At 72.7% G+C, this 113,601-nt stretch carries 98 protein-coding genes, 3 tRNA genes, 2 pseudogenes and 1 riboswitch (2 of these 104 only partly in view); of the genes and pseudogenes, 69 read left to right on the top strand and 34 right to left on the bottom strand.

Going from position 1 to position 113,601, the window contains the following annotated elements; all coding sequences use genetic code 11:
- The 3 genes from ADJ73_RS01040 to ADJ73_RS01030 all read right to left on the bottom strand — a co-directional run.
- Window positions 1–907: the 5' portion of a DUF559 domain-containing protein gene (locus ADJ73_RS01040; protein WP_050346713.1), read on the bottom strand. Its footprint begins 11 nt before the window's first position; only the first 907 of its 918 coding nucleotides appear in the window; it begins with the start codon at window positions 905–907; the stop codon falls past the left edge of the window.
- A gap of 196 nt (window positions 908–1,103) precedes the next feature.
- A complete protein-coding gene (locus ADJ73_RS01035) occupies window positions 1,104–1,934 on the bottom strand; it encodes an SGNH/GDSL hydrolase family protein (protein WP_050346712.1) in 831 nt (276 codons plus the stop codon).
- Window positions 1,931–2,623, bottom strand: coding sequence for a uracil-DNA glycosylase (locus tag ADJ73_RS01030; protein ID WP_050349177.1), 693 nt, complete (start codon window positions 2,621–2,623; stop codon window positions 1,931–1,933). The genes ADJ73_RS01035 and ADJ73_RS01030 overlap by 4 nt, the downstream gene beginning before the upstream one ends.
- A 221-nt stretch (window positions 2,624–2,844) precedes the next feature.
- Here ADJ73_RS01030 and ADJ73_RS01025 point away from each other — a divergent pair, with 221 nt between their 5' ends.
- From ADJ73_RS01025 to ADJ73_RS01010, 4 genes are all read left to right on the top strand, one after another.
- Entirely contained in the window at window positions 2,845–3,702 is an 858-nt protein-coding gene (locus tag ADJ73_RS01025; protein ID WP_082176650.1) for an ABC transporter ATP-binding protein, read from the top strand.
- A 3-nt stretch (window positions 3,703–3,705) separates the two neighbouring features.
- Window positions 3,706–6,255 carry an ABC transporter permease gene (locus tag ADJ73_RS01020; protein ID WP_050346711.1) on the top strand — a complete coding sequence of 850 codons (2,550 nt, stop codon included), beginning with the start codon at window positions 3,706–3,708 and terminating at the stop codon, window positions 6,253–6,255.
- 73 nt (window positions 6,256–6,328) lie between these two features.
- On the top strand, window positions 6,329–6,622 hold the full coding sequence (locus ADJ73_RS01015) for a DUF3263 domain-containing protein (RefSeq protein ID WP_050349175.1): 294 nt from the start codon (window positions 6,329–6,331) through the stop codon (window positions 6,620–6,622).
- 93 nt (window positions 6,623–6,715) lie between these two features.
- Entirely contained in the window at window positions 6,716–7,777 is a 1,062-nt protein-coding gene (locus ADJ73_RS01010) for a P1 family peptidase (protein ID WP_050346710.1), read from the top strand.
- A 281-nt stretch (window positions 7,778–8,058) separates the two neighbouring features.
- Here the strand turns inward: ADJ73_RS01010 and ADJ73_RS01005 are convergent, their stop codons facing one another.
- Window positions 8,059–9,453: a four-carbon acid sugar kinase family protein gene (locus ADJ73_RS01005; RefSeq protein ID WP_050346709.1), complete on the bottom strand. Its 1,395-nt coding sequence runs from the start codon at window positions 9,451–9,453 to the stop codon at window positions 8,059–8,061.
- Window positions 9,454–9,582: 129 nt separating this feature from the next.
- On the opposite strand from ADJ73_RS01005, the gene ADJ73_RS01000 reads away from it, so the two are divergent.
- The 5 genes from ADJ73_RS01000 (at window position 9,583) to ADJ73_RS00980 (ending at window position 14,478) form a co-directional block, all read left to right on the top strand.
- On the top strand, window positions 9,583–11,013 hold the full coding sequence (locus ADJ73_RS01000; protein WP_050349174.1) for an MFS transporter: 1,431 nt from the start codon (window positions 9,583–9,585) through the stop codon (window positions 11,011–11,013).
- A gap of 80 nt (window positions 11,014–11,093) precedes the next feature.
- Complete coding sequence (locus ADJ73_RS00995; RefSeq protein ID WP_172669670.1) at window positions 11,094–11,753, top strand: alpha/beta fold hydrolase; 660 nt, start codon at window positions 11,094–11,096, stop codon at window positions 11,751–11,753.
- A gap of 1 nt (window position 11,754) precedes the next feature.
- Complete coding sequence (locus ADJ73_RS00990; protein ID WP_050346707.1) at window positions 11,755–12,933, top strand: hypothetical protein; 1,179 nt, start codon at window positions 11,755–11,757, stop codon at window positions 12,931–12,933.
- Window positions 12,933–13,718: an HpcH/HpaI aldolase family protein gene (locus ADJ73_RS00985; RefSeq protein ID WP_050346706.1), complete on the top strand. Its 786-nt coding sequence runs from the start codon at window positions 12,933–12,935 to the stop codon at window positions 13,716–13,718. Before ADJ73_RS00990 ends, ADJ73_RS00985 begins: the two co-directional genes overlap by 1 nt.
- A gap of 34 nt (window positions 13,719–13,752) precedes the next feature.
- Window positions 13,753–14,478: a FadR/GntR family transcriptional regulator gene (locus tag ADJ73_RS00980; protein ID WP_050346705.1), complete on the top strand. Its 726-nt coding sequence runs from the start codon at window positions 13,753–13,755 to the stop codon at window positions 14,476–14,478.
- A 10-nt stretch (window positions 14,479–14,488) separates the two neighbouring features.
- On the opposite strand, the pseudogene ADJ73_RS17385 reads toward ADJ73_RS00980, so the two are convergent.
- Window positions 14,489–14,742, bottom strand: a pseudogene (locus tag ADJ73_RS17385) (integrase core domain-containing protein); the annotation flags it as partial.
- On the opposite strand from ADJ73_RS17385, the gene ADJ73_RS17380 reads away from it, so the two are divergent.
- The 4 genes from ADJ73_RS17380 (at window position 14,743) to groL (ending at window position 17,911) form a co-directional block, all read left to right on the top strand.
- Window positions 14,743–15,054: a P1 family peptidase gene (locus ADJ73_RS17380; protein ID WP_441293945.1), complete on the top strand. Its 312-nt coding sequence runs from the start codon at window positions 14,743–14,745 to the stop codon at window positions 15,052–15,054.
- Between the two features lie 51 nt (window positions 15,055–15,105).
- The gene (locus ADJ73_RS00970; RefSeq protein WP_050346703.1) at window positions 15,106–15,555 is read left to right on the top strand and encodes a hypothetical protein; all 450 of its coding nucleotides are present in this window, start codon (window positions 15,106–15,108) and stop codon (window positions 15,553–15,555) included.
- Window positions 15,556–15,699: 144 nt separating this feature from the next.
- The gene (locus ADJ73_RS00965) at window positions 15,700–16,164 is read left to right on the top strand and encodes an EAL domain-containing protein (RefSeq protein ID WP_050346702.1); all 465 of its coding nucleotides are present in this window, start codon (window positions 15,700–15,702) and stop codon (window positions 16,162–16,164) included.
- A 121-nt stretch (window positions 16,165–16,285) separates the two neighbouring features.
- On the top strand, window positions 16,286–17,911 hold the full coding sequence (gene groL / locus ADJ73_RS00960) for a chaperonin GroEL (RefSeq protein ID WP_050346701.1): 1,626 nt from the start codon (window positions 16,286–16,288) through the stop codon (window positions 17,909–17,911).
- A 401-nt stretch (window positions 17,912–18,312) separates the two neighbouring features.
- Here the strand turns inward: groL and ADJ73_RS00955 are convergent, their stop codons facing one another.
- Window positions 18,313–19,338: a DDE-type integrase/transposase/recombinase gene (locus ADJ73_RS00955; protein WP_050346700.1), complete on the bottom strand. Its 1,026-nt coding sequence runs from the start codon at window positions 19,336–19,338 to the stop codon at window positions 18,313–18,315.
- Window positions 19,339–19,580: 242 nt separating this feature from the next.
- Between ADJ73_RS00955 and ADJ73_RS00950 the strand changes: the two genes are divergently transcribed.
- A complete protein-coding gene (locus tag ADJ73_RS00950) occupies window positions 19,581–20,504 on the top strand; it encodes an EamA family transporter (protein WP_050346699.1) in 924 nt (307 codons plus the stop codon).
- Between the two features lie 145 nt (window positions 20,505–20,649).
- Here ADJ73_RS00950 and ADJ73_RS00945 read toward each other — a convergent pair whose 3' ends face one another.
- Window positions 20,650–20,940: a WXG100 family type VII secretion target gene (locus ADJ73_RS00945; RefSeq protein WP_050346698.1), complete on the bottom strand. Its 291-nt coding sequence runs from the start codon at window positions 20,938–20,940 to the stop codon at window positions 20,650–20,652.
- A 131-nt stretch (window positions 20,941–21,071) separates the two neighbouring features.
- On the opposite strand from ADJ73_RS00945, the gene ADJ73_RS16385 reads away from it, so the two are divergent.
- Window positions 21,072–21,845 (top strand): DUF4031 domain-containing protein, encoded by a 774-nt coding sequence (locus ADJ73_RS16385; RefSeq protein WP_082176647.1) that lies wholly within the window; start codon window positions 21,072–21,074, stop codon window positions 21,843–21,845.
- Window positions 21,846–21,917: 72 nt separating this feature from the next.
- Here ADJ73_RS16385 and ADJ73_RS00935 read toward each other — a convergent pair whose 3' ends face one another.
- The 6 genes from ADJ73_RS00935 to ADJ73_RS00910 all read right to left on the bottom strand — a co-directional run bounded on the left by ADJ73_RS00935 (window position 21,918) and on the right by ADJ73_RS00910 (window position 30,397).
- Complete coding sequence (locus ADJ73_RS00935) at window positions 21,918–22,565, bottom strand: HD domain-containing protein (RefSeq protein ID WP_050346697.1); 648 nt, start codon at window positions 22,563–22,565, stop codon at window positions 21,918–21,920.
- 65 nt (window positions 22,566–22,630) lie between these two features.
- Entirely contained in the window at window positions 22,631–24,748 is a 2,118-nt protein-coding gene (locus ADJ73_RS00930) for a HelD family protein (protein ID WP_156188053.1), read from the bottom strand.
- A 96-nt stretch (window positions 24,749–24,844) separates the two neighbouring features.
- Window positions 24,845–26,341 (bottom strand): S1C family serine protease, encoded by a 1,497-nt coding sequence (locus ADJ73_RS00925; RefSeq protein ID WP_082176646.1) that lies wholly within the window; start codon window positions 26,339–26,341, stop codon window positions 24,845–24,847.
- A gap of 69 nt (window positions 26,342–26,410) precedes the next feature.
- Entirely contained in the window at window positions 26,411–27,913 is a 1,503-nt protein-coding gene (locus ADJ73_RS00920) for a sensor histidine kinase (protein ID WP_253272628.1), read from the bottom strand.
- On the bottom strand, window positions 27,910–28,614 hold the full coding sequence (locus ADJ73_RS00915) for a response regulator transcription factor (RefSeq protein WP_050346696.1): 705 nt from the start codon (window positions 28,612–28,614) through the stop codon (window positions 27,910–27,912). The genes ADJ73_RS00920 and ADJ73_RS00915 overlap by 4 nt, the downstream gene beginning before the upstream one ends.
- Window positions 28,615–28,753: 139 nt before the next feature.
- Window positions 28,754–30,397: a DNA repair helicase XPB gene (locus tag ADJ73_RS00910; protein ID WP_050346695.1), complete on the bottom strand. Its 1,644-nt coding sequence runs from the start codon at window positions 30,395–30,397 to the stop codon at window positions 28,754–28,756.
- Window positions 30,398–30,544: 147 nt separating this feature from the next.
- On the opposite strand from ADJ73_RS00910, the gene ADJ73_RS00905 reads away from it, so the two are divergent.
- Window positions 30,545–31,477, top strand: a complete 933-nt coding sequence (locus ADJ73_RS00905; protein WP_050346694.1) for a hydroxymethylglutaryl-CoA lyase — start codon at window positions 30,545–30,547, stop codon at window positions 31,475–31,477.
- Between the two features lie 178 nt (window positions 31,478–31,655).
- On the opposite strand, the gene ADJ73_RS00900 is transcribed toward ADJ73_RS00905, so the two are convergent.
- Complete coding sequence (locus tag ADJ73_RS00900) at window positions 31,656–33,923, bottom strand: helicase-associated domain-containing protein (RefSeq protein ID WP_050346693.1); 2,268 nt, start codon at window positions 33,921–33,923, stop codon at window positions 31,656–31,658.
- A 158-nt stretch (window positions 33,924–34,081) separates the two neighbouring features.
- Here ADJ73_RS00900 and ADJ73_RS00895 point away from each other — a divergent pair, with 158 nt between their 5' ends.
- Complete coding sequence (locus ADJ73_RS00895; RefSeq protein ID WP_050346692.1) at window positions 34,082–35,713, top strand: AMP-binding protein; 1,632 nt, start codon at window positions 34,082–34,084, stop codon at window positions 35,711–35,713.
- On the opposite strand, the gene ADJ73_RS00890 is transcribed toward ADJ73_RS00895, so the two are convergent.
- A complete protein-coding gene (locus tag ADJ73_RS00890) occupies window positions 35,697–37,247 on the bottom strand; it encodes a M1 family metallopeptidase (RefSeq protein ID WP_050346691.1) in 1,551 nt (516 codons plus the stop codon). The genes ADJ73_RS00895 and ADJ73_RS00890 overlap by 17 nt on opposite strands.
- 114 nt (window positions 37,248–37,361) lie before the next feature.
- Here ADJ73_RS00890 and ADJ73_RS00885 point away from each other — a divergent pair, with 114 nt between their 5' ends.
- The 3 genes from ADJ73_RS00885 (at window position 37,362) to ADJ73_RS00875 (ending at window position 39,866) form a co-directional block, all read left to right on the top strand.
- Window positions 37,362–38,288 (top strand): aldose 1-epimerase family protein, encoded by a 927-nt coding sequence (locus tag ADJ73_RS00885; RefSeq protein WP_050349170.1) that lies wholly within the window; start codon window positions 37,362–37,364, stop codon window positions 38,286–38,288.
- Window positions 38,289–38,393: 105 nt separating this feature from the next.
- On the top strand, window positions 38,394–38,792 hold the full coding sequence (locus ADJ73_RS00880; protein WP_050346690.1) for a cold-shock protein: 399 nt from the start codon (window positions 38,394–38,396) through the stop codon (window positions 38,790–38,792).
- 3 nt (window positions 38,793–38,795) lie between these two features.
- Window positions 38,796–39,866: a DUF3027 domain-containing protein gene (locus ADJ73_RS00875; RefSeq protein ID WP_082176645.1), complete on the top strand. Its 1,071-nt coding sequence runs from the start codon at window positions 38,796–38,798 to the stop codon at window positions 39,864–39,866.
- A 69-nt stretch (window positions 39,867–39,935) separates the two neighbouring features.
- Here ADJ73_RS00875 and ADJ73_RS00870 read toward each other — a convergent pair whose 3' ends face one another.
- Together ADJ73_RS00870 and ADJ73_RS00865 are read right to left on the bottom strand one after the other, a co-directional pair.
- Window positions 39,936–40,178, bottom strand: a complete 243-nt coding sequence (locus ADJ73_RS00870; protein WP_050346689.1) for a DUF2530 domain-containing protein — start codon at window positions 40,176–40,178, stop codon at window positions 39,936–39,938.
- Window positions 40,175–41,404 (bottom strand): MFS transporter, encoded by a 1,230-nt coding sequence (locus ADJ73_RS00865; protein ID WP_050346688.1) that lies wholly within the window; start codon window positions 41,402–41,404, stop codon window positions 40,175–40,177. The genes ADJ73_RS00870 and ADJ73_RS00865 overlap by 4 nt, the downstream gene beginning before the upstream one ends.
- 147 nt (window positions 41,405–41,551) lie before the next feature.
- Between ADJ73_RS00865 and ADJ73_RS00860 the strand changes: the two genes are divergently transcribed.
- From ADJ73_RS00860 to ADJ73_RS00845, 4 genes are all read left to right on the top strand, one after another.
- A complete protein-coding gene (locus ADJ73_RS00860; protein ID WP_050346687.1) occupies window positions 41,552–43,039 on the top strand; it encodes an NCS2 family permease in 1,488 nt (495 codons plus the stop codon).
- Window positions 43,040–43,079: 40 nt separating this feature from the next.
- Window positions 43,080–43,733: a deoxyribose-phosphate aldolase gene (gene deoC, locus ADJ73_RS00855; protein ID WP_050346686.1), complete on the top strand. Its 654-nt coding sequence runs from the start codon at window positions 43,080–43,082 to the stop codon at window positions 43,731–43,733.
- 115 nt (window positions 43,734–43,848) lie between these two features.
- Entirely contained in the window at window positions 43,849–44,328 is a 480-nt protein-coding gene (locus tag ADJ73_RS00850; protein WP_082176644.1) for a MarR family winged helix-turn-helix transcriptional regulator, read from the top strand.
- On the top strand, window positions 44,325–45,617 hold the full coding sequence (locus ADJ73_RS00845) for an MFS transporter (protein WP_050346685.1): 1,293 nt from the start codon (window positions 44,325–44,327) through the stop codon (window positions 45,615–45,617). The genes ADJ73_RS00850 and ADJ73_RS00845 overlap by 4 nt, the downstream gene beginning before the upstream one ends.
- An 87-nt stretch (window positions 45,618–45,704) precedes the next feature.
- On the opposite strand, the gene serC is transcribed toward ADJ73_RS00845, so the two are convergent.
- From serC to ADJ73_RS00830, 3 genes are read right to left on the bottom strand one after another with little or no spacing between them, the layout of a single operon-like run.
- Complete coding sequence (serC, locus tag ADJ73_RS00840; protein WP_050346684.1) at window positions 45,705–46,823, bottom strand: phosphoserine transaminase; 1,119 nt, start codon at window positions 46,821–46,823, stop codon at window positions 45,705–45,707.
- A 59-nt stretch (window positions 46,824–46,882) separates the two neighbouring features.
- Window positions 46,883–47,950, bottom strand: coding sequence for a citrate synthase 2 (locus ADJ73_RS00835; protein ID WP_050346683.1), 1,068 nt, complete (start codon window positions 47,948–47,950; stop codon window positions 46,883–46,885).
- Window positions 47,947–48,417, bottom strand: coding sequence for a hypothetical protein (locus ADJ73_RS00830; protein ID WP_050346682.1), 471 nt, complete (start codon window positions 48,415–48,417; stop codon window positions 47,947–47,949). Before ADJ73_RS00830 ends, ADJ73_RS00835 begins: the two co-directional genes overlap by 4 nt.
- A 50-nt stretch (window positions 48,418–48,467) precedes the next feature.
- Between ADJ73_RS00830 and ADJ73_RS00825 the strand changes: the two genes are divergently transcribed.
- The 5 genes and pseudogenes from ADJ73_RS00825 to ADJ73_RS16375 form a co-directional block, all read left to right on the top strand.
- On the top strand, window positions 48,468–49,160 hold the full coding sequence (locus tag ADJ73_RS00825; RefSeq protein WP_050346681.1) for a pyridoxine/pyridoxamine 5'-phosphate oxidase: 693 nt from the start codon (window positions 48,468–48,470) through the stop codon (window positions 49,158–49,160).
- Between the two features lie 85 nt (window positions 49,161–49,245).
- Window positions 49,246–49,968 (top strand): metal-dependent transcriptional regulator, encoded by a 723-nt coding sequence (locus ADJ73_RS00820; protein WP_050346680.1) that lies wholly within the window; start codon window positions 49,246–49,248, stop codon window positions 49,966–49,968.
- A gap of 167 nt (window positions 49,969–50,135) precedes the next feature.
- Window positions 50,136–50,284, top strand: a riboswitch (cyclic di-AMP (ydaO/yuaA leader).
- Complete coding sequence (locus ADJ73_RS17230; protein WP_050346679.1) at window positions 50,285–51,106, top strand: C40 family peptidase; 822 nt, start codon at window positions 50,285–50,287, stop codon at window positions 51,104–51,106.
- Window positions 51,107–51,360: 254 nt separating this feature from the next.
- The gene (locus tag ADJ73_RS00810) at window positions 51,361–51,654 is read left to right on the top strand and encodes a hypothetical protein (protein ID WP_156188052.1); all 294 of its coding nucleotides are present in this window, start codon (window positions 51,361–51,363) and stop codon (window positions 51,652–51,654) included.
- A 326-nt stretch (window positions 51,655–51,980) separates the two neighbouring features.
- A pseudogene (locus ADJ73_RS16375) lies at window positions 51,981–53,185 on the top strand (IS3 family transposase); the annotation flags it as partial.
- Between the two features lie 48 nt (window positions 53,186–53,233).
- Here ADJ73_RS16375 and ADJ73_RS00800 read toward each other — a convergent pair.
- Together ADJ73_RS00800 and ADJ73_RS00795 are read right to left on the bottom strand one after the other, a co-directional pair.
- Complete coding sequence (locus ADJ73_RS00800) at window positions 53,234–54,505, bottom strand: IS256 family transposase (RefSeq protein WP_216593690.1); 1,272 nt, start codon at window positions 54,503–54,505, stop codon at window positions 53,234–53,236.
- A gap of 700 nt (window positions 54,506–55,205) precedes the next feature.
- A tRNA-Arg gene (locus ADJ73_RS00795) sits at window positions 55,206–55,281 on the bottom strand.
- Window positions 55,282–55,617: 336 nt separating this feature from the next.
- On the opposite strand from ADJ73_RS00795, the gene ADJ73_RS00790 reads away from it, so the two are divergent.
- The gene (locus ADJ73_RS00790) at window positions 55,618–59,223 is read left to right on the top strand and encodes a DUF4011 domain-containing protein (RefSeq protein WP_050346675.1); all 3,606 of its coding nucleotides are present in this window, start codon (window positions 55,618–55,620) and stop codon (window positions 59,221–59,223) included.
- On the top strand, window positions 59,220–59,486 hold the full coding sequence (locus tag ADJ73_RS16770) for a hypothetical protein (protein ID WP_156188051.1): 267 nt from the start codon (window positions 59,220–59,222) through the stop codon (window positions 59,484–59,486). The genes ADJ73_RS00790 and ADJ73_RS16770 overlap by 4 nt, the downstream gene beginning before the upstream one ends.
- A gap of 114 nt (window positions 59,487–59,600) precedes the next feature.
- Here ADJ73_RS16770 and mscL read toward each other — a convergent pair whose 3' ends face one another.
- From mscL to ADJ73_RS00770, 4 genes are all read right to left on the bottom strand, one after another.
- Window positions 59,601–59,963, bottom strand: a complete 363-nt coding sequence (gene mscL, locus ADJ73_RS00785; RefSeq protein ID WP_050346674.1) for a large conductance mechanosensitive channel protein MscL — start codon at window positions 59,961–59,963, stop codon at window positions 59,601–59,603.
- Window positions 59,964–60,207: 244 nt separating this feature from the next.
- Entirely contained in the window at window positions 60,208–60,813 is a 606-nt protein-coding gene (locus tag ADJ73_RS00780) for an SAF domain-containing protein (RefSeq protein WP_050346673.1), read from the bottom strand.
- Between the two features lie 206 nt (window positions 60,814–61,019).
- Window positions 61,020–61,367: an FmdB family zinc ribbon protein gene (locus tag ADJ73_RS16370; protein ID WP_082176642.1), complete on the bottom strand. Its 348-nt coding sequence runs from the start codon at window positions 61,365–61,367 to the stop codon at window positions 61,020–61,022.
- 58 nt (window positions 61,368–61,425) lie between these two features.
- Complete coding sequence (locus ADJ73_RS00770; RefSeq protein ID WP_367379589.1) at window positions 61,426–63,003, bottom strand: potassium/proton antiporter; 1,578 nt, start codon at window positions 63,001–63,003, stop codon at window positions 61,426–61,428.
- 81 nt (window positions 63,004–63,084) lie between these two features.
- On the opposite strand from ADJ73_RS00770, the gene ADJ73_RS00765 reads away from it, so the two are divergent.
- Window positions 63,085–65,670, top strand: coding sequence for a penicillin acylase family protein (locus tag ADJ73_RS00765; protein WP_050346671.1), 2,586 nt, complete (start codon window positions 63,085–63,087; stop codon window positions 65,668–65,670).
- 24 nt (window positions 65,671–65,694) lie between these two features.
- Here the strand turns inward: ADJ73_RS00765 and ADJ73_RS00760 are convergent, their stop codons facing one another.
- Window positions 65,695–66,282 (bottom strand): 5-formyltetrahydrofolate cyclo-ligase, encoded by a 588-nt coding sequence (locus tag ADJ73_RS00760; RefSeq protein ID WP_050346670.1) that lies wholly within the window; start codon window positions 66,280–66,282, stop codon window positions 65,695–65,697.
- An 89-nt stretch (window positions 66,283–66,371) separates the two neighbouring features.
- Here ADJ73_RS00760 and ADJ73_RS00755 point away from each other — a divergent pair, with 89 nt between their 5' ends.
- The 7 genes from ADJ73_RS00755 (at window position 66,372) to ADJ73_RS00725 (ending at window position 72,385) form a co-directional block, all read left to right on the top strand.
- Entirely contained in the window at window positions 66,372–68,270 is a 1,899-nt protein-coding gene (locus ADJ73_RS00755; RefSeq protein WP_050346669.1) for a GGDEF domain-containing protein, read from the top strand.
- Between the two features lie 9 nt (window positions 68,271–68,279).
- Window positions 68,280–69,563: a molybdopterin molybdotransferase MoeA gene (locus ADJ73_RS00750; RefSeq protein WP_253272627.1), complete on the top strand. Its 1,284-nt coding sequence runs from the start codon at window positions 68,280–68,282 to the stop codon at window positions 69,561–69,563.
- A 124-nt stretch (window positions 69,564–69,687) separates the two neighbouring features.
- A complete protein-coding gene (gene moaC, locus ADJ73_RS00745) occupies window positions 69,688–70,113 on the top strand; it encodes a cyclic pyranopterin monophosphate synthase MoaC (RefSeq protein ID WP_253272697.1) in 426 nt (141 codons plus the stop codon).
- 47 nt (window positions 70,114–70,160) lie between these two features.
- The gene (locus ADJ73_RS00740; protein WP_172669745.1) at window positions 70,161–70,685 is read left to right on the top strand and encodes a MogA/MoaB family molybdenum cofactor biosynthesis protein; all 525 of its coding nucleotides are present in this window, start codon (window positions 70,161–70,163) and stop codon (window positions 70,683–70,685) included.
- Entirely contained in the window at window positions 70,685–71,323 is a 639-nt protein-coding gene (locus ADJ73_RS00735) for a GNAT family N-acetyltransferase (RefSeq protein WP_050346668.1), read from the top strand. The genes ADJ73_RS00740 and ADJ73_RS00735 overlap by 1 nt, the downstream gene beginning before the upstream one ends.
- A gap of 36 nt (window positions 71,324–71,359) precedes the next feature.
- Window positions 71,360–72,262, top strand: a complete 903-nt coding sequence (locus ADJ73_RS00730) for a hypothetical protein (protein ID WP_050346667.1) — start codon at window positions 71,360–71,362, stop codon at window positions 72,260–72,262.
- A 47-nt stretch (window positions 72,263–72,309) separates the two neighbouring features.
- Window positions 72,310–72,385, top strand: a tRNA-Ala gene (locus ADJ73_RS00725).
- A gap of 194 nt (window positions 72,386–72,579) precedes the next feature.
- Here the strand turns inward: ADJ73_RS00725 and ADJ73_RS00720 are convergent.
- Window positions 72,580–73,533 carry a sugar-binding transcriptional regulator gene (locus tag ADJ73_RS00720; RefSeq protein ID WP_253272626.1) on the bottom strand — a complete coding sequence of 318 codons (954 nt, stop codon included), beginning with the start codon at window positions 73,531–73,533 and terminating at the stop codon, window positions 72,580–72,582.
- 130 nt (window positions 73,534–73,663) lie between these two features.
- Between ADJ73_RS00720 and ADJ73_RS00715 the strand changes: the two genes are divergently transcribed.
- The 5 genes from ADJ73_RS00715 to ADJ73_RS00695 all read left to right on the top strand — a co-directional run bounded on the left by ADJ73_RS00715 (window position 73,664) and on the right by ADJ73_RS00695 (window position 80,162).
- Window positions 73,664–75,406, top strand: coding sequence for a glycerol-3-phosphate dehydrogenase/oxidase (locus ADJ73_RS00715; protein ID WP_050346665.1), 1,743 nt, complete (start codon window positions 73,664–73,666; stop codon window positions 75,404–75,406).
- A 116-nt stretch (window positions 75,407–75,522) separates the two neighbouring features.
- Window positions 75,523–76,314: an MIP/aquaporin family protein gene (locus ADJ73_RS00710; protein WP_082176639.1), complete on the top strand. Its 792-nt coding sequence runs from the start codon at window positions 75,523–75,525 to the stop codon at window positions 76,312–76,314.
- Window positions 76,315–76,359: 45 nt separating this feature from the next.
- Window positions 76,360–77,895 carry a glycerol kinase GlpK gene (gene glpK / locus ADJ73_RS00705; RefSeq protein ID WP_050346664.1) on the top strand — a complete coding sequence of 512 codons (1,536 nt, stop codon included), beginning with the start codon at window positions 76,360–76,362 and terminating at the stop codon, window positions 77,893–77,895.
- Window positions 77,896–78,027: 132 nt separating this feature from the next.
- A complete protein-coding gene (locus tag ADJ73_RS00700) occupies window positions 78,028–78,564 on the top strand; it encodes a PH domain-containing protein (RefSeq protein ID WP_050346663.1) in 537 nt (178 codons plus the stop codon).
- Window positions 78,561–80,162: a PH domain-containing protein gene (locus ADJ73_RS00695; RefSeq protein ID WP_050346662.1), complete on the top strand. Its 1,602-nt coding sequence runs from the start codon at window positions 78,561–78,563 to the stop codon at window positions 80,160–80,162. Before ADJ73_RS00700 ends, ADJ73_RS00695 begins: the two co-directional genes overlap by 4 nt.
- Before the next feature lie 29 nt (window positions 80,163–80,191).
- Here ADJ73_RS00695 and ADJ73_RS00690 read toward each other — a convergent pair whose 3' ends face one another.
- A complete protein-coding gene (locus tag ADJ73_RS00690; RefSeq protein WP_050346661.1) occupies window positions 80,192–81,772 on the bottom strand; it encodes a dolichyl-phosphate-mannose--protein mannosyltransferase in 1,581 nt (526 codons plus the stop codon).
- Between the two features lie 31 nt (window positions 81,773–81,803).
- Here ADJ73_RS00690 and ADJ73_RS00685 point away from each other — a divergent pair, with 31 nt between their 5' ends.
- The 11 genes from ADJ73_RS00685 to ADJ73_RS00635 all read left to right on the top strand — a co-directional run bounded on the left by ADJ73_RS00685 (window position 81,804) and on the right by ADJ73_RS00635 (window position 94,636).
- Window positions 81,804–82,763, top strand: a complete 960-nt coding sequence (locus ADJ73_RS00685; RefSeq protein ID WP_050346660.1) for a cation diffusion facilitator family transporter — start codon at window positions 81,804–81,806, stop codon at window positions 82,761–82,763.
- Window positions 82,760–83,641, top strand: coding sequence for a 16S rRNA (cytidine(1402)-2'-O)-methyltransferase (gene rsmI, locus ADJ73_RS00680; protein ID WP_050346659.1), 882 nt, complete (start codon window positions 82,760–82,762; stop codon window positions 83,639–83,641). The genes ADJ73_RS00685 and rsmI overlap by 4 nt, the downstream gene beginning before the upstream one ends.
- Before the next feature lie 160 nt (window positions 83,642–83,801).
- Entirely contained in the window at window positions 83,802–84,533 is a 732-nt protein-coding gene (locus tag ADJ73_RS00675) for a succinate dehydrogenase cytochrome b subunit (RefSeq protein WP_050346658.1), read from the top strand.
- A 12-nt stretch (window positions 84,534–84,545) separates the two neighbouring features.
- Window positions 84,546–86,543 (top strand): fumarate reductase/succinate dehydrogenase flavoprotein subunit, encoded by a 1,998-nt coding sequence (locus ADJ73_RS00670; RefSeq protein WP_050346657.1) that lies wholly within the window; start codon window positions 84,546–84,548, stop codon window positions 86,541–86,543.
- A complete protein-coding gene (locus ADJ73_RS00665) occupies window positions 86,540–87,283 on the top strand; it encodes a succinate dehydrogenase/fumarate reductase iron-sulfur subunit (protein WP_050346656.1) in 744 nt (247 codons plus the stop codon). Before ADJ73_RS00670 ends, ADJ73_RS00665 begins: the two co-directional genes overlap by 4 nt.
- Window positions 87,284–87,546: 263 nt before the next feature.
- On the top strand, window positions 87,547–88,008 hold the full coding sequence (gene aroQ / locus ADJ73_RS00660) for a type II 3-dehydroquinate dehydratase (protein WP_050346655.1): 462 nt from the start codon (window positions 87,547–87,549) through the stop codon (window positions 88,006–88,008).
- 131 nt (window positions 88,009–88,139) lie between these two features.
- On the top strand, window positions 88,140–90,038 hold the full coding sequence (metG, locus tag ADJ73_RS00655) for a methionine--tRNA ligase (RefSeq protein WP_050346654.1): 1,899 nt from the start codon (window positions 88,140–88,142) through the stop codon (window positions 90,036–90,038).
- Window positions 90,035–90,904, top strand: coding sequence for a TatD family hydrolase (locus ADJ73_RS00650; protein ID WP_050346653.1), 870 nt, complete (start codon window positions 90,035–90,037; stop codon window positions 90,902–90,904). The genes metG and ADJ73_RS00650 overlap by 4 nt, the downstream gene beginning before the upstream one ends.
- On the top strand, window positions 90,901–91,779 hold the full coding sequence (gene rsmA / locus ADJ73_RS00645; protein WP_050346652.1) for a 16S rRNA (adenine(1518)-N(6)/adenine(1519)-N(6))-dimethyltransferase RsmA: 879 nt from the start codon (window positions 90,901–90,903) through the stop codon (window positions 91,777–91,779). The genes ADJ73_RS00650 and rsmA overlap by 4 nt, the downstream gene beginning before the upstream one ends.
- 44 nt (window positions 91,780–91,823) lie before the next feature.
- Window positions 91,824–92,756 (top strand): 4-(cytidine 5'-diphospho)-2-C-methyl-D-erythritol kinase, encoded by a 933-nt coding sequence (locus tag ADJ73_RS00640; protein ID WP_050346651.1) that lies wholly within the window; start codon window positions 91,824–91,826, stop codon window positions 92,754–92,756.
- An 8-nt stretch (window positions 92,757–92,764) separates the two neighbouring features.
- Window positions 92,765–94,636 (top strand): ABC-F family ATP-binding cassette domain-containing protein, encoded by a 1,872-nt coding sequence (locus tag ADJ73_RS00635; RefSeq protein WP_050349164.1) that lies wholly within the window; start codon window positions 92,765–92,767, stop codon window positions 94,634–94,636.
- A gap of 30 nt (window positions 94,637–94,666) precedes the next feature.
- Here ADJ73_RS00635 and ADJ73_RS00630 read toward each other — a convergent pair whose 3' ends face one another.
- Window positions 94,667–95,314: a PadR family transcriptional regulator gene (locus ADJ73_RS00630; RefSeq protein WP_050346650.1), complete on the bottom strand. Its 648-nt coding sequence runs from the start codon at window positions 95,312–95,314 to the stop codon at window positions 94,667–94,669.
- A 16-nt stretch (window positions 95,315–95,330) separates the two neighbouring features.
- Here ADJ73_RS00630 and ADJ73_RS00625 point away from each other — a divergent pair, with 16 nt between their 5' ends.
- On the top strand, window positions 95,331–96,203 hold the full coding sequence (locus ADJ73_RS00625; protein ID WP_156188049.1) for a hypothetical protein: 873 nt from the start codon (window positions 95,331–95,333) through the stop codon (window positions 96,201–96,203).
- A gap of 195 nt (window positions 96,204–96,398) precedes the next feature.
- Window positions 96,399–96,893 (top strand): MarR family winged helix-turn-helix transcriptional regulator, encoded by a 495-nt coding sequence (locus ADJ73_RS00620; RefSeq protein WP_050346648.1) that lies wholly within the window; start codon window positions 96,399–96,401, stop codon window positions 96,891–96,893.
- A gap of 1 nt (window position 96,894) precedes the next feature.
- On the opposite strand, the gene ADJ73_RS00615 is transcribed toward ADJ73_RS00620, so the two are convergent.
- A complete protein-coding gene (locus tag ADJ73_RS00615; protein ID WP_050346647.1) occupies window positions 96,895–97,677 on the bottom strand; it encodes an IclR family transcriptional regulator domain-containing protein in 783 nt (260 codons plus the stop codon).
- Window positions 97,678–97,805: 128 nt separating this feature from the next.
- Here ADJ73_RS00615 and ADJ73_RS00610 point away from each other — a divergent pair, with 128 nt between their 5' ends.
- From ADJ73_RS00610 to ADJ73_RS00590, 5 genes are all read left to right on the top strand, one after another.
- Window positions 97,806–98,990 carry a methyltransferase domain-containing protein gene (locus ADJ73_RS00610; RefSeq protein WP_367379588.1) on the top strand — a complete coding sequence of 395 codons (1,185 nt, stop codon included), beginning with the start codon at window positions 97,806–97,808 and terminating at the stop codon, window positions 98,988–98,990.
- A gap of 252 nt (window positions 98,991–99,242) precedes the next feature.
- Entirely contained in the window at window positions 99,243–99,875 is a 633-nt protein-coding gene (locus tag ADJ73_RS00605) for an HNH endonuclease signature motif containing protein (RefSeq protein WP_156188048.1), read from the top strand.
- Between the two features lie 25 nt (window positions 99,876–99,900).
- Window positions 99,901–99,982 (top strand) — tRNA-Gln (locus ADJ73_RS00600).
- Between the two features lie 157 nt (window positions 99,983–100,139).
- Window positions 100,140–101,606 carry a bifunctional UDP-N-acetylglucosamine diphosphorylase/glucosamine-1-phosphate N-acetyltransferase GlmU gene (gene glmU / locus ADJ73_RS00595; protein WP_050346645.1) on the top strand — a complete coding sequence of 489 codons (1,467 nt, stop codon included), beginning with the start codon at window positions 100,140–100,142 and terminating at the stop codon, window positions 101,604–101,606.
- On the top strand, window positions 101,603–102,595 hold the full coding sequence (locus tag ADJ73_RS00590) for a ribose-phosphate diphosphokinase (RefSeq protein ID WP_050346644.1): 993 nt from the start codon (window positions 101,603–101,605) through the stop codon (window positions 102,593–102,595). The genes glmU and ADJ73_RS00590 overlap by 4 nt, the downstream gene beginning before the upstream one ends.
- Window positions 102,596–102,661: 66 nt before the next feature.
- Here ADJ73_RS00590 and ADJ73_RS00585 read toward each other — a convergent pair whose 3' ends face one another.
- The 3 genes from ADJ73_RS00585 to ADJ73_RS00575 are packed head-to-tail and all read right to left on the bottom strand — an operon-like array spanning window position 102,662 to window position 104,371.
- Window positions 102,662–103,579, bottom strand: coding sequence for a hypothetical protein (locus ADJ73_RS00585; protein WP_050346643.1), 918 nt, complete (start codon window positions 103,577–103,579; stop codon window positions 102,662–102,664).
- Window position 103,580: 1 nt separating this feature from the next.
- Complete coding sequence (locus ADJ73_RS00580) at window positions 103,581–103,829, bottom strand: acyl carrier protein (RefSeq protein ID WP_050346642.1); 249 nt, start codon at window positions 103,827–103,829, stop codon at window positions 103,581–103,583.
- Window positions 103,826–104,371, bottom strand: coding sequence for a holo-ACP synthase (locus ADJ73_RS00575; protein ID WP_050346641.1), 546 nt, complete (start codon window positions 104,369–104,371; stop codon window positions 103,826–103,828). The genes ADJ73_RS00580 and ADJ73_RS00575 overlap by 4 nt, the downstream gene beginning before the upstream one ends.
- Before the next feature lie 232 nt (window positions 104,372–104,603).
- On the opposite strand from ADJ73_RS00575, the gene ADJ73_RS00570 reads away from it, so the two are divergent.
- The 7 genes from ADJ73_RS00570 to ADJ73_RS00540 form a co-directional block, all read left to right on the top strand.
- Window positions 104,604–105,944: a UDP-glucose dehydrogenase family protein gene (locus ADJ73_RS00570; protein WP_050346640.1), complete on the top strand. Its 1,341-nt coding sequence runs from the start codon at window positions 104,604–104,606 to the stop codon at window positions 105,942–105,944.
- A 208-nt stretch (window positions 105,945–106,152) separates the two neighbouring features.
- Complete coding sequence (locus tag ADJ73_RS00565; RefSeq protein ID WP_050346639.1) at window positions 106,153–106,839, top strand: 50S ribosomal protein L25/general stress protein Ctc; 687 nt, start codon at window positions 106,153–106,155, stop codon at window positions 106,837–106,839.
- Window positions 106,840–106,943: 104 nt separating this feature from the next.
- Window positions 106,944–107,543 (top strand): aminoacyl-tRNA hydrolase, encoded by a 600-nt coding sequence (gene pth, locus ADJ73_RS00560; protein WP_050346638.1) that lies wholly within the window; start codon window positions 106,944–106,946, stop codon window positions 107,541–107,543.
- A gap of 74 nt (window positions 107,544–107,617) precedes the next feature.
- Window positions 107,618–111,211 (top strand): transcription-repair coupling factor, encoded by a 3,594-nt coding sequence (mfd, locus tag ADJ73_RS00555; protein ID WP_050346637.1) that lies wholly within the window; start codon window positions 107,618–107,620, stop codon window positions 111,209–111,211.
- A gap of 161 nt (window positions 111,212–111,372) precedes the next feature.
- Window positions 111,373–111,627 carry an acyl carrier protein gene (locus ADJ73_RS00550; RefSeq protein ID WP_050349163.1) on the top strand — a complete coding sequence of 85 codons (255 nt, stop codon included), beginning with the start codon at window positions 111,373–111,375 and terminating at the stop codon, window positions 111,625–111,627.
- Complete coding sequence (locus ADJ73_RS00545; RefSeq protein ID WP_050346636.1) at window positions 111,627–112,784, top strand: acyl-CoA dehydrogenase family protein; 1,158 nt, start codon at window positions 111,627–111,629, stop codon at window positions 112,782–112,784. Before ADJ73_RS00550 ends, ADJ73_RS00545 begins: the two co-directional genes overlap by 1 nt.
- A gap of 24 nt (window positions 112,785–112,808) precedes the next feature.
- Window positions 112,809–113,601: the 5' portion of a hypothetical protein gene (locus tag ADJ73_RS00540; protein ID WP_050346635.1), read on the top strand. It continues 131 nt past the right edge of the window; only the first 793 of its 924 coding nucleotides appear in the window; it begins with the start codon at window positions 112,809–112,811; the stop codon falls past the right edge of the window.

Genomic DNA, 113,601 nt, shown 5'->3' with positions numbered 1-113,601 from the left:
TGTCGCTCGGGGCGCTGCGCGCCGGCGCGCGAGGTGGGCGCGGCACGGGCTCTCCCGCGCTCCCGGGGCTGACGTGCGCGAGGCACCAGTGCACGAAGGCCGGCTCGTGCATGATCTGCTCCCAGCTGAAGCGCAGCACCGTCCACCCGCACACGGTCAGGACGTCATAGCGACGGCAGTCGCGGTCGAGCGCGAGCCGGTCGCCGTGCCAGGCGAAGGAGTCGGCTTCGAGGACCAGCCGCAGCTCCGGGTCGCCCAGGTCGACGCGCATCCACCGGCCGCAGTCGGTGATCGGGAGCTGCGGCGTGAGGTCGAGGCCGGACTCGAGGGCGATGGCTCGCAGCACGGACTCCGGTGGGCTGGCGGCGGCCGCCGAGGCGTGCGTGGCCACGCGGCGCGCCCTGGCCGAGCCGGGCCCGCGCAGCGCACCTGCCGCCGAGCGCAGCTCCGCCAGGTCGATCATGCCCTGGGCGAGGGCGCTGTCGGCCACGCACAACGCGCGGTCGAGCGCGAGGTCGCGGGCGCAGTCGAGGACCGTGCGCAGGGGTGAGGTGGCCCCGGCGGCACGATCGTCCTCCGTCGTCTCGCGGAACCGCCGGTGGCAGCAGCGTGGGTCGTGCCCCGCGTCCGAGCGGTGGCGGGGCACGGAGATCCACGGCTTGGTGGGTCGGTGCTTGACCCGTATGCCGTGCCCCAGCGCAGCACTCTCGTGGGACAGGACGCCGCCGTGCTGCTGGGCGAGGCGACGCTCGCCGTCCAGACCGGGCGACACGTAGCGCCGCTGGCTCAGGCGCTCCACCTGGCCGGATCGCAGGGCGTCGGCGAGCTCGGCGGACGTGCAGAGGGCGAGGAGCTCGCGACGGGTGGCGACGTGTCCGAGGTGCGCCAGGGCGGTGGGTGCGTCCATGGCGTCAGGATGCCCGGGGCGCGGTGGCAGGCTCGGGGCTTTGTCCACAGGGGCGGCCCGGGACGGCTCGAAGGAGCGTCCCGAGCGCCGACTCGCATGCACAACGGCCCCGATCGAGCGGGCGACCTGCAGGTTTGCGGCGTTGTGCATGCGAGCTGGCGGCATACGGGCCGGTGGGCCGGCGCAGGGGTGCCCTTCAGTGCCGGCTGGGGGCGAAGGGCCGTCGCGGGTCCACGACCTCCAGGGTGGGGGCCTTGGCGAGCCGGCCGTCCCCCGACGAGCGACCCGTGAGGCGCCGCTGCACCCACGGCCCGACGTACTCCCGCGCCCACTGGGCGTGCTCGCGCAGCTGCTCGGAGCGGGCGGGCGCCGCCATGGGCGGCAGCGGGGTGCGCCACTCGGCGAGCTCGGGTGCGAAGCCCAGCGTCCGGAACGCCTCGGCGGCGACCCGCTCGTGGCCGTCCGGGGTCATGTGGATGCGGTCCTCGGACCACATCCGCCAGTCCTGCAGCGGCGTGAGGCCCCATTGGTCGAGGACGTAGGCGTCGTGGCGCTGCGCGATGGACCAGATGTGCGCGATGTAGGTGGCGACGCGGCCCCGGGTGAGGCCGACCAGCGGCGCGCCGGAGGGGTCGGTCGGGGTAGCCATGAGCACGTCGGCGCCGGTCGCGCGGATCTGCGCGACGGCGTCCTCCAGCCGCGACGCGAGCGCGTCGATGTCGGCCCGCGGGCGCAGGATGTCGTTGCCGCCGGCCACGATCGACACGAGGTCCGGGCCCAGCGCCAGCGCGTCGTGCAGCTGCCGGCCGACGATGTCGTCGAGCAGCCGGCCGCGGATCGCGAGGTTGGCGTAGCGCAGCTCGCGCCCGTCCTTGGCGGCCACCACTGCGAGCATGGCGGCGAGGCGGTCCGCCCACCCGGCATACCGCCCCGGGTCGGCGGGGTCGGGGTCGGACATGCCCTCGGTGAAGGAGTCGCCGATGGCGACGTAGCGGGACCAGGCCTTGGGTTCGTGGGCGATGCTCATGGGAGCCTCCAGTCGACGGGGTCGGCGCCCTGCTGCTCGAGGGCGGCGTTGGCGCGGCTGAACGGTCGCGAGCCGAAGAACCCGGCGTGCGCGGACAACGGTGAGGGGTGGGCGGACTCGAGGCACGGGACCCCGGGGAGGTGGGGCGCGAGGTTGCGGGCGTCGCGGCCCCAGAGGATGGCGACGAGCGGACCGCCCCGGGCGGCCAGTGCCTGTATGGCGCACGCGGTCACCTGCTCCCACCCCTTGCCCCGGTGGCTCGCGGCCTTGCCCGGCTGCACCGTGAGCACGCGGTTGAGCAGCAGCACCCCCTGGTCGGCCCAGGGCGACAGGTCGCCCGAGCTCGGCTGGGGGACACGGAGATCCGCGACGAGCTCGGTGTAGATGTTGACCAGGGACCGCGGGATCGGGCGCACGTCCGGCGCGACCGAGAAGGACAGCCCGACCGCGTGACCCGGTGTGGGATAAGGGTCCTGGCCGACGATCAGCACCCGCACGTCGGGCAGCGGCCGCGCGAACGCCCGCAGCACGTCGGTGCCGGCCGGCAGGTAGGGCCGGCCCGCGGCGAGCTCGCCGCGCAGGAAGTCCCCCATCCGCCGGATGTCGTCCGCGACCGGCTCGAGGGCGGCCGCCCAGGTCGGGTGCACCAGGTCGGCGAGCGGGTGGGGTGGCGTCACGGCGACCACCATAGACGCCGGGTCGGCCGGACCGGGCGTCTGCCGGATCCGCTCGCTCGCCCACGCGCCGGGACCCGCCCGCTCGCTCGCCGGGACCCGCACTCCGGGTGCTCTCAGGGAAGAGCCAGGGTCGTTCCCCTGGACCTGACGCTACGGGAGGGGGCTAGCGTCGAGACGACGGCGGGTTCGAGCCACGGGCCCGCGCGACCAGGGCGACGCCCAGGGGGACGACGATGGGACTGTTCACCAGCCGGAGCAGGGGCCGGCGCGAGGCGGCAACGGCGCAGGACGGCGGGCCGGCGGCATACGGCCTGCCGGAGGGAGGGGTGGGGGTCGCGGCCTCCACCGCCGGGCTGACCAAGGTGTATGGCGAGGGCGACGCCCGCGTGGTCGCGCTGGGGGGCGTCGACATCGCCTTCGAGCAGGGGAGGTTCACCGCTGTGATGGGGCCGTCCGGCTCCGGCAAGTCCACCCTCATGCACTGCGCCGCGGGGCTCGACGCCCCCACCTCCGGTCGAGTCATGGTGGGGGACACCGAGATCGGCGGGCTGCGCGACAAGGACCTGACCGAGTTGCGGCGCGACCGCATCGGTTTCGTCTTCCAGGCCTTCAACCTCATCCCGACGCTGACGGCCGAGGAGAACATCCTGCTGCCGCTGTCCATCGCGGGGCGCAAGCCCGACCCGCAGTGGTGGGACACCGTCATCGACACCGTCGGGCTGCGAGACCGGTTGCGGCACAAGCCGTCCGAGCTGTCCGGCGGCCAGCAGCAGCGCGTCGCCTGCGCCCGCGCGCTGATCAGCAAGCCGCAGATCATCTTCGCGGACGAGCCGACCGGCAACCTGGACTCCCGCTCCGGCGCCGAGATCCTGGGCTTCCTGCGGCGCAGCGTCGACGAGTTCGGCCAGACCATCGTGATGGTCACCCACGACCCGGTGGCCGCGGCCTACTGCGACCGCGTCGTCTTCCTCGCCGACGGCCAGATCGTCAGCGAGCAGCAGCACCCCAGCCGCGAGGCGGTGCTGGAGACGATGTCGCACCTCGACGAGATGGTCCGCGCGCGCCGCGAGACCCCGACGAGCGAGGCCTGAGCCATGCTCCGCGCATCGTGGAAGTCCTTGCTGGGGCGCAAGCTTCGCCTCCTCATGAGCGCCCTGGCGATCGTGCTGGGCGTCTCCTTCGTCTCCGGCTCGCTCGTCTTCACCGACATGCTGCAGCAGACCTTCAACGGCATCATGAACGGCACCGTCGCGGACGTGAACGTCCAGATGCGGGTCAGCGACCAGGAGGTCCTGAGCGGTCAGGGTCGCGGCACCATCACCCAGAAGCAGGTCGACGCGATCGCCAAGGTGGACGGCGTGCAGTCGGCCATCGGTGTCGTGACCGTGCCGGACGCCTTCCTGATCGGCAAGAACGGCAAGGTGATCGGGGGCCAGGGCGCCCCGGCGATCGGCGGCAACGTCGTCGACGCGCCGGCCTACGGCGGGCAGCCCGGCATGGTCATCAAGTCCGGGCGCATGCCCTCCGGGGCGGGCGAGGTCGCCATCGACCCCGCGTCGCTGTCGCGGTCCGGCTACCGGCTCGGCGACACCATCACCATCGCCAGCTCGGGCGCCAAGCCGTCCATGCCGGTCCGGATCGTCGGCACGGTGCTCTGGGGTGCCAAGGAGTCCACGGGCGGCGCGACCTACGCGATGGTCGACGCCAGGACCGCGCAGACCCAATGGATGGGCGGCCAGGACGCCTGGCAGATGGCGTGGGTCACGGCCAAGCCCGGTCAGGACGTCGACGCCCTGGCCGAGCGGGTGTCCGCGGTGGCGCCGACCGGCTTCGAGACCGTGACCGGCACGACGCTGGCGAAGCGCAACGAGGACTCGGCCGCCTCGTCGCTCGGCTTCATCTCGACCTTCCTGCTGGTCTTCGCCTTCATCGCCCTCGTCGTCGGGTCCTTCCTCATCGTCAACACCTTCTCGATCCTGGTGGCCCAGCGCTCGCGCGAGCTGGCGCTGCTGCGGGCCATGGGCGCCAGCCGGGTGCAGGTGCGGCGGTCGGTGCTCTTCGAGGCCTTCGTGGTCGGCCTGGTCGGGTCCACCCTCGGCCTGGTGCTCGGGCTGGGCGTGGCGATGGCGATCGCGGCGTTGTTCGCGGCCGTCGGGCTGGACATGGGCTCGGTGCGGCCGCGGCTGACGCCCGCGCCGGTCCTCGCGGCGTATGCCGTCGGGCTGCTCGTGACGATGCTCGCTGCCTATGCCCCCGCCCGGAAGGCCTCGAGCGTGCCGCCCGTGGCCGCCATGACGGGTGACGCGATGACCGGCAGGTCCGACCTCGGTCGCCGGATCGTCCTCGGCTCGGTCATGACCGGGCTGGGGGTCGGCGCGCTGCTCGCCGGGTTGTTCTGGGACGGTGCGCCGCAGCGCGTCTGGTGGGTCGGCGCCGGGGCGCTGCTCACCCTGCTCGGCGTCGCCTTCATCTCCCCGATCCTCGGCAAGCCGGTCCTGTGGGCGCTCGGCCGCCTCTACCGGGCGGCCTACGGCCAGGTCGGTGCGTTGGCGGAGCAGAACGCCATACGCAACCCACGCCGCACGGCCGCCACCGCCTCGGCTCTGATGATCGGGCTGACCCTCGTCACGACCATGGCCGTGCTCGGCCAGTCCGCCAAGACGAGCACCCGCAACGGCATCGAGGAGGCGCTGCGCGGCGACTACCTCTACTCCAACCCGACCTTCCAGCCGTTCTCGCCTACGATCGCGGACCAGGCCGCGAAGGTCGAGGGGGTCGCCGGGGTGCACCGCTACCGGATGGTGCGGGCCCAGCTGGGCGGCGCCCCCGAGACCGTCGGGGCCATCGGCGAGAAGGACTTCGACAAGATCCTCGCCGGCACGATCGTGGCCGGGTCCCTCGCGGACTTCCGCGACGGCACGATGATCGTGGACCGCAAGACCGCGGCGGACAAGGGCTGGCGGGTCGGCCAACGCGTGGACTACACCCTCGGCGACACGCCGCTGCCCCTCACCGTCGTCGCGCTGTCCTCGCACCCCGACGGCACCGGCGGGGGCGTGGTGACCACCCTCGGGACGCTGACCAGGGCGGGCGTGCCACCCGTCGACAGCCAGGTGACCGTCGACCTCGCCCCGGGCACCGACAAGGCCGCGGCGCGCGCCAGGCTGGAGGCGGTCGTCAAGGACCTGCCGATGGTGACCCTGCAGGACCAGCAGGAGTTCGCCGACGCCCAGGCCAAGAGCATCGACCAGCTGCTGCTGATGATCTACGGCCTGCTCCTGCTGGCGATCATCATCGCCGTGCTCGGCATCATCAACACGCTCGCGCTGTCGGTGATCGAGCGGACCCGTGAGATCGGGCTGCTGCGCGCCATCGGTCTGGGGCGCGGCCAGCTGCGTCGGATGATGCGCCTGGAGTCCGTGGCGATCGCCCTGCTCGGCTCCGTGCTCGGGCTCGGCATGGGCCTCGTCTTCGGCTACGCCCTCATCCGGGCGCTCGAGGGCGACGGCCTGCACCTGCACGTGCCGTGGCTGCAGCTCGTCGCCTTCCTCGTGGTGGCGGGCGTCGTGGGTGTGCTCGCCGCCCTGTGGCCCGCCCACCGCGCCGCCCGCATGGACGTGCTGCGGGCGATCCAGACCGAGTGACCGGGGACCATGTGGGTGACCGGGGTGGCGGCACGAATGACACGCGTGTGATTCGGCCGCTACCCTGGTGGTCATGAGCGCCGCCCTGCACCCCACGTCGGCCGAGCGCCCCGTCGCCTCCCTGAGCGACCGGGAGCGCGAGATCCTCGCCTTCGAGCGGCAGTGGTGGAAGTACGACGGCGCCAAGGAGCAGTCCGTCAAGGAGCTGTTCGACATGAGCGCGACGCGCTACTACCAGGTGCTCAACGCGCTGATCGACACGCAGGCGGCATTGGAGCACGACCCCATGCTCGTCAAGCGGCTGCGGCGCATGCGCGCCCAGCGACAGCGCGCGAGGTCAGCACGACGGCTCGGCGTCCAGCTCTGACCCCCACGGACCCGTAGGCCCCCGTCCTCCCACAGGACGGGGGCCATCGGCATGCCTGGGCCGTGCCGCGGGCGCGGGGGTAGATTCGCCGCCATGCGCACCGGACCCACCAACACCCTCGTCGACGTCGCCGGGTTCCGGGTCGGTCACGCGACCCGGGACGAGCCGGGCTGGCTGACCGGGACCACCGTCGTGCTCCCGCCGGACGGCGGCTGCGTCGCCGGAGTGGACGTGCGCGGCGCGGCCCCCGGCACCCGCGAGACCGACCTGCTCGACCCCCGCAACCTCGTGGACCGCGTCAACGCCGTGGTGCTCTCCGGCGGTTCCGCCCTGGGTCTGGCCTCGGTCGACGGCGTCGTGCAGGGCCTGCTCGAGGACGGCATCGGGTGGCCCATGGGTGCGCCCGGGCAGGTCGTCCCGATCGTGCCCGCGGCCGTGGTCTTCGACCTGGGGCGGGGCGGCGACTGGCGTCACCACCCCGGGTTCCGGGACGGCCAGGCGGCGTATGCCGACGCGCGCGACTCGGGTGCCCGGCCGGTGCCGATGGGCGCCGTCGGCGGCGGGACGGGGGCCAAGGTCGGCGGCTTCAAGGGCGGCGTGGGCTCGGCGTCGTGCGTGCTCGACGACGGTGTCACGGTGGCCGCCCTGTGCGTGGTCAACGCCATCGGGTCCGCGGTGGACGAGACCACCGGCGAGCTGTGGGGCGCCCGTCACGAGCTCGACGACGAGCTCGCCGGTCTGATGCCGCCGTCGGCGCAGGAGGTCGCCGCCGCGCGCACCGTGGCCGCCGGCCTGCCCGAGCGGTTCGCGGGGATGCCGGGCATGGCGACGACCATCGGCGTGGTCGCCACGGACGCGCGGCTCAGCAAGGCGCAGTGCCACAAGATGGCGGGCGTGGCGCACGACGGGCTGGCGCGGGCGCTCAAGCCGGTGCATACCTATTTCGACGGGGACACCCTCTTCGCCCTCGCCTCGGGCGGGCACGAGCGCGAGCTCTCCCTGCCGGAGCTGGCCCTGGTCCAGGAGGCGGGAGCGGACTGTGTGACGCGCGCCGTGATGCACGCGGTGCTCGCGGCCGACTCGGTCGACCGCAGGGCCGACGGCGGCGCGGCCTGGCGCTCCTACCGCGCAGCCTTCCCCTCGGCATACGGCTGACCGATCGAGGGACTGATCGGCCCGGCCGCCCGAGTCTGGGTGAACCGCCCCGGGATGTCCGGAGGGTGGGTTTGATGGCTCAGCCGGTCGGCTGGAGCCGGGTTCGACGACCAGCGGAACGGGCAGGGTGGCACGATGGGACAGGATGCGGGGCTCGGGTCGGGCGAGGGGGCAGAGGTGAAACCGAGCCTGACCACCGGGCCCCGCTTGCACCTATCCGAGACGCCGCCCCCAGCTGGGAGCCGGTACCCCACATAGAGCGGCGCAAACCCCGAGACGCTTCACGAGCTGGGGTGCTCTTCGGTGTGCCATAGGCCGGCTGCCGCCGGGCCAGAGCCGATGCAGACCAAGGAATCCATGATCGCGACGGCGTGTGCGAGAGCGCTGGGCTCACCAACATTGCCCGGGAAGATGGCGTAGGGCAGGCCGAGAAGGTTATCGGGCGCCTCTTCGGCGCATGCGAGGGTGACCTGCCCGGGGAATAGTTGCCCTAGCAGTTCTGCGCGGTGGATCTGGCATCCGACGCGCGCCACTTCGTTCGAAGTGATCCCTCCCTTGGCGATCACGTAGGCGGGGGCCGTCTCTACGACGCGGCGTACGGTCGCGTTGACAGCATCATTGATGAGCATGGCCGTGGCGAGGTCTGCGACCGGGTCGCCCGAGCTACGTCGCGACCGGCTCGTGTGCAGTGCGGTCGTGCCCTCTTTCAGGGAACGAGACACGGCAGCTGCAACCTGGTCGACGAACCCCGGGGTGCCGACCCGGTCGACGTCGAGCTCCACAGTGCGCACATCCCCTACCGCCACGAGTTCTGCGAACTGTTCAGAGGTGCGAGCTGTGTGCGAACCTACGACGACAAGACCGTGCGGGCCATGTGGGCCGCGTGGCGTACCGGTCACGAGTCGGCCGTTCTCGTCGATCGCGGGCGGTTGGCTCTGCTGGCCGGTGAGAGCCTGCACCATGCTCGGTCCGGCCCGGAACAGGATTGTGCGGCCCTGTTCCTGGGCCCGGCGCGCCGCGGAGGCGACCAGCCTGTAGTCCGCAGCGTCGCGACCGTCGGTCGTGACCCATGACCCATTCTTCGCTCCCAGCAGCACCTTTGCGATGGCGGCGGGATCTCCGGAATCGAGCAGTTCTCGACCCAGGTGAAGGACGCCGTCCGCGGTGACGCCACCGTGCGAGACCTCCTCCAGGTAGTCCGGCAGACGGGACTGGGTGAACCCGAACGTGGCGTCTGCGGCGTACTCGGTCTCGGCGACGGGCGTCCACCCGCCGCGGACTGACACTTCGTGCACACTCTCGACGGTCCGGCGCCCAGCATCGAAGAAGGCAGGGGCGAAGAGCACCAGGTCGAACCCGCGCCCAGCTGCGGCGAACTCCTCCTGCAGGCACGTCACCTCCAGGATGGTGTGGCCCCGAAGTGTCGAGTCTCCTCGACTGATGACGGTCAGGAACGACGGTGCAGCGGCGAGCTGGCGGGCGATGCGGCGAGTGCGCGCCTCGGTGGCGGTCGCGTCGAGGGCCCGCGTGTTGGCCAGCAGAAAGGTGACGGATCCAGGTCGGCTGAGCTGGTTCATGTCCAGGGGACGGTCGACGTCGAAGACGAGGTCTGCGCGACCGACCGTCTGCGAACCGGTGGGGTCGTCGTCGATGATGACCACGGGGTTCTGGCTCATGAGCTCTCCTGTCAAGAATATTGGTCGACCGGTCGACCAATCCTGGAAAGAAGTGTATCGTCACCATCGACATGTGGTCGACCGGTCAACCAGTAGGCCGACAGACCCCCTGATGGAAAGAAGCCGATGATGTCCTCTTTCGTTCCACCCAACAGCCCAGCGTCCGGTCGGGGAGTCCAGGACTCGCGCATCGCTGTCGACCCGCACACGCCCGCCGAGGCGACCCCTGCGCAACTGCGTCGTGCTGTGCTCGCCGGGGTTGTGGGCAACTACGCCGAGCAGTACGAGTTCGGGGTGTACGCGGCCCTGTCGACTGTGCTGGCATCGGTGTTCTTCCCCTCGGACGATCCCGCTCTCGGGCTGCTCGCCACGTATGCAGGCCTCGCTCTGGGGTTCGTGGTCCGCCCCTTGGGCGGCATCATCTTCGGGCAGATGGGAGACCGGCTGGGACGCAAGCGAATCCTGTCGCTCACCATCATCATCATGGGCTTCCTCACCTTCCTGATCGGTCTGATCCCGTCCTACGCCCAGATCGGTGTTACAGCCCCCATCCTTCTCCTGCTGCTGCGCCTTGGTCAGGGGCTCGCTGCGGGCGGTGAGTACGCGGGTGCGGTGTCCTTCGTCGTCGAGTACGGCCCGGGCAACCAGCGTGCGCGCTACACCTCGTTCGTTTCCATCTCGGTGTTCGCCGGACTGTTGACCGGCACGGCGCTGACCTTCGGCCTCTCCGCTCTCCTCGGGCCCGACGCCATGGCCAGTTGGGGCTGGCGCATCCCCTTCCTCCTTGCGCTGCCTCTCACCTTCACAGGGTTTTATCTGCGCCGTGCAGTGGAGGACACTCCAGAGTTCCGCCGGCAGCAGGCGCAGTTCGCTTCCACCAAGCAGGCCAGTGAGGAGATGCCGAGCGTGCCGTTGCGCGAGGTGTTCCGCACGCAGGGGAAGGCGATCGGCATCTTCTCGGGATTCGCGATCACCAATGCTGTGCTGTCGTACACCTGGACGGGCTTCATCCCAGGTTACCTGCGACGCGAGCACGGGCTGAGCCTGGGCACCGCCACCCTTTCCACTTCTATCGCGCTGCTCGCCATCATTCCGCTGCTCTACGCCTCCGGGCGTCTCTCCGACCGCATTGGACGACGGCCGATGCTCCTCGCTGCGACGGCCTTGACCCCGTTCGTGGTCCCCTTGGCGTTCTGGATCATCAGCCACGGAGGTTTCGGCAACGCAGTCCTGGCGCAGTTGATCTACCTGGTGCCGCTGTTCTTCATCGCCGTGTCCGTCACGGTCTGCCTCGCTGAGATGTTCCCCACCCGGGTGCGCTACTCCTCGGGCGGCATCGCCTTCAACATCGCCTTCGCCTTCTTCGCCGGCACGGCACCGCTCATCGCCGACTGGCTGGTGCTGCGGACCGGGACGATCATGTCGGTCGCGGCCTACGTCGCTGGCATCTCGTGCATCTCCTTTGTTGTTGTGCTCCTGTTCTATCGGGAGACCTACCGCAAGGACCTTGCCGATGACGACTACAACCCGCCGTCGACGCTCGCCGGCGCCTCGGCATGAGGGCAGTCCTTGTCGCGGGCACCCAGTGCACCGAGGCAGCACTGGATGGCCTCGCCGATGAGCTCGCTCGCCTGCTGCCCATGTCCATCACCGCAACCCGCACTCGAGGGGCGTCCCTGACCGAAGCGGTCGAGGCCGTCACGATCGACGCGGGCCCGCTTCTCCTTGTTGGTCACTCCCTGGGAGGGACGGTTGCGCTCGCCAGTGCACGAATGCGCCCTGACGTGGTGCGAGGCATGGTCCTCCTCGCTACCAATCCTGCTGCGCCGAGTCAGGACCAGATGGACGCCTGGGCGGCACAGGAACTGCGAGCGTCCGCCGAGGGTCCGACCCCCATCGCGGAATCCATCCTCGAACGGCTGTTGGGGCCCGACGACGGGACACATCGGTGGCGACACGACGCAGACCTCGTCCGCGAGATGGCGGCCGAGACCGGTCTCCAGGGGTTCATCGACCAGCTCGGTATCCAGCGGTCCCGCGTCGACGAGCTGCCCGGACTCGCGTGCTACGACGGGCCCGTCCTGGCTGTGGGTGCCGTGAACGATGCCCTTGTTCCTCCCGGGTCGCATGCCGCCATCGCCACCGCTGCTCCGAGAGGGCAGGCGCGGCTGCTCCCGGGCAGCCATATGTTCGTCCTGCACGCCGCAGAGCGCATCGCGGTCGAGATCGCAAGCTGGTACTCGTCCAACGCATCTCTTCTCAACGGCTCGACCATTCCTACCGCCCAGATCAGGAGTTGACATGGAATCCGTGCATGCCGCCCGTCCCGAGGTGTACGTGAGCGCCGAGGAGGTGGAGCGTCGCACCATCCGCCGAGGAGCCCTCGTCTCCTGCAACAACGCGTTCATCGACTGCCGCACGCCTGGATCGGACAAGAAGGAGAACTACGCACTCATCGGCAGTGGCGTCTCCCAGAACGACGGTCAGTTGATCAACCTTCAGGAGGACCACGGCTACAACATCGGCGCCGCAGCCATGCCGAACGGGGTGACGAACTCCCTTCACATGCACTTCACCGCCGAAGTGTTCTTCAACTTCCGGGGCGAGTGGCTCTTCCGCTGGGGTCGTGGGGGTCAGGAAGGCGAGTACCTGTCGCACGAGGGTGACATCGTCACCGTCCCGACCTGGATCTTCCGCGGCTTCACCAATGCTGGTCAGGACGACGGGTGGCTCTTCACCGCCCTCGGCCAGGCCAACACCGGCGGAATCATCTGGGGTCCCTCGGTGCTCCAGGAGGCCGAGGGGCACGGTCTCTACCTCACTGCCGACAACCGGCTCATCGACACGGTCGCCGGTGATGAGATCCCCGAGGACGTCGATCTGATCCGGCCACTGCCGCAGGACATCATCGACGAGATGCGCACCTACACGTCCGAGCAGATGCGTCGACGTGTGGTGACTGCCGCGGACCGTCAGTGGTCCACGGCGCCCTTCCTCTGCAGCCTCCTCCCAGGTGGCGGGGCGGAGCTCGCACCGGTCATCGGTTACGGAATGGCTGAGGACCGCAACGTGGAGCCGCCGGTGGCCAACCCTCACTCGTTTAACGTCGCCTGGCTGAGGGCGCACGTCGGCGAGGGGATGCTGGAGCACTGGCACGGCGAGACCCAGGTCCTGATCGTCCGGACGGGACGGTGGCGGGTCACCCTGAACCTCGGCGACCAGGCCGAGACCGTCGTTCTGGAGCCCCATGACACCTTCTCGGTCCCCGTCGGCTCCTGGCGCCGCTTCGAGGTGGTGGAGGCGAGTGACGACGAGGAGCGGTACGCCGAGATGGTGGTGGTCAACGGTGGTGACGGCCGCGTCCGCCTGCACTGGGACCGCGAGGTCTGGCAGCAGGTGGCCGACAAGGGTCTGTCCCGCGACGCGGACGGCTACGTGGCACCTGCGTTCCTTCTGGCGCACGCCGTCGAGGACGACTGATGCGGACCAATACGCTGCGGACGCTTCTGGATGACGGTGGTACGGCGGTTAACGGGTGGATCTCGGGATCGGGCATCTACGCCGCAGAGGTTCTGGGGCACGTCGGTTTCGACAGCGTGACGGTGGACGCCCAGCACGGGCTGTTCGGGCGGGGCGAGCTCGTGGCCATGCTGGCCGCACTCAGCGGAACGCCGGCCGTCCCCATGGTCCGCCCCAGCGCGCCGGATCCGGACGAGATCGGATGGTGTCTCGACGCCGGGGCCTACGGCCTCATCGTTCCCGGGGTGGACACCCCGCAGATCGCCCGAGCGGTCTGTGATGCAGCGTTCTACCCGCCCAAGGGCACTCGGTCCTTCGGGCCAGGGCGCGGTCTCCTCTTCGGCGGCACCGACTACCCCTCCCGCTCGCACGAGCAGGTGACGATGTGGCTGATGATCGAGTCGGCCGCTGCCTTGGAGAACCTCGACGCCATTCTCGACACATCCGGGGCCTACGGTGTCTACGTGGGCCCCAACGACCTGGCCCTGAGCCTGGGAGAGCCGGCCGGGGGCCGCGCCGGTGATGCGGTACGTCGCATTGCTCTGGACGTCTGTGCCCGGGCTCACGCTAGGGGGCTCAAGGCGGGGCTGTTCTGCGCGGATGGAGAAGAGGCTGCCGAGTTCGCTCGGCAGGGCTTCGATCTCGTCACCCCGGGGAATGACATGTCGCTCCTTCGAGCGTCCGCCTCTCAGCGCCTCGCGCAGGTCCGGAACACGATCCCCGTCTCGCAAAGTGGGGGATACTGAAGGCTCGCAGAAGACGAACAAGGAGTCCACGCTGATGAACGCCGCTCCCCGGGTGGTCGATATCGCGCCCATGCACCGTTCCCCCGGCACGAGCATCGAACTGGCTCAAGCACTCATCGGGCTCTTCACGTCTGGCGACTATTCGCCCGGCGACCGCTTGCCCGGCGAGCGAAGCCTGGCCGAGGCGCTGAACGTCGGGCGCTCCACCATGCGAGAAGCCCTTAAAGCGCTGGCGGTGCTCGGGATCGTCGAGGTACGCCAAGGGGACGGGACCTACCTACGACGCACCACCTCCGATCTCATCCCGCACATGGTGGAGTGGGGCATCGTGCTGGGCGACCGCTCGCTGGAGTCCATGGCAGAGGCCCGTCAGTACGTCGAGGTGTCGCTGGCGGGCCTGGCGGCCATCCGGCGGACCCCCGCAGAGATGGACGCCATCCAGCAGGCGTTCGACGTCATGAGTCACGCCGCTGAACATGAGGACATCCCGACGTATGTGCGCGGCGACCTCGACTTTCACCTCGCCATCGCTGGTGGAGCTGATAGTGAGGTGCTCGCCGGCATCCTGCGGAGCATCGGGGGCCTGATGACGGTCTGGACGCAGAAGGTCCTGGGGCAGATCACACTCACGGAGTCTCTCGAAGTCCACCGCCCTATCTTGGACGCCATGCGGGCGCAGGACCCTGTTGCCGGTCGCCACGCAATGGACAACCATATGCGGCAGGCGATCAAATATTTTCAGAGCCTCGCGGTTGATTAACGATCAACGGTTATTTGCCTCGGTCGGCTTCCTCATGGCGCCGTTCGGTGTAACTCGGCAGGACGTTGTTGACGCTGGTTTTGAGGCGTGAGGCTGGGGTTGGCCGCCGGCGGCGGTGTGGGGTCGATGGTAGTTGTCGTGGTTGACCCAGGTGCCGATGCTGGTCCGTCGTTGGGCCTCGCTGGTCCAGGGGCGTGCGTAGAGCACCTCGGTGTCCATGAGGCCTTGGGAGCGCTCGACCTTGCCGTTGTGCTTGGGCGTGTGGTGGCCACGGACGCGCGGCTCAGCAAGGCGCAGTGCCACAAGATGGCGGGCGTGGCGCACGACGGGCTGGCGCGGGCGCTCAAGCCGGTGCATACCTACTTCGACGGGGACACCCTCTTCGCTCTCGCTTCGGGCGGGCACGAGCGCGAGCTCTCCCTGCCGGAGCTGGCCCTGGTCCAGGAGGCGGGAGCGGATTGTGTGACGCGCGCCGTGATGCACGCGGTGCTCGCGGCCGACTCGGTCGACCGCAGGGCCGACGGCGGCGCGGCCTGGCGCTCCTACCGCGCAGCCTTCCCCTCGGCATACGGCTGACCGATCGAGGGACTGACCGGCCCGGCCGCCCGAGTCTGGGAGAGTGGTCGTATGACGGAGCAGTGGGACACGCCGGACAAGCTCGCCGCCATGCGCGACGCCACCGAGGCCACCGTGCCCGGGTGGCGTCGGCCGGCCCTGTGGGCGGTGGGGATCAGCGCGGCCTCGTCGGAGCCGGAGTGGGAGTTCCCGTGCGTCAACCGCGGCGCGGGCTACCTGCCCGCGGTGGTGCTCGGCCGGCTGGTGCGGCACAGCCGGACGACCGAGACGCTGCCGGTGTCGGCGGAGGTGCTGCGCCGGGCCGTCGACGACCTGTCGCCGGCCGAGGCCTGCACCTTGGTCGACCACCCCAACCTCGTGGCGTGGCGGTGGCTGCTGGGCGAGATCGAGTCCAACCCCGCGCGGGACCTGGTCGTGGTCTACGTCGACGACCTGGACGACCCCGTGAGCAGCGAGGCCGACGGCGAGCTGAGGGCCGCGGCCTCCGGGGAACCGGCCTGACAGGACCCGAGCGGCCCGCCGACGCAGGTCACGCTGGGTCGATCGGCGTCACGGACACGGTTTCTTCAGACGCGGAGAGTCACGCTCGTCATACTTGATGCAGCGGACGCGTCGGCGCCCGCTCGTCGAAGGCTCCGCGAGGCGATGGCCGAGAGCCGTCAGCAGGAGGAGTACTTCCGCAGCCTCGTCCAGGACCCGCAGAACGTGACGCGACTGACGGAGTGGGTCCTGTCCGGCACCGTGACCTCGCTGCGGCGGCTCGGGCCGGGCGGGATCCCCGTCTCGGTCAACCTCCCGACCGCGCTGCTGGACGTCGATGACGTGGCGCCTCGGCTCAAGGAGATGCTGCGGCGAGGCGGGCTGCGGCCGACCGACGTGCACCTGGAGCTCGCCGAGGCCGCCTGGGTCGAACGCCTCGGGGTGCCCCTTGCGCAGGGCTTCTGGTATGCCCGCCCAGCAGGCGGTCGAACGCCTCGAGGGCCTGCGCGAGCTCGCGTCGTGGGGATCCTTCATGGGCGCCGGAGGCGCCCGGCATACGGCACCGTCGCCATTTGCACTCGGGTGTGCCGAGTGCTAATCATGTACTTAGCACTCTCGTATCGAGAGTGATAAGTCCTGGCCGTGTGCCGAGGCCCGCGCCGCGAGGTGACCTGAACCTCGCCGGGGTGGGTCGTCCGTCGCGGGCGTCATGCGGCCGACACATCCGTTTCGCGTGGGAGGAACCCCCCGAATGGCCAAGCTGATTGCCTTCGACGAAGAGGCCCGCCGCGGTCTTGAGCGCGGCATGAACACCCTTGCCGACGCCGTGCGCGTCACCCTCGGCCCCAAGGGCCGCAACGTCGTGCTGGAGAAGAAGTGGGGCGCCCCCACCATCACCAACGACGGTGTCTCGATCGCCAAGGAGATCGAGCTCGAGGACCCGTACGAGAAGATCGGGGCCGAGCTCGTCAAGGAGGTCGCCAAGAAGACCGACGACGTCGCCGGTGACGGCACCACCACCGCGACCGTCCTCGCGCAGGCCATGGTCAAGGAGGGCCTGCGCAACGTCGCGGCCGGCTCCAACCCGATGGCCCTGAAGCGTGGCATCGAGAAGGCCGTCCAGGCCGTCTCCGCCGAGCTGCTCGACATGGCCAAGGACATAGAGACCAAGGAGCAGATCGCCTCCACCGCCTCGATCTCCGCCGCTGACCCCCAGATCGGCGAGCTGATCGCCGAGGCCATGGACAAGGTCGGCAAGGAAGGCGTCATCACCGTCGAGGAGTCCAACACCTTCGGCCTCGAGCTCGAGCTCACCGAGGGCATGCGCTTCGACAAGGGCTACATCGCGCCCTACTTCGTCACGGACACCGAGCGCATGGAGGTCGTCCTGGACGACCCCTACATCCTCATCGTCAACTCCAAGATCTCCGCGATCAAGGACGTCCTGCCGCTGCTCGAGAAGGTCATGCAGTCCGGCAAGCCGCTCGCGATCATCGCCGAGGACGTCGAGGGCGAGGCCCTGTCCACGCTGATCGTCAACAAGATCCGCGGCACCTTCAAGTCCGTCGCCGTCAAGGCCCCGGGCTTCGGTGACCGCCGCAAGGCCATGCTCGGCGACATCGCCATCCTCACCGGTGGCCAGGTCATCTCCGAGGAGGTCGGCCTCAAGCTCGACACCACCGAGCTCGACATGCTCGGCCGCGCGCGCAAGGTCGTCGTCACCAAGGACGAGACCACCATCGTCGAGGGCGCCGGCGACGCCGACCAGATCGCCGGTCGCGTCGGCCAGATCCGCTCCGAGATCGAGCGCAGCGACTCCGACTACGACCGCGAGAAGCTCCAGGAGCGTCTCGCCAAGCTCGCCGGCGGCGTCGCCGTCATCAAGGCGGGCGCGGCCACCGAGGTCGAGCTCAAGGAGCGCAAGCACCGCATCGAGGACGCCGTGCGCAACGCCAAGGCGGCCGTCGAGGAGGGCATCGTCGCCGGTGGTGGCGTGGCCCTGCTGCAGGCCACCGACGCTGCCTTCGGCAAGCTCTCGCTGCAGGGCGAGGAGGCCGTGGGCGCCAACATCGTCAAGGTGGCCGCCGAGGCTCCGCTGAAGCAGATCGCGATCAACGCCGGTCTCGAGGGCGGCGTCGTGGCGGAGAAGGTGCGCTCGCTGCCCGCGGGCGAGGGCCTCAACGCCGCCACCGGCGAGTACGTCGACATGATCCAGGTCGGCATCATCGACCCGGCTAAGGTGACGCGCTCCGCGCTGGAGAACGCCGCCTCGATCGCGGCGCTCTTCCTCACCACCGAGGCCGTCATCGCCGACAAGCCGGAGAAGGCTGCGGCGGCGGCTCCCGGTGGCGACGACATGGGTGGTATGGGCTTCTGACGAAGCGCGTAGGTGAGGGCTGGTCCCGAGGAACGAGGGACATGGCCGAGCCGGAGTGCGAGGAAGAAGCCCCAGAGGGCACAGTCTCCTGACGAAGCGTCCGGAGCGAGGCTTCTGACTGACGCATGAAGCAAGCACCAAGGGTGGGAGCCCTGGGCGAGACGATCGCCCAGGGCTCCCACCCTTTCGTCGTCCTCCCGCCGGGTCCTCCCCCCGCCCCCGGCCCCCCGCCCCGCGATCGTGGTCGGTCTTGGTCGCCATACGGCTCAAAGGGTCCACGATCGGGGGAGGAGGTCCACGATCTGGGGAGGGGGTCCGCGATCGTGGTCGGTTGTGGTCGGCACGGGGCTGTGCTGTCCGGATACATGTGAGACGTGGTGTCCGGATAGATGTGAGACAGGTTAGGCCGCGATTCGTCCTTGGTCGGTGGTGTCCCAGTCGATGGTGAGGTGCCCGATCCAAGTGCCCTCGTGATCGTGGACATTGGCGTGGTTGCCGTCGACAAGGATCGTGACGGTGCTGCCGGCTCGGGATCGTCCGACGCTGAACCGCAGCCTGCCGAAACGGACGCGGCCCTCGGTGCTGACCTTCGCTGCGCGGATGTCAGCGTCTCGTTGGGCAGGCAGGCGGGTCGGGCCGCCGAGATCGCCGCGCGCGGCGGCCTCGGCCCACGCCTGGGCGGGTGTGCTGTTCAAGGCAGAGTGCCAGCGGCGCTGGTTGTAGTACTCCTGGTACTGGTCCACGAGGGCCTGGACGTCGGCGATGCAGGTCGGTGGATGACCCGCGGCGGTGAGCTCACGCACACGGCGAGTCAGCCACTGCTTGCTGGTCTGGTGGTGCCGCTCGCACTTGCCGCAGGTCTGCGGGTGGTACGGGCTGGAGTGGATCAGTCGTGTCCCGTGCCGGTCGACCAGCTCGAAGAACTTGGTCGGCGCCGGGGTGGCCCCGGCGCGGGAGTGTCTGGCGAACGCGGCCCCGTTGTCGGACAAGACGATCCCGGGCGCGCCGAAGGCCGCGATGGCCCTGGTCAGCGCGGCCCGCGCGTCAACACTGGTCTCGGCGGCGCACACGTGCGCGGCGACCAGGGTGCGGGTGGCGTCGTCGAGGACCTCGATGATGCACACCGTGCCGGTGCCGAACCCGAGCCCGGTCAGGTTGGTGCCGTCGATCTGGTAGCAGTCCCGCGGGCGGGCGTAGGCGAACCGTCGATAGGACGACCGAGGTCGCTTCTTGGGATTGGTACGCAGCATCCCCGCCCGTTTGAGGACCTGGTTGATCGTCGAGCGGGCCGGCACGACGAGCCCCTTGCTCGCCCACTGGTCGCGCTCGGCCTCGGCGATCAGCACCGCCCGGATGAAGTCCGCGCCCTCGTCCAACTCGGCCCCGGCGCGCAGCGCCACGATCCGCCCGGCCACGAAGTCGGGCACCTGCTTGGGACTGGACCCAGGACGGCGCGACCGGGCAAGCACGCCCCACACGCCTAGAACAGCAGTCTCAGATCTCTCCGGACATCCCGGTCTCACATGTGTCCGGACTTCACAGTCGGCACGGGGCCCAAAAGGTCCACGATCGCGGGGGAGGGGTCCACGATCGCGGTGTGAGGGCTGCGTCCGGCACAATGGCCGGACCACACTGCACCGCTGATCACGACCGACCGAGGAGACCATTGATGATGCCGCGCAAGGACGTGTTCCTAGCGAGCGTGGTGATCCTCATCTGGGGCGTGAACTTCGTGGCGGCGAAGTATGGCATGGAGGTCATCCCGCCGCTGCTCTTCGCGGCGCTGCGGTTCACGCTGGTGGCCTTCCCGGCGGTGCTCTTCGTGCGCCCGCCCGGCAACGGCTGGAAGACGGTGGTGGCGTGCGGCCTGACGATGTCGGTGGGGCAGTTCGCGCTGCTCTACACGTCCATGACCTACGGGATGCCGGCGGGTCTGGCGTCGTTGGTGCTGCAGGTGCAGTCGGTCTTCACGGTGGCGATCGCGGCCGTGCTGCTGCACGAGATCCCGACGCGGTGGCAGCTCGCCGGCATCGCGCTGGGGGTGCTCGGTATGGCCTTCGTGGGCTGGCGCTTCGTGGCGGCGGCACCCCTGCTGCCGTTCGTCGGGACGGTCGCGGCCGCGGCCTCGTGGGGTGTGGGCAACGTGCTGACGCGGCGCCGGCCGCCGCGATCGGGCTTCTCGCTGGTGGTCTGGTCGGCCCTCGTGGCGCCGCTGCCGCTGCTGGCCCTGTCGCTGCTCGTGGAGGGCTGGGACCGGGATCGGCACGCGCTGGCGCACGTGACCGTGCTGTCGCTGCTGGGGCTGGCGTTCGTGGCCTACCTGGCGTCGATGGCGGGCTACGGGCTGTGGAACCTCCTGCTGTCCCGCCACGCGGCCTCCACGGTGGCGCCGTGGTCGATGCTGGTCCCGGTCATCGGGACGGCGGCCGCCTTCTTCTACAACGGCGAGAAGCCGACCGCCGCGAGCGCGGTCGGCGCCGTCGTGATCATCGTGGGGGTGCTGCTGGCCCTCGGCGTCATCGGCCCGCGGCGGGGCCCCCGCGAGGACGTCCCCGACCGGGCGCACCCGCCGGCCGAGCCCGCCGGGCTGTGAGGGGGGTCGGGCGGGCAGGCCGACGACTGGTCAACCTGCCCGCCCTCCTCCCTGCGGTGACCGTGGCCGGGCTGGGGGATCCCCCGCCCACGGCGCCGCGACCCGTGCCGCCGGAGCCCGGTGGCGGCGCGGGAGTCGGGGGGCCTCAGCGGAACATCGCCGTGTTGGCCTGCTCGGTGTCGGCATACTGCACACCGGCCTGCTGGAGCAGCCGGTTGACGGACTCCAGCGACTCGCGGACCTGGGACTGCGTGCCGCGCCACTGGCTCATCACGCCCTGGAAGCCGGCCGACGCGCTGCCCTGCCAGGCGTCCTGCAGCGCCGTGAGGCGGCCCATCATGGCGGCGACCTGGGTCTCGATCTCGGCGGAGATGTGGCCGATGTCCGCGGAGGCGGCCGAGATGCGCTCGGTGTCGACGGAGAAGACTGCACTCATGACGTGTCCTTCGTGTGGTGGGTGGGTCGGCCGGAGCGGCGTGCGACCACTGTGCCCCGGCCGCGGGGGCCGCGTGCGAGGTCATCCACAGGGCCGCTCGGTTAACCTGCCTGTGTGGGGACAGTGACGCCGTGACACTCTTCATCGACAGTCCGCAGTGGCCGGCCCACGGTCGGCACTTCGCACACCTCATCTCCGACGAGTCCTACGACGAGCTGCACGCGTTCGCGGCCGCGGTGGGGCTGCACCCGCGCGCCTACGACGGGGACCACTACGACGTGCCCCAGGAGCGGCATGCCGAGGTCGTGGCCGCGGGCGCCACGCTGGTCGAGGGTCGTGAGCTGCTCGCCATGCTGCACGCGAGCGGCCTGAGATTCCGCAAGCGCAAGGGGGAGCGCCCGATGGGGCGCTTCGCCGACGTCGTGCCGACCGTCGCCGGCCCCCACCACCTCGACGTCGTCGTCTCCGACCAGGAGCCGCCAGAGGCCACGACCTCCGCCGCGGCGGCCTTCGTCTTCGACCGCCTGGACCGGCTGCTGATGGTGCACAGCCGTGCCCGCGGCGGGTGGGAGGCTCCGGCCGGCGCCCGCGAGCCCGGGGAGACCACGCGGGCCGGAGCGGTCCGGGAGGTGCGCGAGGAGACCGGCCTGGTGCTCGAGGAGTCCCTGCTGCGCCCGATCGGCTACGAGCGCATCACCCAGACCCGCCCGTCCCCGCGCTGGCCGCACCTGCCGCACTGCCACATCGCGATCTACGCGGCGGACCTGGAGGTGGACGGCCCCTCGCTCACGCCCTACCGCACCGAGGTCCACGACGCGGTGTGGGTGCCGCTCGACCAGGTCCGCGATCGCTGCTCGGCGCAGTTCTGGTGGCCGATCCTCGACTGGTTCCTGCAGCAGCGCTGACGTGGCGGTGGGCGGCACCCCCGCCGCGCCCCCGGGGGGAGCGGGGGTGGACCGGCATACGGCCGCTCGCTCTCAGGTCAGCCGGGCGAGCTCCCGGGCGACGTTGACGCGAGCCTGCGCCTCCCAGGCGCCCCGGGCTGTGGCGGTGGAGTACAGCGTCTCGTGGGACAGCAGCGCGGTCAGCACCTGCGAGCGACCGCGGGCGTAGTCGTCGTCGGCCACGGTGGAGTACTCCTCGCGCACCTGCCGGCAGTAGTCGTCGAACCTCGCCTCGGGTGCCCCGAGGATCCACAGGTCGGCGTCGAGCAGGGTCGCCACGGCAGGGTCGTCGCTGGGGGTGTGGTCGGTCGTGGCGCTCACCAGGGACGCGACGCGCTCGACCACGGCCAGGTCCGCCCCCAGCCGGTCAAGGACGTCGATGGCGAGCGCCGCGCTGGCCTCCTCGTCGGCGCCGGGCGCCGCCGAGCCGTCGTGCACCGCGTCGTGGAACCACGCGGCCACGCGGCACACGAGGAGCCCGCGGTCGTCGATCTCCCCGGCCGCGGAGAGCCGCCCGAGCGCGGCCAGCACCTCCGCGAGGTGCCGCAGCGAGTGGTAGGACCGGTGCGGCTGCTGCCAGCGCTGCACGAGGTCGGTCGCCGCCGCCTCGAGCGCGGCGTCGTCGGCGGCCGGGCAGAGCGCGCGCAGGTCGGCGGCGCAGGCCGCGACGATGTCGTCCATGGCGTCACGATCTCACGGACGTGGCTCAGGCAGCGTCTCACGCCAAGCGGCTCAGTCTGAGCCGCTCAGGCCAGTGCCTCCGGCAGCGGACGAGCGTGCACGACCGTGAGCCGCGACACGGCGCGGGTGAGCACGACGTAGAGGCGGCGCAGCCCGGTGCGCTCGTCCGGCTCCGCCTCGGCGATGGCGGCCGGCTCCACGACCACCACGGCGTCGAACTCCAGACCCTTGGCCACGGTGGCGGGCACCACGTCGACCTGGTGGTCGACGTCACCGCGCTCGGCGCCGAGGATGCCGTGGTCGATCCCGGTGCGGCGCAGCAGGTCTGATGCCGTCGTCACCGTGGCGTCCGGCACGATCACGCCCACCGAGCCGGGCTCGCGGACCAGCTCGGCGACGACCCGGCCGACCTCGGGCCACAGCGTGTCGGGGTCGGTCGCGACGTGGTCCAGCCGGCCGGGATTGTCACGGACGGACACCGGCGCCGCGAGCCCCGGCGCCATCCGGGGCAGCAGCCGCGCAGCATGCTCGATGACGGCGGCCGGCACCCGAAATCCCTTGACCAGCTCGGTGACTCGCCCCTCCGGCTGGCCGAGGTGGTGCAGCGACTCGCGCCACGAGGAGGTCGCCCACGGGGTGGTGCCCTGCGCGATGTCGCCGAGCACGGTCGCGGCGCCCGTCGAGCACCGTCGCCCGACGGCGCGCAGCTGCATCGGGGACAGGTCCTGGGCCTCGTCGAGCACGACGTGCGCGAGGCTCGGGGTGCGGGTCAGCAGGTCGCCGAGCTCGTCGAGCAGCACGGCGTCCGCCGGCGTCCAGCGAGCCGCGCCCGGAGTGCGCGGAGCCTTGTCCCACAACAGGATCGCCTGCTCCTGCGGAGCCAGTATGCCGTCCGCGGCCGCCTCCAGCGCCGCCGGGTCCGACCACAGCCGGTGCAGCACGGCGCGGGGCTCGAGGCGGGGCCACAGGGCGTCGGCATACCGCTTGACGGGGGCCGAGCGGGCCACGGCGTCCTGCACCCGGTCGTCGGGGGACTCCCCGGCGGCCTCCATCAGCACCAGCACGGCGTGCGCCAGGCGCTGCGGCAGCATCTGCCGGGCGGCGTCGTAGCGCACGTCCCGCGCCAGCAGCTCGCTGACGATCTCGCGCACCTCGTAGGCCGGCACCCGCCAGCGTCGCGCGCCGCGCGGCACGACCAGCGCCTCCTGCGGCTGCCGCACCGCCGACCGCACCGCGCGTCGCAGCACCTCGGCGAGCCTCGCGTCGCCCTTGAGGACCGCGGCCGGGACCGGGTCGGCGCCGCGGACCTGCACCTGCTCGGTCACCAGCCCCGAGACCGTCGTATGCCGCACGTCGACCTCACCGAGCGTCGGCAGGACGGCTCCGATGTGCTCGAGGAAGGCGGCGTTGGGACCGACCACGAGGACGCCCTGCCGGGCGAGGCGCTCGCGGTAGGCGTAGAGCAGCCACGCCGCCCGGTGCAGCCCGACGGCGGTCTTGCCGGTGCCGGGGGCGCCCTGGATGCACAGCGTGGTGGAGTCGTCGATGCGGACCAGCTCGTCCTGCTCGGGCTGGATCGTGGCGACGATGTCGCGCATCGGGCCGACGCGGGGCCGCTCGATCTCCCGGGTGAGGATCTGCGAGTCCGCCTCGGGCTCAGCGGGATCGGTGAGGTGCTCGTCCTCCATCGCGGTGATCCGGCCGTGCTCGAAGCCGAACCGCCGCCGCATCGACACCCCCATCGGGTCGCTGCGGGAGGCCCGGTAGAACGCCGTAGACACGGGTGCGCGCCAGTCGACGACCATCGGGTCGCCGGCGTCGTCGGTGACATGCCGCCGACCGATGTAGAAGCGTTCGGCGAGGGCTCGGGCTCCGTCCGGGTCGACCCGGTCGATGCGCCCGAAGAACAGCGCCGTCGTGGGGTCGTCCTCGAGGGAGCGGGCTCGCTGCCACAACGTGACCGCCAGGCGTTCGGCGGCGATCGGGTCGCCGCCATGGGCCTCCAGGGACAGGGTGCGCTCACGCATCGCTCCCAGCGAGGCCCGGGCCCGGCTCAGGTAGTCCTGCTCCTCGGCCAGCCCCACGAGCCCGCCTGCCACGCCTGCGGCGCCCTCCACACCTCCACCGACCGGTGCGGTGTCGAGGCCGCGGGGCGCGCTGGACGCGGCGCTGTCGTCGGGCATGGCGGCAGTCCTTCCGGGAGGAGGGGAAACCGCCAGACCCTACCAGCAGGCGGAGGACCTGCTGGTAGGGCCGGGGAGAGCGGGAGGCGAGCCGGGTTATTGGTTGGAGCGCTGCGCGAAGGTCACCTGCACGTCGTGGCGCTCGCCACCGCGCAGGTAGGTCATCGTCGCCTTGTCGCCCACCTTGCGCTCGCGGACCTGCGCGACCAGCGACGTCGAGCCGGTGACGGGCTCGCCGTCGATCGCGATGATCGCGTCGCCCGCGCGCAGCCCGGCCGCGTCGGCGGGGGAGCCGGACACGACGCTCCCGATGACCGCGGCGACCCGCTGGCCGTCGCCGTCCTTGACCATGCCCGGCTTGGACGTGACGCCCATGAAGGCGTGCTCGGCCTTGCCGTTCTTGATCAGCTGGTCGGCGATCGAGGTGACCTCGTTGACCGGGATCGCGAAGCCGATGCCGATGGACCCGCTCTGGCCGCTCGACCCCGAGCCCATCGAGGCGATGGAGGAGTTGATGCCGACGAGCTGGCCGTCGGCGTTGACCAGGGCGCCGCCGGAGTTGCCGGGGTTGATTGGGGCAGAGGTCTGGATGGCGTTGGTGATCACCTCGTTGCCGCTGGACTGCGACCCGAAGAGCCCGCCGGAGGGGTCCTGCTGCTGCGACGGCTGCGTGCTGACCGGGCGGTTGAGCGCTGAGACGATGCCCGTGGTGACGGTGCCGGACAGGCCGAGCGGGTTGCCCACGGCCATGACCGGGGCGCCGACCTTGAGGTCGTCGGAGTTGCCGACGGCGATCGGCTTGAGGTCCTTGACGTCGCCCTGCAGCTTGATGACGGCCAGGTCGGTGGACGGGTCGAGCCCGACGATCTTGGCCTGGTAGGCGCGCTGGTCGTCCAGCGTCACCACGATCTGCCCGCCCTGGGCCGCGTCGCCGACGACGTGGTTGTTGGTGACGATGCGCCCCTCGGTGTCGAGGATGACCCCGGAGCCCTCGCCGCTGCCGCTGCCCGCCTGCACCGAGATCGACACGACGCTGGGCGACACCGCGCTCGCGGTCGCCTTCCAGTCCGGGGCCGTGGCGTTGCCCTGGTTGAGCGGCGCCTGCGTGTTGCGCGCGGTGCTCACGCTGGGCTGGCTGCGGTTGACCACGCCGGTGGACGTGCCGTCGGAGGAGTTGTGCAGCAGCGCGGCGGTGCCGCCGCTCGCCAGCAGCGCCGCGGCGAGGGCCGCGGTGGGTACCTGCCACCACCCGGCGCGCCGGGCCTTCGGCTGGGTCGCTGTCCCGTATGCCGGGCCGCCCTGCGGCCCCTGCGGGCTCGCGCCACCACCGCTGCTCCCCTCACCGCTGCCACCGCTGCCGCCGCCGTAGCCGGAGCCGCCGCCGACGGCGGTGGGGTAGGCGGCGGGCGCGGCATACGGCGAACCGGACGACGAACCCGACGCAGCAGCGGGAGCGCTCGCGTTGGTGGCGGGGATCTCGCGGGTGGGTTCGTCGCGGCGGATCTCCTGGGTGTGCTCCACCGGCGCCTGCTCGCCGCGCGGCGCGTCGGGGCGCGGCTGGAGGGGCGTGCCGGGCTGGTGCTGGTCGGTCATCGTGAGCTCCTCGTGGGGGGACGTGTCACGCAGGTTGGTGGGTGAACCTAGGGGAACGCTGGAGCATTCCTAGGGGGCGCCTGTGGATGGGGTGGTGTCGGCCGGCAGCCGCACCGTGAAGGTCGCGCCCCCGCCCGGGGTCGGGTCGATCGTCACCGACCCGCGGTGGGAGCCGGTGATCGCCGAGACGATCGCGAGGCCCAGGCCGGTGCCGCCGGGGCGCTCGGTGCGGCCGCGGGCGAGGTCGTCGCGGAAGAAGCGTTCGAAGACGCGGTCCGCGAGCTCGGGCGGGATCCCGTCGCCGTGGTCGCGGACCTGCAGCACGACGGTGTCCGGGCCCTCGGGGCCGACGAGCAGCTCGATGGGGGTCCCGGCGGGGGTGTGGTTGACGGCGTTGCCGACGAGGTTGGTGACGAGCTGGCGCAGCTTGGACTCGTCGCCGCGAACCAGGTTGGGCCGGATCGGCCCGTGCAGGCCGAGCACGGAGATCTCGCGGTCCGGGGCGAGGGCCTGGGCGTCCTGCGCGGAGTCCGCCAGCAGCACCGTGAGGTCCACGGAGGTGAACGCCAGCGGCCGCTGCTCGTCCAGGCGGGCGAGGGCGAGCAGGTCCTCCACGAGCGCCCCCATCCGGGTCGCCTCGTCCTCGATGCGCTGGAAGACCTGGCTGACGTGCTCGCGCTGGGTCACCGCCCCCTGCCGGTAGAGCTCGGCGTAGCCGCGGACCGCCGCCAGCGGGGTGCGCAGCTCGTGGGAGGCGTCCGCGACGAACTGCCGCATCTTGGCCTCGCTCGCCTCGACCCGCTGGAAGGATGTCTCGATGTGGCTCAGCATGACGTTGAGGGAGCGCCCGAGGCTGGCGATCTCGTCGTCGGAGGCGCGGATCGGCACGCGCCGCGTCAGGTCGCCCCCGGCGATCGCGGCCGCGGTGTCCTCGATCTGCCGCAGCGGCCGGAAGGCCCGCCGGATCGCGAACCACCCCGCCACGAAGAGCGCCGTCATCGCGACGATCCCGACGACCAGGGAGAACAGCACCACCTGGCTGACGGTGCGCTCGACGCCACGCAGCGACACGGCCACGGCATACGTGCCCTGCCCGCCGTCGAGGGTGTCGGCGACGACGTGCCAGCGCTGCAGGCCGTCCTTGGAGCGCACCTCGAAGATCCGGTGGTTGCGCACCTCGTCGGAGAAGGGCGTGAGGTCCGGGATGTCCGGGTGCTCGGACTCGGCCTGCGGCTGGAAGACCAGGGACCGCGTCGGGCCCGTCGGGAAGAACACCTTGACCGCGTAGTTGGTCGGGAAGTTGTCGTAGTCCTGGCCGTTGGCGATGGCGTCGAGCGCGCTGTCGCGCAGCGGCCCGGCGCTCGTGACGAGCTCCTGGTCGATCCGTGCCACCAGCTGCCGCTCCAGCAGCCACGACGTCGCGGTCGTGGTGAGCGTCAACGCCCCCGCCATGAGCACGACCGTGATCAGCACCAGTCGGTGCGTGAGCGGGACGCGCTGGAGCCCGCGGTGCACGCGAGCAGCCGTGGGGGACTCGCGCACCCGCTGCAGCCGGCTGGCGGCCTGGCTCACGAGATCTCGGGAGGCAGCCGCAGGACGTAGCCGACGCCGCGCTTGGTGTGGATCAGCGGCGGCTCGATGGTGTCGACCTTGCGCCGCAGGTAGGAGATGTAGGACTCCACGATCCCCGCCTCACCCCGGAAGTCGTAGTCCCACACGTGGTCCAGGATCTGCGCCTTGGACAGCACCCGGTTGGGGTTGAGCATCAGATAGCGCAGCAGCTTGAACTCCGTGGGGGAGCAGTCGATGACCTTGCCGTTGCGGCGCACCTCGTGGGAGTCCTCGTTGAGCTCGAGGTCGTGGAAGACGATCGTCGAGTCCTCCGGCTCGTCCTGACGGGTGCGGCGCAGGACGGCGCGGATGCGGGCCACGACCTCCTCCAGGCTGAACGGCTTGGTGATGTAGTCGTCACCACCGATCGTCAGCCCCTTGACGCGGTCGTCCACGGCGTCGCGCGCCGTGAGGAAGACGATGGGGACGTGGCGGCCGGCCCCGCGCAGCTTGGTCGTGACCGTGAAGCCGCTCATGTCCGGCAGCATCACGTCCAGGACGACCAGGTCGGGGTCGTGCTCCTCGGCGAGGATCAGCGCGCCGCCCCCGTCGGCCGCGGTGTAGACCTCGAAGCCGGCGAAGCGCAGGCTGGTGGCCAGGAGCTCTCGGATGTTGGGCTGGTCCTCGACGACGAGGAGGCGTGCCTCGGGTGTGGTGCTCATGCTGGGCAGTATGCCGATCCCCGCTGGAGGTTTCCTGGGAGGTCGCTGTGCTGCGTGGTCTGCCGGCGCGGTCTGCCGGGGTGGTGTGCCGGGGTGGTCTGCCGGTGTGGTCTGCCGGTGTCGCCCGGCACCATGGCCGTCAGGCGTCGGCCAGGTCGTCCGCGTCGACGATCGTGTAGGCGTAGCCCTGCTCGGCCAGGAAGCGCTGGCGGTGCGCCGCGAGCTCCGCGTCGACGGTGTCCCGCGACACCACCGTGTAGAAGTGGGCGGTCCGGCCGTCGCCCTTGGGCCGCAGCACCCGGCCGAGGCGCTGCGCCTCCTCCTGCCGGGACCCGAAGGTCCCCGACACCTGGATGGCCACGCTCGCCTCGGGCAGGTCGATGGAGAAGTTGGCGACCTTGGAGACCACGAGCAGCGAGATCTCCCCGGACCGGAAGGCCCCGAAGAGCCGCTCCCGCTCGCGCACCGAGGTCGCGCCGGTGATGATCGCGGCGTCGAGGCGCCCGGCGAGACCCTCCAGCTGGTCGAGGTACTGCCCGATCACGAGCGTCGGCTCCCCGGCGTGCCGCGCCACGAGCCTCTCCACGACCGCGTCCTTCTGCTCGGCGCACGACGCCAGCCGGTAGCGCTCGTCGGGCTCGGCGACGGCGTAGGCCATCCGGTGGGCGTCGGGCAGGGTCACCCGCACCTCGACGCAGTCCGCGGGCGCGATCCAGCCCTGCGCCTCGATGTCCTTCCACGGCGCGTCGTAGCGCTTGGGGCCGATCAGCGAGAAGACGTCCGACTCGCGCCCGTCCTCGCGCACCAGCGTCGCGGTGAGGCCGAGCCGACGCCGGGCCTGCAGGTCGGCCGTCATACGGAAGATCGGGGCGGGCAGCAGGTGCACCTCGTCGTAGAGGATGAGCCCCCAGTCCCGCGCGTCGAGCAGCTCGAGGTGCGGGAAGACGCCCTTCCGCCGGGTGGTGAGGACCTGGTAGGTGGCGATGGTGACCGGGCGGATCTCCTTGCGGGCGCCGGAGTACTCCCCGATCTCGTCCTCGGTCAACGAGGTCCGCCGGACCAGCTCGTCGCGCCACTGCCGGGCGGACACGGTGTTGGTGACCAGGATCAGCGTGGTCGCGCCGGCACGCGCCATGGCCCCGGCACCCACCAGCGTCTTGCCGGCGCCGCACGGCAGCACCACGACCCCGGACCCGCCGTCCCAGAAGCCGTCGACCGCCTGCCGCTGGTAGGGCCGCAGCGACCAGCCGTCCTCGCGCAGGGCGATCGGGTGGGCCTCCCCGTCGACGTAGCCCGCGAGATCCTCCGCCGGCCAGCCGACCTTGAGCAGCTCCTGCTTGAGGTGGCCCCGCTCGGAGGGGTGCACCACGACCGTGTCCTCGTCCAGCTGCTCACCCAGCAGCGGGCGGATCCGCTTGTGCCGCAAGACCTCTGCCAGGACGGCCCGGTCGGTGGTCTGCATCACGAGCCCGTGGGTCGGGTGCTTGGTGAGCGTCAGGCGGCCGTAGCGGTCCATCGTGTCGGCGACGTCGACGAGCAGGGCGTGGGGGACGGCATACCGGCTGTGGGTGACCAGGGCGTCGACCACCTGCTCGGCGTCGTGGCCGGCCGCGCGGGCGTTCCACAGCCCGAGCGGGGTGACGCGGTAGGTGTGGATGTGCTCCGGCGCGCGCTCCAGCTCCGCGAACGCCGCGATCGCCCGCCGCGCCGCCTCGGCGCCCGGGTGGTCCACCTCGAGCAGCAGCGTCTTGTCGCTCTGGACGATCAGGGGCCCGTCGGGCACGCGTGTCTCCTCGTCTCTCCTGGTCGTGGGCTGCCGGCCGTATGCCGCCCGGCCGGTGGTCTCGACGCGTCAACCCTGCCACGGCCGCGTTGCTTCCCGCGGGGCGTGCGGCAGGATGGGACGCGACCGACGACGTTCAGGAGAGACATGCGCACGCCCCAGCTCGAGCCGATGACCGGTGCGCCGCAGCGCGTGACCATCTACGAGGTGGGGGCGCGCGACGGGCTGCAGAACGAGAAGTCGATCGTCCCCGTCGAGGTCAAGGCGGAGTTCGTGCGGCGGCTGCTCGGGGCGGGCCTGGAGACGGTCGAGATCACGAGCTTCGTGTCGCCGAGGTGGGTGCCGCAGCTCGCGGACGCCGCCGACCTCGTGACCGCCCTCGGGGACGCCGCGCTCGGGACGCAGCGGCCGGTGCTGGTGCCCAACGATCGTGGCCTGGACCGCGCGCTGGAGCTCGGGGTGTCGTCGGTGGCGATCTTCGGCTCGGCCACCGAGACCTTCGCCGCCAAGAACCTCAACTCCAGCGTGCTCGACCAGTTCACGATGTTCGAGCCGGTCGCCAAGCGCGCCCAGGACCAGGGGATGTGGCTGCGCGCCTACGTGTCGATGTGCTTCGGCGACCCCTGGGAGGGCGACGTCCCGATCGACCAGGTCGTCGACGTGTGCGCGCGGATGATGGACCTCGGCGCCGACCAGCTCTCCCTCGGCGACACCATCGGGGTGGCGACACCCGGTCACGTGGAGCGGCTGCTGGCGGCGTTGGACGCGCGGGGGATCGACGTGGGGTCGATCGCGGTCCACTTCCACGACACCTACGGCCAGGCGCTCGCCAACTCCCTGGAGGCGATCCGGCTCGGGGTGCGCACCATCGACGCATCGGCGGGTGGGCTGGGCGGCTGCCCCTACGCCAAGTCGGCGACCGGCAACCTCGCCACCGAGGACCTCGTGTGGGCGCTGCACGGGATGGGCGTCGAGACCGGCGTGGACCTGGAGGCGTTGGTGGCGACGTCGGTGTGGATGGCCGAGCAGCTCGGCCGGCCGTCGCCGTCCCGGGTGGTCAAGGCCCTGTCCGGCGGCTGACCTCGGCTGCGTCCCTCCTGCCGCCGGCCCTGCCGACTGCCCTCGGTCCTCCCCTCGGTCCTCCCCTTGGTCTCTCCGTTGAAAGGCGACAAACCGGGGGAATCCCGGCGATATGACCCCGGTTTGTCGCCTCTCAACGAGGGGGGCAGGCGTGCGGGGGGAGGGCGGGCGTGCGGGGTCAGGCCTCGGACACGTCGGTGATCCGGTGGAGCGTGAGGATCCGCTCGACGTTGCTCGTGCCCGCGGTGCCGTAGACGCGTCCGGCCTCCACCCGCCGCGGGTGGAAGAGCAGGGGGGTGGTGTCGCCATTGGACCCGGCATAGCGGAGCCGCACGGCCCGGCGGTCAGCGACCGCTTCGCGCAGGACACCCAGCACCACCGCGGGGTCCGTGCCCTCGGCGTCCGGGTCGTCCGCCGCCCGGGCGTCGACGCCCGCCTGCCCGGCGCGGAGGGCGGCGACCAGGGCATCGGCATACGGCTGGTCGACGAGGCTGGTGCGGGTCGAGGACGCGGGGCGCCGACGGGGAGGGGTCCGGTGGGCCGAGCCTGCCGGGATCGCGACGACGCCGTCGGCGGTCTCCGCGGCGGGGGCCAGCCCGTGCTCGCGCAGCGTCGTGAGCAGGACCTCCCCTCCGACGGGGCTGACGAGGACGGTCGGGGCGATGCGTCGCAGGCGGAGCGGGCCGAGGGCCGGGGAGGCCAGGATCGCCTCCAAGGTCACCGGGTCCTCGCTGCGCACGTATGACGCTGCCGCCGCCACCCGGAGCCGCCCGTGGCGCCGGGTGACGTCGCGGACGAGATAGGTGAGGGGCTGCGGCACGGGCGTGGAGCTGGCCGCGGCGAGGGCGTCGAGGAGCTGGTCGGCGGTCCAGCCGGCGTCGAGGGCTCGGCGGACCGAGCCGTCGGTGAAGCGGTGGACGGTGGCGCCGCCCCGGGACTCGACGTCCGCGGCGAGGCGCAGCAGGTGGGCCAGTGCTCCCTCGACCCGGCCGGGGGCGACGGCGGTGAGGTCGGCCTGCAGCAGGACCTGCTCGACCGGGGCGGGCAGGTGGGGGTGCATCGTCTCGGCCACCGCGTCGACGTCGGGCGGGGTGCCGGTGACCAGACGGCGACCGGCGGCCCCCAGGGCGCCACGGCCGGTCACGCCGAGCCACTCGGCCTCGCGCACGACCGCGGCCACGACGACCTCCAGGTCGGGGACCCGTCGCAGCGGTCGGCGCCAGCGGAGGCGCTCGACGAGCCCGTCGACGGTGGGCGCGGACCCTTCCGGGAGCTGCGCGAGCTCGGCGAGCACGTCCTGGCGCAGCCCCCGGATCGGGGGCCACTGGGCGTCCGCGGACAGGGCGTTGACCGAGCCCCCGCGCTCCAACGGGGAGCCCACGAGGTGCGGGGCGCGAGCGCTGCGCAGCCAGGCGTCGGCCAGGACGGCCCAGCGCGTCGACCCCGGCTGCTGCAGCCAGACGTCGTGGTCCGGCGTCGGGGCCCACACCGGGTCGACCGCGCCGTCGTCGGCGAGCAGCCCGGCAGCGTGGGCGACCTCGACGACGAGGGCCGTCCGCTCCACGGGCAGGTCGAGCAGGGTCGCGAGCCCACGCAGGTCACGCACGGCCAGGCCGCCGCCGCGCAGCACCCGCGGGGGGCGCTCGCCCCACGCAGCGGCCGTCTCGCCGACGAGGTCGAGCAGCTCGCCGGCCGCGCCACCGGCGGCGAGGTCGACCACGGCCGCGGAGCGCGGCGTGACGGTGACGGTGGGCGGCTGCAGCGCGACCTCCTGCAGCAGCCGCCCGCCTCGCAGGTGCAGGGCGACCTCGCGGGGCAGCACGAGCGCGTCGTCACCGTGGGGATGCAGCAGGTGGTGCTCGGTCAGCCAGGCCAGCGCCTGCGCGGCCACCCCGGTCGCCTCGCGCGCCACGACGCCGCCCGACCAGGTGAGGCGCTCCAGCACGGCACGCGCCGCCCCCGGGGCGTCGGCCAGCACCGCGTCGAGACCCTCGGGCGTGGCGAGCGCGGCCGGCACGCCGGAGCGCAGCGTCGACAGGGAGGGGCCGAGGCCGCCGGGCCGGGGGCCGAGCAGGTCCGCGACCGTGCGGGTGACGGTGATGCGGTCGGCGGATCGCCATACGAGAGCGCGGGTCTCGAGCCGGGTCAGGATCTCGAGCAGGTCCCCGGGGTCCGACCCGAGCCATGAGGCCGCCAGGCCGACGTCGGCGGGGGAGCCGGTGGCCAGGAGGGCTTCGAGGACCTGCAGGTGGGCGGTGTCCAGGCCCTCGAGCGCGCGCTGGGTGGAGGCGCGGGTGCCGGAGCGGGCGGCGAGCGCGGTGATGTCGGTCGGTGCCGGTCGAGCCAGGTCGGGGCGGGCGACGAGCAGGGCGGCGAGCTCGTCGTCCGCGCGGGCGCGCAGGTCGTCGGCGAGGCTGCGGGCGCGGGGCGCGTCGGGGCGGGGCATCACCGTCCAACGTTACGACCTGCCGGGGGTGCTCCCTCTGATGGCGTCCGAAGCCGGGCGGACGTGACCACCCGAGGCAGGACCGCTGGCGGCGCGGGGTGGACCGTTCGCCGCGCCATCCCTTGCCCGGCCGCGCGCCGCCCACGAGACTGCGAGCCATGACGGCAACGACGCTCTCGTACACCTCCGGCACCTCCGACATCCCGCTGCTCGGCGACACCATCGGCGCCAACCTCGAGCGCACGGTCGCCCGCTTCGGGGAGCGGCTCGCCCTCGTCGACGTGCCCAGCGGGCGCCGCTGGACGTATGCCGAGCTCGACGTCGCCGTCGACGAGGTCGCCAAGGGGCTCATCGCGGCCGGCCTCGCCGCCGGCGACCGCCTCGGGATCTGGTCGCCCAACGGCCCCGAGTGGACCATCGTGCAGTACGCCACCGCCAAGGCCGGGGTCGTCCTGGTCAACATCAACCCGGCCTACCGCGCGCACGAGCTGGAGTACGTCGTCAAGCAGTCCGGGATGCGCATGGTCGTCAGCGCCGTGTCCTACAAGACGTCGATGTACCAGCAGATGCTCGAGTCGATCCGGCACGACTGCCCGGACCTGGAGCAGGTCGTCTACCTCGGCGAGCAGTCGTGGGAGGACCTCAAGGCCGCCGGCGCCGGCGTCAGCGACGAGGACCTCGACGCGCGCATGAGCGAGCTGTCCGCCGACGACCCGATCAACATCCAGTACACCTCGGGCACCACGGGCTTCCCCAAGGGCGCGACGCTGTCCCACCACAACATCCTCAACAACGGCTTCTTCGTCGGCGAGATGATCCGCTACACCGAGCAGGACGTGGTGTGCATCCCGGTGCCCTTCTACCACTGCTTCGGCATGGTCATGGGCAACCTCGCGTGCACCTCGCACGGGGCGGCCATGGTCATCCCCGCCCCCACCTTCGACCCCGCCGCGACCCTCGAGGCGGTGTCCCAGGAGCACTGCACCAGCCTGTATGGCGTGCCCACGATGTTCATCGCCGAGCTCGGCCTGGCGGACTTCGACTCCTACGACCTGTCCAGCCTGCGCACCGGCATCATGGCCGGCTCGCCCTGCCCCGTCGAGGTCATGAAGAAGGTCATCGACCGGATGAACATGGCCGAGGTGGCCATCAACTACGGCATGACCGAGACGTCACCGGTGTCCACGTCGACGCGCACCGAGGACGACCTGCGCCGCCGCACCGAGACCGTCGGGCGGGTCATGCCGCACCTCGAGGTCAAGATCGTCGACCCGGCCACCGGGCGCACCGTGCCCCGCGGCGAGACGGGGGAGCTGTGCACGCGCGGATACTCGGTGATGCTGGGCTACTGGGGTCAGCCGGACAAGACCGCCGAGGCCATCGACGCCGGCCGGTGGATGCACACCGGCGACCTGGCGACCATGGACGAGGACGGCTACTGCGCGATCGTGGGCCGGATCAAGGACATGGTGATCCGGGGCGGCGAGAACGTCTATCCCCGCGAGATCGAGGAGTTCCTCTACACCCACCCCGACATCGCGGACGTGCAGGTCATCGGGGTGCCGGACCAGAAGTTCGGGGAGGAGCTCATGGCGTGGATCATCATGCGCGAGGGGGCGTCGGCGCTGACCGTGGACGGGGTCCGGGAGTTCTGCACCGGGCAGCTGGCGCACTACAAGATCCCGCGATACGTCCACATCACCGACAGCTTCCCGATGACGGTGACCGGCAAGATCCGCAAGGTCGAGATGCGCGACCTGGCGGTCACGCTCATCAGCCGGCCGGGCTGACCCGGTCGAGCCAGCGGGCCGTGATGTCGCGGACGTCGCGGCCGGTCCGGCGCTGCACGAAGTCCTCGAAGTCGGCCCGGGTGACCGTGGCGTAGCGGTGCTGCTGCGGCCACTCGCGGGCGATCCCCGCGAAGGCGGCGTCGCCGACGGTGCGCCGGATCTCGTCGAGCATCAGGGCGGGGCAGGCGTAGATGTTGCTGGACGCGAAGTGGTCCGGGCGCGGGTTGCCCGCCTGGCCGGCCTGCGCCACCGCCTGCCGGCACCCCTCGACCAGCTGGGCGTCCTGGGACAGGTCGGCGGGCGCGCGGCCCTCGTAGCGCCGCTGCCAGTAGGTCGCCCAGCCCTCGTTGAGCCAGGTGTGGCGCCAGTCGCGGGTCGTCACGAGGTCGCCGAACCACTGGTGCGCCAGCTCGTGTGCCGTCACCGCGTCGCGCTGCCACAGCACCGGCCCGCGCCCCATCGTGATCAGCGTCTGCGTCTCCATGGCGCTCTGACCTGCGGTGACGACCATCCCGGTGGTGGAGAAGGGGTAGGGGCCGACCCGCTCCTCGAGCCAGTCGTAGGCGCGCCGCAACGACTGCTGCAGGGCGGCCACGGAGGACTCGTCCTCGGGCAGCGTCCACACCGACGCGACGACCCCGCGGGGGTAGGTCTGCACGTGCTGGCGGTAGGGCCCGATCGCCACGGTGGTCAGGTAGGAGGAGGCCGGGGCGTCCAGGTGCCAGCGGGTGGTGGTGCGCCCGCCGTCGTCCGACCGCCCCACGAGCCGCCCGTTGAAGACCCCCACTTGCCCGGGAGGGGCGGTGATGACCGCGTCGTAGAACGCCTTGTCCGACGGGTGGTCGTTGACGGGGTACCACGTGAAGGCGCCATACGGCTCCTGGAAGGTGCTGACGTGGTGGGCGTCGTCGTAGCCCCAGCCGAGGCCGCCCAGGTCGTCGCCGCGGTGCGTGGGCGGTGGGACCGTCGTCGGGGTCCCGGCGTAGCTCACGACCACGGTGTGCCGGGAGCCCGCGCGCAGGCCTGGGCGGCGCAGCACCAGCCCGTCACCGTCGCGCGTCACCGGGGTCGCCGCGCCGTCGAGCGTCACCGCCGTCACCGTCAGCGGCCGGGCGAGGTCGAGCCGCAGCGTGTCGGTGTCGTGCGCCACCCGCAGCGTGAGCGTGGTGCGGCCCTGCAGCCGGGTGCCGTCCCAGTCGAGCCGGAGCTGGTAGCGCAGCGCGTCCACCTCGGGGTTGCTCAGGTGGGGGTAGGACGGGTCCTCGACCGGCTGGTCCTGGGCGAGGGTGAGGTCCGGCTCGCGCACGGGCCGCGGGTCCAGCGTCGTCCAGTCCGCCGGCACCGGGCCTGTCGGCGCGCTCGGCCGGCTGGTCGCCGTCGCCGTCCCGCTCGTGGCCGGCGCCTGCGCCTGCGCCTGACCACTCTCGGTCCGCGCCCCCAGCCCGCCCTGGAAGGCCGCCAGCGCCACCGTCACCGCCAGCGCCGCCGCTGCCACCAGCCCGGTGGTGCGTCGCCGTGTCCCGTCGTCCCGCATCTGCCCCCCTCGTCCGACCTGCCCCACCGTAACCACCGCCGCCGACACACCCCCCGATAGGGTCGGCGCACCGAGGGTCGGAGCGTGGAGCGTCGAAGGGTGGAGGGTCGCACGATGGAGCCGAGCGGTCAGCAGTGGACGATCACCCGGGGCGAGCACCGGGTCACGGTCACCGAGGTGGGCGCCACCCTGCGCACCTACACGTATGCCGACCGCCCCGTGGTCGCCGGGTTCGGGGCCGACGAGGTCTGTCCTCACGCCCGCGGCACCGTCCTCGTGCCGTGGGTCAACCGGGTCCGCGACGGCCGCTACACCTGGGACGGGCGCGAGCACCAGCTGGCGCTGACCGAGCCGGCCCGCCGCACCGCCCTCCACGGGCTGGTGCACTGGCTGCCCTGGACCGCCCGCCGGGTCGAGCCGGACCGGGTCACCCTCGCCGTGCGGCTCCACCCGCAGCAGGGGTGGGACTGGCCGCTGGACGTCACCCTCGACTACCGCCTGGACGACGACGGCCTCGTCGTGACCCCCACGGTGCGCAACCTCGGCGACACCGACGCGCCGCTCGCGGTGGGCGCCCACCCCTACCTGACCGTCGGCGAGGTTCGCGTGGACGACCTCGAGATCCGTTGCCCCGCAGCGACATACGTGCTGGTGGATCCGGACCGGCTGCTGCTGGCGGAGCCGACCGTCGCGGCGAGCAGCCGCCCGGTCGAGGGCACCCCGAAGGACCTGCGCGCCACGACCGTGGGCGACCGCGAGCTCGACGTCGCCCTGACCGACCTGGCGGCCGACCCGGACGGCCGCTGGCGCATCACGGTCAGCCACGGAGGGCGCAGCACGACCCTGTGGGCGCAGGCCGACGCCTACCCATGGACGCAGGTCTACACCGGTCACGACCTGCCCGAGGGCTACCGCCGCACCAGCGGGCTCGCCGTCGAACCCCTCACCGCGGCACCCGAGGCGCTCACGACCGGGGAGGGCCTGGTTCGGCTCGCCCCCGGCGCGACCTGGTCCGCCTCGTGGGGCATCACCCCGTCCTGACCCGTTAGCCTGGACGGACGTGCGCGCACCGCGCGCGCCTCGCCGACCCCGCCCGGGGCCCCGGCCCTGACAGCAGCACGACCGAGATCGACACGAGGTGGACCAGTGCCAACGGGCAAGGTCAAGTGGTATGACGCCGACAAGGGCTTCGGCTTCCTGGCCGACGACGACGGCAACGACGTCTTCGTCCACGCCAACGCCCTGCCGGCAGGGGTGACCACCCTCAAGGGCGGCACCCGCGTGGAGTTCGGGATCATGGACGGCCGCCGCGGCGCGCAGGCGCTCTCGGTCACCGTGCTGGAGCAGGCGCCCTCGGTGGCGCGCGCCCTGCACGAGCGCACCCGCAAGCCGGCCGACGAGATGGTCGTCATCGTCGAGGACACCATCAAGCTGCTCGACGGCGTCTCCACGCAGCTGCGCAAGGGTCGCTACCCCGACCAGTCCGGCTCCCGCAAGCTCGCCGCCGCGCTGCGGGCGATCGCCGACAACTTCGGCGGGAGCTGACCCATGGCCACCATCAAGCCCGACTCCACCCTCGCCGGCGCCGTGGAGGTCGCCCGCGCGGCGGCCGAGTCGATCGCGGAGCCGGGGATGGTCGGTGACCACCTCGGCGTCGTGATGGAGGCCGAGCGGGTGGCCACGCACCAGTTCGCCTGCCTGTCACCGGGATACCCGGACTGGCTGTGGTCCATCACGGTCACCCGCGTCGCCCGCTCCAAGCAGGTGACGGTCTCCGAGACCCACCTGCTGCCCGGCCCCACCAGCATCGTCGCGCCGCCCTGGCTGCCCTACGAGGACCGGATCGCCCCCGGCGACCTCGGCCCCGGAGACGTCAACCCCTACCTCGCCGACGACCCCAACCTCGAGCCCGGCTTCGAGGCGACGGGGGAGGAGGACGTCGACCAGGTGGCCCAGTGGGAGCTGGGTCTCGGGCGGACCCGCGTGCTGTCCCCCGAGGGCCGCGAGGAGGCCGCCCAGCGGTGGTACTCCGGCGACAACGGACCCGAGGCCGAGGTCGCCAAGCAGGCCCCGGCGCGCTGCGCCACCTGCGGCTACTTTCTGCCGATGGCGGGGGCGCTGCGCCGCTGCTTCGGCGTGTGCGCCAACGCCTGGTCGCCGTCCGACGGCCGGGTGGTGTCGCTGGACCACGGCTGCGGGGCTCACAGCGAGGTCGACCTGGAGCGCCCCGAGCCGCGTCGGCTCGACCCGCCGGTCGTCGACGACCTGGCCGTAGACCTCGAGGTGGCGCCGGCCGCAGCGGAGACCCCTGTCGCAGCCGAGACGCCGGTCGAGGCAGTGTCCCCCGAGCAGCAGCTCGAGGAGGCCGCCGAGCGGGCCGCGGTGGTCGACGACGCCGAGGCGGCCGCCCAGGCGCACCCCTCGGACTCCGACACCGCCGACGTCGACACCACCGAGCAGATCCGCCCGGCCCGCCGTGGTCGACGCGGCGCGCGACGCGCCGCCGGTGCCCCGGCCGGGCCGCCCGCCGTCCCGGCCACGTCCGAGGAGCTGCTGCCGGCCTCGTCGGAGGACGCGGCCCAGCAGGTCGCCGAGACGGAGGGCACGCCGGTCGGCTGACGGCATACGGGCTGGGCGGGGTCGGCCACGGCGCACGCGGGCGGACCAACCGGGTGACCTGACCCTCAGTCAGGCGCCCTTGTCGGCCCCCCGGCCGGAGCGCACGTAGGCGTAGCCGATCACGCCGATCCCGAGCCCGGCCACGCACACCCAGGGCCACCACTCGCGGCCGGCGCCGTGCAGCGCCGGGACGAGCAGGACCACCACGAGCGCGACGAGCCACAGCCCGAGGCCCAGCGCCACGACCCGGTCCGTGCGCACCCGCATCACGCGGATGCTGGCCGGGTCTATCCGGGGGCGGCGGTCGCTCACCCCTCCAGGGTAGAGGCGCGGGCGTGGTGCTCGTGCGACTCCGGCGCGCGGGCGAAGCGCATCGCGCCGACCAGCAGCAGCGCCGCCGACAGCGCGAGGCCGGGCCAGTAGCTCCCGCCCGGGGTGCGCGCGACGTAGAGCAGCGCGACGTAGACGACGGCCGCCTGCCCGCACAGCTGGACCAGGCCGTTGGACGTGCCCGCCGGGGTGGGCCAGGTGATCTCGACGGCATACTGCATGCCGATCGGCATGAGGCTGACGAGGAAGAAGCCGAGCAGGAAGGCCGACCCGAGCAGCCCGACGAGGCTGCTGGCGAGGGCGATCCCGAGCGTGGCGGGCGCAGCGAGAGCCAGCCCGGCGACGAGGAAGGGCACCCGCCGGTCGACCCGGTCGGACCAGGCGGCCAGGGACACCGACCCGAGGACGCCGCCGAGCAGCATGGCGGCGCCGACGTTGCCGGCGTCGGTCGCCGAGAAGCCGCGCGGCGCCACGATGTCCGCGACCCACTGGGTCACGCCGTTGAAGATCCCCATCCCGATGAAGATCGCCGTCAGGTAGCGGCGGAACGGCCCGACCGACAGCGCGTGTCGCATCCCGTGCGTCTGGAGCGCGTGCTCGGCGAGGTCGACGTCGCCGCGCGCCGGGCGGTCGGTCACGAGCAGCGGGTAGGCGATGCCGACCACGAGCGCCGCCATCCCGATCCACAGCTGCATGGGCCCGATGACGGCGGGCCCATGGGCGGCGACGAGCGCCGGGGGCAGGACCATGCCGACGCCGGTGCCGACGAGGTTGGCGAGGGTGACGAGCCCGACGGCGGTGGCGCGCTCACGGCGCGGGAACCACCGCGCGGCGACGGTGGTCCAGGAGTTGAGCAGCAGCGGCTGGGTGCACGCGATGCCGACCGTGGCGAGGAGCGCCCAGCCGTATGACGGCCCCACCGCCCCCCGGGCCACCCCGCAGAGGCCGGCGACGACCCCGCCGAGGCCCACGGCCACGCGGTGCCCGCGGCGGTCGATCAGCAGCGACGCGGGGATCGACAACGGCAGGAACGCCGCCATGAAGACCATCGCGAGCGCGCCGATGGCGAATCCCGAGACGCCGTAGTAGGACTCGGCGGACCTGCTGATGGGCGCGTAGGAGATCCACAGGGTCTGCACGACCAGGTTGACCGCCATGTAGACGGCGATCACGGACCAGCGGCGGGGCGACGCGACCTCGGGCTCCACGGTGGCTCCTTCTCGGAGGTGACTGGCGAGTAACTGTGTCCCGGCGGCGGCCGGCGCGCAAGACCCTGCGCATCACGGGCAGCATCGGGCGGCGGCCCGTGAGCGGTGGCGCGGGAGGGGGTCGGCGCGCCGGTATCCTTTTTTCCCATGACGCAGGCCCCCGCACGCCCCGCCGCCCCCCGCACCGGTCTCGACCGCTTCTTCCGCATCACCGAGCGTGGCTCGACCGTCGGTCAGGAGGTGCGCGGCGGCATCGTCACGTTCTTCACGATGGCCTACATCGTCGTGCTCAACCCGCTCATCATCGGGACCGTCCCGGACTCGACCGGCGGTTTCCTGGGCGGGGGTGACGCCAACCAGGCGCGGGTGCTCGTCGCGGCCGGCACCGCCCTGGTGGCGGGTCTCATGACCATCCTCATGGGCGTCGTCGCCAACTTCCCGCTCGCCCTGGCGACGGGCCTGGGTCTCAACGCCTTCCTCGCCTACGGCGTCTCGCAGATGCCGCGGATGACCTGGGCCGACGCGATGGGGCTGATCGTGCTCGAGGGCATCATCATCCTGGCGCTGGTGCTGACCGGTTTCCGTCGCGCGGTCTTCCATGCCATCCCCGCCCAGCTCAAGACGGCCATCTCGGTCGGCATTGGGCTCTTCATCACGCTGATCGGGCTCATCGACGCCGGCTTCGTGCGCAAGCCGAGCGGCCCGACGCCGGTCGAGCTGGGCATCGGCGGCTTCCTCAACGGCTGGCCGCTGCTGACCTTCGTCGTCGGGCTCTTCCTGATCATCGCGCTCATGGTCAACCACGTGAAGGGCGCGATCCTCTACGGCATCGCCGGCGCCACCGTGCTCGCGATCGTCCTGGAGGCGGTGCTGCACATCGGCTCCCAGACCGGGCCCGGTGGCAAGGTCGTCAACCCCACCGGCTGGGGCCTCAACGTCCCGACCTTGCCCTCGAACCCCTTCGCCGTCCCCGACTTCGGGCTGCTCGGCCACTTCAACCTGCTGGGCTCGTTCAGCAAGATCGGGTTCGTGTCGGCGGCTCTGCTCGTCTTCACCCTGCTGCTCGCGGACTTCTTCGACACGATGGGCACCATGGTCGCCATCGGCGGCGAGGCCGGCCTGCTCGACGAGGAGGGCAACCCGCCCGGGTCGCAGCGCATCCTGGTCGTCGACTCGGTCGCCGCCATCGCGGGCGGCATGGGGTCGGTGAGCTCCAACACGTCCTACATCGAGTCGGCCGCCGGCGTGGGCGAGGGCGCCCGCACCGGGCTGGCCTCGGTGGTCACCGGCGTCATGTTCCTGCTCGCGACCTTCCTGTCGCCGCTCGTCGCCGTGGTGCCCTACGAGGCCGCGACGCCCGCGCTGATCGTGGTCGGCTTCCTGATGATGCAGCAGGTCACCGGGATCGACTGGGACGACATGGAGATCGCCATCCCGGCCTTCCTGACGATCGTGCTGATGCCCTTCTCCTACTCGATCTCGGTGGGCATCGGCGCCGGGTTCGTCGCCTACGTCGTGGTCAAGGTCGCTCGTCGCAAGGCCCGCGAGGTCCACCCGCTGCTGTGGATCGTCTCGGCCCTGTTCGTCCTCTACTTCTGCATCACGCCGGTCAAGAGCGCCCTCGGCGTGCAGTGACCGGCGTGGGGTGCCTCGGCGGCCCACTAGGCTGAGCCGTATGACGCAGCTGACTCGCTCCCAGGTCGCGCAGATGGTGGACCACACCCTGCTCAAGCCCGAGGCCACGCCCGAGGACGTGCGGTCCCTGGTCGCCGAGGGCGAGCGGCTGGGGGTGTTCTCGGTGTGCGTCTCGCCGTCCATGCTGCCCCTGGAGACGTCGCTGCCGGTGGCGGTCGTGTGCGGCTTCCCGAGCGGCAAGCACACCTCCGCGGTCAAGGCCGCCGAGGCCGCCGAGTCGGTGCGGCTCGGCGCCGCCGAGATCGACATGGTCATCGACGTGGGCGCTGCGGTGGCCGGTGACTTCGACGCGGTCGAGCGCGACATCGCCGCCGTCCGCGAGGCGACCCGCGGGGCGCTGCTCAAGGTGATCATCGAGTCCGCCGCCCTGTCCGACGAGCAGGTCGTCGCGGCCTGCCGGGCCGCTGAGGAGGCGGGTGCCGACTTCGTGAAGACCTCGACCGGCTTCCACCCCAGCGGCGGGGCGTCCGCGCACGCGGTGCGGCTGATGCGCGAGACCGTCGGCGACCGGCTCGGCGTCAAGGCCTCCGGCGGCATCCGCACCGCCGAGGCGGCGCGGGAGATGATCGAGGCCGGAGCGTCGCGCCTCGGCCTGTCGGGCACCGCAGCCGTCCTCGACGGCTTCCCCGGCTAGCGGCACGGGCCCTCGGGCCCGGCCACTCCCACCCTCACCACGGCACCGGCCAGGGGCGGGAATGCCCGTCGCCATCATGTCGTTAGCCAAAGTAATGAACTATGCTAAAGACACGATGACAGCACCCCGCACCGCAGCCGCACAGACCCCTGACACGCCCGACTCCCACGCCAGCGCCGACGCCGGTGACATCGCGCACCTGGCCGTCGACCTCCGCCTCGCCTGCCAGCGCGTCAGCCGCCGGGTCCGCTTCGAGGGCACGCACGAGGTGGCGCCCCACCAGGCGAGCGTGCTCTTCCGGCTCGACGAGCCGCGCACGCCCGGTGAGCTCGCCGAGATCGAGCGCGTCAGCGCCCCCAGCATGACCCGCACCGTCGGGTGCCTGGTCGAGGCAGGCCTGGTCCGGCGCGACCCGCACCCCACCGACGGCCGGCAGGTGCTCGTGTCGCTCACCTCGGAGGGGTCGGAGCTGATCCGGTCGATCCGCGCCCGCCGCGACTCCTGGATGGTCGAGCGGCTGGAGAGCCTCACCCCGCAGCAGCGGCAGATCCTCGAGCAGGCGGCCCCGCTGCTGCTGGAGGTCGCCGGTCGATGAGCGCCACCTTCGCCTCGCTGCGTGTCCCCAACTACCGCACCTACTTCCTCGGTGGGCTGGTCTCCAACGTCGGGACCTGGATGGGCCGGGTCGCCCAGGACTGGCTGGTCCTCACCGAGCTGACCGACCACTCGGCCTCCGCGCTCGGGGTGGTGACGGGCCTGCAGTTCGCGCCCGTCGTGCTGCTCGCCCCGGTTGCCGGCGCCGTCGCCGACCGCTACCCCAAGCGCAGCATCCTGCTGGCCACCCAGGCCGCGCTCGGCATCACCGCCGCGATCACCTGGGTGCTGGTCGTCACCGGCTCGGCCCAGCTGTGGATGGTCTACCTGCTGGCGCTCGCCCAGGGGTGCGCCGCCGCGCTGGACAACCCGACCCGTCAGGCCTTCGCCTCCGAGCTCGTCGGCCCTGACCTGATCAGCAACGCCGTCGGCCTCAACTCCGCGTCCTTCAACGCCGCCCGCCTCGTCGGTCCGGCCGTCGCCGGGCTGGCCATCGCCGCCTGGGGGACCGGGCCGGCGTTCGCCCTCAACGCCCTGTCCTTCGTGGCCGTGATCCTCAGCCTCCTGCGGCTGCGGGTGGGCGCGCTGCACCCCGCGCCGCTGCGGCGGGGCGGTGGCGCCATACGCGAGGGGGTCGCCTATGTCCGGCGCCGCCCGGACATCCAGCTGCTGATGTTCATCGTGTTCATGCTCGGCACCTTCGGCATGAACTTCCAGCTCACCATGGCCCTCATGGCCACGACGGTCTTCCACCGGGGCGCGGAGCAGTATGGCGCCCTCGGCTCGATCATGGCGGTCGGCTCCCTGTCCGCGGCGCTGCTGTCGGCCCGGCGGGCCCGGCCCCGGCTGCGGGTCCTGCTGGGCGCGCTCGGTGGTTTCACGCTGGCGAGCGCCGCGGCCGCGATGGCCCCCGACTACTGGCTCTTCGCGGTGTGCCTGGTGCCGTGCGGGCTCACCGCCCTCACCGTGATGACGACGGCCAACGCCTCGGTGCAGCTCTCCGTCGAGCCCGAGATGCGGGGGCGCGTGATGGCGCTCTACATGGCGATCTTCATGGGCGGCACCCCGCTCGGGGCTCCGCTGATCGGCTGGGTCGGCGACACCTTCGGGGCCCGTTGGACCATCGGCGTCGGCAGCATCGCCACGGCGATCGCGTGCGCCGCCGCCGTCGGCTACATCATGGTGGAGGACGGCGTACGTCTCCGATTCCGCTCGCGTGGGCACCTGATCGACGTGATCAACCCGTCCGTGGAGCCCGAGCCCGACCTGACCGAGGTGGTGACCCGATGACCCCCCGATTCCGCCGCGTCGCCACGATCGTGGTGCTGGTCGTGTGCCTCGCGCTCGCGGCCTACGGCACGCTGGTCCGCTGACCCGCTAGCCCGCCAGCCGCTCCACCACGAAGTCGATGGCGCGCGTGAGGATCTCGACGTCGTCGGGCTCGACCGAGGGGAACATCGCGATGCGCAGCTGGTTGCGCCCCAGCTTGCGGTAGGGCTCGGTGTCGACGATCCCGTTGGCGCGCAGCACGCGGCTGACCGCGGCGGCGTCGAGGGTCTCGTCGAGGTCGACGGTGCCGACGACCATCGACCGCGCCGCCGGGTCGGCCACGAAGGGCGTCGCCCAGGGCCGGGACTCGGCCCAGCGGTAGAGCCGTGACGAGCTGTCGCTGGTGCGGCCGGTGGCCCACGGCAGGCCGCCCTGCGCCAGCAGCCACCCCACCTGCTCCTCCATCATCGCCAGCGTCGCGAGGGCAGGGGTGTTGTAGGTCTGGTCCTTGCGGGAGTTGTCGAGCGCCGTCGTGAAGGACAGCGAGTCGGGGATCCACCGGCCGGAGGCCGCGACCTGCTGCGCGCGCTCGACGGCGGCGGGGGAGCACAGCGCGAGCCACAGCCCGCCGTCCGAGCCGAAGGACTTCTGCGGCGCGAGGTAGTAGACGTCGGCCTCGCGGACGTCGACGGGCAGGCCGCCCGCCCCCGAGGTCGCGTCGACGAGCACCAGCGCGTCGTCGCCGCCGACGCGCTGCACCGGCAGCATCACGCCGGTGGAGGTCTCGTTGTGGGGGTAGGCGTAGGCGTCGACGTCGGACGGCTCCGGGCCGATGCGGGTGCCGGGGGCCGACTCGCGCACGACCGGCTCCGCCAGGAACGGCGCGCGCCCGGTCACCTGCGCGAACTTGCTGGAGAACTCCCCGATCACGACGTGCTGGGCGCGCTCGCGCACGAGCCCGCACGCCGCCACGTCCCAGAAGGTCGTCGAGCCGCCGTTGCCGAGCACGACCTCGTAGCCGTCGGGGAGCGCGAACAGCTCGCCCAGCCCGCGTCGCAGCGACCCGACCACGTCGCGGACCGGCGCCTGCCGGTGGGAGGTCCCGAGCCAGGTCGTCGCGCCCGTCACGAGCCGCTGCACCTGCGCCTCGCGCACCTTGCTCGGCCCGGACCCGAACCTGCCGTCGGAGGGGAGCAGGTCGGGGGGCAGCACGATCTCGGCAGTCACCTCGTCATCGTCGCAGCCGTATGCCGACCGGGGCTGCGGCTCGCCGGGATCCGGACGCCTCAGCCGCCCGCGACCGCGGTGACCGGGCGGGGCGGGGGACCGGCATACGTGGCGGTCGGTCGGATCATGCGGCCCAGGGCCTTCTGCTCCAGCACGTGCGCGGACCAGCCGGCGGTGCGGCCGCACGCGAACATCGGCGTCACGAGGGGCGCCGGGACCTGCGCGAGGTGCAGGATCACGGCGGCCCAGAACTCCACGTTGGTGGCGATGACCCGGTCCGGGCTGCGCTCGCGCAGGACGTCCAGCGCGGCGGCCTCCAGCGCGCACGCGGCCTCGAGGTGGGGGGCCTGGAGGCGCTCGCACAGGGCCTTGAGGACGGCGGCGCGCGGGTCGACGTCGCGGTAGACGCGGTGGCCGAAGCCCATGAGCCGGCCACCGTCGTCGAGGGCCTCGCGCACGACCGTCTCGACGGGCACGCCCGCCGCGGCGTCCTCGAGCATCCACAGCACCCGGCGCGGTGCGCCGCCGTGCAGGGGGCCGCTGACGGCGCCCACGGCCCCGGACAGGCAGGCGGCCGCGTCGGCACCGGTCGAGGCGATGACGCGCGCCGCGAGGGAGGAGGGGTTGAGGCCGTGCTCGGCGATGGCGACCCAGTAGGCGTCGACGGCGGCGACGTGCCGCGGGTCGGGGTCGCCGCGCCAGCGGATCATGAAGCGCTCGGCCAGGGTCCGCCCCCGGTCGACCTCGCGCTGCGGCACGGCCGGGAGCTCCTCGCCGCGGGCCGACTGGGCGATGAAGCTCAGCGCCATCACCGACGCCCGCGCCAGGTCCTCACGGGCCTGCGCGGCGTCGATGTCCAGCAGCGGCCGGAAGCCCCACACCGGGGCCAGCTGCGCCAGGGCGCTCTGCACGTCGACCCGCACGTCCCCGGTGCGCACCGGCAGCGGGAACGGCTCGGCCGGCGGCAGCCCCGGCGTCAGCGCGTCGTCGACCAGCAGCCCCCACACCTGCTCGAAGGGCACCCGCCCCACGAGCTCGCGCACGTCCACGCCCCGGTAGCGCAGCGTCCCGCTGTCGCGGTCCGCCTCGGCGATGGACGTGACCCACGCCGGGTGGGCTTGGCTCACTCGTCGGCCCCGGCGGTCGGCGGTGCCGAGGGCGGGGACGAGGGCGGTGGGGACGAGGGCTGCGACGAGGGCGGGGACGAGAGCGTCCGGCCCTGGCCGCCGACCTGCTTGACCCGCGGGCCGATCCGGCGCCGGTCCCGGGCCGGCCGGACCCGCTTGTCGAGGTCGTAGCCCTCGATCAGGCTGGCCAGCGGCTTGCTGCTGGCCGGGTGCGAGGCCACCGGGTTGTCCCCGTTGAAGACCACGAAGAGCCGCTGGTCGCCGTCGAAGACCGTCAGGACGGACCCGTCGACGAGGTGGTGGGCGTGCTCGAGGGCGCGCCGCCGTGAGTTGGCCCGGGCGACCTCGCGCTCCGCGAGCTGCCGCGCCGGCTCCTTGCCGTGCTTGACCGCTTCGTACACCAGGGGGCCGTACTTCACGCCCAGCTTGACCAGGTTGTTGACCGCCTTGCCGCTGCCTCGCGCCATCCTCGGGACCTCCTCGTGACCGGCTGACCCGCACAGCCTAGTCTCGTGACATGAGCGACGAGCTGCCCGGCGTGCCCCGCATCGACTACGCAGGGGAGGGGTTGGACGAGTCGACGATGGCGGCGGCGCCGTGGCCGACGATGGCGGCGTGGATGGCCGAGGCGGTGGCTCACGACGCGGCGCGCGGCGGCCGGGGCGAGCCGGACTGCCTGGACCTCGCGACGGTCGACGCCGACGGCTTCCCCGACGTGCGGCCGGTGCTGATGAAGTTCTTCGCGCCCACCGGCCCCGGCTTCATCACCGACTCCGGGTCCCGCAAGGCCCGGCAGATCGAGGGCGACCCCCGCGTGGCCGCGACGCTGCGGTGGGCGGCGATGCACCGCGTCGTGCGGGTGCGCGGGGTGGCGCAGCCCCTGGCCCCGGAGGAGCTGGAGGGCTACTGGAGCACCCGCCCGTGGGGCTCGCAGGTGAGCGCCTGGGCCTCCCACCAGTCCACCCCGGTCCCGGGCCGGGCCGAGCTGGAGGACCGGTATGCCGAGCAGGCCGCCCGCTTCACGCAGGACGGCGTCGAGGAGCCGGTGCCCATGGCGCCGACCTTCTGCGGCTGGCGGATCCGCTGCGAGCGCGTCGAGCTGTGGGCCGGGCGACCGTCCCGGCTGCACGACCGGATCGTCTTCGAGCGCGTGGGGGACGGCGACCTCACCGACGCCGCGTCGTGGCGGCGCACCCGGCTGATGCCCTGACCCCGCGAGGGCGGCGAGGAGGCCGCGCGGTGCCGCTCGGCAGGCGTGCCGCGGTCCGCCATACGGACGTGGCAGGCTTGGTCCCGTGACTGAGCTGATCGACACGACCGAGATGTATCTCCGGACGATCTACGAGCTGGAGGAGGAAGGCGTGCTGCCGCTGCGCGCCCGCATCGCGGAGCGTCTCGGTCACGCCGGGCCCACCGTCTCCCAGACGGTCGCGCGGATGGAGCGTGACGGGCTGCTGCACGTCGCCGGCAACCGGGAGATCCAGCTGTCGCCGCAGGGCCGGCTGGCGGCGACCCGGGTGATGCGCAAGCACCGGCTCGCGGAGCGGCTGCTCGTGGACGTGATCGGGCTGGAGTGGGAGTACGTCCACGACGAGGCCTGCCGCTGGGAGCACGTCATGAGCGAGCGGGTGGAGCGCAAGATCCTGGGGCTGATCGGCGACGACCACGTCTCGCCCTACGGCAACCCGATCCCGGGCCTGGACGAGCTGGGGGGCCACGGCGTCCCGGACGGCGGGGCGACGCTGCGTCCGCTGCACACCGTCGTCGATCAGACGGTGACGTCAGTCACAGTCACGGTGCGTCGGATCGGTGAACCGGTGCAGGTGGACCACGAGGCGCTCGGCCTGCTGACGTCGGCGGGGGCGCTGCCGGGCGGGCGGGTGCAGGTGCGTCGCGACGACGACCGGATCGTGGTGGTCGGCGTGGGTTCGGCTGACGCACAAGGCATCTCGCTGCCGCTCGACGTGGCCTCGCACGTCTTCGTGGACGAGGTCGCGCCCGACCAGGTCCGCTCGTGACGTCCGGTCGTGTCCGTCGGTGCCGCTAGCACCGGTGCTTTCCCGCGCGGGCAGGCATTAACCCACCCGTGACCTGAACGTGACAATCCTGCCGGGGTCCGCTACGTTCTCTCTCGGCTCTTCTCCCCCTGGAAGGGCTGCAGCGAGAGACGCCGAGTCCTGTCACTCCCGCTGATGTGCTTATTTCCGCTGACAGGAGCGGGGGACCCACCTTTGACGCGCGAGCGTCATGGGGTGAAGCCACCACCGGTGGCCGGGCGCACACCTTTCCGCCCGAACCCGACAGCTAACTTCGTAGGCGTTCGAGAGGTCAACTGTGTCCATTCGCTCCATCGGTCGGCACCGTGCTGCCGACGTCTCGTCCGCCAGTCTCCTGATCGACGCCGCGAAGCACCACGCCGCCCCGACGGCCAAGCTCGCCGGTGTCGCCGCTGCCTCCGGTGGCATGGTCATCGCCGCGGCGATGCCCGCCCAGGCCGCCGGTGCCACCACCGCCGCTCCCGCCGCCGTCGCCGCGCCCTCCGTGGCCGCCGCCGGCCAGATGGGCCGCGCCGCCGTCGTCGGCGTCAAGAAGTCCAAGCTCAAGAAGGTCCGCGGCACCGTCCGCAAGCGCACCGCCATCAAGCGCAAGCGCACCGCCATCAAGCGCAAGCGCACCGCGACCAAGCGCGTCTCCCGCACCTACCGCCGCACCGCGGTCAAGCGGGTCAACCGTCGCTACGTGCGCGTCTCCCGGACCAACGTCCGTCGCGCCATCGCCCGTCCCGCCGTCAAGCGCGCCGCCAACCCGGCGCCCCGCGCCGTCGCGGGTGGTGGCGTGCTGCGCACCGCCGCCAGCCTGTCGGGCATCTACTACCGCTACGGCGGCACCTCGACGTCCGGCTTCGACTGCTCCGGCTTCACCGGCTACGTCTTCCGCGCCAACGGCAAGTCCCTGCCGCGCACCGCTGCCGCCCAGCAGGCCGCCACGCGTCGGGTCTCCGCCCCGCAGCCCGGTGACCTCGTGTTCTTCGGCTCCCCGGCCTACCACGTGGGCATCTACGCCGGCGGCGGCATGATGTACGACTCGCCCCGCACCGGTCGCACCACCGGGCTCCACAAGATCTGGAGCTCCAACGTGACCTACGGTCGCGCCTGAGCGTCGACCTCTCGACGAGGCCCTCCCCGCTGCTGCGGGGAGGGCCTCGTGCTGTGCGCACCCCCTGAGGTCGGGCCGAGCGTGGTCCGTCCCCCTCGCGGACCACGGCACGGCCCGACCATGCAGGCACCAGTCTGCCGGGACTCACCCGGGGGCCGCATCCATCTTTGGTCTGGTCCTCGGCTACGACCCTGGTCGTATGCCGTATGCCTGCTGGCCTTGTCACCGCGCTCCCCGAGGCGCATCCTCGGGCCATGAGGGGGATCGTGGGGGCGTCCGCGCTGGTGGTCGTGCTGCTGTGGCCAGGCGGCTGCGCCCCGTCGCAGGGCTGCACGTCGATCGGGGCTGCCAACGGGGTGAGGGTCCGTGCTCCGGGCGCGGGCCTGCGACCGGGGACCTCGGTGGAGGTGTGCGTGCGGGGACGCTGCGTGCCCGGGGCCGCGCGCGGCGAGGACGAGTGGTTCGCCGAGATGGACAGCCTGTCGTCGACGGAGGCGGTCGAGGTCGAGGTGAAGGTGGCTGGGGTGACTGCGGTCCGAACACCGTGACGCCGGCGGTCGTGCAGCCCAACGGGCCGCGCTGCGACCCCACGGCCCACCAGGCCACGGTGACGGTGCCCTCTCGACCCCCGCAGTAGTGCCGTGGGCGGCCCCGCAGCGACCCCTTGAGCCGTCAGCGCTCTAACGTGGCATCTGCGACCACGCTGGCTGTAGCCGCGGGCCATGGGCGCCCTGAGACGACCACAAGGTGTCCTGGTGTCCTGGGGGTGTGGTTGTGGTCGGTATGGCGCCCGTGGGCGACCACAACGTGTCCTGGGGTTGACCCCGTTCTACGGACATCCTGACTGGCCGGGCCGTGTGCCTGGCGAGAGAGGATGCCCTTCATGGGTGCGAAGAGGAAGAGCTACACCCCGCAGTACCGGGTCGACGCGGCCCGGTTGGTGATCGACTCGGGGCGCGCGATCGCTGAGGTGTCGCGTGAGATCGGGGTCGGGGAGCAGCTGCTGGGACGGTGGGTCGCTGCGGAGCGGGCCAGGATGGTTGACCCGCCGCCGGCGGTTGACGTCAACGAGCGCGCCGAGCTGGAACGGCTCCGCGCAGAGAACGCCCAGCTACGCATGGACCGGGAGTTCCTGAAAAAAGCAGCGGCCTTCTTCGTGGCGGAGAACGCGTCGTCGCGGCCGATGCCGCCTACGCTCTGATCCACGCGCAGAAGGCCGCCAGCGAATCGAACGGCATCCCCGTGACGCGGATGTGTCAGCTGCTGGGGGTGTCCAGGTCGGGCTACTACGACTGGGCCGACCGGCAGCACCGCGGGCCGGGTCCGCGGGCTCGTCGCCTGGCGGGCCTGGCCACCAAGGTCGTCGCCGCACACGCGGCATCCGACGGCGTGAACGGCTCCCCCAGGGTCCTCGCCGACCTACGCGCCGCTGGTGAGGTCGTGTCCCGCAAGACCGTCGCGAAGATCATGCGTGCCAACGGCATTCAGGGCATCAGCCCACGCACGTGGAAGCCGGTCCCGCCGATGGGTATCGACCCGAGTCCTCACTCGATCCCTGACCTGGTCGGGCGCGACTTCGACCGCGGACAGCTCAACGTCGTGTGGACGTCCGACATCACCTACCTGCCCACCGGGCAGGGGTGGCTGTACCTGTGCGCCGTACGCGACGCATGCAGCCGCCGGGTCATCGGGTACGCCTTCAGCGGCAGCCTGCACACCGACGTCGTCGAGACCGCGTTGCGCCGCGCGGTGACCTTCCGCGACCCAGCGGCCGGCCCCACCGGCGCAGTGGTGTTCCACGCCGACCGCGGCTGTCAATACACCTCCGCCCAGCTGCACCAGGTAGCCCTCGAGGTCGAGGTACGCCAGTCCGTCGGGCGTACCGGGGTGTGCTGGGACAACGCCCAGCAGGAGAGCTTCTGGTCGACGCTAAAGACCGAGTTCTACAACCGGCACACCTTCCCCACCCACCACGACGCGATCAAGGCCGTCACCGCCTGGATCGAGAACGTCTACAACCGCCGCCGACGCCACTCAGCCCTCGGCATGCAGACCCCGGTAGCCTTCGAGCACCGGATCACCACCGCGGGGTCTGTCCGACGAACGGTGTTTCTGGCGTTCATCTTGTTAGAGGTTCTCGGCGGCCGGCATGCGGTCGGCGAAGGTGACGGCGAAAGCGTTGAGTGCGGGCTTCCACCGCATGGTCCATCGTGCCTGCCCGGTGCCCTTGGGGTCCATCCCGCGGGTGACCAGGTACAGACACTTCAGAGCGGCCTGCTCGGTGGGGAAGTGCCCGCGCACGGAGATCGCGCGCCGGTAGCGGGCGTTCATCGACTCGATCCCGTTGGTGCTGAAGAGCACGCGTCTGATCTCCACGTCGTAGTCGAGGAAGGGGATGAACTCCTCCCACGCGGCGCGCCACAGTTTGGGGATGGCCGGGTAGGGCTTGCCCCACTTCTCCTCCAGCTCCTCAAACGCCGCCCAGGCCGCCCCGGCGGTGGGGGCGGTGTAGATGGCCCGCAGGTCCTTGGCCAGGGTGTCCCAGTACTTCCGGGAGGCGTACCGCAGGGTGGCCCGGATCAGGTGGATCACGCACGCCTGCACGATCGTCTCGGGCCAGACCGCGGTGACGGCGTCAGGCAGGCCCTTCAGCCCGTCGCAGACCACGAAGAACACGTCGGCCACGCCGCGGTTCTTGATGTCGGTCAGCACGCTCATCCAGAACTTCGCGCTCTCCCCGCCGCCGTGCCCGGCCCACAGGCCCAGGACGTCCTTGCGGCCGGCCAGGTCGACCCCGATCGCGGCGTAGAAGGGCCGGTTGCCGACCTGCCCGTCGCGGACCTTGACGTAGATCGCGTGGATGAAGATCGCCGCGTAGATGCCCTGCAGCGGCCGCGCCGACCAGGCCTGCATCTCCTCGATGACGGCGTCGGTGATCCGCGAGACGGTGTCCTTAGACACCGACGCCCCGTACACCTCGGCGAAGTGGGCGGAGATCTCCCCGGTGGTCAGGCCCTTGGCGTACAAGGAGATCGCGACCGCGTCCACGTCGTTCAACCGCCGCTGCCGCTTGGCCACGATGACCGGGGCGAACGTGCCGGCCCGGTCCCGCGGAACCTCAATCCTCACCTCTCCGGCGGCGTCGGTCAGGACCGTCTTGGGTCGGGTGCCGTTGCGGACGTTGCCGCCCTCGGCGGCGGGCTGGTGCTTGGCGTGACCGACATGTTCGGTCATCTCCTCCTCCAACGCCGCCTCCAGAACCGTGGCGGTGATCGTCTTCAGCAGCCCATCCGGGCCCGTCAGATCCTCACCCCGAGCGCGGGCTGCCTTCACCAGCTGCGCCACCGCCTCGCGTTCAGCCTTGCCCGGCTTACGGGCCTTGGCTGCTTCCTTGGGCATCGAGCTCATGCCCGAGTGTGTGTCGGTCATCGCTGACCAGCCTTCCTCACCGACCCTGTCGGCGTGTCGGGCCAGAAACACCGCTCAGCGGACAGTCCCCCACCGCGGCCCAGGCCGCCTAATCCGATGTCCGTCGAACGGGGGCAACCTCATCAACTCCACAGGTTGTGGTCGGTATGGCGCCCCCGGGCGACCTCAAGGTGTCCTGGGGGTGTGGTTGTGGTCGGTATGGCGCCCGTGGGCGACCACAAGGTGTCCTGGGGGTGTGGTCGTGGTCGGTATGGGACCCCCGGGCGGCCGCACCGTGTCCCGGGGGTCCCGGCAGGGTTGCCGCTGGCCGCAGCTGCACGGGGGCTATCGTCGCCTTGATGGGAAGTCCAGGCGGGGGGCGTAAACCGCGACCATTGGGGCGGGAGCTCCTGCTGACCGCCGCCGGTTCGGTGCTGCTCTGTCTCGTGCTCGCGGCCTGCTTCAGGATGGCCGGGATGCCGGCGGGCGAGGCGCCGCGGGAGTCGTGCTAATACGTGGTGATCGCCGCCAGTTCGTGGCTGGTCGCGGGCCTCGTGTTTGATCGGCTGCTACCGGCGCTGGGTCGGCGCCCGAAACGGACGCGCTGACAGTCACATTGGTGAAGGGCGCCTCGGTTCTGGACCGGGACCCTCTTCATCATGCCTGGGCCAAGGGAAACTGCAGTGATGAGTGGTGCCCCCGGCAGGATTCGAACCTGCGACACCCGCTTTAGGAGAGCGGTGCTCTATCCCCTGAGCTACGAGGGCGGGGGTGGCGGCAGCGCCGACCACGGGCACCCATCTTGTCATGCCGCAGCGGCGGGCGAGGACAGCGCTGGGCGAGGACATCGCTGGGGGAGGCGGCCGCGGCATACGGCTCGGTGGGTGATGGCGAGGTGCAGTACGCAGGTGACCATGGCTCCTCGCAGCGTGGCATCCGGGCGAATTGCCCCGATTCCTACTCGCCAGTCTTGACCTGAGCGAGTAACTTGCTGATGATTCAACGAGCGGCGCGCATCATTCCTCCCCCTGCATGATGCGCGCCGCCTCCATGTCCGCCTCCATGTCCTCGGAGGGCACCGGCGGGCTCGCTATCCTTGGGCGGTGACTCCACCGCCCCCTGCCCCCGCCAACCCGGACGACGGACAGGACCCCGCCGCCGCGGCGCTCGCGGGGTGGCGTCAGGAGCTGGCGACGGCCGGCGGACCCAATGCCCTGCTGTGGCACCACGACGACGAGCGCCGCCTCCTCGAGCTGACCCACGCCCACCCGGCCGGCCTGGCGATCTTCCTGTCGGGGCGGGACGTCAAGCTGTCCGACCTGGTCCGAGAGCCGCGCGCCTCTGCCGAGGCGGCCGAGCGGGCCCGCGGCATCGACGACGCCGCCCGCCGGCTCTGGGAGGAGCGCGGGCTCGCCACCTGCTTCGTCGCCGCCGGTGTCGCCACCTGGCAGATGCCGGGCGGCCGGTCCCCGCAGGCGCCCGTCTTCCTGCGCCCCTGCGAGCTCCGCCCGCGCGACCCGGGACACCGCGACCTCGACGTGGTGGTCAGCCGCACGGTCGAGCTCAACCCCGCCCTCGTGCAGCTGGTCCAGGCCGAGCTGGGCGTCGCGCTCGACAGCGACCGGCTGGCGCGAATGTCATGGGGCCGCAACGGGTTCGACCCGGAGCCGGCCTACCGCGAGCTGGCCCGGCAGTGCACCGGACTGCCCGGCTTCACGATCCAGCGCCGTCTGGTCCTCGGGCTCTACCCCTACGCCAAGCTGCCGCTCGTGGCCGACCTCGCCGACGCCGACGTGCTGCGGCACCCCGTCGTCAGCCTGCTCGCCGGCGGTGCCCATCAGCAGACGCCGCGCCCCCATCCGTCGCTCCCGCAGGTGCTGCCCCTCGACGCCGACCAGCGCGCCGCGCTGGCCGCGATCGGGGCCGGTGACGACGTGGTCGTCCAGGGCGCCCCCGGGACCGGTATGACGCAGCTCGTGGCCGCCGCCGTCGCGGGGCTGGCCGCAGCGGGCCGCAGCGTCCTGCTGGTCTCCCACAAGCGTGCCGCCGTCGACGCCGTGCGGCGGCGCCTCGCCTCGGTCGGGCTGGGCCTCGTCGAGGAGGTGCACGACGGCCCGGACCTGCGCCACGACCGCCGGGCCCTCGCGCCGCTCGGCCACGCGGTGGCCGCCGACCCCCGGCCGGACACCGCCCACGACCTGCAGGCCGCCGCGGAGCAGCTGCAGGACCGGTTGGCGGCGCTGCACCAGGTGCGCGAACCCTGGGGCGTCAGCGCGTTCCAGGCCCAGGGCGCCATGGTCGAGCTGTCGGCGCTCGACCCGGCCCCCCGCTCCCGGGTGCGGCTCACCGGCGAGGCGCTGCGCGCGCTGAGCCCGCAGCTGCTCGACCTCGCGACCCGCCAGCTCACCCAGGCCGCGGGGGAGGGCGCCTGGCTGACCGACGACGCGGCGGACCCGTGGCGTGGCGCCCGCATCGTCACGCCCGCCGACGCCGACACGGCGATGGCGGCGTGCCACCGGCTCGTCTCGGCCGACGGCATCGACCGCCTCCTCGCGCTGACCGGCGCCCTCGCGGACGAGGCCGGCCTCCCGCGCCCCACCTCCGCAGCGGCCGCCGGCGCGGACCTCGACCTGGTCACCGGTGTCCGCGCGACGCTCGACGTCTTCGCGCCGGAGGTGTATGACGCGCCGCTGCCGGACATGCTGGCGTCCACGTCGACGACCTACCGCGAGGAGCACGGCTCGACGCTCGGGCTGCTGCGGCGGCGGGGACTCGTCCGGGAGGCGCGGCGGCTGCTGCGTCCCGGCCACGGGCCGGCCGACCTGCACGGCGCCCTGCTCGCCGCGCACCGCCAGGCCCTCGCATGGCGGGACCGCGCCGGCGCCGCGACCCGGCCCGTCGTGCCCCACGGCATCGACCAGGCCCGCGCTGCGCACGACGCGGTCATGGCCGACCTCGCGCTGCTCGAGCCGGCGCTGGCGACGACGGACGACGGCGGTGGCCTGGACCAGCAGCCCCTGGACCAGCTCCGCGAACGCCTCCTCCAGCTCACCCGCCAGCCCGAGCGGCTCGCCGTGCTGCCCCGCGTCACGCCCGTGCTGGACGAGCTGCGCGGCCAGGGGCTCGGGCCGCTGATCGACGACCTGACGACCCGCCGTGTCGCCCCCGACCACGTCGCGGCCGAGGTGCGGCACGTGTGGTGGAGCTCGCTGCTCGACGAGGTGCGGCGCACCGACGCCCGGTACGGCCGGCACGACGGGGCCGCGCTGCACGCCACCGCCACGACGCTGCGCCGGCTCGAGGAGCAGGCGCACCGCGAGCGCGCCCAGGAGGTCGGCCGCCAGGTCGCGCGCGCCGCCGAGGACGGGACGCCGTGCTGGGCCGTGTCCCCGCACGAGGTCGCCGCGGTGCTGCCCCCGGGCCCGGTGGTCGACACCGTCATCGTGCTGGAGGCCTCCCAGCTGTCGGTCGCCCAGGCGGTCTCCGCGATCAGCCGCGGACGCCAGCTCGTGGTCTGCGGCGACCCGCAGCAGCTGCCGCCGATCGAGCTGCGTGTCGGCGTCGACGACGCGGGCGGGCACGACGTGCGGGCCGACGAACGATCGCCCTCCGTGCTGGGGGCCCTCGCCGCCCACCTGCCGGTCCACCACCTGGAGACCCGGTACCGCAGCGTCGACGACCGGCTCGCGACCGTGCTGGACACGGCCCTGGGCGCGACCCTGGACACGACGCTGTCCGCGACCGCGGCCGCAGGCCGCGACGAGACCGACGTGGCCGCCCCGGTCACGGTGCCCTCCGGCACCGCCGCCCGCGGCCTGGTGCTCGAGCACGTCGCCGGTGGCGACGACGCCGCGACCGGGTCGGGCCCCGCCCCGGTGACGACGTCCGCCGAGGTCGACCGGGTGGCCCGGCTGGTGCTCGCGCACGCCCGCAACACCCCCGAGCGCAGTCTCGGGGTCGTGGCCCTGGACGAGCAGCACGCGGCGGCGGTGCGGACCCGGTTGCGGGACGAGCTGGCCCGCCTCGGTGTCGGGGACCGGTTCTACGCCCCCGACCGCGACGAGCCCTTCTTCGTCAAGCACGTGGACGACGCCCAGGGGGACACCCGCGACGACATGATCGTGACGGTCGGCTACGCCGTGGATGCGAGCGGGCAGGCGGGACACCGGTTCGGGGTGCTGGCGCTCGCCGCCGGGGAGCGCCGCGTCGCCGTCGCGCTGACCCGCGCACGCGACACGGTCACGCTGGTGTCGACCCTGACCGGGGACGAGCTGGCCGAGGTGGGTGCCGGGACCCCGGGCGTCGCCCTGCTCGCCACCGCCCTCGGGCTCGCGCAGGAGGCACCCGGCACCGCGCCGTCCCGGGGGCCGGTCACCGACCCCGTGACCAGCGAGCTCGCGTCCCGGCTGCGCAAGGCGGGCCTCGAGGTCACCGAGCGCGCCGGCCGCGGCGCCGGCGAGGTGGAGCTGGCGGTCCGCGACCCCCGGTCGGTCCGTCCGGTCCAGGTCGCCGTCGAGTCCGACGGCCCCGCCTATGCCGCCCTCCCGCGCCCCGTCGATCGCGACGTGCTGCGCCCCCAGCTGCTCGAACGCGCCGGCTGGCGGCACCTGCGGGTCTGGACCCCGGACCTCTTCATGGCGCCCGAGCGCGAGGTCGCCCGCATCATCGACGCGGCCCACGACCACCGCCGCCCCGAGGACGGTCGATGACCCGCCGCCACCGTCGCGTCGACGCGCCCGGCACGGGGGCCGCTGCCCGCATCCCCGCCGGTGAGCCCGAGCCGCGCCTCGACGACGACCCGCAGTCGTATGCCGCTACGCCGCCTCCCGAAGACCTCGATGAGGGTCCGGACGAGCATCGGTCGGCGGCTGGAGCACCGCCGCTGGTGGTCGGGCGAGGCTCGGCTTCGACGAGCCGCGAGAGCGAACGCGACCGGTGGCTGCGTGAGCAGCGACCGCCGCACTGGGGCTGACCCGGACAGGATGACCCGGACAGGGCTACCGGGCAGGACCACCCGGGCCGGACGACAAGGACAAACGAGAAGGCCCCGCCAGATGGCGGGGCCTTCTCCGTAAGAGGGGGGTGATCAGCGGCGACGCAGCTCGTCGCGGATCTCCATGAGCAGCGAGGCCTCCTCGGACGGCGCCTCGGACTCCTCGGCGCCCTGCTTGCGGCGGGCCGCGATGGCGTTCATCGGGGCGACGACCAGGAAGTATATGACGGCGGCGAGGATCAGGAAGCTGACCAGCGCGTTGACGAAGTTGCCGACGGGGAGGCCGCCCGGCTTCCAGCCACCGAAGTCAGGCTGGCCACCCAACTTGCCGATGAGGCCGGTCAGGATGGCAACCATTGCCTCGACGACCTTGCCGAACGCGGCGCCGATGACGACGGCGATCGCGAGGTCGACGACGTTGCCGCGCATGATGAAGTCTTTGAAGCCCTTGAGCATGAAAGTCTCTCGTTTCTTGGGAGGTGGGACGCGGGTCGGCTCAAGACCCGCGAGGTCGGGCGCTGCGCCACCCAGGCGGCAGGCAGCAACGCACAGTCAGTAACCGACCATAGTTGATCGTTCATAGCCAACACAACCGGGGAGGTCGTGCGCGGATTGTGATGATTCTGGATGCAGGCTGGTTCCCGCGAATGTCAGGAATCTTTCGCCGTCATCGACCCGCCGACGCCCCTCGCTACGGATCTCAGCGTCCCACCAGCACGACCTGCAGCGGCGCCGGGTCGGGGTTGGCGGCGCGCGCCCGGTGCAGCGCCTGCAGCTCCGCCGGCCTCAGGGACACCAGGATCGACCGCCCGGCGCCGGGGCCACCCCCTGCGGACGACAGCGCCAGCGCGGCGGGCTCGCCCCCGCCCGCGGGCAGGGCCAGCACCACGGCAGCAGCGCTGACCCGGGTGTCGCCGGCCCAGACCTGGACGCGGTCGCCCACCCGCACGGCCGCCATGACGAGCGGGTCAACGCCGCCGAGGGGCACCGCCAGCGTGTCGGGGTCCTGCCCGCGCAGCAGCGCAGGCCCGAGCAGCTGCCGGGGCGTGACCGGGTCACCCGCGGCGACCGGCGACGAGAGGGGACGGCCGACCAGCTGGTCCCGGGTCGGGGGCGCCGGTGGGGCATCGGGCCCGGGCCAGCGGCGCTCGCGCAGGTCGGTGTCGCTCAGCACGTGCCCGGCGGGGAGGTCCTGCGCCGCCGCGAGGACCACGGCACCGACGGGCGGCGGCGGTGGGAAGGCCAGGCGGAGGACGAGCGTCACCGCCGCGGCGAGGGCCAGCGCGGCGAGAAGGCGGCGCGTCATACGCCACCACCAGGCGACCCGACGCCCCGCCGGGCGCGGGGCGCGTGGGTGAGCGGCGGGGGAGCCGGCCGGGCGGCGGCGCGTGAGCGAGGGCATGCCCCGCACGTTAGGGATCTCGGGGCGTCACCGGGAGCGGGCGGGCGCTGCCTGTGGACGACGGCGCGCGGGACGCGACGATCTGTGGACAGACCGCCCCGCAGCCGGGGTCAGGCGGAGGCGGAGCCGGCCGGTGCGCTGGACGAGCTCGTCGCAGAGCCGGTCGAGGAGGAGCTGCTCGAGGAGGAGCTGGACGAGGTCGACGAGCTCGCCGAGTCGGAGGTGCTGCTCGACGTCGTCTGGGCGGCGGTGCCGGCCCCGCTGCCGGCCCCGGTGCCCTTGCCGCGGGAGTCGGTGCGGTAGAAGCCGGACCCCTTGAAGACCACGCCCACGCTGTTGAAGACCTTGCGCAGCCGACCCTCGCACGCGGGGCACACCGTCAACGAGTCGTCGCTGAAGGACTGCACGATGTCGAAGGCCTCGTCGCAGCTGGTGCAGCGGTAGGAGTAGGTAGGCACGGGCGTCTCCACAACAGATGAGGTCGAGCGGCGCCGCGAGGAGGGCGCACACGGTCGGTCATTCTAGCGAGGTGTCGCGGCGGTCCCGGCCACGCTCACGGACCGTGCGGGGCCGCGGCGGCCGCTCTCCCGGGCGCAGCCAGCCGGCCAGCCGACCCTGCGAGGACACCGCGTGCAGGCGTTCTTCGGTCTGCTCGCGCAGCGCGCTCGGGGTCACCACCATGATGGAGTCGCCGCGCCGCAGCACCGTCGCCCGGTCGGGCACGAAGGAGCGCCCGTCCCGCAGGACCAGCGCCACGTTGGCGCCCTTGGGGAGCCGCAGCTCGTAGACCTCCACCCCCGACATGCGGGAGTCGGCGCCGATGTCGACCTGGACGACGTCGGCGTTCATGCGCTCGAGCGGGGTGGACTCGACCTGCAGGTCCATCGTCGCGCCCTCGTCGATGACGCCGAGGCGCCGCGCCACCCACGGCAGCGTCGGCCCCTGCACGATGGTGTAGATCACCACGAGCATGAAGACCAGGTCGAACAACCACGACAGCTCGGTCGCGCCCTCGGTCGCGGGCACCGTCGCGAGCACGACCGGGACGGCGCCGCGCAGCCCCGCCCAGGACAGGAAGGCCTGCTCCCGCAGCGTCAGGCGGAAGGCGCTGACCGAGGCGAGCACCGACAGCGGGCGGGCCACGAGCAGCAGCACCAGGCCGAGCAGCAGCGCCGGCATCGCCCAGCCCAGCAGCTCGTCCGGGGAGGCCAGCAGCCCGAGCAGGACGAACAACCCGATCTGCGCGAGCCACCCCATCGCGGTCGCAAACCCGCGGGTCGCCGCCTTGTGCGGCAGACCGCTGTTGCCGAGCACCAGGGCACTGACGTAGACCGCGATGAAGCCGCTGCCGTGCACGAAGGTCGCGGCGGCATACGCGAGGGCGGGGACGGCGAGCACGCCGATGGAGAAGAGTCCCGAGGAGGTGTCGGCGTAGCGGCGCAACAGCCGGGTCCCGAGCCACCCGACCCCGAGGCCGACGACGGTGCCGGCGGCGAGCTCGAGGACCGCCTCCAGGGCCAGGACCAGCGGCGACGCGTGCGCGGTGCCGTCGACGACGGCGGTCAGCGCGGTGACCAGCAGCACCACGGGCGCGTCGTTGAGACCCGACTCGGCCTCCAGCATGCCGGTCAGGCGCCGGGGCAGCGGGACCGCCCGCAGCACCGAGAAGACGGCGGCCGCGTCGGTCGACGACAGGATCGCCCCGACCAGGAAGGCCGACGGCCACCCCAGCCGCAGCAGCCAGTGCGCGGCCACCCCGATGACCGCCACCGACACGAGCACCCCGACCGTCGACAGGATCGCGGCCGGTGCCACCGACGGACGGATGTGTCGCCAGGAGGTGGTCAGGCCACCCTCGGAGAGGATGACCACCAGCGCGACGTACCCGAGCGCCTGGGTGAGGCGTCCGTCCTCGAACTGGATGCCCAGCCCCATCTCCCCGAGCCCGACCCCGATGAGCAGGTAGAGCAGCAGGGACGGGAGCCCCGAGCGGGTGCTGATGCGCACCGCGACGACCGAGAGCAGCAGCACGGCCGCGCCGATGAGCAGGACCAGGCGCAGGTCCTCCACCCCGAAGCCGCCGACCGCGTCCATGACCCGCATTCTCCCGTATGCCGACCGCCACCGTCGCCGCGGTCCGTCGGCCTGTCGGTGCCGTGGCCTAGTCTCACTGTCGTGTCCCACGCTGCCCAGATCGCCCGGCGCACCGCCGTGACCGTGGTCGTGCTCCTGGTCGTCGCCACCCTGATCGTGGCGGGGGTCCTCTGGGGCGCGGTGCGGCGCACCGACCCGACGGTCGACGGGACGCAGCGGCTGGGTGGTCTCGCCGGTCAGGTCGACGTCAAGCGGGACGCCCAGGGGGTCCCGCACCTCTACGCCGACACCCCCGAGGACCTGTTCCGCGGGCAGGGCTACGTGTCCGCGCAGGACCGCTTCTTCGAGATGGACCTGCGGCGGCACGCCACCTCCGGCCGCCTCGCCGAGATGGTCGGGGAGGCCGGGCTGGCCTCCGACCGCAGCGTGCGCACCATGGGCTGGCGGCGCGTCGCCGAGCAGGAGCTGCCGACCCTGTCGGCCGACACCCGCCGCTACCTCACGGCCTACGCCGACGGCGTCAACGCCTACCTGGACCAGGCGGGCGACCCGACCCGCGTCGCCCCGGAGTACCTCCTGCTCGGGCTCAAGGTCCGCGGCTACCGCATCGAGCCGTGGGGTCCGGTGGACTCGCTGGTGTGGCTCAAGGCGATGGCCTGGGACCTGCGCGGCAACTACCGCGACGAGCTGTCCCGGGCCCGGCTGATGGCGCAGGGACGGTCCCTGGACGAGGTGCGCGAGCTGTGGCCCGCCTACGACACGGCGGCGCAGGCCCCCATCCTGTCGCCCGCCGACTGGGCTCCCGCGGGCGGTCACGGCGGGCGGTCCGCGCGGCGGCCGGGCGGCATACGGGCTGGTCAGGGGCAGCAGGATCAGCTGGAGCAGGCGCTGGACCGGACCGCCAGCGGGGTCGGCGCGGTCGTGCCGCTGATCGGCTCCGGGGAGGGGATCGGCTCCAACTCCTGGGCGGTCGCGCCGTCCCGCTCCGCCACCGGGCACGCGCTGCTGGCCAACGACCCGCACCTCGGCCTGACCCAACCGGGCATCTGGCACCAGGTCGGGCTGCACTGCCGCACCGTGTCGACCGCCTGCCCGTATGCCGTCACCGGGTTCACCTTCGCCGGCTTCCCCGGGGTGGTGATCGGGCACAACCAGCGCATCGCGTGGGGCTTCACCAACCTCGACCCGGACGTCAGCGACTTCTACCTCGAGCGGGTCAAGGGCGACCAGGTGCTTAAGGACGGCCGCTGGTCCCCGCTGCAGCAGCGCACCGAGGTCATCCGCGTCGCCGGCGGCAAGGACGAGACGATCACGGTCCGCTCCACCACCCACGGACCCCTGATGTCCGAGGTCGCGAGCGACATCGCCGACGCCGCGGCCACCCCGGGCGCGGGCACCCCGGCCGCCGGGGAGCGTACCGCCGTGGCGCTGCGGTGGACCGGGCTCGACCCGACGACCACCGCGGACGCGATCTTCCGGATCAACCGGGCCACCGACTTCGCCGGCTTCCGCAAGGCCATCGCCTCCTTCGCCGTGCCCTCGCAGAACGCCGTCTACGCCGACGTGGACGGCCACATCGGCTACCAGGCGCCGGGGCTCGTGCCGGTGCGCCAGAGCGGCACGGCCGGCACCCCGCCCGGCTACCTGCCGGCGCCGGGCTGGGACTCCCGCTACGACTGGCGCGGCTTCGTCCCCTTCGACCAGCTGCCCTGGGCGCTGGACCCCAAGGAGGGGGTCCTCGTCACCGCCAACCAGGCCGTCACCGCGGCCACCACGCCCTTCCTCACCAGCGACTGGACCCCCGGCTGGCGGTCCACCCGGATCCGGACCCTGCTCGACGGGTCGGGGCCCATCACGCCGGACCGGATGCGGGCCGTGCAGGGCGACGTCAACGATGACTTCCGCGCCACCCTGACCCAGGCGCTGCGGTCCGTGGACCTCAGCCGCGACCCCTTCACCCAGGAGGGGCAGCGGACCCTCGACGGGTGGGACGGCAGGTTCGTCACGGGGGAGTCCGCGTCGTCGCGGGCTGCGGCCTACTACACGGCCTGCTGGTCTGCGCTGCTGCACCGGACCTTCGACGACGACCTGCCCACGGGGATGCGCCCCGACGGCGGCTCCCGCTGGGCGTCGGTGGTGCAGCGGCTGCTGCAGGACCCGCGCTCGCCCTGGTGGGACGACCAGACCACGCTCAAGATCGAGACCCGCGACGACATCCTGCGCCAGGCCCAGGTCGACGCGCGGCTCGAGCTGACCCGCCTCACGGGCAAGTCGGTGGAGCGGTGGGACTACGGCCGGCTGCACGCGCTGCGGCTGCGCCACCCGCTGGGCGCGGCCGCGCCGGGCCTGCTCGGCGACCTGCTCAACCGCGGCCCGGAGCCGGCGCCGGGGTCGCCGCTGGCCCCCAACGCCATCGGCTACGACCTGGCCGAGTCCTACGCCGCCGACTGGGGCCCGTCGATGCGCATGGTCGTCGACCTGGGGGACCTCGACAGCAGCACCTGGGTGCAGCTGACGGGGGTGTCCGGTCACCCGACCAATGAGCACTACGACGACCAGACGGCGCGCTGGCTGCGCAACGACCCCTACCCGTGGCCCTTCACGGACCGCGCCGTCGAGGACGCCACCCGCCACCGGCTCACGCTGCTGCCCAACGACGGCCGCTGAGCTGTCGGGTCCGGGCGGCGCGGCTCAACGGTGCCGCAGCCAGGTCACGCCCTGGGCGGTCAGGACGGCGTCCACGGGCTGGTCGTGCTCGGCGCGCGGCAGGGGCTCGGCCACGAGCTCGCCGGGGTGCAGCACCGTCACGACCGGGACGCCCGGCCGCCGGCGCGGCAGCGCGCGGTCGTAGCACCCACCGCCCTGACCCAGCCGGATCCCCGACCGGTCGACCGCCGTGCCGGGAGCGAGCACCAGGTCGGCCTCGGCGATGCCGTGCAGCCCAAGCCGGGCCGCCTCGTCATCGTCGGTCGCGTCGAGCGGCCGCCAGTCCAGGTCCAGGCCCGGCAGCGTCACGGGCACCACGACCCGGTACCCGGCCGCGACCAGCGCCGAGTTGAGCGCGCGGGTCCCGGGCTCGACCGGCCACGACTCGTATGACGTGACCGTCCCGCCACCCGGCGCCACCTCGCGGACCAGCCGCATGCCGTGCTCCGCGATCGCCGCGGCGTCCGCGTCGCGCTGGGCCCGGGTCCGGGCGGCGTGCTGCTCCTTGCGCCGTGCCCACAGGGTGGACCGCAACGCCTTCTTGGCCGTGGTGGGGGTGGGGGGCGTGTCCATGGTGGGGATTGTCGCAGGGGCCGCGCCTCCGCCCACCGAGGGGGGCGGACCGTGCCACGATGTCCGCACCCCGTCACCGAGGAGGACCCGTGTCGATCAGGACCCGGCTGGCCATCGTCCTGGCCGCGGTCGTCCTGCCCGTGCTGCTGCTGGCCGGCCTGGTGGCGGGGGTGCTGCTGCCGCGCGCCCTGGTCGACGGTCAGCGCCGGGACGTCGACCGCGCCACCGTGGCCCTTGCGACGGCGCTCGGGACCGAGTGCTGGGCCCTCGGGGACCGCGCGGAGGTCATCGCGCTGGCGGTCGCCAACGGTCGGCCCCCCGCGACGGTGCTGGCCGAGGAGACGCGCGGCGGCCTCGGCGCGGAGCGCGGCTACGCCGTGATCCTGCGGGGCGGGACCGTGCTGGCGGCCTCGCCGGCGGCGCCCCGCCCGACGCCGCGTGAGCTCCCGACGACCCGCTGCTCGACGGTCACGGACCGGGCGGGCGCCCTGCTCGCCGAACGCGTCGACCTCACCACCACCCAGGGCCGGCTGTCCGTCCTCGTCGTCGAGCCGCTCACCCCGGGCCGGCTGGACGCCCTCGCCCGGCAGGCCGCGGTCGACGACGTCCGGACCGTCCTGCTCTGCGGCGGCGGCGTGGAGGTCCACCCGAGCCGGGACACCGGCACCGGCAGCATCGTGCGGACCGTGGAGGCCGGCCAGGGGCGTCCGTGCGCGGTGCAGGGCTCGGCGCCGGACCCCACGGGTGGGGTGCGGGCGTGGCTGCCGCTGCTGCTGATCGCCCTGGTCCTGCTGCTGGCGGCGGGGCTGGTGCGCTGGCTCGCGCGGGAGCTCACCGGCCCGTTGCTGGCCCTCAGCCGCGGGGCGCGGCGGATCGCGGAAGGCGACCTGTCGGTGCGGCTCCCCGAGGACCGCGGCGACGAGGTCGGTGATCTGGCCAGGGAGTTCAACGCGATGGCCGGCGAGCTGGACCGGCGGCATACGGAGCTGACGGCCGGCCGGGAGAGGCTCGACGCGACCCTGCACAGCACCGCCGCCACGCTGCAGCGCACCCACGACCTGGACGGCCTGCTGGCGGCGCTGTGCGCGCTCGCGGAGACCGCGACCGGGTCCGCCGCGGCCACCGTGTGGCTGCGGGAGGGCAGCGCGGTGCGGGTCCGTGTCGTGCACCCCATCGGCACCGCTCGCCCCGCGACGGGTCGGGTGCCGGTGGGCGCCGGGCTCGTCGGGCGCTGCGTCGACCAACGGCGGGTCGTGCGCACCGACGACGCGGCCCCCGACGGCGCGGCCGTGCTGGCCGGCCGCCTCTGCGCCGCGCCCCTGGTCAGCGGCGACGACGTCGTGGGCGTCCTGGTCGTCGAGCGGGCCGCCACGGCCGAGCCGTATGCCGACGAGACCGCGGACCTGCTCGCCCTGGTCGCCGGCCCCGCCGGCGTGGCCATCGACAACGCGATGCTGCACCGCGCCGCCCAGCGTCAGTCGGTCATCGACCCGCTGACCGGGGCCGGCAACCTGCGGATGCTCACCAGCACCCTCGGCCGGGAGGTGGTCCGGGCGCGGAAGTTCGGGCGGCAGGTGTCGCTGCTGGTGGTGGACATCGACCGGTTCCGGCGCATCAACGACCAGCGGGGTCACTCCGTCGGCGACGGCGTGCTGACCGCGCTGACCGCCCGGCTGGGCGAGCTGGTCTCCCCGGTGGACCTGGTGGCGCGCTACGGCGGGGAGGAGCTGGCCGTGCTGGTGCCCGAGCAGGGCGCCGAGGGCGCCGCGGCACTGGCCCAGCGGATCCTGGCGGACCTGCGCACCCGGCCCTTGCAGGTGGGCGACCAGAGCATCCCGATCACCTGCAGCATCGGGGTGGCGACCTGGCCGGACGACGCCGGCTCCGCCGCGGAGCTGCTGGCGGCGGCGGACGCTGCCATGGTCGCGGCCAAGGACCGCGGCCGGGACCGGACGGTCACCGCGGGGTCTGTCACAGGTCTGCACTAGTCTCGCGGCATGCCGCAGACGAGCGACCTGATGCCGGTCGAGGAGCACCTCGCCCAGATCCTCGACGCCTGCGCCGCCCTGCCGCCCCGGGTCGAGACCGTCGACGTCGTCGATGCCCACGGGTGCGTGCTGGCGCAGGCCGTGACCAGCGCCATCGACGTCCCGGCGTTCGCGAGCTCGGCGATGGACGGCTACGCCGTGCGCCGCGCCGAGACCGAGCACGCCCGGCCCGACGAGCCGGTGCTGCTGCCGGTGGCCGGCGACATCCCCGCGGGCCGCACCGACCGGCTCGCCCTCGAGCCCGGGACCACGCTGCGCATCATGACCGGGGCGCCGGTCCCGGACGGCGCCGACGCGATCGTGCCCGTCGAGGACACCGACCGGGGCACCAGCACCGTCGCCGTCCGCGTGGCGCCGCGGCCGGCGGCGCACGTGCGCCCGGCCGGCGACGACGTCCGCGCGGGCCAGGTGGTGCTCGGCCGGGGCACCCTCGTCGACGCCCGGGTGCTGGCCCTGCTGGTCTCCCTGGGCCGGCCGCGCGTCGACGTGGTCCGGCCGCCGCGGGTGGCCGTCCTGTCCACCGGGGACGAGCTCGTGGAGCCGGGCGCCACCGCGGGCCACGGCACCGTCGTGGACAGCAACGGCCCGATGCTGGTTGCGGCGCTGCGCGAGCACGGGTTCGCGGCCGAGCGGGTGCGCGCGGTCGCCGACGACGAGCCTGGCTTCCGCCGGCGGCTCGACGAGGTGGTCGCCGGGCACGACGCCGTGATCACGACGGGCGGGGTCTCGGCCGGCGCCTACGACACCGTCAAGGCCGTGCTGTCGGCCTCGGGGGAGGTCACCTTCCGCGGGGTGGCGATGCAGCCGGGCAAGCCGCAGGGGTTCGGGGTGCTGGGGGCTCCCGACGGCCGGCGCGTCCCGGTCTTCACGCTGCCGGGCAACCCGGTCTCCTCGATGGTGTCCTACCTGGTCTTCGTGGCCCCGGCGCTGCGGCTGCTGGCCGGTCAGGAGGCCGCCGGGCTGGCCGGGGTCGTCGCCGTGACCGACGAGGGGTGGCGCACCCCCGTCGGCCGCACCCAGCTGGCCCGCGTCGTCCTCGACCAGCGCCCCGACGGCCTGCACGCCCGTCTCGCCGGCGGCCAGGGCTCGCACATGCTCGGCGCGCTCGCCCACGCCGATGCCCTGGCGGTCGTGCCCGCCGAGGTCGGCGAGGTCCAGGCCGGCACCCGCCTGACCTGCCTGCTGCTCCGACCCCGACCCGCCGAGGAGGTCACCCATGACCCCGCCCGCTGACGACACCGCGGCGGCGCCGCGGGGCGACGACTTGGTGGCGGCGCCGCGGGGCGACGACCCCGGTGCTGCGCCGGGCGCCGGCGCCGGGCGCCTGACCCACGTGCGCGAGGACGGCAGCGCCCACATGGTCGACGTGTCGGCCAAGGCGGTCACCGCCCGGGAGGCCAGCGCTCGCGGTCGGGTGCTGCTCGGGGCCCCCGCGGTGGCGGCGCTGCGCGGCGGGACTGTGCCCAAGGGGGACGCCCTGGCCGTCGCCCGCATCGCCGGCATCCAGGCGGTCAAGCGCACCCCCGAGCTGATCCCGCTCGCGCACCCGATCGCGGTCCACGCGGTGGCGGTCGACCTCGAGGTCGCCGACGACGGCGTCGACATCGCGGCCACCGTGCGCACCGCCGACCGCACCGGCATCGAGATGGAGGCGCTCACCGCGGTGAGCGTGGCTGCCCTCGCGCTCGTCGACATGGTCAAGGCCGTCGACAAGCACGCCCGCATCACCGACGTGCGCGTCACCGCGAAGTCCGGTGGCCGGTCGGGGGACTGGTCCGAGTGAGCGACGTCCCGACGCCCGAGGGTGTTGCCGACGGTGCTGCCGGGGGCGTGGCCCACGGCAGGGGAGACGGCAGGGGCGACGGCGCCGGAGAGACTCCGCAGCGTCACGGCGTCGTCATCACCGCGTCCACGCGCGCGGCAGCCGGCGTCTACGACGACCGCACCGGCCCGATGATCGTCGCCGCGCTGCGGTCCTGGTGTCTGGTGACCCCGGACCCGGTGGTGGTGCCGGATGGTGACGCGGTGGGGGACGCCATACGGGCCGCGGTCGCGGCGGGCGCCGACCTCGTCGTCACGACCGGGGGCACCGGGCTGTCGCCGACCGACGCCACGCCCGAGGTGACCCGCGCGGTGCTCGACCGCGAGGTGCCCGGCATCGCCGAGGCGATCCGGGCGGCCGGGACGGCCCAGGGCGTCCCCACCGCCGCGCTGTCCCGCGGCCTCGCCGGGCTGGCCGGTCGCACGCTGGTCGTCAACCTGCCCGGCTCGACCGGCGGCGTGCGGGACGGGCTCGCGGTGCTGGCCCCGATCGTGCCGCACGCCCTGGACCAGCTCCGCGGCGGCGACCACTGATGGCGCCCTGGCCGATCCGCCTCACCGGCGCCCTGCGCGACGGCACGCCCGTGCTGCTGCGCGAGCTACGGCGCCGCGACCAGCGCGAGTGGCTGGCGCTGCGTCGGGCGAGCTGGGAGTGGCTGCGGCCCTGGGAGCCGACGCTCGCGCGCCCCGGGCAGACCGCCCGCCCCTACCCGGCCTACCTGCGGCACCAGACGCGCGAGGCCCGCGCCGGGCGGCTGATGCCGTGGGCCATCGAGGTCGAGGGGCAGCTGTGCGGGGCCGTCACCGTGTCGCAGGTCTTCGAGGGGGCACTGTGGGGCGCGTCGGCCGGCTACTGGGTCGCGCCGACCCACGCCGGGCGCGGCATCGCCCCGCTGGCGCTGGCGCTGGCCTGCGACCACGCGCTGACCGACCGCGCGCTGCACCGCATCGAGATCAACATCCGCCCCGACAACCACAAGTCGCTGGCCGTGGCCCACAAGCTCGGCTTCCGTGACGAGGGGCTGCGCGAGCGCTACCTGCACATCGACGGGGCCTGGCGGGACCACCGCACCTTCGCGATCACCACCGAGGACCTGGGCGGTGCGACCCTGCAGTCGCGACTGCATGCTCATGCAGCCTCTGTCAATCCGCCGACACACCCCGGCGGTTGAGCGTTCCTCACCCGTCACACCTCTAACGTCGGTCACGTGCAGCCCTCGAGCCTCGTCTTCGTCGTCGTCATCGGGCTGTGGGCTGCCTACCTGACGCAGTCGTGGATGCGTCGTCGGGAGCACCTGCAGACCGCTCGCGCCATCGAGCGCTACGCCGAGGCCATGCGTGTCCTCGACCGCCCCTCCGTCGCCCCGGTCGTCACCTCCGTCCGGTCGTATGCCGCCAGCCCGCTGCGTGCCCGCGCCGGCGCCACCCGCGTGGCCCGGCCCGGCCGCGGCCACGCGACGTCCTCGACGGCGGTCGCGTCGGGCGCGGGTGCGCGCCGGCCGCGCCGCGCGGCTCGCGTCGTGCGCAGCCTGACGCTGCTGCTCAGCGTGCTCGCCACCGTCGTGCTCGTCGTGCTGGCCGTGCTGCGGGTGCTGCCCGTCTGGGCGCCGGCTGTCGGGGCCGCCCTGGTGCTGGTGACGCTGGCCGGGCTGCGGCACAGCGCGCGGCGGCGTTCCCCGCGGATCGAGCTGCGGACCCGCTCGGCTGCCCCTGCTGCGCCTGCCACCCTCGAGAGCCCGGTGCCGCTCGCCAGCCCTGTCGCGGGCCCCATCGACCGGCCGGTGGATGTGGACCGCCCGATGGACGGCATCGCCGACAGCGGCGCCCGCGAGTCCGCGGCGCCCGCCACCGCCACCGCCACCGCTGCGCCGTTCGACGTCCGCGCCTTCGACGAGCCCGTGGCCGAGCCGGTGCACATCGAGCCCGAGCCCCTGGAGCCGGGGCAGTGGCGTCCGGTCCCGGTGCCGCTCCCGACCTACACGCTCAAGGCCCCGGTCCAGCGCAGCGCGCCCGCCCCGCTGCCCGCCGACGACGAGGTCTTCGCGCCCATCGAGATCGAGGACGAGTTCCTCGACGCACCAGTGCCGTTGCGCCGCGCGGTCGGCGGCTAGCCGATTCGGAGGACCGGCCACCTCGGTGGTAGAGTCCTCTGACGCAAGGGGCTGTGGCGCAGTTGGTAGCGCGTCTCGTTCGCAATGAGAAGGCCAGGGGTTCGAATCCCCTCAGCTCCACCAGACAGGACCCCGTCTGACCCGGCACACGCCAGGCCAGGCGGGCTTTCTTCTTGCCCTGGCGCCTCCGCCTGCCGCCCTGGATCCCCCAGCTCTGTCCCAGCGTCGTCCCTGGCGGGAGGAGGGTGCGCACCGGCCGGGCAGCGCACTTGCAGCTGGTGACAGCGGCTGTCGGGGCTGCCCCGCCCGCCAGGTCCTCACGAGGACAGCAGCGCGATCAGCCCACCGGCCGTCCGCTCGTCGATCACCAGGTCGGACACCACGCCGGCGCGCAGCGCCCCCAACGTCCCCTGGATCTTGTTGTCACCGGCGACCACGCACAGCCGCCGGTTCACGCGGCGCAGCTCGGCGGGGGAGGGGCCGGACGCGCGGCGGTTGAGGGCGATGTCGGCATACGTCCCGTCCTGGCGCAGGAAGTGGGTGGCGACGTCACCGACCACGTGCTGGGCCGCGAGCTCCGCGACCTCGTCGGCGCGCAGGTAGCCCGACGAGTAGACCTGCGACAGCAGCCGACCGCGGAACGCCCCGACGCTGAACACCGCGATGTCGCAGGTCCGGCGCAGCTCGAGGATGCGGCGGACGGCGCTCTCCTGCCACAGCGCCTCCCGGGTGGCGGCGAAGTCGAAGAACGCCGGCGCGGGGAAGTAGTACAGGTCCGCGCCGTACGCCGTGGCGAAGCGGTCGAGCAGCTGCGTCATGTAGCGCACCCCCGAGGTGCGGGCGTTGGCGGCGCCGTTGAGCTGCACGACGACGCTGCCCGTCAGGGTGTGGGGCGCCAGGTAGCCGGCGATGGCCGAGGTGGTGGTGCCCCACGCGACCCCCAGGGTCATGTGGTCGCCGAACCACTCACCGATCAGCCCGGCCGCCCGCCGCGCCACGGCGTCGAGCCGCTGCGGGTCGCTGGCCGCGGGGTGGACCGGCACCACGTAGGCGGTCACGCCGACGGCGTCGTGCAGAGCCCGGGCCATCTGGTCGCTCGGGTCGTCGGGTGCGGCCACGGTGATCTGCACGATCCCGTCCGTCCTCGCCCGGGACAGCAGCCGGGACACCGTGGACCGGGAGACGCCGAGATCTCCGGCGATGGCGTCCATCGTCTGGTCGTGCAGGTAGTACAGCTGGGCGGCCCGCAGCATCGCCTCACGATCGTTCACGGTCAGACCTTTCCGGTGCACGTTCGTGCAGCCCGCTTGAGCATACGTGCAACACCTGCCCATGATGCTAGGGAGAGGCACGACGACGACGGTTGCTCCACCCGAGCAGCCCTGGGGAGAGGCGAGGACGATGACGACGACAGCGACGACGGCACTGACCGCACAGAGCCGGGCGGCAGCCCTGGAGGAGATGGCGAGCGGGGAGCCCCTGGACCTGCTCGTGGTCGGCGGTGGCGTCACCGGCGCGGGCATCGTGCTGGACGCCGCGAGCCGGGGCCTGCGCGTCGGCATCGTCGAGGCCGAGGACTGGGCCTCCGGCACCTCCCAGTGGTCCTCCAAGCTGGTCCACGGCGGCCTGCGCTACCTCTACCAGCTCAACTTCGCACTCGTGGCCGAGGCCCTCAAGGAGCGCGGCCTGCTGCTCACGACCCTCGCCCCGCACCTGGTCAAGGCCCAGCCCTTCCTGTGGCCCCTCAAGCTGCCGGTCGTCGAGAGGTCCTACAGCGCCGTGGGGGTGGGGATGTATGACGCCCTCGCGCTCGCCGGGGCCAAGGGCACCAAGACCGTCCCGCTGCAGAAGCACTACACGCGCCAGGGCGCCCAGGAGCTCTTCCCCGACATCCGCGACGACGCGCTGACCGGCGCGATCCGCTTCTACGACGCCCGCGTCGACGACGCCCGCCTGGTCATCGACCTGGTCCGCACCGCCGCCGGGTATGGCGCGCTCGCGGCCACCCGCACGCGAGTCACCTCCTTCGTCAAGGACGACGCGGGACGGGTCGTGGGGGCCGAGGTGCACGACGCCGAGGGCGACCGCGACCTGACGATCCGCGCGCACCGGGTGGTCGCCGCCGCCGGAGTCTGGACCGAGGACGTCGAGGCGATGACGGGCTCCGACCAGGGCCTGAAGGTGCTGGCGTCCAAGGGGATCCACATCGTCGTGCCCAAGGAGCGGATCCAGGGGGAGACCGGGCTGTTCCTGCGCACCGAGAAGTCCGTGCTGTTCGTCATCCCCTGGGAGCGCTACTGGGTCATCGGCACGACCGACACCCCGTGGGAGCAGGACCTGCGCAACCCGGTGGCCACCGCCGAGGACATCGACTACGTCCTCGAGCAGGCCAACTCGGTGCTGGCCCGTCCCCTGACCCGCGACGACATCATCGGCACGTATGCCGGGCTGCGCCCCCTCCTGCAGCCCCACCGCGGCAGCGGCGGGTCCTCCACCAAGGTGTCCCGCGAGCACACCGTGGCCGAGGTCGCCCCGGGGCTGTGGTCGATCGCCGGCGGCAAGCTGACGACCTATCGCGTCATGGCCGAGGACGCCGTCGACGTCGCGCTGGGCGAGGAGGCGGCCGAGGCCAACCCGTCCGTCACCGAGCACACGCCGCTGGTCGGCGCGGCCGGGTTCGACGCCTACCGCCACCAGGCTCCGCGCATCGCCGCCGCCTACGGGTGGAGCGCCGAGCAGGTCGAGCACCTGCTGTCCCGCTACGGCGCAGAGCTCCCGGCCCTGCTGGCCCTCGTCGACGCCGACGCCTCCCTGGGGGAGCCGCTCGCGACCGCGCCCGCCTACCTGCGGGTGGAGGCGGCGTTCGCCGTCACCCACGAGGGCGCGCTGCACCTCGAGGACATCCTCATGCACCGCATCCGGCTGCACTACGAGACCCGCGACCGGGGCGTCAGCGCTCTCGAAGAGATCGGCTCGATCGCCGCACCGCTGCTCGGCTGGGATGACGACGACCTCGCGCGGGAGCAGGCGGCCTACCGCGCCCGCGTGGCGGGCGAGGCCGCGGCGGAGCAGGAGCGGACCGACGCCGCCGCCTCCGCGGCCCGCGCCCAGGTCACCGGCGAGGCGCTGCCGGCCTCGTCCTGAGCGACCCGGTCGGCCTGACCGACCCGCTCGACCGCTAGAACAACCCACCCCCCGGGCGCCATCACCGTCCCGTCCGGGGCGCCTGCAGGACAACGACGTTCACCAAGGAGTCAGCCATGCCCATCTTGCTCACCGCTGCCCTCGCCCAGGCGGCGATCGCTGCGCCACCGGCCGAGCCCGTGCCGCTCGGCACGGTCTTCGCCCACGAGCTGCTGGGGACGATGATCCTCATCGTGCTCGGTGCGGGCGTGGTCGCCAACGCCCTGCTGCCCGACTCCAAGGGCAAGGGCGGCGGCAACCTGATGATCAACGTCGGGTGGGGCATCGGCGTCATGGCCGGCGTCTACGTCGCCTTCAAGTCGGGCGGGCACCTCAACCCCGCGGTGACCCTCGGCCTGTGGGCCAACGGCGCGGACTTCGCCCCCGGCGTCCCGGCCGGCGCCACGACCGCGCTCGTCTACATCGCCGCGCAGGTCCTCGGGGCCTTCCTCGGCGCGGTCCTGGCCTGGCTGGCCTATCGCGACCACTTCGACCGGGAGGCCCCCGCCGGCGACAAGCTCGCGATCTTCGCGACCGGCCCGGCCATCCGCAGCTATGGCAACAACCTGATCACCGAGGTCATCGCGACCTTCGTGCTCGTCTTCGTCATCGTCACCTTCGGGCAGAACCCCGCCCAGCTCGGTCCGCTGCCCGTCACCCTGCTGGTGATCGGCATCGGCGCCAGCCTCGGCGGGCCCACCGGCTACGCCATCAACCCCGCCCGCGACCTCGGCCCCCGCATCGCCCACGCCCTGCTCCCGATCAAGGGCAAGGGTGGCAGCGACTGGGCCTATGCCTGGGTCCCCATCCTCGGACCCGTGCTCGGCGGCGTCCTCGCCGGTGTCGCCGCCACGGCGTTCGTCGGCTGATCGACAGACAGTCAACCCAACTCACAAGGACGTGAAGGACAACTCATGAGCCCCAACACCCAAAAGTACGTCATGGCGATCGACCAGGGCACGACCAGCTCGCGCGCCATCCTCTTCGACCACTCGGGCCGGATCGTGAGCACCGGCCAGCTCGAGCACGAGCAGATCTTCCCACGGGCCGGGTGGGTGGAGCACGACCCCAAGGAGATCTGGCGCAACGTCCGGCAGGCCGTGGCCCAGTGCCTCGCCGCCTCCAAGGACATCAACAGCTCTAACATCGTCGCGGTCGGCATCACCAACCAGCGCGAGACCGCGGTCGTGTGGGACAAGACCACGGGCGAGCCGGTCTACAACGCGATCGTGTGGCAGGACACCCGCACCGACAAGATCTGCGACGAGCTCGCCCAGGGCGACGACGACCGCTTCAAGGAGCGCTGCGGCCTGCCGCTCGCGACCTACTTCGCCGGCCCCAAGGTCAAGTGGATCCTCGACAACGTCGACGGCGCTCGTGAGAAGGCCGAGCGCGGCGACCTGCTCCTCGGCACCACCGACTCGTGGGTCGTGTGGAACATGACGGGCGGAGTCCAGGGCGGCGTCCACGTCACCGACGTCACCAACGCCAGCCGCACGATGCTGATGAACCTCGACACCCTCGACTGGAACCCCGACATCTGTGCCGCGATGGGGATCCCGATGTCCATGCTCCCGGAGATCAAGAGCTCCTCCGAGGTCTACGGCGAGGGTCGGAAGGGTGGCTTCCTCGTCGGCGTGCCCATCGCCGGCATCCTCGGCGACCAGCAGGCCGCGACGTTCGGGCAGGCGTGCTTCGAGCGCGGCATGGCCAAGAACACCTACGGCACCGGCTGCTTCATGCTCATGAACACCGGCGAGGAGGTCATCCACTCCCGCAACGGCCTGCTCACGACGGTCTGCTACAAGATCGGCGACAACAAGCCCGTCTACGCCCTCGAGGGGTCGATCGCCGTGGCCGGCTCGCTCGTGCAGTGGGTCCGTGACAACCTCGGGCTGATCAAGGACGCCGTCGAGATCGAGACGCTCGCCACCACCGTCGACGACAACGGCGGCGCGTACTTCGTCCCGGCGTTCTCGGGGCTGTTCGCGCCGTACTGGAAGGACGACGCCCGCGGCGCCCTCGTGGGCCTGACGCGCTACGTCAACAAGGGGCACATCGCCCGCGCCGTGATCGAGTCCACGGCCTTCCAGACCCGCGAGGTCGCCGAGGCGATGGCGGCCGACGCCAAGGACGCCGACATCGAGCTCACCGAGCTCAAGGTCGACGGCGGCATGACCGCCAACGAGACCCTGATGCAGTTCCAGGCCGACCAGCTCGGCGTAGCAGTCGTCCGCCCCCAGGTCGCGGAGACGACCGCCCTCGGGGCGGCCTACGCGGCCGGCATCGCCGTGGGCTACTGGGACGGCGAGCAGGACGTCATCGACAACTGGGCCGAGGACGCCCGGTGGGAGCCCCAGGTCGACGAGGACGAGCGCGAGCGCACCTACCGCCTGTGGCAGAAGGCCGTGACCCGCACCTTCGACTGGGTGGACGACGACGTGCGTTGACCTCCCCTCGGGAGTCGGCGACCGCCGACGACCAGCCCGTATGCCGACCGCGCCCGCCTCCTCGTGAGCGGGCGCGGTCGCGCGCGGGCGGGGTGTTTCGCGCCCGACCTGCCGGTCTGGCAGGGTGGCCCCATGGGGGCCGCGTCGGATGACGACCTGATCGACCACGGACCGGCAGACCTCGCGCGGGTGCTGCGCGAGCCGGCGCACCGGGTGAGCCCGCGCGCCAAGCTGCTGTGGACCTGCCACGGGCTGCTCGGCGGGCTGCTGCCGGTGGTGCCGCTGGCCGCGTGGTGGTGGTGGGACGAGGAGCGACGCCGGCTCTCGACCTGGCTGGTCGGGATCGCCGTGCTGCTGTGGCTGGTGGAGGTCGTGGTGCGGCCACGGTGGTCCTTCGCGGTGCACCGGTGGGAGGTGACCGACGTTGCCGTCGTGACCCGCACCGGATGGTGGACCCAGGAGCGGCGGCTGGCGCCGATCTCGCGGGTGCAGACGGTCGACCTGGAGCGCGGCCCGATCGCCCGGGCGCTGCGCCTCGCCACGGTGACGGTGACCACCGCGTCCAGCGCGGGCGCGGTCAAGCTGGAGGCGCTGGACCTCGCCGTCGCCGAGGAGCTGGTCGCCCAGCTGACCCGCATCACCGCCGCCACGCCGGGGGACGCGACGTGAGCGACCAGCCGCAGGTGATGGCCGGCGACGTCGCGGTGGCCGAGACCCCCTGGCGCCGGCTGAGCCCCCGGATGCTGCTGATCCACCCGTTGCGCGCCGTCAAGGACCTGCTGCCCGCGCTGATCCCGGCGCTGCTCGTCGGCAACACCCGCTCCGCGAGCGGGGAGTGGTGGAACATCGGCGTCGGTGTCCTCGTGCTGGGGCTGGCAGTGGTGACCTGGGCGACCACGACCTTCCGCGTCGCGGACGGGCGCGTGCAGCAGCGCAAGGGCCTGCTCAAGCGCGAGACCCTCCTGGTGCCCGTGGACCGGGTCAGGTCGGTGGACCTGTCGGCGTCGCCGCTGCACCGGGTGCTCGGCCTGACCACGGCCCGCATCGGGACCGGTGTCGGCGGCGGCAGGCCCGTGGTGCTGGACGGCCTCACGACGGAGCAGGCGCAAACGCTGCGCCGCGAGCTGCTGGCCCGCGCCGCCGTGGTGCAGGCCCAGGACGCCGCGGAGGGCATGCCCGCAGCGACCGGCGCGGCGACGGGCGCGGCGACGGGCGAGGCGACGACGATCGGGGCGGGCGCGGACGAGCTGGGGGAGGGCGAGGTGCTGTCGCGCTTCTCGCCGTCCTGGGTGCGCTACGCCCCGCTCAGCACCAGCGGCCTCCTCATCGCGCTCGCGATCTTCGGGTTCGCCAACCAGCTGGCCTCCCAGGTGCTCACCGAGGACCAGTGGTCCCAGGTCGCGACCGAGGCGGAGCGGGTCGGCGCGGCGGGGGTCATCCTCGTCGGCGCGGTCGTGCTGGTGGTCTTCGTGCTGCTGTGCGCGGTGGTCGCCTACCTGCTGGCCTTCTGGGGGCACACCGTGACCCGGCCCTCACCGGACCGGCTGCACATCCGCCGCGGCCTCCTCACGGTCCGCTCCACCACGCTCGACCTCGACCGGCTGCGGGGCGTGGCGATGGGGGAGAGCCTGCCCATGCGGTGGGCCCGCGCCGCCACCCTCAAGGCCGTCACGACCGGGGTGGGGGGCCGCGAGGCGGACGCCGGGGTCGGGCAGGGCTCGGGCTCGGGGCTGCTGCCGCCGGCGCCCCGCGCGCGGGTGCGCGAGCTGGCCGCGAGGGTCCTCGGCGACGACGCCCTGCAGACCCCGCTGGTCCGGCACGGCCGGGTCGCGCGGCGCCGCCGCTGGACCCGGGCGCTGCTCGTCGGCGCGCTCGCGGTCGTCCCGGGCCTGTTGCTGGTGCTCGCCTGGGACCAGTCGTGGTGGTGGCTCGCGCCCGGCGGCCTGCTGCTGCTGGCCGCGCCTGCGCTGGCCGAGGACCGCTACCGATCCCTCGGCCATGCCGTGCGACGCAGCACGGTGCGCGGACCCCAGCTCGTCGTGCGCCGCGGCTCGGTGCACCGCAGCACCGTCGCGCTCGACGGGGACGGTGTAGTCGGCTGGACGCTGCGGGAGACCTTCTGGCAGCGCCGTGGTGGGGTGGGGACCCTCATCGCCGCGACGGCTGCGGGGTCGCAGCACTACGACGTGGTCGACCTGCCGCGCGAGCAGGCGTGGCAGGTGGCGGCCGCGGTCACGCCGGAGGTCTTCCGGGCGCAGCAGCGCTGAGGGTCCCCGGCCGACTCCCCCGGCCGACCTCAGATCCAGGAGGGGAACCACATCCGCAGCTGCCAGTCGGCATACGGGATGACCTGGGCGGTGTAGACGGGCCAGAAGAACGCGAAGCACGCCACCGACAGGGCGACGAAGGTCCCGGTCGCCACGAAGCCGACCCGCCGGCGCTGCGGTGACGCCGTGCGGCCGCCGATCACCAGGCCCAGCACCATGGTCACCGCCAGCACGAGGTAGGGCACGAAGACGATCGAGTAGAATGTGAAGATCGTGCGGTCCTGGTAGAAGAACCACGGCAGGAGGCCCGCCGCGAGGCACACCACGATCGCCCCCGCCCGCCAGTCGCGCCGCAGCAGCCACAGCGCCACCAGCACGACCAGCGCCGCGACGCCGAACCACCAGATCGTGGGCGTCCCGACGGAGGTGATCGCTTTGGCGCAGGAGTCGACGGTGCAGCCCTGCTCGCCGCGCTTGGGGTTCTGCCAGTAGAAGGACGTCGGGCGGCCCTGCACGAGCCAGGACCAGGGGTTGGTCATGTAGGGGTGGGGCTGCACGATCGACCGGGCAGCGGTGTACATGTCCTGGTGGTAGTGGAGCAGCGACCGCAGCGACCCCGGCACCCAGGACCACAGGGGGTCAGCGGGGTGGGTGTCCGCCCAGTGCCGGCCGTAGCCGTTGCTGCTGCGCAGCCAGCCGGTCCACCCGGCCAGGTAGGTGGCGCCGACCAGCGCGGTCATGGAGAAGAACGCGCCGATCCCGTCGACCACGCCGTTGCCGGCCCAGTGCCGCTCGCCGACGGCGCGGCGGGCGGACATGTCCCAGGCCACGGTGAGCAGACCCAGCGCGGCGAAGTAGAACCCGCCCGACCACTTCGTGCCGATCGCGAGGCCGAGCAGCACGGCGGCCAGCAGCCGCCAGGGGCGCAGGCCCAGGGTGATCCGCCCCCGCGACACGTCGCGGCCCTGCCGGATCAGCGCGGCGGCGCGGTCGGCGAGCCGGCGGCGGGCCATCTCGCGGTCCAGCACCAGCGCGCAGAAGGCCGCGAGCGTCCAGAACATCAGGATCATGTCGAGCAGCGACGTCCGGGAGTGCACGAAGTGGTGGCCCTCGACCGCCAGCAGGACCGCGGCGGTCACGCCGAGCAGCGTGGAGCGGAAGAGCTGCCGCGCCACCAGACCGAGCATGAGGATGGACAGGGTGCCCATCAGCGCCACGGTGAACCGCCACCCGAAGGCGCTCGTGGGGCCGAAGATCATCTCGCCGACGGCGATGCACCACTTGCCGAACGGCGGGTGCACCACGAAGTTGCCGGCGGTCCCGAAGACGTCCGTGGTGCCGTGGGTGAACGGCACGTCGTGGCTGGTCATGGACGGCTTGGGGGTCAGCTCCACGCCGCTCTTGAGCAGCCCCAACCCTTCCTTGACGTAGTAGGTCTCGTCGAAGATCAGCTCGTGCGGCCGGCCCACCTGCCACATCCGCAGGAAGCCTCCGACGACGGTGACGGCCCCGATCAGCAGCCAGGCCCGCAGCGTGTCCGTCAGGGGGCGCCCGACGAGCCGCTCGCGCAGCCGGGCCTGGAGGTCGTCGGGAGGCGTCACGCGCCTCATCGTAGGTGCACCGGGATGGGATGATGGGAGGGTGACTTCTGCTCCCGCCCCCCATCGTTCCCGGGACCTGCGCCGCTACGCCTGGCTGTCCATCGCGGCGGCCGTGGTGACGATCGCCCTCAAGGCGGGCGCGTGGGCGCTGACCGGCTCGGTCGGCCTCCTGTCCGACGCCGCCGAGTCGGTCGTCAACCTGGTCGCGGCGGTCGTCGCGCTGGTGGCGCTGACCGTGGCCGCCCAGCCCGCCGACGAGGGCCACCACTTCGGTCACGCCAAGGCGGAGTACTTCTCGGCCGCCGTCGAGGGCCTGATGATCTTCGTCGCCGCGGCCGTCATCCTGGTCAGCTCGGTCGAGCGCTTCCTGCACCCGCAGCCCCTGGACAACCTGGGCATCGGTCTGGCGATCTCGGTGGTGGCCTCGGTCGTCAACGGCCTCGTGGCGCTGGTGCTGATGCGGGCGGGCCGGGAGCACGACTCCATCACGCTGCGCGCCGACGGCAAGCACCTGCTCACCGACGTCTGGACCTCCGTCGGGGTCGTCGCCGGGGTGCTCCTGGTCGGCATCACGGGCTGGGAGCGCCTGGACCCCGTGGTCGCCTTCCTCGTCGGGATCAACATCATCGTCACCGGGGTCGGGCTGCTGCGGGAGTCGGTGGGCGGGCTGATGGACAGCGCCCTGCCGGAGGAGCGGCACCGCGAGATCGCCGCCGAGCTGCGCCAGTTCGCCGGCGACGACGTGGACTTCCACGGCCTGCGCACCCGCAAGTCGGGGCACCAGGAGTTCGCCGAGCTGCACCTGCTGGTGCCGGGGCACTGGACGGTCCGGCGCGGCCACGACCTCGCGGAGGACGTCGAGCAGGCGCTGCACCGCGCCTCGCCGGCGCTGCAGGTGATCATCCACCTCGAGCCCCTCGAGGACCCGCGCAGCTATGACGGCATGCCGGTCTCCCTGCCGCGCACCTCCGCCGACCTCGGCCGCGAGCCGCTCGTATGACGCGCCCGCCGGCCCACCGGGCCGCCGCCCCGAGCGGGGTGCTGGTGCTCGCGGCCACGCCCATCGGCGACCCCCGCGACGCGGCGCCGCGCCTCGCCGAGGAGCTGCGCGGGGCGCAGGTGGTGGCCGCGGAGGACACCCGCCGGCTGCACCGGCTGTGCCAGGCGCTGCACGTCCGGCCCGCCGGCGCGGTGGTCAGCTATCACGAGCACAACGAGGCCTCGCGGACCGCGGACCTGCTGGAGCGCCTGCTCGCCGGGGACCGGGTCGTGGTCGTCACCGACGCCGGGATGCCGTCGGTCTCCGACCCGGGCTACCGCCTGGTGGCGGCGGCCGCCGACGCCGGGGTGCGGGTGACCTGCGTGCCGGGGCCGTCGGCGGTGCTCATGGCCCTCGCGGTGTCCGCGCTGCCCGTGGACCGCTTCTGCTTCGAGGGCTTCCTGCCGCGCAAGGCGGGGGAGCGGGCCCGCCACCTCGCCGAGCTGGCCGACGAGCGCCGCACCATGGTCTTCTTCGAGGCGCCGCACCGGCTCGGGACGACCCTCGCGGCGATGCGCGGGGCCTTCGGCGACGAGCGCCGGGCCGCGGTGTGCCGCGAGCTCACCAAGACCTACGAGGAAGTCGTGCGGGCCCCGCTCGCCGAGCTCGTCACCTGGGCCGAGCAGGGGGAGGTCCGCGGCGAGATCACGGTGGTCGTCGAGGGCGGCGCCGCACGCCCCGCCGACCCGGAGGCCGCGCTGCAGCTCGTCCTGGACCGGGTGGCCCGCGGGGAGCGCCTCAAGGACGCGTGCGCGGCCGTGGCCGAGCAGACCGGGGCGCCGAAGAAGGGGCTCTACGACGCAGCAGTGCGCGCCCGGCATACGGCCGCTGGATCCTGAGGACTGAGACGACTCGGGAGTAACCCGTGAGTAACCCGTGAGGTCGGTCACGAAGGTGACCCTAAGCAACGTCGCGGGCCCGGTGATCGTTCCCGTTCCGTGCCCCGCAGGGGCGCGCCCCGGCCCGGCCGCACCCTCGGCGAGGGGGTAGGTTTCACCCGTGGCTACTTCGACAACCTCTGCGAGGCAGAGCACGCCGCGCAAGGCCAGCATCGCCCTGAAGATCACCATGGCGATCTCCGGTCTGTGGCTCGTGTTCTACGTCCTCATGCACATGTACGGCAACCTCAAGATGTTCGCCGGGCAGGCGGCCTTCGACGAGTATGCGCACCACCTGCGCACCATGTTCGAGCCGATCCTGCCCTACTCCGGCTTCCTGTGGCTCTTCCGGCTGTCCCTCCTCATCGCGGTGGTGGCCCACGTCTGGGCGGCGCTGGTGCTGACCGGGCGCGCCCACGCGGCCCGCACCCAGAAGTACGTCGTCAAGCGCAACCTGGGGTCCACGCTCGCGTCGCGGACGATGCGGTATGGCGGGGTCGCGCTGCTGCTCTTCGTCATCTGGCACCTGCTGCACTTCACGATCGCCAAGATCAACGTCAACCCCGACTGGTCCGACGCCCAGCTGCGGGTCAACGGGCACGAGAGCCCCTACCTGCTCGCCTTCTCGGCGTTCGGCACGTGGTGGATGACGCTGATCTACCTGCTCGCCCTGGTCTTCCTCGGGCTGCACCTGCGCCACGGGATCTACAGCTCGATGCAGACGCTCGGCGCCACGGGCACCAAGAAGGCCAACCGCACGGCCAACCTCGTCGCGATCGCGCTGGCGCTGATCGTGGCCGTCGGTTTCGCGCTGCCGCCGCTCGCCATCCTCTTCGGCATGATCGGGAAGTGAGAACCCAATCCCATGACTGACCACCTGATCCACGACCTCTACCGCGAGGGTGAGCCGATCCAGGACACGGCGGCGCCCCAGGGCCCGATCGAGTCTCGCTGGACCCGCCACAAGTTCGAGACCAAGCTCGTCAACCCGGCCAACCGCCGCAAGCTCGACGTGATCATCGTCGGCACCGGTCTGGCCGGTGGCGCCGCGGCGGCGACGCTGGGCGAGGCCGGCTACAACGTCAAGGCCTTCTGCTACCAGGACAGCCCGCGTCGCGCCCACTCGATCGCCGCGCAGGGTGGCATCAACGCCGCCAAGAACTACAAGGAGGACGGCGACTCGATCTACCGTCTCTTCTACGACACGGTCAAGGGCGGCGACTACCGCTCGCGCGAGTCCAACGTCTACCGCCTCGCCGAGGTGTCGGCCAACATCATCGACCAGTGCGTCGCCCAGGGCGTGCCCTTCGCCCGCGAGTACGGCGGCCTCCTGGACAACCGCTCCTTCGGTGGCGTGCAGGTGTCCCGCACCTTCTACGCCCGCGGCCAGACCGGCCAGCAGCTGCTCATCGGCGCCTACCAGGCCCTCGAGCGCCAGGTCGCGGCCGGGAGCGTCCAGCAGTTCACCCGCCACGAGATGCTCGAGCTGGTCGTCGTCGACGGCCGGGCCCGCGGCATCATCGCCCGCGACATGGTGACCGGCGAGATCGAGACCCACCTGGCCGACGCGGTCGTGCTCGCCTCCGGCGGCTACGGCAACGTCTTCTTCCTGTCGACCAACGCGATGGGCTGCAACGTCACCGCCACCTGGCGGGCCCACCGCAAGGGCGCGCTCTTCGCCAACCCCTGCTACACGCAGATCCACCCGACCTGCATCCCGCAGCACGGCGACAAGCAGTCCAAGCTCACCCTGATGAGCGAGTCGCTGCGCAACGACGGCCGCATCTGGGTGCCCAAGCGCGCCGAGGACTGCGACAAGGACCCGCGCCAGATCCCCGAGGAGGACCGCGACTACTACCTGGAGCGGATCTACCCCTCCTTCGGCAACCTGGTGCCGCGTGACATCGCGTCCCGCCAGGCCAAGAACATGTGCGACGAGGGCCGCGGCGTCGGCCCCGCCATCGCCGAGGTCGGCCCGGACGGTCAGGAGCGCATGGTCCGCCGTGGCGTCTACCTGGACTTCGCCGAGGCGATCCAGCGGATGGGCCGCGACGCCGTCTCCGCCAAGTACGGCAACCTGTTCGACATGTACGAGCGGATCACGGGGGACAACCCCTACGAGACGCCGATGCGCATCTACCCGGCCGTGCACTACACGATGGGGGGCCTGTGGGTCGACTACGACCTGCAGTCCAACATCCCGGGGCTCTTCGTGGCCGGGGAGGCCAACTTCTCCGACCACGGCGCCAACCGCCTCGGCGCCTCGGCGCTGATGCAGGGCCTGTCGGACGGCTACTTCGTGCTCCCCAACACCATCCGCGACTACCTCGCGGCCGGCCCCTTCCCCAAGGTGGCCGCCGACGACACCGCGGTGGTCGAGGCCGAGCGCTCGGTCCGCGACCGCGTCCAGCACTTCCTCACGATCAACGGCACCCGGTCGGTGGACTCCTTCCACCGCGCCCTCGGCGCCATCATGTGGGAGTACTGCGGCATGTCCCGCACCGAGGAGGGCCTCAAGAAGGCCATCGGCATGATCCGCGACCTGCGCCACGAGTTCTGGCGCGACGTGCGGGTCCTCGGCGAGGGCGACCGGCTCAACCAGGAGCTCGAGAAGGCCGGCCGCGTCGCCGACTTCCTGGAGCTCGGTGAGCTCATGTGCATCGACGCCCTGCACCGGCGCGAGTCCTGCGGCGGGCACTTCCGCGAGGAGTCGCAGACCGAGGAGGGCGAGGCGCTGCGCCACGACGACGAGTTCGCCTACGTCGGGGCGTGGGAGTGGGGCGGCCAGGACGGGGCGCCCACCCTGCACAAGGAAGACCTCGTGTACGAGTTCATCGAGCTGAAGCAGCGGAGCTACAAGTGAGAATCACCCTGAAGATCTGGCGTCAGGCGGGCCCCGCCGCCAAGGGCGCCCTCGCGACCTACCAGCTCGACGACATCTCCGAGGACATGTCCTTCCTCGAGGTGCTCGACGTGCTCAACGAGACCCTGATCTCCTCCGGCGAGGAGCCGGTGGCCTTCGACAGCGACTGCCGCGAGGGCATCTGCGGTCAGTGCGGCGTAGTCATCAACGGCCAGGCCCACGGCCCCGAGGTCACGACCTCCTGCCAGCTGCACATGCGGTCCTTCTCCGACGGCGCCGAGCTGACGGTGGAGCCGTGGCGGGCCAACGCCTTCCCGGTGATCCGGGACCTCGTGGTGGACCGTTCGGCCTTCGACCGGATCATCCAGGCCGGCGGCTTCATCGGCGCCAACACCGGGTCGGCCCCCGAGGCCCACTCGGTGCCGGTGCAGAAGCGCAAGGCGGACCGGGCCTTCGAGGCCGCGGCGTGCATCGGGTGCGGCGCCTGCGTGGCGGCGTGCCCCAACGCCTCCGGCATGCTCTTCATGGGCGCCAAGGTCACCCACCTCGGCGAGCTGCCGCAGGGTCAGCCGGAGCGCTGGTCCCGCGTCGCCGCCATGGTCAAGCAGCACGACGCCGAGGGCTTCGGCGGCTGCACCAACATCGGCGAGTGCTCGGCGGCCTGCCCCAAGGAGATCCCGCAGGACGTGATCTCCACGCTCAACGCCGACTTCCTGCGCTCCAAGGGCGGCAAGCGCTGACCGCGCCCGCCACCCACCGGTCCGGGACCCCACCCCGGTAGCCACAGGGCGCCCCGGACCGACCGACGGCCCGTCCTCCCCCAGCCAGGGGAGCGGCGGGCCGTCGTCGTCCCCCACCCTCTTCACCCTGCCCCGCCCCGCCCTGCCCCGCCCCGCCTGCCCCGCCCCGCGAACGTGGTCCCTTTGGGTCGTCTGGTGACCAGAAGGGACCACGTTGTCAGGAGAGGGGAGAGGGAACGGGGTGGCCGCAGTAGGTTGTGCGGGTGAAGACCGTCGTCGTGCTCAACGGGCCCAACCTCAACCTCCTCGGGACCCGCAACCCCGAGGTCTACGGCCGCGACACCCTCGCCGACGTCGAGCGGCGGTGCGGGGAGCGGGCAGCGGCATACGGGCTGGTCGCCGACTGCCGCCAGTCCAACCACGAGGGCGTCCTGATCGACTGGGTCCACGAGGTCCGCACGAGCTGCGTCGGGCTGGTCGTCAACGCGGGTGGATACACCCACACGAGCGTGGCCCTGCGCGACGCCCTCGAGACCGTCGAGGCTCCGGTGGTCGAGGTGCACATCAGCGACATCCAGGCGCGCGAGGAGTTCCGGCACCACTCGTATGTCGAGCAGGTCGCCGCCGCCCAGATCACCGGCCACGGCATCGCCGGGTACGAGGAGGCCATCGACCTGGTCGCGCGTCTCGCAGGCTGCGTCATTGGTCACCAATCATCGAGCTGAACGATCGAAACGCCGCCGAATCCACCATTGGTGACCAATGGCCGAGCGGGGCGGGCATCGCGCAGCACCGACGAGGCAGCGGGCCGCTCGCCGCGCAGGACGACGTCGAGCGGCCACTAGACTCGTGCCCCATGAGCAAGGTCCTGTCAGCAGTCGCCTGGCCGTATGCCAACGGCCCCCGCCACATCGGTCACGTCGCCGGCTTCGGCGTCCCGTCCGACGTCTTCAGCCGCTACATGCGGATGGCGGGCCACGACGTGCTGATGGTGTCCGGCACCGACGAGCACGGCACCCCGATCCTCGTCGCGGCGGACAAGGAGGGCGTCACCGCCCAGGAGCTGGCCGACAAGAACAACGCGGTCATCGTCCAGGACCTCGTCGACCTGGGTCTGTCCTACGACCTGTTCACCCGCACCACGACCCGCAACCACTACTCGGTGGTGCAGGAGATGTTCCGCGTCTGCCACGCCAACGGCTACATGGTCGAGGAGACCACCAAGGGCGCGATCTCCCCGAGCACCGGGCGCACGCTGCCGGACCGCTACGTCGAGGGCACCTGCCCCATCTGCGGCTTCCCCGACGCCCGCGGCGACCAGTGCGACAACTGCGGCAACCAGCTGGACCCGACCGAGCTGATCGACCCGCGGTCCAAGATCAACGGCGAGACGCCGCAGTTCGTCGAGACGCAGCACTTCTTCCTCGACCTGCCCGCCCTGGCCGAGGCGCTCACGGTCTGGCTCGACGGGCGCGAGGCCACCGGCACCTGGCGGCCCAACGTCATCAAGTTCTCCCAGAACCTCCTCAAGGACGTCCGGCCGCGCGCGATGACGCGCGACATCGACTGGGGCATCCCGGTGCCGCTGGACGGGTGGCGCGACCAGCGCACCAAGCGGCTCTACGTGTGGTTCGACGCGGTGATCGGCTACCTCTCCGCGAGCATCGAGTGGGCGCGGCGGATCGGTGACGAGGAGCGCTGGCGCGAGTGGTGGAGCGACGAGGCCGGCGCCGACGCGAGCTCCTATTACTTCCAGGGCAAGGACAACATCACCTTCCACTCCCAGATCTGGCCGGCGGAGCTGCTGGCCTACGCGGGCGAGGGCGCCAAGGGCGGCGAGGCGGGCGTCTTCGGCGCGCCGAGCCTGCCCACCGAGGTCGTGGCCAGCGAGTTCATGACCATGGAGGGCAAGCAGTTCTCGTCCTCGCGCGGCGTGGTCATCTACGTCGGCGACATGCTGTCCCGCTACCAGCCGGACGCGCTGCGCTACTTCATCTGCGCCGCGGGCCCGGAGAACCAGGACTCCGACTTCACGTGGGCGGAGTTCGTGCAGCGCACCAACTCCGAGCTGGTCGCGGGCTGGGGCAACCTGGTCAACCGCACGGCCAGCATGATCGCGAAGAGCTTCGGCGAGATCCCCGCCCCGGGGCCGCTGGAGTCGATCGACCAGGAGATCCTGGACGAGGTCGCCCGCGGCTTCGAGACGGTCGGCGACCTGATCGCCCACCACCGGCAGAAGGCCGGCATCGCCGAGGCCATGCGTCTCGTCGGCGAGGTCAACACCTATGTCTCGCGCACCGAGCCCTTCAAGCTCAAGGGCGAGGACCAGCGCGAGCGTCTCGCGACCGTGCTGCACACGCTGGCCCAGTGCGTGCACGACTGCAACACGATCCTGGCGCCCTTCCTGCCGCACGCGTCCAACCGGGTGTGGGCGACCTTCGGCGGCGAGGGCGAGTTCATGCCCATGCCGCGCCTGGAGCACGTCGAGGACCTCGGCCCCATCACGACGGCGCCCGTGGACCCCTCGATCGCGGGCGACGAGCTGCGGGTCTACCCGATCATCACCGGGGAGTACTCCACGACCCCCCGCTGGGAGCGCCGCGCGGTGACCGTGGGGTCACCGGTCGCCAAGCCCACCCCGGTCTTCGTCAAGCTCGACCCCTCGGTGGTCGAGGAGGAGATGGCCCGTATGACGGGCGCCTCCGGCGCCGCCGAGCCCGCCAGCGCCACCGCCGCCCCCGGGGCTCCGGCATGACGGACGGCGGCGGCCCCGGAGCCGGGCAGGACCGCGGCGCCCCGCCGCCCCTGCCCGACCCCTTGCCGCTGCCCGTCGTCGACAACCACACCCACGTCGACATCGCGCGCGACGGCGGCGAGCGGCCCGACCTCGGCGAGGTGCTGGCCGCGGCCCGTCGGGTGGGCGTCGACCGGATCGTGCAGATCGGGTGCGACCTCGAGGCGGCCCGCTGGACCGTCGAGCAGGCGGTCGCGCACCCCGAGGTGCTCGGCGGCGTCGCGCTGCACCCCAACGAGGTGCCGCCGCTGGCGTCGCGCGGCGAGCTGGCTGCGGCATACGCCGAGATCGAGCGGCTGGCGCAGCACCCGCGGGTGCGGGTGGTGGGGGAGACCGGGCTCGACTACTTCCGCACCGGCTCGGAGGGGCAGGGGGTGCAGCAGGAGTCCTTCCGGTGGCACATCGACCTCGCCAAGCGGCTCGGCCTGGCGCTGCAGATCCACGACCGGGACTCCCACGAGGACGTGCTGCGGATCCTGGCGGAGGAGGGCGCGCCGGAGGTGACGGTGCTGCACTGCTTCTCCGGGGACATCGCGATGGCGCGCGAGTGCGTGGAGCGCGGCTACTACCTGTCCTTCGCGGGGACCGTGACCTTCCGGTCGGCGAAGTCGCTGCGGGACGCCCTGTCGATCGTGCCGCTGGGGCAGGTGCTCGTGGAGACCGACGCGCCCTACCTGACGCCGCACCCGTGGCGGGGGGCGACCAACGCGCCCTACCTGATCCCGGTGACGCTGCGGTCGATGGCGACGACGCTCAACGTCGACGTGCCGACCCTGTGCCGGGCCGTGTCCGACAACGCGGAGCGGATCTACGGGGGCTGGGCATGACCGAGGCGACCGACGGGGCGCTGCTGGGCCCCGCCCAGGTCCGCGAGCTGGCGACCCGTCTCGGGGTGCGCCCCACCAAGCAGTGGGGACAGAACTTCGTCATCGACGCCAACACCGTCCGCCGGATCGTGCGGCTGGCCGGGGTGGGGCCGCAGGACGTCGTCGTCGAGGTCGGCCCGGGGCTCGGCTCGCTGACGCTGGCCCTGCTGCCGGTGGTGTCGCGGGTCGTGGCGATCGAGGTCGACCCGACCCTGGCGGCGGCGCTGCCCGAGACGGTGGCCGCGGTCCAGCCCGCCGCCGCGTCGCGCCTCGACCTGGTGCAGGCCGACGCCCTGACCGTGCGCGCGCTGCCCGACCCGCAACCCACGGCGCTGGTCGCCAACCTGCCCTACAACGTGTCGGTGCCGGTGGTCCTGAGCTTCCTCGAAGCCTTCCCGACGCTGCAGCGCGCGCTGGTCATGGTGCAGCTGGAGGTGGCCGAGCGGCTCGCCGCGGCCCCCGGCTCCAAGGTGTATGGCGTGCCCTCCCTCAAGGCCGCCTGGTGGTGCGACGTGCGTCTCGTGGGGACGGTCGGACGCACCGTCTTCTGGCCCGCCCCCAACGTGGACTCCGGCCTCGTCGAGCTGGTGCGCCGCCCCGAGCCGCTGGTCGACGGCGAGCCCGTCGACCGCCGTGAGGTCTTCCGGGTCGTCGACGCGGCGTTCGCGCAGCGACGCAAGACGCTGCGGGCGGCGCTCGGCGGCTGGGCCGGGTCGACGGCACGGTCCGAGGCGATCCTGCGGGCCGCCGGCATCGACCCGCAGGCGCGGGGCGAGGCGCTGGACATCGAGGCCTTCGCCCGCATCGCCGCGGCAGCGGCGCGGCATACGGGCTAGCGGGGAACTGCACCGGACGCGCCGGTGTGGATAGGGTGCCAGACATGTCACGCCACCCCTCAGTCACCGTGCGTGCCGCCGCGAAGGTCAACCTCGAGCTCGTGGTGGGCCCGCGCGACGAGACGACCGGATACCACGAGCTGGCGACGGTGTTCCAGGCGGTGAGCCTCTACGACGACGTGACGCTGGTGCCGGCGGACTCCTACTCCCTGACGGTGACCGGGCGGGGCGCGGCCGACGTGCCGACCGACGAGCGCAACCTCGCCTGGCGAGCGGCGGCGCGCGTGGCCCAGCTCGACTCCGGCGGGGGGCCCGTGGGGATCAGCATCACCAAGGACATCCCGGTGGCGGGCGGGATGGCGGGCGGCTCGGCCGACGCGGCCGCCGCCCTCGTCGGCGCGGACGCGCTCTGGGGCACCCGCCTCGACCGGTCGACGCTGCACGGCCTGGCCGCGGACCTCGGGGCCGACGTGCCGTTCTGCGTCCTCGGGGGCACCGCCGTCGGTACGGGGCGCGGCGACGAGCTGGTGCCCGCGATGGCGCGCGGGGTCTACCACTGGGTCTTCGCCCTCAGCGACCAGGGGCTGTCCACGCCGGCGGTCTTCGCCGAGCTGGACCGGCTGCGCGCCGAGCGGGGCGAGACCGTCGCGGCGCCGCAGGTGTCCCAGGACCTCATGGCGGCGCTGCTGGCCGGCGACGCGCCCGCCGTGGGCCGGGCGATGCGCAACGACCTGCAGGAGGCTGCCCTGTCGCTGCAGCCGGGCCTCGCGGAGACCCTGGACATCGGGCGCGAGTGCGGCGCCCTCGGCGGCATCGTCAGCGGCAGCGGCCCCACCGTGGCCTTCCTCGCCGAGAGCACCGAGCAGGCCCTGGACGTCGCGGTGGCCCTCACCGCCTCGGGCGTAGCCTCGGACGTGCGTCGCGCGACCGGCCCCGTGGCCGGCGCCCGCATCGTCCACCCCGGCAAGGAGCAGTGACCAGCAGCGTGGCCAATCTCGTCTCGGTCGAGCGCGCCTCCCTCGCGCTCGGCACCACGATGGTGCTCGACGACGTCTCCCTCGGCGTGTCCGGCGGGACGCGGGTCGGCGTGGTCGGCCGCAACGGCGGCGGCAAGTCCACCCTGCTCAAGGTCATCTCCGGCGCGCGCGAGGTCGACGACGGCCGGGTGGCGCGCACCGGTGGCCTCACCGTCGGGATGCTCTCCCAGGAGGACACCCTCGACCCGACGCACACGGTGCGCCGCAGCGTCCTCGCCGACCGCGCCGAGCACGAGTGGGCCGGCGACGCGAGGATCCGCGACGTGCTGGACGGTCTCCTCGGTGGCATCGACGCCGCCGCGGTCGGGGGCCTGGACGCCGTGGTCGGCCCCATGTCCGGTGGCGAGCGTCGCCGGCTCGCGCTCGCCGCGCTCCTCGTCGACGACCCTGACCTGCTGCTGCTCGACGAGCCCACCAACCACCTCGACGTCGAGGGCGTGGCCTGGCTCGCCCAGCACCTGACCACCCGCCGGACCCGCCCCGACAACGCGCTGGTCGTCATCACCCACGACCGGTGGTTCCTCGACGCGGTGGCGACCGACACCTGGGAGGTCGTCGACGGTCAGGTGCTGAGCTTCGAGGGTGGCTACGCCGCCTACGTCCTCGCCAAGGCCGAGCGGGCCCGCATCGCCGCCGTCACCGAGGAGCGGCGCAACAACCTGCTGCGCAAGGAGCTCGCGTGGCTGCGCCGCGGCGCGCCGGCGCGCACGTCCAAGCCGCGATTCCGGATCGAGGCGGCCAACCAGCTCATCGAGCACGAGCCCCCGCCACGCGACGACGTCTCGCTGATGCGGTTCGCCACGACCCGGCTCGGCAAGGACGTCGTCGACCTCGAGTCCGCGTCGGTCCGCCTGGGGGACAAGCAGATCCTCGACGACGTCACGTGGCGCCTCGGGCCCGGCGACCGCGTCGGCATCGTCGGCGTCAACGGCGCCGGCAAGTCCACGCTGCTGCGCGTCGTCAGCGGCGACGTGGCCCTCGACGCCGGTCGACGCAAGCAGGGCAAGACCGTGGCGATGGCCTTCCTGACGCAGGAGGTGCGCGAGCTCGAGCGCTTCGCGGACTGGCGGGTCATCGAGGCGATCGAGGACGTCAAGAAGTTCACGATGCTCGGCGGCAAGGAGGTCTCCGCCTCCCAGCTGGCCAAGCAGCTCGGCTTCACCGGGCAGCGGCAGCAGACCCGCGTCGGCTCCCTCTCCGGCGGCGAGCGGCGGCGGCTGCAGCTGCTGCGCCTGCTCATGGCCGAGCCCAACGTGCTGCTCCTCGACGAGCCCACCAACGACCTCGACATCGAGACGCTGCAGTCCCTCGAGGACGTCCTCGACGGCTGGGCCGGCACCCTGCTCGTCGTCTCCCACGACCGCTACCTGCTGGAGCGCATGTGCGACCAGCAGGTCGCCCTGCTCGGCGACGGCCGGCTGCGCGACCTGCCGGGCGGCGTCGAGCAATACCTCCAGTTGTATGCCGCCCAGCAGCAGGCCCGGCAGTCCGCCCGCTCCCGGGACGCTGCGGCGGGCCGGGACGCCGCGGCGGGCCAGGGCGCCGGCGGGCCCGCAGCGGCAGGCACCGCCGCAGCCGCGTCGGGCGGCGGCCCGGCATACTCCGCCGCCGAGGTCCGCGAGGCCCGCAAGGAGATGGGGCGGCTGGAGCGTCAGATCGCCCGGCTGGAGGCCGAGCAGGCCCGGCTGCACGACGACATGGTCGCGCGGGCGACCGACGCCACCGCGGTCCGCGAGCTCGACGCCCGGCTGCGGGAGGTCGTGGACCAGCGCGAGGAGCTGGAGATGGCCTGGCTGGAGGCGGCCGAGGTCACCGGCTGAGCGGCTGGGGCCGCTCGACCCGGGCGGTCCTCACTGCGCGTGACCCGCCGCGAGCGACGCCACCACCCAGTCGACCCAGGCGATCCGGTGGCGCTCGTAGCCGATGCCCGCCCGCACCGTCGCCAGCGCCGCGAACCGCGGCTCGTCCCAGGCGATCTCGCGGGCGGCTGCGTCGACTGCTGCCGCATCCTTGAGGTTGTCCTTGGTGGCGAGCTGCGAGTCCCTCTGCGCGTCGCTCGGGTGCAGGATGCGGCGCTCGTGCGCGAGGTACTCCTCGAGCCGGGCCGCGTGCCGCTCGCGGAGCCCCTGCAGCATCGCCCGGGCCGCCACGGGGTCGGCGAGCCACAGCGAGTAGGCGCGCAGCACCAGCACGTCACGGTCGGGCTGGTCCCCGGGGTCGGTCACCACCCACGCGGCGAGCGCGGCACGGCCGGCGGCGGTGACGGCATACCGCTTGGTGGGTCGTGGGCCGCGACCCGCGATCACCTGGTGCGTGACGAGGCCGGCCGCCTCCAGCCGCGCCAGCTCGGGGTAGACCTGGCTGTGCCGCGCGGTCCAGAAGTAGCCGAGCGGCGCCGCGAGCCGGGCGCTCAGGTCGTAGCCGGTCGCCTCGCCCCGCGCGAGCAGACCCAGCAGGGCGTGGCCGAGATCTGAGGTCTTGTCCGCAGGCCGAGGCATATGTCAATGTTGACATATGAGATCACTGAGGACGTTGATCGCCACGCCGCTGCTGGTGCTGCTCGTCGCCTGCGGGGGCGCGACCGGCTCGGGGGGCAGCACCTCGACGACGTCGAGCACGAGCACATCCACCTCGAGCACGTCCACCTCGAGCGCGTCCACCTCGAGCGCCGCGGCGGCGCCGACGCCGACCACCGACCCGACGGGGCTGGACCTCACCTGCCTCACCAGCCAGGCCCGGGTGCCCGGAGCCCGACCGATCACGTATGCCGGTCCCGCCGGTGCCCGGCTCGCCGGCGCCGTCGTCGGCTCGGGCCCGGACGCGGCGGTCTTCGTGCACCAGCTGGACGACGGGTTCTGCGGCTTCTGGCCGTACCTCTCGACGCTGCCCCGACCGGGGTTCACGGCCTACCTGGTCAACCTCTGCGGGTATGCCGGGAGCCGCTGCGAGCTGGGGTCACCGTTCTACGGCGATCGCCGGGGCCAGCTGCGCCTCGTGGTCGAGGAGGCACGGCGGCGGGGTGCGCGCCGGGTGACCCTGGTCGGGGCGTCGATGGGGGGCTCGATGGTGGTCGGGTTCGCCCGGTCGCTGGGCGCCGACGCCGTCGTCGACCTGTCCGGCCCGGGACAGTGGTACGAGGCGCCGCCGGCGGCGCAGGTCGCCCCCACGCTGACCATGCCGGTGCTCGCCGCGTTGTCGGCGCAGGACTCGGGGGACCGCGCCGCGGTCGAGGCGATGGTGCAGGCCGCGCCCTCCCCTCACAAGGACTTCGTGTGGCTGGAGGCCGGGCACGGCTGGGAGCTGCTGACCGATCACGCCGACGCGCGGGACACGGTGACGCCGCTGGGCGAGCGGGTCGCCCGCTGGATCCGGGGGGACTACCGCTGAGGCGCGACAGATCCGCCCCCGGCCCTCGTCGAGAGGCGAGATACCCGCCCCCGGCCCTCGTTGAGAGGCGACAGATGGGGGTCATCCGGCGCGGATGACCCCCATCTGTCGCCTCTCGATGACGCACTCGCAACGAGCGCGGCTCGACGTCGGGTCGCTCGACGTCGAGAAACTTGACGGGAGTAGCCTGGGGCCATGAGCACCTCCGACGACGTCGACGGCATCGTCGCGGCCTGGGCGCGCGAGCGCCCCGACCTCGACCTCGGCCCGCTGCACGTCCTGTCCCGGGTGTCCCGCCTGGCGCGGCACCTCGACCTGGCTCGCGGCGCCGCCTTCGCGCAGCACGGCCTGGACGGGTGGGAGTTCGACGTGCTCGCGGCGCTGCGGCGGGCGGGGGCGCCATACGAGCTGTCCCCGGGGGCGCTCGTGCAGCAGACGCTGGTGACGAGCGGGACCATGACCAACCGCGTGGACCGGCTCACCGCACGGGGATTCGTGCGGCGGTCGCCCGACCCGCACGACCGTCGCGGGGTGATCGTGGCGCTGACCGACGAGGGGCGCGCGGTGGTGGATGCGGCGTTCGCGGACCTGCTGGGGCGGGAGCGGGAGCTGCTGGCCGAGCTGCCCGAGGCCGACCGGACCGAGCTGGCGGCGACGCTGCGGCGGCTGCTGCTGTCCTTCGAGGGCTGAGCTAGCGGCTCTGGGCCCGCAGGTCGTCCTCGATCGCGTGGACCGTCGCCCGCAAGGGCGGGAGGTAGTCCCCGAGCCGCGACCGGTCGGTGCTGACGACCTTGGTCGAGACGTTGGCGGCGGCCACGACCCGCCCCCCGCCGTCGTGGACGGGCACCGCCAGCGAGCGCAGCCCGAGCTCCAGCTCCTGGTCCAGCACGCACCAGCCGCTCTCGCGCACCTCGTCGAGCGAGTCGCGCAGCGCGGCGACGCTGCCCACGGTGTGGGGGGTGAGGCGCTCGAGCCGCACCCGGGCGAGGTAGGCCTGCAGGGCGTCGGGGGACAGCCCGGCGAGCAGAACCCGCCCCATCGACGTCGCGTAGGCGGGGAACCGGGTGCCGACCCGGATCGACACCGTCATGATCCGCGACGTGGCGTGCCGCGCCACGTAGACGATCTCGTCGCCGTCGAGCACGGCCACCGACGTGGACTCGTGGATCTGCTCGGACAGCGCCTGCAGGTGCGGCTGGGCGACGTCCGGCAGGGTCTGGCTGGACAGGTAGGAGAAGCCGAGCTGCAGCACCTGCGGCGTGAGCTGGAAGGCCCGGTCGTCGCTGCGGACGTAGCCGAGGGACTCCAGCGTCAGCAGGAAGCGTCGGGCCGCGGCCCGCGACAGGTCGGTCCGGCGGGCCACCTCGGACAGCGTCATCCGGGGGTGGTCGGCGTCGAAGGCGCGGATGACGGCCAGGCCGCGGGCGAGGGACTGGACGTAGCCGTCGCCGGGCGCGGTGGTGGGCACGCTCATGGCCGCATCCTCGCACAGTCGTGCGCATGCAGGACGCTCATTCGCATCCCGCACACGCGATCTCTTGACATCAAGATAAATACTGAGAGGATGGGAGCTGAAGCAAGCACCCGTAGACAGGAGACGCGATGTGGGATCCCCAGCAGTACTCCCGGTTCGCCGACGAGCGGTCGCGACCCTTCTGGGACCTGCTCGCGCGGGTGCGCCCCGCCGAGCCGCCCCGGCTGGTCGTGGACCTCGGCTGCGGCGACGGGCCGCTGACCCTCGCTCTGGCCAGGAGGTGGCCGCAGGCCCGCGTCGTCGGCCTGGACCCCAGCCCCCAGATGCTCGCCCGGGCTCGCGAGCTCGACCCCGACGGACTGGTGGAGTGGGTCGACGGGCGGGCCGAGGACTGGGATCCCGCGACGCTGGGCGCCCCCGTCGACGTCCTCGTCACCAACGCCGCGCTGCAGTGGGTGCCGACCCATCGTGACCTGATCCCGCGCTGGCTCGAGCACCTCTCGGCGACAGGGTGGTTCGCGATGCAGGTGCCCGCCAACCTGGATGCCCCGAGCCACGTGGTGATGCGGGAGGTCGCCGCCGAGCACCCGCGCGCGACGGAGCTCCGGCCGCTGCTCGACCGGTCCCGCGCCACCGCCACCGCGGGGGAGTACGCCGCGCTGCTCGCCGCCGCCGGTCTCGAGCCGGACGTGTGGGAGACGGCATACCTGCACATCCTGGATCCGGCTGGGGCGCAGCAGGATCCGGTGCTGGACTGGGTGCGTGGCACCGGGCTGCGCCCGGTCCTGGAGGCGCTGGGGGAGGACGCCGAGAGCTTCCTCGCGCCCTACCGCGAGCGGCTGCGGCAGGCCTATCCGCGTGAGCCGTATGGCGTGCCGTTCTCGTTCCGCCGCATCTTCGCCGTGGGGCACCGGCGTGCAGCAGCGATGGGGGGATCGGTCGGGGCCGAGCCGCTGGTGACCGGGCTCGACCACGTGCAGGTGTCCTGCGCGGCCGGCGACGAGGGTCGGGCCCGTGCGTTCTACGGCGAGGTCCTCGGGATGGAGGAGGTCCCCAAGCCGGAGCGGCTGGCGGCGCGCGGCGGGTGCTGGTTCCGGTCGGGGTCGGCCCAGGTGCACGTGGGCGTGGAGCCGGGCTTCGCGCCGGCGCGCAAGGCGCACCCCTGCCTCGTCGTCACCGACCTCGACCGGGCGGCCGACCGGCTGCTCGCGGCGGGTCACGAGGTGGTCCGGGACGACGCGATCCCCGGGGTGCGCCGGCTGCACACCCATGACGGGAGCGGCAACCGGGTCGAGCTGCAGCAGGCGCCCTGAGTGACCCGCCGGGACCGTCCGTCGCGATCCTTGCAGACGGGTGTTCTCGCTGGTCAGACCTATTTTTGGGGCATATTGGGCCTACGAGCTGGACCCGCAGGCGGCCACCGCCGCGCACGACCGTGCGGTCGCGGACCGGCACGTGTCGGGGCGGCCGGTGACGCCCGCAGCGTCTCCCAGCTGCAGGCCGACCTGCTGGTGCAGCGGGTCACAGGGGAGGCGCCCGGGTGCCTGCCCCTGGAGGTCGGGATCGTGATGGGCGACCACACGGCGTTCGGTCCCGCAGCCACCCCCGCCTGGCTGCCCGGATACGGCCCGGTCCCCGCGCCCGTGGCGCGACGGCTGCTCCGCGGTGCTGACCAGCGCACCCACGGATCCACGGGCGACGAGCCGGGCCTCGTGCCTGGCGACGGCGTGGACGGGGACGATCCGGCCGTGCTGGCGAGGGCGGCGGACGTGTTCCTGAGCCGCCTCTACACCCACCCCGCCTCGGGGGAGCTCGTGTCGCTGGACTCCCGCTCGCGCGCCTTCGACGGGGCGCTGCGCCGGTTGATCGTATGGCGCGACGGGACCTGCCGCGCGCCGGGCTGCGACTCCCCGATCCGCCACGTCGACCACGCCCGCACCTGGCGGGACGGCGGCGCCACGAGCGCCGGCAACGGCGTCGGGGTGTGCGCGGCGCACAACTACGCCCACGAGGCCCCCGGCCACACCCTCACCGCCGTCGAGGCGCCTCCGGACGACACCGGGTGGGCCCGACCGCCAGGCATCGTCTACCGGTTCCCCGACGGCAGCGAGCACACCACCGCACCCCCACCCCTGCTGCCGTCGGTCTGGGGGCCGGTGGGCAGCCGGCCGCGGCAAACGGACCCCCAGGTCGACTAGGCTTGGGCGGTCGCTCGGGCGACGTTCCCCGGTTGGTCTGCTGGCAGGGCCCGCCTGACTTTGAATCAGGACAAGCGACGTAGGTTCGATTCCTACCCGGGGAGCCAGAAGCGGAACCGGCGTGGTCGATCCCGGTCGCGCGCTGAGGCACCGGCGGTGGGCGCGGCACGGCCGGGCGTCGGTCCAGCCGACACCTGCCGGACCGGTAGAGTTCACGTCGTGCGCCCCCCGGCGCGCGCTCGTCCCGCCACGCTGGAGACCCCCGTGACCGCAGTTCGCCCTGCCGCCGTCATCGTCCTCGCCGCAGGCGAGGGCACCCGGATGAAGTCCGCGACCCCCAAGGTCCTGCACGCCATCGGCGGCCGCAGCCTCGTGGGTCACGCGATCGTGGCGGCGCGCGGCGTCGACCCGGCCCACCTGGTCGTGGTGGTGCGGCACGAGCGGGAGCGGGTGGCGGCCCACATCACCGACGTCGCCCCCGAGGCGATCGTCGCCGACCAGGACGAGGTCAAGGGCACCGGCCGCGCGGTCGAGTGCGGCCTGGCCGAGCTCCCGCAGGACCTCTCCGGCACCGTGGTGGTCACGTATGGCGACGTCCCGCTGCTGCAGTCGGTGACCCTCAGCGCCCTGCTCGAGCAGCACGACGCCACGGGCAGCGCGGTGACGGTCGTGACCGCGCACCTGGCCGACCCCACCGGCTACGGCCGCATCGTCCGCGGCCAGGACGGCTCCGTCGACGCGATCGTCGAGCAGAAGGACGCCACTCCCGAGCAGCGGGCGATCACCGAGATCAACTCCGGCCTCTACGCCTTCGACGCCGAGGTGCTGCGCACCGCGCTCGCCGAGGTCGGCACCGACAACGCCCAGGGCGAGAAGTACCTCACCGACGTCCTGGCCATCGCCAAGCGGCAGGGCCTCACCGTGAGCGCCCACGTCGTCGACGACCTGTGGCAGACGGAGGGCGTCAACGACCGGGTCCAGCTCGCCACCCTCGGCAAGGAGCTCAACCGCCGCATCGTCGAGCACTGGATGCGCGAGGGCGTCACCGTCGTCGACCCGGCCACCACCTGGATCGACGCGGACGTCGCCGTCGGCCGCGACACCGTGATCCGCCCCGGCACCCAGCTGCTCGGCGCCACGACGATCGGCGCCGGCGCCGAGATCGGGCCCGACACGACGCTGCAGGACACCCAGGTGGGGGACGGCGCGAGCGTCATACGCTCCCAGACCCTGCTGGCCGAGATCGGTCCCGAGGCGACCGTCGGGCCGTTCTCCTACCTGCGTCCGGGCACGACGCTCGGCCGCAAGGGCAAGATCGGCGGGTTCGTCGAGACCAAGAACGCCCAGATCGGCGACGGCGCCAAGGTGCCGCACCTGACCTACTGCGGCGACGCGACGATCGGCGAGGGCAGCAACATCGGGGCGGGCACGATCTTCGCCAACTACGACGGCGAGAAGAAGTACCGCTCCACGCTCGGCAAGCACGTCTTCGTCGGGTCCAACTCGGTGCTCGTGGCCCCGGCGGAGATCGGCGACGGCGCGTTCGTCGCCGCGGGTTCGGCGATCAACCAGCCGGTGGGGGCCGGCGACCTGGCCGTCGCGCGCGGCCGGCAGCGCAACATACCGGGCTACATCCAGAGCCGTCGCCCGGGCAGCAAGGCCGCCGAGGCAGCAGCCGCTGCCGAGGGCGCGCAGGGTGACGAGAGCAACCAGGAGGGCACCACCCGATGACCGGTGTGAAGCGCACCAACGAGAAGAACCTCATGATCTTCAGCGGGCGCGCCCACCCGGCGCTCGCCGAGGAGGTGGCCTACCAGCTGGAGACGCAGGTCGTCCCGACCGACTTCCGCACCTTCGCCAACTCCGAGATCTACGTGCGCTACCAGGAGTCGGTCCGCGGCTCCGACGCCTTCGTGATCCAGAGCCACACGGCGCCGATCAACGAGTGGATCATGGAGAACCTCATCATGATCGACGCGCTGAAGCGGGCTAGCGCCAAGCGGATCACCACGGTCATCCCGTTCTACGGCTACGCCCGGCAGGACAAGAAGCACCTCGGCCGCGAGCCCATCTCCGCGCGGCTCATGGCGGACCTCTTCAAGACCGCCGGGGCGGACCGGCTCATCGCCGTCGACCTGCACACCGAGCAGATCTCCGGCTTCTTCGACGGCCCGGTCGACCACCTGCAGGCCATCCCGATCCTGTCGGAGTACGTCTACGACAAGTACCACCACCACGACCTGTGCGTCGTCTCCCCGGACGCCGGCCGCATCAAGGTCGCCGAGAAGTGGGCCAACCGCCTCGGCGGGACGCCGCTGGCCTTCATCCACAAGACCCGCGACCCGCACCGCGCCAACCAGTCCGTCGCCAACCGTGTGGTCGGTGACGTCGAGGGCCGCATGTGCGTGCTCGTCGACGACATGATCGACTCCGGCGGCACCATCTGCCAGGCCGCCGACGCCATCATGGAGGCCGGCGCGACCGGCGTGGTGATCGTGGCGACGCACGGCATCCTGTCCGACCCCGCCGTCGAGCGGCTCAAGGCGTCCGTGGCGCGCGAGGTCGTCCTGACCAACACCCTGCCCATCCCCGAGGAGAAGCGCTTCGACAAGCTCACCGAGCTGTCGATCGCGCCGCTGATCGGCGACGCCATCCGCGAGGTCTTCGAGGACGGCTCGGTCACCTCGCTCTTCGACAGCGGCGCGGTCGAGGTCCACTGACCCCGGCGGCCGTATGCCGTGCCCGGCCCGGCGCCCGACCCCGCGAGGGCCGGGCGCCGGGCCGCGTCATACGGCCTGCAGCCCGAGCCGCTGGCGCACCCCGGCCGGCCAGGACCCGACGTCCATCCCGTGGACCCGCAGCAGCGACAAGGTGGTCCGCTCCAGGCCGAAGCCCATGCACGAGGTCTCGGCGGGGGAGCCGTCCGGCAGCGTGATGTCGAACGCAGCGGTGAAGTGGTCGCCGTGCAGGTTGCCGGACGCCAGCGCGGTCCGCGGGTGCCCGGGGTAGGCCCCGATGGTCAGCTCCTTCTTGAGCGCCGCCTGCCGCTGGCCGCGCGCCATCATGCGTCCGGCCCGGCCGAAGAAGGGGTCGTTGGCGACCTCCTGCTCGACGGGCAGCCCGAGCTCGAGCAGCAGCTCCTCCGCCCGGCCGACCCAGTGGTCGCGGTGCTCCTGGCAGGCGTCGTGGTCGCCGACGTGCACCGACTCCTTCTGCCGGAAGGACGCCGTGCGGAAGGGGTCCTCGGAGGGCTCGTGGCGGAAGACCCAGCCGAAGATCTGGTAGCTGCCCTGCACCCGCTGGTGGGCGAGCGCGCCGTAGAGGGGGTGGCAGGCCGAGGACACCATGACCAGGCCCGACGGCTGCAGCCGGGTCGCCCAGTCGCGGCCCTCCTCGAGGTCGGCCACGATCTCTCGATGGTCCGCGTCGTCCCCGGAGAAGGCGTCGATGCTGCCCACGAGGTGGGGCTGGGTGGTGACGTAGCCGGTGCGCTCGAGCAGCGCCTGCGGGACGACCGGGCCGAAGTGCACCACCGTCTGCGGCCGCTCGGCGTAGAACCCGTCCAGCGCGCCGACCAGCCCCATCAGGACCTGCTCGAACGCCGCGGAGCGCCCCCACACCCCGGGGCGCCCGAGCGGCACGTAGTGACCGGCCTCCAGCAGCTGCGCCAGGAAACCCCGGCGGGCCTGCTCGATCGTGGCCACGTCAGCCGCGCACCTGGTCCACCGCGGTGGCGATGGACCGCAGCGACGTGAAGGTCTCGCGGGTGAGCGCGGAGTCGGGGAACTCGACGTCCAGCTCCTCCTCCAGCGCCATCATCAGGTTGACGCTCCGGTGGGAGGTCATCCCGGCGTCGAAGAGGTCGTCGTCGGGAGCGAGGGTGGCCGGGTCCCGCTCGAGGGCCGCGTGCTGGGCGACGACGCCGCGGACGGCCTCGATGGTGTCGGTGCTCATGGGTCCTGCTTTCTCGTGGTGCGGTGGATGGGGACGGGTGTGATGGCGAGCCCGACGGCGGTCGCGGTGACCGTGCCGGCCGTGGTGGGGCCCGTGCCGACCTGGATCTCGGAGACGCCGCGCTGCCGCGCCAGCTCCCGAGCCCGGCCCTGCAGCCGGACCTCGGCGGGCCGCCCCGAAGGCAGCAGCACCTCGACGTCGGACCAGGGCCACGGGTCGCCGGGCCCGGGGGCGAGGACCTTGGTGACGGCCTCCTTGGCGGCCCAGCGGCGGGCCAGCTCGGTGGCATCGGCCGCCTCGGTCGTCGGGGCTGCCCGGGCGGTCGGAGTCGCCCCGGCCAGCTCATCGGTCTCGGCCAGCTCGGCCCGCTCACGCTCGGAGAGCACGAAGCGCAGGTAGCGGTCGGCGTGCCGCTCCAGGGCGTGACGGACCTCCTCGACGCCGGTGGTGTCGATGCCCACCGCGACGACCCGCCCCCCTGGCCGGGGCCCCGGCAGCTGCGGCTGCGGCTGCCCGAGGCTGTCCTGCGACCGCGTCTCCACACCGCCTCCGATGCTGGTCTCGTCCTGGCCCCGTCGTGGCCCTCGCCTCACCCCGGTGCCGCTGGGCGCGGGCGCTACCAGTGTAGGCAGCGGCGCCGCCCCTCGTCCGGGCTTCGCCGCAAGTCCGGCTCGGGACCGGGGCGGCGGTGACGGCCACAGTTCACCCAGCGTTGACGTGCTCGTCGCGTGGCGGTCACCCGTCGCCGGTCCGTCGTGGGTGAAGGTGCCCATCGTGAAGATCTCGGTGATCGGTTGTGGCTATCTGGGTGCGGTGCATGCGGCGTGCATGGCGGAGCTGGGTCATGAGGTGGTGGGCGTCGATGTGGACGGGGCGCGGGTGGAGCGGTTGGCGCGGGGTGAGGCGCCGTTCTACGAGCCGGGTTTCGCGGAGGTGCTGGCGCGCAACGTGGGGGAGGGGCGGTTGCGGTTCACCACGGACATGGGGGAGGTCGCGGGCGCGCGGGTGCACTTCATCGGGGTGGGGACCCCGCAGCGGGAATCGGGGCTGGCGGCGGACCTGTCGCACCTGGACGCGGCGATGACGGACCTGGTGGCGGTGATGGCCGAGCACCCGGTGGCGGGGGCGTTGGTGGTGGGCAAGTCGACGGTGCCGGTGGGGACGGCGGCGCGGCTGCAGGCTTGGTGCGAGGACGCGGGGGTGGCGGCGACGGTGGTGTGGAACCCGGAGTTCCTGCGGGAGGGTTTCGCCGTCAAGGACACGTTGACCCCGGACCGGGTGGTCTACGGCCTGCCGGAGGACCGGGTCGCGGGTGAGGCGGCGCGGGACGTGCTGGACGAGGTGTATGCCGGGGTGCTGGTGCACGGGATGCCGCGGTTGCTGGCCAACTACCAGACGGCGGAGCTGGTGAAGGTGGCGGCGAACTCGTTCCTGGCGACGAAGATCAGCTTCATCAACGCGATCGCGGAGCTGTGCGAGGCGACGGGGGCGGATGTGACGCGGTTGGCGGAGGCGTTGGGTCATGACGAGCGGATCGGGCCGAAGTTCTTGCGGGCGGGGGTGGGTTTCGGTGGGGGTTGTCTGCCGAAGGACATCCGGGCGTTCATGGCGCGGGCGGGGGAGCTGGGGGTGGATCAGGCGTTGACCTTCCTGCGGGAGGTGGACGGGATCAACCAGCGGCGTCGGCAGCACGCGGTGGCGTTGGCGGAGCGGCACTTCGGCGGGAGCGTCCGTGGTCGACGAGTGGCCATCCTCGGTGCGGCGTTCAAGCCGGACAGCGACGACCTGCGGGACTCCCCGGCGTTGTACGTCGCGACGCGGCTGGTGGGGCAGGGCGCGGACGTGGTGGTGACGGACCCGATCGCGTTGCCGGGGTTGCACGCGCGGTACCCGCACATCCAGACGGCTCCGGACGCGCGGGCGGCGTGCCTGGACGCGGAGCTGGTGATGCTGCTGACGGAGTGGCGGGAGTTCACGACGCTGGACCCGCAGCGGCTGGGCGCGATCGTGCAGGACCGTGCGGTGATCGACGGCCGCAACGCCCTGGACCCGCAGGCCTGGGAGGCGGCCGGCTGGACCTACCACGGCATGGGCCGCGCCTCCACCACCTGGTAGTCGCCGGGCAGTACGGGAGGTTTTTCCGGCATACGGCCTCCTCCGCTATGCTGTCCAGGTTGCCTCGGCGAGGGACGCCGCGCGGTGGAGAGCATCGGGCAGGTCCGTGATCGACAAGGCGGTGGGAGTCGTCTCCCGCGCGCGCCCGCGCCGTGTCCCGCGTCGAGGCCCGACCCGATGTCCCCACCATCCCTCTCGAGGAGTCGTCATGTCCGACGCCATCAAGCTCCAGGCCGACCTGCGCACCGAGTTCGGCAAGGGCGCTGCCCGCCGCACCCGCCGCGAGGGCAAGACCCCCGCCGTGATCTACGGCCACGGCGCCGAGCCGATCCACGTCGCCCTCCCGGCGCACGACACCTGGCAGGCGCTGAAGAACCCCAACGCGCTGCTGACCATCGTCATCGACGGCAAGGAGCAGCTCGCCCTCGCCAAGGACGTGCAGCGCGACCCGATCAAGCCGGTCATCGACCACGTCGACCTCGTCACCGTCAATCGCGGCGAGAAGGTCACCGTCGACATCACCGTGATCGTCACCGGCGAGGCCGCGGCCGAGACCGTCGTCACCGTCGAGAACAGCCAGATCCAGGTCGAGGCCGAGGCCACCCACATCCCCGAGGGTGTCGAGGTCTCCGTCGAGGGCCTCGAGGCCGGCACCCAGATCCTGGCCAAGCAGCTCGAGCTGCCCGCCGGCTCCACCCTCGTCTCCGACGAGGAGCTGCTGGTCGTCAACATCACCCAGCAGGTGTCCGCGGAGGCCCTCGAGGCCGAGCTGGCCGAGGCCGAGGGCGAGGCCGGCATCGAGAAGGACGAGGCCGAGGAGGGTGGCGAGGCCGAGGGCGACGCCGCCGAGGGCGACGCCGAGTCCGAGGACAAGCCGGAGGGCGACGAGGCCTGAGCCTCACCCACCCCCGCACTTGCCGTATGACGAACGCGGCGCCCGGGCCTGGCCCGGGCGCCGCGTCGTCCTGCCACCGTCTCGCCTCTGGGAGGATCTGAGCCATGACCACCTCCGACACCTGGCTCGTCGTGGGCCTCGGCAACCCCGGGGCGGACTACGCCAGGAACCGTCACAACGTCGGTGCCATGGCGGTCGACGTGCTCGCCCGGCGGGCCGGGACGGGGCTGCGGCGCCACAAGGCCCGCGCGGACGCCGCCGAGGTGCGGGTCGGGGTGCTCCCGGCGGGCGCGCCCGGCCCCCGCGCCGTGCTCGCCGTCCCCGCGTCCTACATGAACGAGTCCGGCGGGCCGGTCAAGGCCCTCATGTCCTTCTACAAGGTGCCGCCGTCGCGGCTCGTGGTGATCCACGACGAGCTCGACATCCCCTTCGCCGCCTCCCGGGTCAAGGTCGGCGGCGGCGAGGGCGGCCACAACGGGCTGCGCTCCATCAGCCGCAGCGTCGGCACCCAGGACTACGTCCGGGTGCGGCTCGGGATCGGGCGGCCGCCCGGTCGGCAGGACCCCGCCGACTTCGTGCTCAAGGACTTCGGTGCCAAGGAGCGGCCCGACGTCGACGTCCTGCTCGAGGACGCCGCCGACATCGTCGAGGACGTCCTCGGCCGCGGCGTCACCTTCGCCCAGGACCGCTGGAACGCCCGCTGACGCAAGCAGGGGGTGTGTCGGTGCCCCGGCGTAGGGTGTCAGCCGGTCCTGATCGCCCCTGGAAGTGAGTCCCCATGCCCCTGCCCGCGCTCCTCGACGTCCTCGCCCGTGACGCCACCGTGCGCCGCGTGCTGCAGGAGGTCGGCGCCGAGCAGCTGGTCGACGTCGCCGCCGCCACCGGCTCCCGGGCCCCGCTGCTCGCCCTGCTGGAGCAGCGCGCGCCGGTGCTGGCCGTCACCGCCACGGGGCGCGAGGCCGACGACCTCGCCGCGGCGCTGCGGTGCTTCCTGCCGCACGACGCGGTGGCGGAGTTCCCGAGCTGGGAGACCCTGCCCCACGAGCGGCTGAGCCCGCGCTCGGACACCGTGGGGCGCCGCCTCGCCGTGCTGCGGCGGCTCGCGCACCCGGCGGCCGACGACCCGGCATACGGGCCGGTGCGGGTGCTGGTGGCCTCGGTCCGGGCGCTGATCCAGCCGATCGCGACCGGCCTGGGTGAGCTGGAGCCGGTCGCCCTGCAGCCGGGGGACGAGCGGCCGCTGGAGGACGTGGTCGAGGCGCTGGTGGGCGCGGCCTACGCGCGCACCGACCTGGTCGAGCGGCGCGGCGAGTTCGCGGTCCGCGGCGGGATCCTCGACGTCTTCCCGCCCACCGAGGAGCACCCGCTGCGCGTGGAGTTCTGGGGCGACACGGTCGAGGAGATCCGGTGGTTCCGGGTCGCCGACCAGCGCAGCCTCGAGGTGTCCGGCCACGGCCTGTGGGCCCCGCCGTGCCGCGAGATCCTGCTGACCGACGCGGTGCGCGAGCGCGCCCGCGCCCTGGCGCCGCAGCTGCCCGGCGTCGCCGACCTGCTCGACAAGGTCGCCGAGGGCATCGCCGTGGAGGGGATGGAGTCGCTCGGCCCCGCCCTGGTCGACGGGATGGAGAGCCTGCTGGATACCCTCCCGCAGGGCACCCACGTGGTCGTGTGCGACCCCGAGCGGGTGCGCACCCGGGCCCGTGACCTGGTGGCGACCAGCCAGGAGTTCCTGGAGGCCAGCTGGGCCAACGCCGCCGCCGGCAGCGCGGTCCCCGTCGACCTGCAGAGCACCCTCGGCACCGCCTCCTACTGGAGCCTCGGCCAGGTGCGCGAGCACGCCCTCGCCACCGGGCGGCCGTGGTGGACCCTGACCCCCTTCGCCGCGGACACGGAGCTGTCGGAGCTGATGGACAGTCCCGACGAGACGGTGAGCTTCACGGTCCCGACGACGGACACGCCCTCCTACCGGGGGGACCGGGAGGCGGTCAGCGCCGACCTCGCGGGCTGGCTGCACGACGGGCGGCAGGTGCTTGTCGTCACCGAGGGCCCGGGGCTCGCGCGGCGGCTCGTCGAGCTGCTCGGCGAGGGTGGGCTGGCCGCGCGGCTGCTCGAGCCCGACGCCCCGCTCGAGGCCGGCGTCGCGAGCATCACCTGCGGCTCGCTGGGGCGCGGGTTCGTCTGCGACAGCGTCGATCTCGTGGTGCTGACCGAGGCCGACCTGACCGGCTCGGGCGGCCGGGCCGCCACCACCAAGGACATGCGCAAGCTGCCCAGCCGCCGTCGCAACCAGGTCGACCCGCTGCAGCTCAAGCCCGGCGACTTCGTGGTCCACGAGCAGCACGGTGTCGGGCGCTTCGTGGAGATGACGCAGCGCACCGTCGGCGGGGCCACCCGCGAGTACCTCGTGCTGGAGTACGCCTCCTCCCGGCGCGGCCAGCCCGGCGACCGGCTCTTCGTGCCCACCGACCAGCTCGACCAGGTCACCCGCTACGTCGGTGGCGAGCAGCCCACGCTGTCCAAGATGGGCGGCTCGGACTGGCAGAAGACCAAGTCCCGGGCCAAGAAGTTCGTCAAGCAGATCGCCGGCGAGCTCATCCGGCTCTACAGCGCCCGTATGGCGACCCCCGGTCACGCCTTCGGACCGGACACCCCCTGGCAGCGCGAGCTCGAGGACGCCTTCGCCTACGTCGAGACCCCGGACCAGCTGAGCAGCATCGACGAGGTCAAGGAGGACATGCAGAAGTCCGTCCCCATGGACCGGCTGATCTGCGGTGACGTCGGCTACGGCAAGACCGAGATCGCGGTCCGGGCGGCCTTCAAGGCGATCCAGGACGGCAAGCAGGTCGCGGTGCTGGTCCCCACCACGCTGCTGGTGCAGCAGCACTACAACACCTTCTCCGAGCGCTACGCGCAGTTCCCGGTGACGGTCAAGGCGCTGTCCCGGTTCCAGTCCGACAAAGAGGCCAAGGAGGTGCTGGCCGGGCTCGCGGACGGGTCCGTGGACCTGGTCATCGGCACCCACCGGCTGCTGTCCAAGGAGATCTCCTTCAAGGACATCGGGCTCGTGATCATCGACGAGGAGCAGCGCTTCGGAGTCGAGCACAAGGAGCAGCTCAAGGCGCTGCGCACCTCGGTCGACGTGCTCGCCATGAGCGCGACCCCCATCCCGCGGACCCTGGAGATGGCCGTCACCGGGATCCGCGAGATGTCCACGCTCGCCACCCCGCCCGAGGAGCGCCACCCCGTCCTCACCTACGTCGGGGCCTACGACGAGCGGCAGGTGGTCGCCGCCATACGTCGCGAGCTGTTGCGCGAGGGGCAGGTCTTCCTCGTCCACAACAAGGTGTCCACCATCGAGCGGGCCGCGTCGCGGCTGCGCGAGCTGGTGCCGGAGGCGCGCATCGAGACGGCGCACGGCCAGATGGGGGAGCACCGCCTCGAGCAGGTCGTGCTGGACTTCTGGGAGCGCAAGTTCGACGTGCTGGTGTGCACCACGATCGTCGAGACGGGCCTGGACATCTCCAGCGCCAACACCCTCATCGTCGAGCGCGCCGACATGCTCGGGCTGTCCCAGCTGCACCAGCTGCGGGGCCGGGTCGGGCGTGGGCGGGAGCGGGCCTACGCCTACTTCCTCTACCCCCCGGAGAAGCCGCTCACCGAGACGGCGCACGACCGGCTGCAGACCATCGCCAGCCACACCGACCTCGGCGCCGGCATGCAGGTGGCGATGAAGGACCTCGAGATCCGCGGCGCGGGCAACCTGCTCGGCGGCGAGCAGTCCGGGCACATCGCGGGCGTCGGGTTCGACCTCTACGTGCGGATGGTGGGGGAGGCCGTGGCCGACTTCCGCGGGGACGACGCGGCCGCGCAGCCGATGGAGATCAAGATCGAGCTGCCGGTCGATGCGCACCTGCCCCACGAGTACGTCCCCGGCGAGCGGCTGCGGCTGGAGGCCTACAAGAAGCTCGCGGTCGTCGAGGACGAGGCCGCCCTCGCGGACATCGTCGCCGAGCTCACCGACCGCTACGGCACGCCGCCGCCCGCGGTGGACAACCTGATCGCGGTGGCGCGCCTGCGCACCGTCGCCCGCCGGGCCAAGGTCAACGACATCGCGGTGCAGGGCAAGTTCGTGCGGTTCGGGCCGGTCGAGCTGCGCGACAGCCAACGGCTGCGGCTGATGCGGCTCTACCCGGGCACCGTGATCAAGGAGGCCCAGCACCAGCTCCTCGTCCCGGCGCCCATGACGGCGCGGGTGGGCGGCAAGGTGCTGCGCGACGTGGACATCCTGCGCTGGGCGGCCGACCTGCTCCAGGCGGTGCTGCTCGACGACATCGCTGCGGCCGCCACAGCGGCGGAGCGTCAGCGAGACTGACCCACTGTCACGCCAGCGGGCATTGTAGTGACGTGTTCCGCGTCGTTGCATGAACGCCAGGTGAGCATTCGTTCACGTCACTACAGTCGGTGATGAGGATGTCGGTGGGGGGACCGCTCGACCTTCTCACCGTCCACCTCCTCGTGCTGCAAAGGCGCCTCATGTCCGTCGACACCCTGTCCACCACCATCCGCACCGCCCTGGCCGAGGCCGGCCGACTCAAGGCCGACGCCCGGGAGATCCCCGCCGACGCCGACCTCTACGCCGCCGGGCTGACCTCCCACGCGACGGTCAACGTGGTGCTGGAGCTCGAGGACGCCCTCGACATCGAGATCCCCGACGAGCTGCTGGTGAAGTCGACCTTCGTGTCGGTGGGTGCGCTGCACGACGCGCTCGAGCCGCTGGTGGAGCAGTGATGCCGACCCTGCACCGCGACGACGTCGTCGCGCAGGCGGCGCGGATCGCCACGGACGTGGCGGCCGCGCACGCCGCCGACGTGGACCTGCACGCCCGCTACCCGCGGGAGGCGATGGCGGCGCTGGCCGACGCGGGGCTGCTGTCCGCGTGGATCCCGACCGAGCTCGGCGGGGCCGGGGCCGACATCGTCCAGATCGGGCGCGCCTGCGAGGAGCTCGCCAAGGCCTGCGCCTCGACCGCGATGATCTTCGCCATGCACCAGATCCAGGTGGCCTGCCTGGTGCACCACGGCGACGCGCCGTACTTCCGGGACCTGATGCGCCGGATCGCCGAGGAGCAGCTGCTCGTCGGGTCTGCCACGACCGAGATGGGCATCGGCGGCGACGTGCGGCGCAGCCTGTGCCACGTCGACCGGGCGCAGGACGGCACCTTCGAGCTGGTGAAGAAGGCCCCCGTCATCTCCTACGGCGTCGAGGCGGACCTGATCTTCGTGACGGCGCGCAAGGACGCCGACGCGGTCGAGTCCGACCAGGTGCTCGTCGTGTGCGACAAGGCCGACCTGTCCCTGGAGCCGCTCGGCGACTGGGACACCATGGGTTTCCGGGGGACCTGCAGCCCCGGCTTCGTCCTGACGGCGCGCTCCCACCAGGACCGCATCTTCCCCGACGATTACGCCGACCTGTCCGCGCGCACCATGCTGCCGGTGGCGCACAGCCTCTGGTCCTCCTGCTGGCTCGGGCTGGCCGAGGGCGCCACGGCCGCCGCTCGCGGGGTGGTGCGCGCCGCCGCCCGCCGCTCCGGAGCGCTCGCGCCGGTCACCGGGCTGCGGCTGGCCGAGCTCGAGGTCGTCCTGGAGGCCTTCCGGGCGCGGGTCCACGCGGCGACACACGCCTACCGCGACGTCGACCCGATCTCGCCGGAGGCGACGATGATGGGCCGGGCGATCAGCTTCAACACCCTCAAGGTCTACAGCGCCGAGACGGTCGTCGACGTCGTCGCGCGGTCCCTGATGATCGTCGGCATCGCCGGCTACCGCCGGACCGGGCCGACCAGCCTGGACCGCGCGCTGCGGGACGCCTACGGCGCGCAACTGATGGTCAACAACGACCGGATCCTCGGCAACACCGCCCAGCTGGAGCTTATCTACAAGGGCTGACCCACCAGGAAGGACACTGGAGCCATGCCACGCCACGACCGCGAGCTCGCCCTCCGTCAGGACCTGATCGACGCCGGCCACATGGTGGAGCTCCCGCTGCGGGGGCTGTCCGCCTTCACCGGCACCTTCGAGGACGTCCTCGCCGGCGTCGAGCGGCTCGTCCACGAGATGGAGCCGACCGAGGGCGTCATACGCATGTCCTTCCCGCCGCTGCTGACCCAGCCGGTCTTCGAGCGGACCGGCTACCTGGACTCGTTCCCCCAGCTGATCGGGTCGGTGGACGTCTTCACCGGCGACAGCCGGGAGCACAAGGCGATGGTGGCCGCCAAGAACGCCGGCGAGGACTGGACCACGCACCTGACCCCCGCCCGGCTGGACCTGCTGTCCGCGCCCTGCCACCAGACCTACCCGCTGCACGCGGGGACGCGGATCGACCGCGCCCACGTCTACGAGACCGGCAACCGCTGCTTCCGGCACGAGCCGTCGGACGACCCGATGCGCCTGGTGTCCTTCCGGATGCGGGAGAAGGTCTGCATCGGCACCCCGGAGCAGGCGCGGGAGCACCGCGAGCTGGGGCGTCGCGTGGGGCCCGAGCTGCTCACCTCCCTCGGCCTGGAGATCGAGGAGGTGCCGGCCAACGACCCCTTCTTCGGGCGCGCCGCCAAGATCTTCGCCGCCGGTCAGCGCGACGCGGGGCTCAAGGTGGAGTTCGAGTGCAAGGTCTACGGCGCGGACAACCCCGGCGTCGCGCTCGGCTCCTCCAACTACCACAACGACCACTTCGGCCTGGACTTCGACATCACCACCCCCGACGGTG

Origin of the sequence: Arsenicicoccus sp. oral taxon 190 (assembly GCF_001189535.1) — a bacterium.
In the GTDB taxonomy this organism is placed as follows: domain Bacteria; phylum Actinomycetota; class Actinomycetes; order Actinomycetales; family Dermatophilaceae; genus Arsenicicoccus.
Note: the sequence above shows the minus strand (reverse complement) of the source record. Positions and strands in the feature narration are given on the sequence as shown.

Bases quoted from the DNA above. Each gene is read 5' to 3' on its own strand.
- ADJ73_RS00930 (WP_156188053.1), bottom strand. From the start codon at position 24,748: ATGCCCGACGACAGCGCCGCGTCCAGCGCGCCCCGCGGCCTCGACACC.
- ADJ73_RS00890 (WP_050346691.1), bottom strand. From the start codon at position 37,247: ATGCGGGACGACGGGACACGGCGACGCACCACCGGGCTGGTGGCAGCG.
- ADJ73_RS00950 (WP_050346699.1), top strand. From the start codon at position 19,581: ATGATGCCGCGCAAGGACGTGTTCCTAGCGAGCGTGGTGATCCTCATC.
- ADJ73_RS00970 (WP_050346703.1), top strand. From the start codon at position 15,106: ATGACGGAGCAGTGGGACACGCCGGACAAGCTCGCCGCCATGCGCGAC.
- ADJ73_RS00925 (WP_082176646.1), bottom strand. From the start codon at position 26,341: ATGACCGACCAGCACCAGCCCGGCACGCCCCTCCAGCCGCGCCCCGAC.
- ADJ73_RS00945 (WP_050346698.1), bottom strand. From the start codon at position 20,940: ATGAGTGCAGTCTTCTCCGTCGACACCGAGCGCATCTCGGCCGCCTCC.
- rsmI (WP_050346659.1), top strand. From the start codon at position 82,760: ATGACGCGCCCGCCGGCCCACCGGGCCGCCGCCCCGAGCGGGGTGCTG.
- ADJ73_RS00565 (WP_050346639.1), top strand. From the start codon at position 106,153: ATGTCCGACGCCATCAAGCTCCAGGCCGACCTGCGCACCGAGTTCGGC.
- ADJ73_RS00700 (WP_050346663.1), top strand. From the start codon at position 78,028: ATGGGGGCCGCGTCGGATGACGACCTGATCGACCACGGACCGGCAGAC.
- ADJ73_RS00735 (WP_050346668.1), top strand. From the start codon at position 70,685: ATGGCGCCCTGGCCGATCCGCCTCACCGGCGCCCTGCGCGACGGCACG.
- ADJ73_RS00590 (WP_050346644.1), top strand. From the start codon at position 101,603: ATGACCGGTGTGAAGCGCACCAACGAGAAGAACCTCATGATCTTCAGC.
- ADJ73_RS01000 (WP_050349174.1), top strand. From the start codon at position 9,583: ATGTCCTCTTTCGTTCCACCCAACAGCCCAGCGTCCGGTCGGGGAGTC.
- groL (WP_050346701.1), top strand. From the start codon at position 16,286: ATGGCCAAGCTGATTGCCTTCGACGAAGAGGCCCGCCGCGGTCTTGAG.
- ADJ73_RS00830 (WP_050346682.1), bottom strand. From the start codon at position 48,417: ATGGCGCGAGGCAGCGGCAAGGCGGTCAACAACCTGGTCAAGCTGGGC.
- ADJ73_RS00715 (WP_050346665.1), top strand. From the start codon at position 73,664: ATGACGACGACAGCGACGACGGCACTGACCGCACAGAGCCGGGCGGCA.
- ADJ73_RS01005 (WP_050346709.1), bottom strand. From the start codon at position 9,453: ATGAGCCAGAACCCCGTGGTCATCATCGACGACGACCCCACCGGTTCG.
- ADJ73_RS01025 (WP_082176650.1), top strand. From the start codon at position 2,845: ATGGGACTGTTCACCAGCCGGAGCAGGGGCCGGCGCGAGGCGGCAACG.
- ADJ73_RS00670 (WP_050346657.1), top strand. From the start codon at position 84,546: ATGACTGACCACCTGATCCACGACCTCTACCGCGAGGGTGAGCCGATC.
- ADJ73_RS00845 (WP_050346685.1), top strand. From the start codon at position 44,325: ATGAGCGCCACCTTCGCCTCGCTGCGTGTCCCCAACTACCGCACCTAC.
- ADJ73_RS00825 (WP_050346681.1), top strand. From the start codon at position 48,468: ATGAGCGACGAGCTGCCCGGCGTGCCCCGCATCGACTACGCAGGGGAG.
- deoC (WP_050346686.1), top strand. From the start codon at position 43,080: ATGACGCAGCTGACTCGCTCCCAGGTCGCGCAGATGGTGGACCACACC.
- ADJ73_RS00985 (WP_050346706.1), top strand. From the start codon at position 12,933: ATGCGGACCAATACGCTGCGGACGCTTCTGGATGACGGTGGTACGGCG.
- ADJ73_RS00545 (WP_050346636.1), top strand. From the start codon at position 111,627: ATGCCGACCCTGCACCGCGACGACGTCGTCGCGCAGGCGGCGCGGATC.
- ADJ73_RS00810 (WP_156188052.1), top strand. From the start codon at position 51,361: ATGAGGGGGATCGTGGGGGCGTCCGCGCTGGTGGTCGTGCTGCTGTGG.
- ADJ73_RS16770 (WP_156188051.1), top strand. From the start codon at position 59,220: ATGACCCGCCGCCACCGTCGCGTCGACGCGCCCGGCACGGGGGCCGCT.
- ADJ73_RS00885 (WP_050349170.1), top strand. From the start codon at position 37,362: ATGGAGCCGAGCGGTCAGCAGTGGACGATCACCCGGGGCGAGCACCGG.
- ADJ73_RS00995 (WP_172669670.1), top strand. From the start codon at position 11,094: ATGTCCATCACCGCAACCCGCACTCGAGGGGCGTCCCTGACCGAAGCG.
- ADJ73_RS00750 (WP_253272627.1), top strand. From the start codon at position 68,280: ATGCCGCAGACGAGCGACCTGATGCCGGTCGAGGAGCACCTCGCCCAG.
- ADJ73_RS00615 (WP_050346647.1), bottom strand. From the start codon at position 97,677: ATGAGCGTGCCCACCACCGCGCCCGGCGACGGCTACGTCCAGTCCCTC.
- ADJ73_RS00710 (WP_082176639.1), top strand. From the start codon at position 75,523: ATGCCCATCTTGCTCACCGCTGCCCTCGCCCAGGCGGCGATCGCTGCG.
- ADJ73_RS00550 (WP_050349163.1), top strand. From the start codon at position 111,373: ATGTCCGTCGACACCCTGTCCACCACCATCCGCACCGCCCTGGCCGAG.
- ADJ73_RS00625 (WP_156188049.1), top strand. From the start codon at position 95,331: ATGAGATCACTGAGGACGTTGATCGCCACGCCGCTGCTGGTGCTGCTC.
- pth (WP_050346638.1), top strand. From the start codon at position 106,944: ATGACCACCTCCGACACCTGGCTCGTCGTGGGCCTCGGCAACCCCGGG.
- ADJ73_RS01030 (WP_050349177.1), bottom strand. From the start codon at position 2,623: ATGGTGGTCGCCGTGACGCCACCCCACCCGCTCGCCGACCTGGTGCAC.
- ADJ73_RS00895 (WP_050346692.1), top strand. From the start codon at position 34,082: ATGACGGCAACGACGCTCTCGTACACCTCCGGCACCTCCGACATCCCG.
- ADJ73_RS01035 (WP_050346712.1), bottom strand. From the start codon at position 1,934: ATGAGCATCGCCCACGAACCCAAGGCCTGGTCCCGCTACGTCGCCATC.
- ADJ73_RS00990 (WP_050346707.1), top strand. From the start codon at position 11,755: ATGGAATCCGTGCATGCCGCCCGTCCCGAGGTGTACGTGAGCGCCGAG.
- rsmA (WP_050346652.1), top strand. From the start codon at position 90,901: ATGACCGAGGCGACCGACGGGGCGCTGCTGGGCCCCGCCCAGGTCCGC.
- ADJ73_RS01015 (WP_050349175.1), top strand. From the start codon at position 6,329: ATGAGCGCCGCCCTGCACCCCACGTCGGCCGAGCGCCCCGTCGCCTCC.
- glpK (WP_050346664.1), top strand. From the start codon at position 76,360: ATGAGCCCCAACACCCAAAAGTACGTCATGGCGATCGACCAGGGCACG.
- ADJ73_RS00630 (WP_050346650.1), bottom strand. From the start codon at position 95,314: ATGCCTCGGCCTGCGGACAAGACCTCAGATCTCGGCCACGCCCTGCTG.
- ADJ73_RS00935 (WP_050346697.1), bottom strand. From the start codon at position 22,565: ATGGACGACATCGTCGCGGCCTGCGCCGCCGACCTGCGCGCGCTCTGC.
- ADJ73_RS00620 (WP_050346648.1), top strand. From the start codon at position 96,399: ATGAGCACCTCCGACGACGTCGACGGCATCGTCGCGGCCTGGGCGCGC.
- ADJ73_RS00965 (WP_050346702.1), top strand. From the start codon at position 15,700: ATGGCCGAGAGCCGTCAGCAGGAGGAGTACTTCCGCAGCCTCGTCCAG.
- ADJ73_RS01010 (WP_050346710.1), top strand. From the start codon at position 6,716: ATGCGCACCGGACCCACCAACACCCTCGTCGACGTCGCCGGGTTCCGG.
- ADJ73_RS00780 (WP_050346673.1), bottom strand. From the start codon at position 60,813: ATGACGCGCCGCCTTCTCGCCGCGCTGGCCCTCGCCGCGGCGGTGACG.
- ADJ73_RS00610 (WP_367379588.1), top strand. From the start codon at position 97,806: ATGTGGGATCCCCAGCAGTACTCCCGGTTCGCCGACGAGCGGTCGCGA.
- ADJ73_RS00915 (WP_050346696.1), bottom strand. From the start codon at position 28,614: ATGAGCACCACACCCGAGGCACGCCTCCTCGTCGTCGAGGACCAGCCC.
- ADJ73_RS00900 (WP_050346693.1), bottom strand. From the start codon at position 33,923: ATGCCCCGCCCCGACGCGCCCCGCGCCCGCAGCCTCGCCGACGACCTG.
- metG (WP_050346654.1), top strand. From the start codon at position 88,140: ATGAGCAAGGTCCTGTCAGCAGTCGCCTGGCCGTATGCCAACGGCCCC.
- moaC (WP_253272697.1), top strand. From the start codon at position 69,688: ATGGTCGACGTGTCGGCCAAGGCGGTCACCGCCCGGGAGGCCAGCGCT.
- ADJ73_RS00760 (WP_050346670.1), bottom strand. From the start codon at position 66,282: ATGGACACGCCCCCCACCCCCACCACGGCCAAGAAGGCGTTGCGGTCC.
- ADJ73_RS00800 (WP_216593690.1), bottom strand. From the start codon at position 54,505: ATGCCCAAGGAAGCAGCCAAGGCCCGTAAGCCGGGCAAGGCTGAACGC.
- ADJ73_RS00640 (WP_050346651.1), top strand. From the start codon at position 91,824: ATGTCACGCCACCCCTCAGTCACCGTGCGTGCCGCCGCGAAGGTCAAC.
- ADJ73_RS00875 (WP_082176645.1), top strand. From the start codon at position 38,796: ATGGCCACCATCAAGCCCGACTCCACCCTCGCCGGCGCCGTGGAGGTC.
- ADJ73_RS00690 (WP_050346661.1), bottom strand. From the start codon at position 81,772: ATGAGGCGCGTGACGCCTCCCGACGACCTCCAGGCCCGGCTGCGCGAG.
- ADJ73_RS00650 (WP_050346653.1), top strand. From the start codon at position 90,035: ATGACGGACGGCGGCGGCCCCGGAGCCGGGCAGGACCGCGGCGCCCCG.
- ADJ73_RS00860 (WP_050346687.1), top strand. From the start codon at position 41,552: ATGACGCAGGCCCCCGCACGCCCCGCCGCCCCCCGCACCGGTCTCGAC.
- ADJ73_RS00770 (WP_367379589.1), bottom strand. From the start codon at position 63,003: ATGGACGCGGTCGGCGGCTTCGGGGTGGAGGACCTGCGCCTGGTCCTG.
- mscL (WP_050346674.1), bottom strand. From the start codon at position 59,963: ATGCTCAAGGGCTTCAAAGACTTCATCATGCGCGGCAACGTCGTCGAC.
- mfd (WP_050346637.1), top strand. From the start codon at position 107,618: ATGCCCCTGCCCGCGCTCCTCGACGTCCTCGCCCGTGACGCCACCGTG.
- ADJ73_RS00580 (WP_050346642.1), bottom strand. From the start codon at position 103,829: ATGAGCACCGACACCATCGAGGCCGTCCGCGGCGTCGTCGCCCAGCAC.
- ADJ73_RS01020 (WP_050346711.1), top strand. From the start codon at position 3,706: ATGCTCCGCGCATCGTGGAAGTCCTTGCTGGGGCGCAAGCTTCGCCTC.
- ADJ73_RS00850 (WP_082176644.1), top strand. From the start codon at position 43,849: ATGACAGCACCCCGCACCGCAGCCGCACAGACCCCTGACACGCCCGAC.
- ADJ73_RS00980 (WP_050346705.1), top strand. From the start codon at position 13,753: ATGAACGCCGCTCCCCGGGTGGTCGATATCGCGCCCATGCACCGTTCC.
- ADJ73_RS00905 (WP_050346694.1), top strand. From the start codon at position 30,545: ATGCGCACGCCCCAGCTCGAGCCGATGACCGGTGCGCCGCAGCGCGTG.